At 45.9% G+C, this 112,194-nt stretch carries 100 protein-coding genes and 1 tRNA gene (1 of these 101 only partly in view); 35 read left to right on the top strand and 66 right to left on the bottom strand.

Going from position 1 to position 112,194, the window contains the following annotated elements:
• Positions 1–2,155 (bottom strand): DEAD/DEAH box helicase (locus OWQ48_03785; protein ID MCY0868337.1); only part of this gene is annotated, 2,155 nt, incomplete at its 3' end.
• Between the two features lie 65 nt (positions 2,156–2,220).
• Between OWQ48_03785 and OWQ48_03780 the strand changes: the two genes are divergently transcribed.
• A complete protein-coding gene (locus OWQ48_03780) occupies positions 2,221–4,179 on the top strand; it encodes a molybdopterin biosynthesis protein (protein ID MCY0868336.1) in 1,959 nt (652 codons plus the stop codon).
• Position 4,180: 1 nt separating this feature from the next.
• On the opposite strand, the gene OWQ48_03775 is transcribed toward OWQ48_03780, so the two are convergent.
• Positions 4,181–4,624, bottom strand: coding sequence for a 4Fe-4S ferredoxin (locus tag OWQ48_03775; protein ID MCY0868335.1), 444 nt, complete (start codon positions 4,622–4,624; stop codon positions 4,181–4,183).
• A 77-nt stretch (positions 4,625–4,701) separates the two neighbouring features.
• Here OWQ48_03775 and OWQ48_03770 point away from each other — a divergent pair, with 77 nt between their 5' ends.
• Positions 4,702–5,520, top strand: a complete 819-nt coding sequence (locus tag OWQ48_03770; GenBank protein MCY0868334.1) for a nitrilase — start codon at positions 4,702–4,704, stop codon at positions 5,518–5,520.
• On the opposite strand, the gene OWQ48_03765 is transcribed toward OWQ48_03770, so the two are convergent.
• The 5 genes from OWQ48_03765 to OWQ48_03745 form a co-directional block, all read right to left on the bottom strand.
• Positions 5,515–6,474: an ATPase gene (locus tag OWQ48_03765; protein ID MCY0868333.1), complete on the bottom strand. Its 960-nt coding sequence runs from the start codon at positions 6,472–6,474 to the stop codon at positions 5,515–5,517. The genes OWQ48_03770 and OWQ48_03765 overlap by 6 nt on opposite strands.
• A 125-nt stretch (positions 6,475–6,599) precedes the next feature.
• The gene (locus OWQ48_03760) at positions 6,600–7,316 is read right to left on the bottom strand and encodes an acetate--CoA ligase family protein (protein ID MCY0868332.1); all 717 of its coding nucleotides are present in this window, start codon (positions 7,314–7,316) and stop codon (positions 6,600–6,602) included.
• A gap of 86 nt (positions 7,317–7,402) precedes the next feature.
• Positions 7,403–10,096, bottom strand: a complete 2,694-nt coding sequence (locus OWQ48_03755) for a cation-translocating P-type ATPase (protein ID MCY0868331.1) — start codon at positions 10,094–10,096, stop codon at positions 7,403–7,405.
• A 156-nt stretch (positions 10,097–10,252) separates the two neighbouring features.
• Complete coding sequence (locus OWQ48_03750; GenBank protein MCY0868330.1) at positions 10,253–11,332, bottom strand: VIT1/CCC1 transporter family protein; 1,080 nt, start codon at positions 11,330–11,332, stop codon at positions 10,253–10,255.
• A 71-nt stretch (positions 11,333–11,403) separates the two neighbouring features.
• Entirely contained in the window at positions 11,404–11,568 is a 165-nt protein-coding gene (locus OWQ48_03745; GenBank protein ID MCY0868329.1) for a hypothetical protein, read from the bottom strand.
• A gap of 154 nt (positions 11,569–11,722) precedes the next feature.
• Between OWQ48_03745 and OWQ48_03740 the strand changes: the two genes are divergently transcribed.
• On the top strand, positions 11,723–12,016 hold the full coding sequence (locus OWQ48_03740) for a hypothetical protein (protein MCY0868328.1): 294 nt from the start codon (positions 11,723–11,725) through the stop codon (positions 12,014–12,016).
• Between the two features lie 40 nt (positions 12,017–12,056).
• Here OWQ48_03740 and OWQ48_03735 read toward each other — a convergent pair whose 3' ends face one another.
• The 4 genes from OWQ48_03735 to twy1 all read right to left on the bottom strand — a co-directional run bounded on the left by OWQ48_03735 (position 12,057) and on the right by twy1 (position 16,052).
• Positions 12,057–13,073 (bottom strand): glycosyl transferase family 4, encoded by a 1,017-nt coding sequence (locus OWQ48_03735; protein MCY0868327.1) that lies wholly within the window; start codon positions 13,071–13,073, stop codon positions 12,057–12,059.
• Positions 13,074–13,274: 201 nt separating this feature from the next.
• Positions 13,275–13,988 (bottom strand): helix-hairpin-helix domain-containing protein, encoded by a 714-nt coding sequence (locus tag OWQ48_03730; protein ID MCY0868326.1) that lies wholly within the window; start codon positions 13,986–13,988, stop codon positions 13,275–13,277.
• A 25-nt stretch (positions 13,989–14,013) separates the two neighbouring features.
• Entirely contained in the window at positions 14,014–14,886 is an 873-nt protein-coding gene (locus OWQ48_03725) for an NAD(P)-binding domain-containing protein (GenBank protein MCY0868325.1), read from the bottom strand.
• Between the two features lie 77 nt (positions 14,887–14,963).
• Positions 14,964–16,052 (bottom strand): 4-demethylwyosine synthase TYW1, encoded by a 1,089-nt coding sequence (gene twy1 / locus OWQ48_03720; protein MCY0868324.1) that lies wholly within the window; start codon positions 16,050–16,052, stop codon positions 14,964–14,966.
• A 161-nt stretch (positions 16,053–16,213) separates the two neighbouring features.
• On the opposite strand from twy1, the gene OWQ48_03715 reads away from it, so the two are divergent.
• Positions 16,214–16,756, top strand: a complete 543-nt coding sequence (locus tag OWQ48_03715) for a biotin/lipoyl-binding protein (GenBank protein ID MCY0868323.1) — start codon at positions 16,214–16,216, stop codon at positions 16,754–16,756.
• On the opposite strand, the gene OWQ48_03710 is transcribed toward OWQ48_03715, so the two are convergent.
• From OWQ48_03710 to OWQ48_03685, 6 genes are all read right to left on the bottom strand, one after another.
• Positions 16,753–18,309 carry an acyl-CoA carboxylase subunit beta gene (locus OWQ48_03710; GenBank protein ID MCY0868322.1) on the bottom strand — a complete coding sequence of 519 codons (1,557 nt, stop codon included), beginning with the start codon at positions 18,307–18,309 and terminating at the stop codon, positions 16,753–16,755. The genes OWQ48_03715 and OWQ48_03710 overlap by 4 nt on opposite strands.
• A 2-nt stretch (positions 18,310–18,311) precedes the next feature.
• Complete coding sequence (locus tag OWQ48_03705; protein MCY0868321.1) at positions 18,312–19,487, bottom strand: thiolase domain-containing protein; 1,176 nt, start codon at positions 19,485–19,487, stop codon at positions 18,312–18,314.
• A gap of 298 nt (positions 19,488–19,785) precedes the next feature.
• On the bottom strand, positions 19,786–20,094 hold the full coding sequence (locus OWQ48_03700) for a PqqD family protein (protein ID MCY0868320.1): 309 nt from the start codon (positions 20,092–20,094) through the stop codon (positions 19,786–19,788).
• Positions 20,078–20,539 carry an OB-fold nucleic acid binding domain-containing protein gene (locus OWQ48_03695; protein MCY0868319.1) on the bottom strand — a complete coding sequence of 154 codons (462 nt, stop codon included), beginning with the start codon at positions 20,537–20,539 and terminating at the stop codon, positions 20,078–20,080. Before OWQ48_03695 ends, OWQ48_03700 begins: the two co-directional genes overlap by 17 nt.
• A 65-nt stretch (positions 20,540–20,604) precedes the next feature.
• Positions 20,605–21,084, bottom strand: coding sequence for a GIY-YIG nuclease family protein (locus tag OWQ48_03690; GenBank protein MCY0868318.1), 480 nt, complete (start codon positions 21,082–21,084; stop codon positions 20,605–20,607).
• A complete protein-coding gene (locus OWQ48_03685; GenBank protein ID MCY0868317.1) occupies positions 21,059–21,445 on the bottom strand; it encodes a DNA-binding protein in 387 nt (128 codons plus the stop codon). Before OWQ48_03685 ends, OWQ48_03690 begins: the two co-directional genes overlap by 26 nt.
• 137 nt (positions 21,446–21,582) lie before the next feature.
• Between OWQ48_03685 and OWQ48_03680 the strand changes: the two genes are divergently transcribed.
• Both OWQ48_03680 and OWQ48_03675 read left to right on the top strand, forming a co-directional pair.
• Positions 21,583–22,734 (top strand): AAA family ATPase, encoded by a 1,152-nt coding sequence (locus OWQ48_03680; GenBank protein ID MCY0868316.1) that lies wholly within the window; start codon positions 21,583–21,585, stop codon positions 22,732–22,734.
• Positions 22,731–24,002: a VWA domain-containing protein gene (locus OWQ48_03675; protein ID MCY0868315.1), complete on the top strand. Its 1,272-nt coding sequence runs from the start codon at positions 22,731–22,733 to the stop codon at positions 24,000–24,002. Before OWQ48_03680 ends, OWQ48_03675 begins: the two co-directional genes overlap by 4 nt.
• A gap of 5 nt (positions 24,003–24,007) precedes the next feature.
• On the opposite strand, the gene OWQ48_03670 is transcribed toward OWQ48_03675, so the two are convergent.
• From OWQ48_03670 to OWQ48_03660, 3 genes are all read right to left on the bottom strand, one after another.
• Positions 24,008–25,234, bottom strand: coding sequence for a PLP-dependent aminotransferase family protein (locus OWQ48_03670; protein MCY0868314.1), 1,227 nt, complete (start codon positions 25,232–25,234; stop codon positions 24,008–24,010).
• A 115-nt stretch (positions 25,235–25,349) separates the two neighbouring features.
• Positions 25,350–26,021 (bottom strand): DUF47 family protein, encoded by a 672-nt coding sequence (locus OWQ48_03665; GenBank protein ID MCY0868313.1) that lies wholly within the window; start codon positions 26,019–26,021, stop codon positions 25,350–25,352.
• 32 nt (positions 26,022–26,053) lie between these two features.
• Positions 26,054–26,578, bottom strand: a complete 525-nt coding sequence (locus OWQ48_03660; protein MCY0868312.1) for a THUMP domain-containing protein — start codon at positions 26,576–26,578, stop codon at positions 26,054–26,056.
• Between the two features lie 190 nt (positions 26,579–26,768).
• On the opposite strand from OWQ48_03660, the gene OWQ48_03655 reads away from it, so the two are divergent.
• Positions 26,769–27,266, top strand: coding sequence for a hypothetical protein (locus OWQ48_03655; protein ID MCY0868311.1), 498 nt, complete (start codon positions 26,769–26,771; stop codon positions 27,264–27,266).
• A 33-nt stretch (positions 27,267–27,299) separates the two neighbouring features.
• Here OWQ48_03655 and OWQ48_03650 read toward each other — a convergent pair whose 3' ends face one another.
• The gene (locus OWQ48_03650; protein MCY0868310.1) at positions 27,300–28,088 is read right to left on the bottom strand and encodes an Mn-dependent transcriptional regulator; all 789 of its coding nucleotides are present in this window, start codon (positions 28,086–28,088) and stop codon (positions 27,300–27,302) included.
• A gap of 127 nt (positions 28,089–28,215) precedes the next feature.
• On the opposite strand from OWQ48_03650, the gene OWQ48_03645 reads away from it, so the two are divergent.
• From OWQ48_03645 to OWQ48_03630, 4 genes are all read left to right on the top strand, one after another.
• Positions 28,216–28,965 carry a thioredoxin family protein gene (locus OWQ48_03645; GenBank protein MCY0868309.1) on the top strand — a complete coding sequence of 250 codons (750 nt, stop codon included), beginning with the start codon at positions 28,216–28,218 and terminating at the stop codon, positions 28,963–28,965.
• 9 nt (positions 28,966–28,974) lie between these two features.
• The gene (locus OWQ48_03640) at positions 28,975–29,379 is read left to right on the top strand and encodes a metal-dependent transcriptional regulator (GenBank protein ID MCY0868308.1); all 405 of its coding nucleotides are present in this window, start codon (positions 28,975–28,977) and stop codon (positions 29,377–29,379) included.
• A gap of 253 nt (positions 29,380–29,632) precedes the next feature.
• Entirely contained in the window at positions 29,633–29,884 is a 252-nt protein-coding gene (locus OWQ48_03635) for a hypothetical protein (protein ID MCY0868307.1), read from the top strand.
• Between the two features lie 62 nt (positions 29,885–29,946).
• A complete protein-coding gene (locus tag OWQ48_03630; protein ID MCY0868306.1) occupies positions 29,947–31,719 on the top strand; it encodes a decarboxylase in 1,773 nt (590 codons plus the stop codon).
• A 149-nt stretch (positions 31,720–31,868) separates the two neighbouring features.
• Here the strand turns inward: OWQ48_03630 and OWQ48_03625 are convergent, their stop codons facing one another.
• Positions 31,869–32,528, bottom strand: a complete 660-nt coding sequence (locus OWQ48_03625; protein ID MCY0868305.1) for a DUF47 family protein — start codon at positions 32,526–32,528, stop codon at positions 31,869–31,871.
• Positions 32,529–32,679: 151 nt separating this feature from the next.
• Between OWQ48_03625 and OWQ48_03620 the strand changes: the two genes are divergently transcribed.
• The gene (locus tag OWQ48_03620; protein ID MCY0868304.1) at positions 32,680–33,060 is read left to right on the top strand and encodes a transcriptional regulator; all 381 of its coding nucleotides are present in this window, start codon (positions 32,680–32,682) and stop codon (positions 33,058–33,060) included.
• A gap of 2 nt (positions 33,061–33,062) precedes the next feature.
• Here OWQ48_03620 and OWQ48_03615 read toward each other — a convergent pair whose 3' ends face one another.
• Entirely contained in the window at positions 33,063–33,365 is a 303-nt protein-coding gene (locus OWQ48_03615) for a hypothetical protein (protein ID MCY0868303.1), read from the bottom strand.
• A gap of 247 nt (positions 33,366–33,612) precedes the next feature.
• Between OWQ48_03615 and OWQ48_03610 the strand changes: the two genes are divergently transcribed.
• Genes OWQ48_03610 through OWQ48_03600 form a run of 3 tightly spaced genes read left to right on the top strand, consistent with a single transcriptional unit; the run spans position 33,613 to position 35,278 of the window.
• Complete coding sequence (locus OWQ48_03610; protein MCY0868302.1) at positions 33,613–33,906, top strand: DUF211 domain-containing protein; 294 nt, start codon at positions 33,613–33,615, stop codon at positions 33,904–33,906.
• The gene (locus OWQ48_03605; GenBank protein ID MCY0868301.1) at positions 33,903–34,637 is read left to right on the top strand and encodes a serine/threonine protein kinase; all 735 of its coding nucleotides are present in this window, start codon (positions 33,903–33,905) and stop codon (positions 34,635–34,637) included. The genes OWQ48_03610 and OWQ48_03605 overlap by 4 nt, the downstream gene beginning before the upstream one ends.
• 47 nt (positions 34,638–34,684) lie before the next feature.
• The gene (locus OWQ48_03600) at positions 34,685–35,278 is read left to right on the top strand and encodes a YfcE family phosphodiesterase (GenBank protein MCY0868300.1); all 594 of its coding nucleotides are present in this window, start codon (positions 34,685–34,687) and stop codon (positions 35,276–35,278) included.
• Here the strand turns inward: OWQ48_03600 and OWQ48_03595 are convergent.
• The 5 genes from OWQ48_03595 to OWQ48_03575 all read right to left on the bottom strand — a co-directional run bounded on the left by OWQ48_03595 (position 35,259) and on the right by OWQ48_03575 (position 44,974).
• Positions 35,259–36,335 (bottom strand): ABC transporter ATP-binding protein, encoded by a 1,077-nt coding sequence (locus OWQ48_03595; protein ID MCY0868299.1) that lies wholly within the window; start codon positions 36,333–36,335, stop codon positions 35,259–35,261. The genes OWQ48_03600 and OWQ48_03595 overlap by 20 nt on opposite strands.
• A 13-nt stretch (positions 36,336–36,348) precedes the next feature.
• Positions 36,349–38,601: an iron ABC transporter permease gene (locus OWQ48_03590; GenBank protein ID MCY0868298.1), complete on the bottom strand. Its 2,253-nt coding sequence runs from the start codon at positions 38,599–38,601 to the stop codon at positions 36,349–36,351.
• 92 nt (positions 38,602–38,693) lie between these two features.
• On the bottom strand, positions 38,694–40,406 hold the full coding sequence (locus OWQ48_03585) for an ABC transporter substrate-binding protein (protein ID MCY0868297.1): 1,713 nt from the start codon (positions 40,404–40,406) through the stop codon (positions 38,694–38,696).
• A gap of 141 nt (positions 40,407–40,547) precedes the next feature.
• A complete protein-coding gene (locus tag OWQ48_03580) occupies positions 40,548–42,533 on the bottom strand; it encodes a hypothetical protein (GenBank protein MCY0868296.1) in 1,986 nt (661 codons plus the stop codon).
• A gap of 125 nt (positions 42,534–42,658) precedes the next feature.
• Positions 42,659–44,974: a metallophosphoesterase gene (locus tag OWQ48_03575; GenBank protein ID MCY0868295.1), complete on the bottom strand. Its 2,316-nt coding sequence runs from the start codon at positions 44,972–44,974 to the stop codon at positions 42,659–42,661.
• Positions 44,975–45,047: 73 nt separating this feature from the next.
• On the opposite strand from OWQ48_03575, the gene hjc reads away from it, so the two are divergent.
• The gene (gene hjc, locus OWQ48_03570) at positions 45,048–45,494 is read left to right on the top strand and encodes a Holliday junction resolvase Hjc (protein ID MCY0868294.1); all 447 of its coding nucleotides are present in this window, start codon (positions 45,048–45,050) and stop codon (positions 45,492–45,494) included.
• On the opposite strand, the gene OWQ48_03565 is transcribed toward hjc, so the two are convergent.
• Entirely contained in the window at positions 45,484–47,052 is a 1,569-nt protein-coding gene (locus OWQ48_03565) for a PINc/VapC family ATPase (GenBank protein MCY0868293.1), read from the bottom strand. The genes hjc and OWQ48_03565 overlap by 11 nt on opposite strands.
• Positions 47,053–47,347: 295 nt before the next feature.
• On the opposite strand from OWQ48_03565, the gene OWQ48_03560 reads away from it, so the two are divergent.
• Positions 47,348–48,904 (top strand): metallophosphoesterase, encoded by a 1,557-nt coding sequence (locus OWQ48_03560; protein MCY0868292.1) that lies wholly within the window; start codon positions 47,348–47,350, stop codon positions 48,902–48,904.
• A gap of 14 nt (positions 48,905–48,918) precedes the next feature.
• On the opposite strand, the gene OWQ48_03555 is transcribed toward OWQ48_03560, so the two are convergent.
• The 5 genes from OWQ48_03555 to OWQ48_03535 all read right to left on the bottom strand — a co-directional run bounded on the left by OWQ48_03555 (position 48,919) and on the right by OWQ48_03535 (position 56,227).
• Positions 48,919–50,250 carry a cyclic 2,3-diphosphoglycerate synthase gene (locus OWQ48_03555; GenBank protein MCY0868291.1) on the bottom strand — a complete coding sequence of 444 codons (1,332 nt, stop codon included), beginning with the start codon at positions 50,248–50,250 and terminating at the stop codon, positions 48,919–48,921.
• 89 nt (positions 50,251–50,339) lie between these two features.
• A complete protein-coding gene (gene ppsA / locus OWQ48_03550) occupies positions 50,340–52,832 on the bottom strand; it encodes a phosphoenolpyruvate synthase (protein ID MCY0868290.1) in 2,493 nt (830 codons plus the stop codon).
• A 270-nt stretch (positions 52,833–53,102) separates the two neighbouring features.
• A complete protein-coding gene (locus OWQ48_03545) occupies positions 53,103–54,611 on the bottom strand; it encodes an acetyl-CoA carboxylase biotin carboxylase subunit family protein (protein MCY0868289.1) in 1,509 nt (502 codons plus the stop codon).
• 99 nt (positions 54,612–54,710) lie between these two features.
• Positions 54,711–55,946 (bottom strand): M20 family metallopeptidase, encoded by a 1,236-nt coding sequence (locus OWQ48_03540; GenBank protein MCY0868288.1) that lies wholly within the window; start codon positions 55,944–55,946, stop codon positions 54,711–54,713.
• A 47-nt stretch (positions 55,947–55,993) separates the two neighbouring features.
• Positions 55,994–56,227, bottom strand: coding sequence for a ferredoxin (locus OWQ48_03535; protein MCY0868287.1), 234 nt, complete (start codon positions 56,225–56,227; stop codon positions 55,994–55,996).
• 123 nt (positions 56,228–56,350) lie between these two features.
• On the opposite strand from OWQ48_03535, the gene OWQ48_03530 reads away from it, so the two are divergent.
• The gene (locus OWQ48_03530; GenBank protein MCY0868286.1) at positions 56,351–57,142 is read left to right on the top strand and encodes a cation transporter; all 792 of its coding nucleotides are present in this window, start codon (positions 56,351–56,353) and stop codon (positions 57,140–57,142) included.
• Here the strand turns inward: OWQ48_03530 and OWQ48_03525 are convergent.
• From OWQ48_03525 to OWQ48_03505, 5 genes are all read right to left on the bottom strand, one after another.
• Positions 57,139–57,756, bottom strand: coding sequence for a MarC family protein (locus OWQ48_03525; protein ID MCY0868285.1), 618 nt, complete (start codon positions 57,754–57,756; stop codon positions 57,139–57,141). The genes OWQ48_03530 and OWQ48_03525 overlap by 4 nt on opposite strands.
• A 58-nt stretch (positions 57,757–57,814) precedes the next feature.
• Complete coding sequence (locus OWQ48_03520; protein MCY0868284.1) at positions 57,815–57,967, bottom strand: hypothetical protein; 153 nt, start codon at positions 57,965–57,967, stop codon at positions 57,815–57,817.
• Positions 57,957–60,713 (bottom strand): leucine--tRNA ligase, encoded by a 2,757-nt coding sequence (gene leuS / locus OWQ48_03515; protein MCY0868283.1) that lies wholly within the window; start codon positions 60,711–60,713, stop codon positions 57,957–57,959. The genes OWQ48_03520 and leuS overlap by 11 nt, the downstream gene beginning before the upstream one ends.
• A gap of 71 nt (positions 60,714–60,784) precedes the next feature.
• Positions 60,785–61,975, bottom strand: coding sequence for an MFS transporter (locus OWQ48_03510; protein MCY0868282.1), 1,191 nt, complete (start codon positions 61,973–61,975; stop codon positions 60,785–60,787).
• A 27-nt stretch (positions 61,976–62,002) separates the two neighbouring features.
• Positions 62,003–63,295, bottom strand: a complete 1,293-nt coding sequence (locus tag OWQ48_03505) for a hypothetical protein (GenBank protein MCY0868281.1) — start codon at positions 63,293–63,295, stop codon at positions 62,003–62,005.
• Between the two features lie 301 nt (positions 63,296–63,596).
• On the opposite strand from OWQ48_03505, the gene lysS reads away from it, so the two are divergent.
• From lysS to OWQ48_03475, 6 genes are read left to right on the top strand one after another with little or no spacing between them, the layout of a single operon-like run.
• Positions 63,597–65,231 (top strand): lysine--tRNA ligase, encoded by a 1,635-nt coding sequence (gene lysS, locus OWQ48_03500; protein MCY0868280.1) that lies wholly within the window; start codon positions 63,597–63,599, stop codon positions 65,229–65,231.
• A 13-nt stretch (positions 65,232–65,244) separates the two neighbouring features.
• Positions 65,245–65,745 (top strand): small multi-drug export protein, encoded by a 501-nt coding sequence (locus OWQ48_03495; GenBank protein MCY0868279.1) that lies wholly within the window; start codon positions 65,245–65,247, stop codon positions 65,743–65,745.
• A 34-nt stretch (positions 65,746–65,779) separates the two neighbouring features.
• Positions 65,780–67,108: a DNA repair exonuclease gene (locus OWQ48_03490; protein ID MCY0868278.1), complete on the top strand. Its 1,329-nt coding sequence runs from the start codon at positions 65,780–65,782 to the stop codon at positions 67,106–67,108.
• Entirely contained in the window at positions 67,098–68,438 is a 1,341-nt protein-coding gene (locus tag OWQ48_03485; protein ID MCY0868277.1) for a hypothetical protein, read from the top strand. The genes OWQ48_03490 and OWQ48_03485 overlap by 11 nt, the downstream gene beginning before the upstream one ends.
• Before the next feature lie 6 nt (positions 68,439–68,444).
• Positions 68,445–70,436, top strand: a complete 1,992-nt coding sequence (locus OWQ48_03480) for a DUF87 domain-containing protein (GenBank protein ID MCY0868276.1) — start codon at positions 68,445–68,447, stop codon at positions 70,434–70,436.
• Between the two features lie 12 nt (positions 70,437–70,448).
• A complete protein-coding gene (locus tag OWQ48_03475) occupies positions 70,449–72,917 on the top strand; it encodes an SMC family ATPase (GenBank protein ID MCY0868275.1) in 2,469 nt (822 codons plus the stop codon).
• On the opposite strand, the gene OWQ48_03470 is transcribed toward OWQ48_03475, so the two are convergent.
• The 5 genes from OWQ48_03470 to OWQ48_03450 all read right to left on the bottom strand — a co-directional run bounded on the left by OWQ48_03470 (position 72,910) and on the right by OWQ48_03450 (position 79,279).
• Positions 72,910–73,335, bottom strand: coding sequence for a cytidine deaminase (locus tag OWQ48_03470; GenBank protein MCY0868274.1), 426 nt, complete (start codon positions 73,333–73,335; stop codon positions 72,910–72,912). The genes OWQ48_03475 and OWQ48_03470 overlap by 8 nt on opposite strands.
• On the bottom strand, positions 73,332–76,502 hold the full coding sequence (ileS, locus tag OWQ48_03465; GenBank protein MCY0868273.1) for an isoleucine--tRNA ligase: 3,171 nt from the start codon (positions 76,500–76,502) through the stop codon (positions 73,332–73,334). Before ileS ends, OWQ48_03470 begins: the two co-directional genes overlap by 4 nt.
• Positions 76,503–76,587: 85 nt before the next feature.
• A complete protein-coding gene (locus OWQ48_03460) occupies positions 76,588–77,340 on the bottom strand; it encodes a polyprenol monophosphomannose synthase (protein MCY0868272.1) in 753 nt (250 codons plus the stop codon).
• Positions 77,341–77,359: 19 nt separating this feature from the next.
• Positions 77,360–78,976: an HD domain-containing protein gene (locus tag OWQ48_03455; GenBank protein MCY0868271.1), complete on the bottom strand. Its 1,617-nt coding sequence runs from the start codon at positions 78,974–78,976 to the stop codon at positions 77,360–77,362.
• A gap of 93 nt (positions 78,977–79,069) precedes the next feature.
• On the bottom strand, positions 79,070–79,279 hold the full coding sequence (locus OWQ48_03450; GenBank protein ID MCY0868270.1) for a hypothetical protein: 210 nt from the start codon (positions 79,277–79,279) through the stop codon (positions 79,070–79,072).
• 141 nt (positions 79,280–79,420) lie between these two features.
• Between OWQ48_03450 and OWQ48_03445 the strand changes: the two genes are divergently transcribed.
• Together OWQ48_03445 and OWQ48_03440 are read left to right on the top strand one after the other, a co-directional pair.
• Positions 79,421–80,128 (top strand): peroxiredoxin, encoded by a 708-nt coding sequence (locus OWQ48_03445; GenBank protein MCY0868269.1) that lies wholly within the window; start codon positions 79,421–79,423, stop codon positions 80,126–80,128.
• Positions 80,129–80,212: 84 nt separating this feature from the next.
• On the top strand, positions 80,213–81,424 hold the full coding sequence (locus OWQ48_03440; GenBank protein MCY0868268.1) for an FprA family A-type flavoprotein: 1,212 nt from the start codon (positions 80,213–80,215) through the stop codon (positions 81,422–81,424).
• A 112-nt stretch (positions 81,425–81,536) separates the two neighbouring features.
• Here OWQ48_03440 and OWQ48_03435 read toward each other — a convergent pair whose 3' ends face one another.
• Genes OWQ48_03435 through OWQ48_03405 form a run of 7 tightly spaced genes read right to left on the bottom strand, consistent with a single transcriptional unit; the run spans position 81,537 to position 88,879 of the window.
• Entirely contained in the window at positions 81,537–82,613 is a 1,077-nt protein-coding gene (locus OWQ48_03435; GenBank protein ID MCY0868267.1) for a family 1 encapsulin nanocompartment shell protein, read from the bottom strand.
• Between the two features lie 58 nt (positions 82,614–82,671).
• The gene (locus OWQ48_03430) at positions 82,672–83,982 is read right to left on the bottom strand and encodes a DUF58 domain-containing protein (GenBank protein MCY0868266.1); all 1,311 of its coding nucleotides are present in this window, start codon (positions 83,980–83,982) and stop codon (positions 82,672–82,674) included.
• A gap of 4 nt (positions 83,983–83,986) precedes the next feature.
• Positions 83,987–85,498 (bottom strand): hypothetical protein, encoded by a 1,512-nt coding sequence (locus tag OWQ48_03425; protein MCY0868265.1) that lies wholly within the window; start codon positions 85,496–85,498, stop codon positions 83,987–83,989.
• Positions 85,488–85,727, bottom strand: coding sequence for a hypothetical protein (locus tag OWQ48_03420; protein ID MCY0868264.1), 240 nt, complete (start codon positions 85,725–85,727; stop codon positions 85,488–85,490). The genes OWQ48_03425 and OWQ48_03420 overlap by 11 nt, the downstream gene beginning before the upstream one ends.
• Positions 85,724–86,860: a hypothetical protein gene (locus OWQ48_03415; protein ID MCY0868263.1), complete on the bottom strand. Its 1,137-nt coding sequence runs from the start codon at positions 86,858–86,860 to the stop codon at positions 85,724–85,726. Before OWQ48_03415 ends, OWQ48_03420 begins: the two co-directional genes overlap by 4 nt.
• Positions 86,835–87,947 carry a DUF4129 domain-containing protein gene (locus tag OWQ48_03410; protein ID MCY0868262.1) on the bottom strand — a complete coding sequence of 371 codons (1,113 nt, stop codon included), beginning with the start codon at positions 87,945–87,947 and terminating at the stop codon, positions 86,835–86,837. The genes OWQ48_03415 and OWQ48_03410 overlap by 26 nt, the downstream gene beginning before the upstream one ends.
• Complete coding sequence (locus OWQ48_03405; protein MCY0868261.1) at positions 87,944–88,879, bottom strand: MoxR family ATPase; 936 nt, start codon at positions 88,877–88,879, stop codon at positions 87,944–87,946. The genes OWQ48_03410 and OWQ48_03405 overlap by 4 nt, the downstream gene beginning before the upstream one ends.
• Positions 88,880–89,095: 216 nt before the next feature.
• On the opposite strand from OWQ48_03405, the gene OWQ48_03400 reads away from it, so the two are divergent.
• From OWQ48_03400 to OWQ48_03390, 3 genes are all read left to right on the top strand, one after another.
• On the top strand, positions 89,096–90,946 hold the full coding sequence (locus OWQ48_03400) for an aldehyde ferredoxin oxidoreductase family protein (protein ID MCY0868260.1): 1,851 nt from the start codon (positions 89,096–89,098) through the stop codon (positions 90,944–90,946).
• 42 nt (positions 90,947–90,988) lie between these two features.
• Positions 90,989–91,267 carry a MoaD family protein gene (locus OWQ48_03395; protein ID MCY0868259.1) on the top strand — a complete coding sequence of 93 codons (279 nt, stop codon included), beginning with the start codon at positions 90,989–90,991 and terminating at the stop codon, positions 91,265–91,267.
• A 95-nt stretch (positions 91,268–91,362) separates the two neighbouring features.
• The gene (locus OWQ48_03390) at positions 91,363–93,516 is read left to right on the top strand and encodes an alpha-amylase family glycosyl hydrolase (GenBank protein ID MCY0868258.1); all 2,154 of its coding nucleotides are present in this window, start codon (positions 91,363–91,365) and stop codon (positions 93,514–93,516) included.
• A gap of 7 nt (positions 93,517–93,523) precedes the next feature.
• Here the strand turns inward: OWQ48_03390 and OWQ48_03385 are convergent, their stop codons facing one another.
• The 14 genes from OWQ48_03385 to OWQ48_03320 form a co-directional block, all read right to left on the bottom strand.
• Entirely contained in the window at positions 93,524–94,624 is a 1,101-nt protein-coding gene (locus OWQ48_03385; protein MCY0868257.1) for a M42 family metallopeptidase, read from the bottom strand.
• Between the two features lie 52 nt (positions 94,625–94,676).
• Entirely contained in the window at positions 94,677–95,345 is a 669-nt protein-coding gene (locus OWQ48_03380; GenBank protein ID MCY0868256.1) for a hypothetical protein, read from the bottom strand.
• A 97-nt stretch (positions 95,346–95,442) separates the two neighbouring features.
• On the bottom strand, positions 95,443–95,955 hold the full coding sequence (locus tag OWQ48_03375; GenBank protein ID MCY0868255.1) for a hydrogenase maturation protease: 513 nt from the start codon (positions 95,953–95,955) through the stop codon (positions 95,443–95,445).
• Positions 95,942–97,000 (bottom strand): thiamine pyrophosphate-dependent enzyme, encoded by a 1,059-nt coding sequence (locus tag OWQ48_03370; protein MCY0868254.1) that lies wholly within the window; start codon positions 96,998–97,000, stop codon positions 95,942–95,944. Before OWQ48_03370 ends, OWQ48_03375 begins: the two co-directional genes overlap by 14 nt.
• Positions 97,001–97,002: 2 nt before the next feature.
• Positions 97,003–98,262: a pyruvate ferredoxin oxidoreductase gene (gene porA / locus OWQ48_03365; GenBank protein ID MCY0868253.1), complete on the bottom strand. Its 1,260-nt coding sequence runs from the start codon at positions 98,260–98,262 to the stop codon at positions 97,003–97,005.
• 4 nt (positions 98,263–98,266) lie between these two features.
• Positions 98,267–98,545 carry a 4Fe-4S binding protein gene (locus tag OWQ48_03360; GenBank protein MCY0868252.1) on the bottom strand — a complete coding sequence of 93 codons (279 nt, stop codon included), beginning with the start codon at positions 98,543–98,545 and terminating at the stop codon, positions 98,267–98,269.
• A 3-nt stretch (positions 98,546–98,548) separates the two neighbouring features.
• On the bottom strand, positions 98,549–99,106 hold the full coding sequence (locus tag OWQ48_03355) for a 2-oxoacid:acceptor oxidoreductase family protein (protein MCY0868251.1): 558 nt from the start codon (positions 99,104–99,106) through the stop codon (positions 98,549–98,551).
• Positions 99,107–99,195: 89 nt separating this feature from the next.
• The gene (locus OWQ48_03350; protein MCY0868250.1) at positions 99,196–99,891 is read right to left on the bottom strand and encodes an alpha-glucosidase; all 696 of its coding nucleotides are present in this window, start codon (positions 99,889–99,891) and stop codon (positions 99,196–99,198) included.
• A gap of 161 nt (positions 99,892–100,052) precedes the next feature.
• Positions 100,053–101,597, bottom strand: coding sequence for a sodium-dependent transporter (locus OWQ48_03345; GenBank protein MCY0868249.1), 1,545 nt, complete (start codon positions 101,595–101,597; stop codon positions 100,053–100,055).
• Positions 101,598–101,965: 368 nt separating this feature from the next.
• Positions 101,966–103,204: a dicarboxylate/amino acid:cation symporter gene (locus OWQ48_03340; protein ID MCY0868248.1), complete on the bottom strand. Its 1,239-nt coding sequence runs from the start codon at positions 103,202–103,204 to the stop codon at positions 101,966–101,968.
• A gap of 164 nt (positions 103,205–103,368) precedes the next feature.
• The gene (locus OWQ48_03335) at positions 103,369–103,875 is read right to left on the bottom strand and encodes a hypothetical protein (protein ID MCY0868247.1); all 507 of its coding nucleotides are present in this window, start codon (positions 103,873–103,875) and stop codon (positions 103,369–103,371) included.
• On the bottom strand, positions 103,872–104,897 hold the full coding sequence (locus tag OWQ48_03330; protein ID MCY0868246.1) for an RsmB/NOP family class I SAM-dependent RNA methyltransferase: 1,026 nt from the start codon (positions 104,895–104,897) through the stop codon (positions 103,872–103,874). The genes OWQ48_03335 and OWQ48_03330 overlap by 4 nt, the downstream gene beginning before the upstream one ends.
• A 2-nt stretch (positions 104,898–104,899) precedes the next feature.
• Complete coding sequence (locus tag OWQ48_03325; protein ID MCY0868245.1) at positions 104,900–105,610, bottom strand: DUF72 domain-containing protein; 711 nt, start codon at positions 105,608–105,610, stop codon at positions 104,900–104,902.
• Between the two features lie 40 nt (positions 105,611–105,650).
• Positions 105,651–106,850 carry an inorganic phosphate transporter gene (locus OWQ48_03320; GenBank protein ID MCY0868244.1) on the bottom strand — a complete coding sequence of 400 codons (1,200 nt, stop codon included), beginning with the start codon at positions 106,848–106,850 and terminating at the stop codon, positions 105,651–105,653.
• A 170-nt stretch (positions 106,851–107,020) separates the two neighbouring features.
• On the opposite strand from OWQ48_03320, the gene OWQ48_03315 reads away from it, so the two are divergent.
• From OWQ48_03315 to OWQ48_03300, 4 genes are read left to right on the top strand one after another with little or no spacing between them, the layout of a single operon-like run.
• Positions 107,021–107,278 (top strand): 4Fe-4S dicluster domain-containing protein, encoded by a 258-nt coding sequence (locus OWQ48_03315; GenBank protein ID MCY0868243.1) that lies wholly within the window; start codon positions 107,021–107,023, stop codon positions 107,276–107,278.
• Positions 107,278–108,396, top strand: a complete 1,119-nt coding sequence (locus tag OWQ48_03310; GenBank protein MCY0868242.1) for a 2-oxoacid:acceptor oxidoreductase subunit alpha — start codon at positions 107,278–107,280, stop codon at positions 108,394–108,396. The genes OWQ48_03315 and OWQ48_03310 overlap by 1 nt, the downstream gene beginning before the upstream one ends.
• Positions 108,387–109,217, top strand: a complete 831-nt coding sequence (locus tag OWQ48_03305) for a thiamine pyrophosphate-dependent enzyme (protein MCY0868241.1) — start codon at positions 108,387–108,389, stop codon at positions 109,215–109,217. The genes OWQ48_03310 and OWQ48_03305 overlap by 10 nt, the downstream gene beginning before the upstream one ends.
• Entirely contained in the window at positions 109,214–109,750 is a 537-nt protein-coding gene (locus OWQ48_03300) for a 2-oxoacid:acceptor oxidoreductase family protein (GenBank protein ID MCY0868240.1), read from the top strand. Before OWQ48_03305 ends, OWQ48_03300 begins: the two co-directional genes overlap by 4 nt.
• Before the next feature lie 11 nt (positions 109,751–109,761).
• Here OWQ48_03300 and OWQ48_03295 read toward each other — a convergent pair.
• A tRNA-Ala gene (locus OWQ48_03295) sits at positions 109,762–109,835 on the bottom strand.
• Positions 109,836–109,974: 139 nt separating this feature from the next.
• On the opposite strand from OWQ48_03295, the gene udg reads away from it, so the two are divergent.
• Positions 109,975–110,613, top strand: coding sequence for a type-4 uracil-DNA glycosylase (gene udg / locus OWQ48_03290; GenBank protein MCY0868239.1), 639 nt, complete (start codon positions 109,975–109,977; stop codon positions 110,611–110,613).
• Positions 110,614–110,838: 225 nt separating this feature from the next.
• Positions 110,839–112,194 carry the 5' portion of an ATP-dependent DNA ligase gene (locus OWQ48_03285; GenBank protein ID MCY0868238.1) on the top strand. Its footprint extends 483 nt past the window's final position, so only the first 1,356 of its 1,839 coding nucleotides appear in the window; it begins with the start codon at positions 110,839–110,841; its stop codon lies beyond the right edge, outside the window.

The following is a 112,194-nucleotide window of genomic DNA, read 5'->3' as shown; positions in this document are numbered from 1 at the left end:
TAGCTGTCTCATGTATAACGGAGTTAGTTTTCAACCCTATTTCTCTTAACTGTCTTTCGATCTCCTCTGCTATGCGAGGGCCGAATTTAGGTAGAGATGCAATCCAGGAAGCAGGCTTCTCAGCTAGATCTTTAAGGTTTTTAACTCCGTGCTCTACTAGTATCCTGGCTCTTACTCTCCCAACCCCCTTCAGGAGGGTTAACTCTAATGCATCCTCTTTTACACCTTTCTCAATTCTCCTCGAGAGGGATTCCAGTGCTTTATAGAAGGCTATGTCGCCTAGAACCCCCTCTATGCGTGAGAGAGCGTGAGCTATCCATGACGCGGTATCAACCATACTGTAGAGGTCCCCGGGGCCAACTTCATACCTCTCTACTATACTATCCTCTGATGCTTCATTAATCCAATCGTAGAGGATCATAGCGTAGACAAATCCTCTAAGCCATTCATCGTAATCACTGAAGCCGGAGGGCCCTGGGATAAACCCTCGCTCAGCCATATCTAGTGCTGTCTCCTCAAGACTACTAGTAATCCATCCATGGATGTATGGAGAACTCCTTGTGAAATCCGGTGTAGTGCATATTACGTGAAGCAGGTATAGTTCTCTCGGCACGCTGGGCTTAAGCCTCCTATACATGCTTACAGTAAGCGGGTCGAGATACGTGAAGGATGTAGTTTTACCAAGCATTGTAGGCTTCAGCAGCCCGGAGGATTCTACCAGCATGCCTAGATCCTCGAGAAGCCCTACAACCTGGGAAACTAGCTTCCCGTTGAGCTTTAAGTCCTCTGAGCGTCTCGCAGAGAATGTAGATGAGAGTATCTCTATTAAATCCTGGATGCTTGAGGCATCCCTTGATGCTACAAGCGAGAGCAGGTGTATTCTCAGCCCTCTCTCGCTGAGTAGTCTACCAGATACAGGCTCTAAAGCACTCTTTATGTAGCGTAAGCCCTCACCAAGGCTTGATGCATCAGGTATAATAGACTCTCCTACCTTATCATACCCTGGTCTACCGGCTCTACCAGCCATCTGCTTGTACTCCGCTATGCTTATATTGACTCTTCTACCCTTCACGGGATCATACCTTTTAATTGATACAACAACTCTTCTAGCAGGTAGGTTAACCCCTGCAGCTAGAGTAGGAGTAGCGTAAACAAGCTTTAGTATCCTCTCCCTGAAGCCTTTCTCAACAACCATGCGGGCAGTACTCGAGAGCCCAGCGTGATGAAATCCAACTCCTCTTCTAACAAGTTTTAATAGAAGGTCTCTCTCCATGGATACCGGGGCTTCCTCAAGCTCTCTAGCTAGGTTTTCGAGTAGACTACTTGAAGGGTTCACAGGAAGGTACCTGGATGCTTCTACAGCGTACTCTTCAACCCTCCTCCTATTATGCACGAAGACTAGTGTCTGCATGTCTAGGTCGAGTACGTTATGGAGTGGCGTGTCTAAGAATAAATCACCTGTTCTATCCGGTACCTCCTCGCCCGCCTCCTCGGGGAATACTATAAGCCTTCTCCTTCTATCTAACACGCCTTCAACTAGTTTAACAGGCCTCCACTCGCTGCTAACAAGAGAAGCATTCAACCACTCAGCTAGCTCACCGGGATTACCGATCGTCGCAGATAAACCAATCAACCTAGTGTTCCCCCTCATGAGTCTCGCAGCAATCACCTCAACTATAGGTCCACGCTCCCAGTCACCAATCAAGTGTACCTCATCTAATACTACAACTCTAACATCCCTAAGCCACCACGGCTTCAACCTCAGAATACTATCAAACCTCTCATACGTCGCGACAATTAAATCATACTCTCCCAGATGCTCAGCCCGCTCATCGTAGTCGCCTGTAGCCACCCCAACCCTAACTCCAACCTCCTCTAGAACCCTGAACTCCCAGTACTTCTCACCCGCCAGCGCTCTAAGAGGCGTTAAATACACTCCCACACCACCATTCAGCCACCCGTATACAAGAGCCAGCTCACCAATAAGAGTCTTACCTGAAGCTGTAGGCGCAGCCACCAGCAGATTCCCACCACCAAACAACCCAGCTCTAACAGCCTCCACCTGAACAGGATTCAACTCACGAATACTCCTCTCCTCCAACAACCTAACATACTCACCAGGAAACCCATAGCCCCTCAAAGCACTAACATTCAAGTACCCCCCGCTCACCACGTATTTAATTAATAAGCTAGATATTTAGGTTGAGAAAGGTGGCTGGAATGTCCAGGAAGATATTCCATGAGCTCCTATCGATCAAGGATGCTGTTAGATTAGTTGAAGAGAAGGTTAAACCAGCTCCAAAAGGCGTCGAGGAAATAGATTTACTGGATGCTGCCGGTAGAATCCTCGCTGAAGACATCTATGCCCCACTCGACTATCCTCCTTTTGATAGAAGTGAAGTAGACGGTTACGCTGTGAGAAGTATTGATGTTGAGTGGGCTGACGAACTCTCACCTGTAGTCCTCAGGGTAGTAGGATTTATAGGAGTTGGTGAGGAGCCTTCAGTAGCGTGCAGTCAGGGTAAAGCTGTAGAGATTGCTACTGGTGCAGTCATACCTAGAGAATGCGATTCTATCGTGATTGAGGAGCACGTTGAGAGAAGTGGTGAGAGTCTCAAAGTATATAGAAGTGTAAGCCCCGGTGAGAACATATCTACTGCTGGAAGCGATATATCAGCAGGAGACCTCGTGCTCTTAAAGGGCACTAAGCTAAGCCACGAGCATATAGCTGTGCTTTCAGGGCTAGGAGTTAAAAAAGTTAAGGTATACGTGAAGCCGAAGGCAGCTGTGTACTCAACCGGCGTGGAGATTACCGAGCCCGGCTTTCCTTTAACTCTCGGTAAAGTCTACGATGTTAATGGAAGACTAATCACATCCTACCTGAGAGAGCTTGGCGTAGACGCTGTGTTCAAAGGGCTTCTCCCAGACGACTACAGTATAGTGAGAGAGGAGATCGAGAAGAGCATAAATGAGTATGATCTAGTTTTAACTAGCGGAGGAACTAGTGCCGGGCTAGGGGACCTGGTATACAGAGTCTTCGAGGACTTGGGTGAAGTGCTAGTTCACGGCTTGAAGACTAAGCCGGGTAAACCTACTGTTATTGCTCTAACATCTAATGGTAAACTCCTTATAGGACTCCCTGGATTCCCTCTCTCATGCTACATGATACTACGAGGAGTGGTTAAACCTATAGTAGCCCGCATGACAGGAGTAAGAGAGATTGAACCTATAGCGGATGCCGTGCTCCCCATGAGAATTAGAAAGCAGGTTGGTAAAGCTTGGTTGATCCCTGTATCACTCGTAGAAGGCCCTCGAGGGTATGCAGCTTACCCTGTATCTTTTAGCAGCGGGAGTATTGCTTCACTAGTATACAGTGACGGGTACATCGAGCTCCCCGAGGACTTGGATTTAGTTGAAGCTGGATCTAGGGTTAAAGTATACTTGTTTAAACCTGTCGAGGTATCAAGTAGACTCAACATTATTGGGAGCAACGACCCCCTCTTAATGGATATACTAAGGGAGGCTGGACTAGCATACAATAGTAGGATACTGAATGTAGGTAGTCTTGCTGGATGGCGTGCCGTAGCCCGTGGTGAAGCTGACATAGCCCCCACACACCTCCTCGACGAGGAGAGCATGGTGTACAATAAGCCATTTCTCAAGCGGTTTAACCTAGAGAGTAAGGCTGTATTAATCAGGGGGTTCGATAGACTAATAGGGTTAGTGGTAGCAAAGGGTAATCCTAAGAGAATTAGTAGCATAGAGGATCTTCTTAGAAGTGATGTGAGAATTGTAAATAGAGTTAAAGGATCAGGTGTAAGAGTATACCTTGACTACATGCTGAAGAAGCTTCTAGCTGAAAAAGGAGTAGAAGCAGACCCAAGTAGAGTTGTAAACGGGTACACGTATGAAGTTAAAACGCATACAGCTGTAGCACTAGCCGTTAAACAGGGTAGAGCTGACGCTGGCATTGCTTCAGGCTACGTAGCTGAAATGTTCAGTTTAGACTTCATACCGTTAACATGGGAGCAGTACGATTTCCTGGTACCCAAGGATAGATTAAGGAAGACTAGTGTAGAGGAGTTTATCAGGGTGTTAAAGAACACGGAGCTAGTGGAGAGATCAATGAGGTATAAAGGCTACTACAGGATCCCCGCGGATATAGGGGAGCCAGTATAATTCAACTCTCACTCCGGATGCCTGAACCCAGTAGTTTCTCAACCTTATAGAGAAACCTGCTTGTCTTGACAGCCTCAGAGCTCACCTCGTATACCCTCCCCTTATACACCACCATGTGTCTTTGAGCAGGGCATCTCCCAGCTATCTTACACACCTCCTCAAGCATCCAGTGGAGTTGAGTACAGTGGAGGCTTCCATCCACAGTTAAAACAGCTATCTCTTCAAAGTCTCCTCTAGCTAGTATTCCAGCTAGCTTAAAGCCTAGCATGTTAACATGCTCTGCTTCCGGGCAGGCTGTTAGAATCGCGTAGCCTTTACTAGACATCTCCTCGACTATCTCTCTATGCTCGGTTTCAATGCATCTACTCATGATAAGCAGCTTCTTATGCTGTCTTAGTATTGAAGCCTTGGCGTTTACGTCTATGAGTCTTGGAAGAATGTACATTATAGAACACCAGTGTATTAATATCGAGCCTGATTTGTTAAATATCTTTCCTAATACATTATTCAAACGGGGCTGTGATGACGGCACTCACAGTAGGATTGCTTCAAGCAGGATTTCCAGGGCTACCCTTAGATAATGCTAGAAAAACTGTTGAGATCGTAAAGAGAAACTATAAGGAGGCTGACATAATAATCCTCCCCGAGTATAGCATGCTGAATCCATTTAGGATAGCTGATCCTGCCGTGGTCTACAATTACTCTGAAACACCTGTATCAAGCAAGTATCTAATGGAGCTTTCAAAGCTAGCTGGTGAGCTAGGTGTCTTTATACTAGCCCACTTCATTGAGAGAACAGATACCCCTCCGTTAACCCTGAGCACGAGTATCATTCTAACTGATAAAGGCGACGCTATACCAGTCTACAGTAAAATGCATCTCTTCGACGCCTACGGCTTTAGAGAGTCAAGCTTCTTCAAGCCGGGTAAGGGGCCTGGTAGAATACTTTCCATAGAGGGTGTTAAGATAGGCTTCACAATATGCTATGATTTAAGATTCCCAGAGTTGTACAGAGTCTACAGCTTAATGGGAAGTGATGTTATAGTAGCTCAGGCAGGATGGGTTAGAGGCCCCTATAAGGAGGAAATACTCGATAAGCTTGCAAGTGTGAGGGCCCATGAGAACACAGTATACTTGATCCTCGTGGATCAAGTTGACGACATGTTTGCTGGGAGAAGCGGCGTCTTCAATCCATGGGGGTACAGAGAGCTTGATCTAGGCTGGAAGGAGGCTTACGTAGAGTACAGGGTTGAGACAGACGTGGTGAACGAGGTTAGAAGAACGCTTCCCGTGGTAGCTCAAGCTAAAGCTAGATGGGAGATAAGACATATAGAGCTATAAGCTATATACTCTTACCTTCTCGAGTACTCTAGGACCCATGCTAACCCCTAGAGTCCTTCTAGTCATCCTGCAGAAACTGCACTCCCTGCTCGATGAGGGCATACCGCAAACCTCACATTTAAGGAGGTTAGAGGACTCTTTTGGTTCAATGTAGTCCTCGATAAGCTTAATGATACTGGAGAATACTGTGAGTTTTGCAGCAGGATTTAAAGCTTGTAGGCTCGCTATGAAGTCTTCAATGCTCTTCTCGACATCACTCTTATGCTTAAAGGGGCAGTTTACCTCGATGTATGGTACCCCGGATAACCTGGCATAAGTCTCAATATCGCTTTTAGATACTAGTATTAGGGGCTTGGCTTTAACCGGTAGGTCATCTAAACGCTGGAGAGGTTTAAGGCTTGCAAGCGATTTGAAGTCCCCTGTATATATGTCTTTAAGCATGTATACTACGATATCATCTAGATGATGCCCTGTGAACAGTGCTGTAAACCCGTTCCTCCAAGCGAAAGCTGTGAAAACGTATCTCTTCACGAGCCCGCAGACACTACAAGGAGGCCTTCTAGCTTTCAACGCAAGCTCTGGTAGAGATACACCAATGAGGTCTCTCAGCCTTAGAATACTACATTGAACATTCATTAAGCTACAGTACTCCTTCACTCTTCCCTCAAGTATATCGCTGAAACCGTTAATCCCGAAGTTCAAGTGTAATCCTGTAATCCTCTCTAAACCTAACTCCTCTCTACGCCTGGTAAGCACTGCGAGAAGACTCATGCTATCCACGCCACCTGATACAGCAACAGCCACTTTATCCCCCGGCTTAACCATCTTAAATCTTCTAATGGTTTCAATGACCCTCTTCTCAAAGTACTCTATGAAGTGCTCTCTACAGAACCATAACTTGCCGAATGAAACCTTGTACTCGGCTTCTCTCCCACACTTTCTACACTTAGCCATTTCAACCCCTCTACCATCTACTTCTCTTCACTCCCTTTCGAATAAGAATTCGTATTGAGTTAGTGGAAGAATTAAGTAGTAGCAGAAGGCACGTAGTCTCGACTTCTAATACTGCCGGGATACTGTTAAGGGCTAGGCTGAGCAGCAGGTTTTAAGATTATTCTTGCATCAACTACCACTGCGCTATCAGGGTATGCTATCACAGGGTTTAAATCCATGGATTCTATCCAGGGGTTTTCAAGTATAAGCTTTGATACTTTTACGATTACATCGGCTAAAGCCTGCTTGTTCACAGGCTTCAAGCCCCTATAGCCTTCGAAGACTCTCGAGGCTTTGAGCTCATTGATCATTTCTAGTGCCTCACTACTCGATACTGGTGCAACCCTGAAGGTTACATCTCTTAGAACTTCCGTGAACACTCCACCTAACCCCAGCATTACTATTCCTCCGAAAGTTCTATCGTTCAGAGCGCCAATTATGACCTCAACACCGGGAGGCATTTGCTTCTGGATTAAGAAGCCTTCTATTCTTGCATGGAGAACTTTCTCCCTAATTCTCCTAGCCATATCCACAACAGCATGGTATACTTCGCTACCACTATTCAATCCCAACACTACTCCGCCTACATCACTCTTATGTGTTATATCAAGTGAAATAATCTTAACTACAACTGGGTAGCCAAGGTTATCTGCTACTTTAACAGCTTCCTCCGGAGTTCTAGCGAAACCGTATGGTGCAATGGGAATACTATAAGATTCTAAGAGCTGGAAGACCTTGATATCCGGGAGCTTCCTACTCCTTGTAAAATCCTCGAGTGAGAGATAGTTGCGGGACTCGAGCATAGCCCTGACTGTACTATGTAGCCGAGACCTTAATAAAAATCAAATTAATTAAAATCATTGAGGTACTACCAGCTACTGATTATAGTTTACTCGTAAACGTATTTGAGTATCTCAATGCTAGCGAATGTTATGAGGGCTACGGTAGATGCTATCAGCCAGTCGCTGAGTATTGGAGGAGCTATCTTAAATAGTGATGCCAGCTGTGGTGTGTAAAGTATTATCAGCTGTAGTATTAGCGAGGCTACTACTGATAGCGTTAGATACTTGTTCTTGAAGATCCCTACTTTCACTGCTGGATGTCTTAGACTTCTTGCTGAGAGGGCTATTAGAAGCTCTGTTACAATAATCGAGGTGAATACTGTTGCCCTTGCCTCAGCCTCATTCTCCCCCATCACGTTGAGACTGAAGTGGAAGCTTGTTGTCAAGAGAACACTAAGTAGTAGTGGAAGGAATACCAGGTACATGAATACTTCACGTTTCGAGAATACCGGTGAGTCCAGTCTACGCGGCGGCCTCTCCATTATATCCGGCTCAGCCGGGTCTACCCCGAGAGCTAGTGCTGGTAGCCCGTCGGTCACTAGGTTTATCCAAAGGTAGTGTATAGCGTAGAATGGGAGGGGTAGTTTGAGGAATGCCGCTAGTAATGGGACTACTATCTCCGCTATATTGCAGCTAAGGAGGTAGGCTAGGTACTTGCGTATATTCTCAAATATAACTCTTCCTTCTCTGACTGCAGCTACTATCGTCGCGAAGTTATCGTCTGCTAGTATCATGTCAGCTGCCTCTTTAGCGACTTCTGTCCCAGTGATACCCATTGCCACTCCTATGTCAGCTGCTTTAAGAGCAGGAGCGTCATTAACACCATCGCCGGTCATAGCGACAACGTGTCCTTTCTTCTTTAACGCTTTAACTATCTTGAGCTTGTGCTCTGGGGAGACTCTAGCATAGACTCTTATATTTTCAGCCTTCTCAACTAGTTCCTCGAAGCTCATAGACTCTAACTCGGCGCCTGTTAGTACTTCATCTCCTTCATTGTATAATCCGAGTTCTCTAGCTATGGCTACAGCTGTAAGCTTGTGGTCGCCGGTTATCATTGCCACTGATATACCTGCTTTCTTGCACTCCTTGATAGCCTCCTTTACTTCCGGCCTCGGGGGGTCCATAAGCCCTACTAACCCGAGGAATACTAGGTTGTTCTCGTGGGCTTCGCTCGGGGAGCTGGCTTCCTCTGCGCTCACCCGCCGGAAGGCGATTGCCAGGTTCCTGTATCCCTGTGAAGCGAGCTCCTCGTTGACTCTAGCTATTTCTGCTTTACTGCTCTCGGTTAACTCTTCGATAACACCATTTCTCATCACGTACTTAGAGAAGCCTAGTATGATTTCAGGTGCTCCCTTCACGAATATATAGTATTCGCCGCTAGGCATTTTATGGTAAGTGCTCATCCGTTTTCTCTCCGAGGAGAATGGTACCTCGCCTACTCTTGGGTAGGCTTCTCTAATCCTCTCTACATCTAAGCCGGCTTTCTCTGCGAGTACTAGTAAGGCACCTTCTGTTGTATCCCCTATGATCATCCTCCTATTATTCTCCACTACTATTCTCGCATCGTTGTTTAATACTCCAGCAAGCAGTAGGAGTTCTAGCTCCTTGAACCCAGCGATATCTACTCTTCTCTCACCGTCAAGTATTTCACCACTAGGCTCGTACCCTGATCCTGTGACCTCTAGTATCCTGCCTGAAACATATATTTTACGGGCGGTCATCTCGCCTTTAGTCATGGTGCCTGTTTTATCTGAGCATATGTAGGTTGCTGAACCAAGGGTTTCAACAGCGGGGAGTCTCGTCACAATAGCATTTCTCTTCGCCATTCTATACATTCCAATAGCTAGAGTACTTGTCACTACTGCTGGGAGTGCTTCTGGTACTGCCGCGACAGCTAGACTTATCGCCCAGAACACCATGTCGAATGGATCGTAGCCCCAGACGAAGACCCCTATGGATGCTACTATCGCGGCTACACTAAGGCTTAACACTGCGAGAAGCTTCCCTATCTGCTCCATTCTAAGCTCAAGTGGAGTCTTCTTCTCCTCGGCTCCTCTAATCTCCTCAGCTATCTTACCTAGCTCGGTTCTGGCACCTGTTGCAACAACTACAGCCTTCCCTTTACCATACGTTACAACTGTTCCAGCGAAGACCATGTTTACCCTATCAGCTAACGGGGTTTCAGGCGGTAGCTTCCCCACGATTTTCTCGACGCTATATGATTCACCAGTTAGAGAAGATTCATCTACCTTCAAGCTCACGGATTCTATTAGGCGGGCATCAGCTGCAACTCTATCACCTGCTTCGAGGAGGAGTATGTCGCCTGGTACTACTTCCCTGGCTTTAACTACAGTGATCTTCCCGTCACGTAGAACTCGAGCTACCGGTGCAGTCATCTTCTTGAGGGCTTCGAGAGCACGCTCAGCCCTATACTCCTGGTAGAAGCCTAGCACAGCGCTAGCTATTACTATCGCTATGATGACAATGGCATCAATTAGTTCACCGATAACCATGGATAATCCAGTAGCGAATAGTAGTAGAATGATTAACGGGCTTTTGAATTGCCCCAGCAGCAGCATCCAGGGTGATACCTTCTCCTCTACAACTATCTCGTTGAAGCCATACTCCCCTAACCTCCTTGCAGCCTCCTCGCTGGACAGTCCCTTAGGCTCAGTCTTCAGCTTCTCGAAGACCTCGCTTAACTCTAGTGAATGCCATTTAACATCCTCAGCCAGGCTCATTTATGCTCACGCTCGTAGAACACTTGATATATGAGTACTCAGCAGGAATAATATTTACTAGGATTCGTAATATTAGAATAAAGCCTCCTAGCTGGAATGCCGCGAGCAATCACAAGCTTCAGCAGTGAATTGCAGGCACCAGTGTATCCAGGTAGTCTACAAGGCTAATCCAAGGTATTCTTTCGCAAGTAGTCCAATAGTGAATGTTGCTAGTGTAGCGAGAAGAGTTAACCAAGCGTACTCCAGGAACAGCTTGTGGAGGCGTGCCCCTGATACTAGCGATACGAATAGTGTTAGAAGGAATAGTACTGTTAGTGTTAGAGTTAGCGAGAGAGGAATAGAGATTAAAGCTGGGAGATTTAAGAGGAACGGTAGTATCGGCCCTAGCGCTCCTAGCATATAGAATACACCAGCGCTCATTGCAGCTCTACCTGGAGAAGCCTCTTGAACTCCTCTCAACGTAAAGTATTTGAGGAGTTCCGGGTTCTCTGAAGCCAGCTTTACTATCAGCGAGGCTTGCTCACTGGTTAATCCCCTTGAAGTTAGATCCTCTCTTATTTTCTCGAGGAATCTAGCTTTATCGACTTCAGCAATAATCTTCTCTTTTAAGACATCGCTTCTAGTAGTTTCATTCTCAGACTTCGTTGAGAGATATGCTCCCACACTCATGCTGAGAGAGCCGGCTATCGATGATATTAATCCAGCTACTCCAGCTATAAGCGGCTGAGTTGCTGTCGCAATACCTATTACTCCAGCCTCAATCTCTATTAATGCATCTATCATCCCGTAAACTGCATCCTTCATGTTCTCGACTTCAAGCCGGTATCCGTGGAGTCTAACGTATAATTCAGCTTCATGAATTACTTCATCTCTTAAAAGCCTGAGAATCTTATCCCTGTGATCCTGGAGTCTAGGGTCTTCTAGAAGACTCCAGTAGCCTACTATAGCCTCTACTTCCGACCTCTCCATTAAAAGTAGAGGTAGCTTATATCCGAATACTCTAGCAATTAGCCTATAGAATTTCTCCTTCAATAAGGCTTTAAAAGGAGTTCTTAAAGGAGGCTTGACGCCCCTCAACGACATTAAATCAGCAAGTATCTTAGCATGCTCCTCCTCCATTAAGGCTAAATCCTCTAGAGTCCTAATCCCGCTCAACTGTGCTAGAAACCTGTAGAGTCTGGCGCTTACAGTTTCATCTATATACTCATCTACTAGGATCTCACGTGGATCGCTCATTAAGGATTCCCTGTCTTCGAATATAGTGGGCTTAACCCTTAATATGCTTTAAGTGTTGACCGCGAAGACCCCTAGAGGCCGAGCAGCCTCATGATCTCGCTTGTTGTCTTCTCATCTATAGCCTCAATGTAGGTATCAATAACTGAGAGAGCACATTCAATGCTCCCGCATTTCTCGATGCTACTTTTAATTCTCTTTAATACTACCACCAGGTAGACTTTAACTTCAGGGTTCATAATTCCACCTTCTATCACGCTCTAATCTCGAGACTTATAAGTAGAGAGTGCAGTGAAAGTGCGATCGCTGTATGCTGTGGAGCCTGAAACTACCTCCTATTTCCAAAATAGAAAACTTATTTAACCCTGTTTCCAAAATAGAAATGGGATCTATATGAGCCAGAATAAAGTTGTAAGCTTTAGGCTACTCGAGAAGCTAGCCTTCAGTATAGCGAGATTTATTACTAGGAAGAAGCCTAGTCAGGGATCTATTCATTTAGCTGAAATGAGCTGTAAAAGCGTGATCAAGGAGTTAGAGGAGCTAGCCGTATTAATAGACACCTATAGGAAATGCCCGTTCTGCAGCTACACTCCCGGCCCCCGCTCGTGGAGGCATGCTCTCTATCTTCACTTAACTAAAACACACCTTGCTGAACTAGAGGAAGTGGCAGTTGCATGCATTGAGTAGTCTAATCGGGAAAGCAGTAAATCAACCTTCACGACTCTAATTATAGTAGGGTTAAAGCTAGAAGCCCGACTGCTAGTTGAAGTAGAGCTATGAAGAATACAACGTCAACTTCTCGTGCACAACCTTTCACTTTTTTAACGACTATAAGGGCTAGATGTGTTAGACTGTACACTCTACTATAAGGTGGATCCAGGCATCCGGAGGGGCGTGGTATCCCGAAGTTCTCTTTGTATACATGGTCGCGCAGTCCTCTCAGGAATAAAGCTAGCTCAATGAAGTATAGTGTAAACATGGCGAGACCAAACTTCTCGAAGTTCCCGTATATCACTAGAGATGCATAGAAGGCTCCGAAGCCGTAAGTAAAAGTATTCCCGGGGAAGACTTTAGCAGGATACCAGTTGTAGTAGAGGAAGAACAGTATTGATGCAGCCATTACTAGTAGCAGTGGCACCACGACTGTAATACCCTTCTTAATAGCGAAGACTAAGGTGAGAAGTGTTATCAGTAGGGCTTGGAGGCCTTCAAGCCCGTTGTATCCGGCAATCATGTTGAACGCGTTACTGGCTCCCATAACACCTAGCGGGACAACTAGTAGCGGGTAGAGTACTCCTAGGTCCACGGCACCCATTAAAGGTATCTCCATCGTGGAATGCCCTTCTCTTATAACTACTATGGGGAGCGATATAGGTATCGTCAGCATTACTCTCGTAATCTTTCTTAACCCCTTCTTCCACCCTAGCATATCATCCATTAAGCCTAGGAGGCCGGCGAGTAGGAGGACCTGTGAGATAGCAAAGTAAGTGTAGAACCCGTTATAGTCTTCCGTGTATGTTTCAACTGCCACGTAGGTTAGTATCCCGAAGACTGCTCCAAGGATAACCCATATACCGCCAGCCTCTACGACACGTACATCTCCAGGTTTATTCATATCTCTACCTGTGAAGCCTAGTTTACTACCCGTTGAAATCCACCATTTAAGGAGAATTCTAGTTGTAAGCGCGGATACTGTAATTGGGGCAAGATAGCTTATAACGCTATAGAGTGACCCCGGATCCACTGTTTGCACCCTGTAGTCATCGTTCCGTTAACGCCCTAGGCTACGAATACAGTAGCATGAGCTTTTAATCATTGCGAGTAGATTTCAGCTTGCACTTGAAGCTTTAAGGATCCTCATTATCTATTAACATCCATGAAGTTTAAACTAGCTGTAATATAACATTGAAATTCAAGGATTATTTGGATTGAGTTAAGTTGGATGCTATTTTTCCGATTCATTGCTCTGCCAGGGTGTATTGAAGAGGATGTATATCTCTTCTGCCCTCTTCTCTCCTATACCCTCAACGCTTAGTAGCTCGTGTTTAGAGGCGTTTGCTAGATTCCTGAGAGTCTTAAACTTCTCGAGGAGTCTTCGAGCTAGTACAGGGCCTACCACGCCTTCAGCAACATACAGTATTCTCTCCTGTAGATTCATAGGCTTCTTTTCAACCCTCATTCTGAAAACCTGCTTGCTCTCAGTTCTACCCAGGCTTTTAGCTTTAGCTATGATCCAGGCGATAGTAGCATCTTTGCTTGGAGTATTGAGCACGGGTATACCCATGTCGAGTATCAGGGAGTCGAGTACTCTGAGTATACTCTGGATCCTCCAGCCCCGGTACTTCTCAAGGCTACTGATGCATCCTTCAACTACTAGTAGGGGTTGATGCCCATCTCTACGGGCTTCTTCGAGGAGTAGCCTGCTCTGCTCCCATATCCTATTGTCTTTCACGCTGTTAGCGAGGTCATCAATGCTCTTTCTTTCAATTAGAATAGACTTCTTTTCAGGAGGCGCCATTAAGAGGAAATCTCCTGCTTGAAGCTCTCTTACAGCTACTTTTAACCCTTCTCTAATGAACGCCTCCCTGAACTCCGGGTGCTTGCTGTTCTCTCTCGAATCTATTACCACGTCAACCGGTGCAAGTAGTTTAATACTCATCTAGAGGTATACCCTCAGCTTAATCTCATCGTACCCCGGTTAGCTTCCTGTAGAGTGATATTGCTCTTGGATAATCCTCTCCAGGTGATACCCTAGCCGCTAAATCATAGAAGCCGGCTATGGCGTGAGAGATTAGTGGATGCTTGCCTTTAGCGAGCAGCGTGTACGATATAACCCTGTAGTCTTTGGCTGCACCAGCTACAGTGAATCTCGGCTTCCCCCCAGTCCTCTCAGCTCTCTCAAGGTACCTCTTAATTATACTTCCAAACCAGAGTGTGCTGGCTATATCCTCGAAGATCTTTACATCAACATTATATAGGTCTAGCAGGATGAGGGATTCTGCTAGAACGGCTGGCATTGAAAGCCCTATGTTATTTAGCGATAGCTTTAATGCCATAGCCTTGGGGACCCTGCCCACCCAGAATACTCTAGAAGAATAGAGTGATGCAGTCCTCTCAGCTATCAGTCTTGCCTCCTCATCTCCTGCCAGCATTGATATCAGGTTGCATGATGATGCCTCATCAGTACTCCCGTAGACAGGGGATTCAACGTATACTCCACCGTTGTTTTTAACTACCTCATAGAGGGTAAGGCTGGTTTCAGGGCTTATAGTTGAAGAATTCACTAGAAGCTTAATCTCCTTGAGAGACCCATTGGATATCAGCATCCTCGTAAAGTCTAGTACAGCGTTGTCATCGAAGAGAAACATTACTGCTGCATCAATATCTCTTAGCCCCCCTAGATTCTCAACAACACTGCACTCTACCTCAGAGCAGAGAGCCCTAGCTTTCTCAACACTCCTATTATACACGTAGACTTCAATCTTCTTCGAGGATAGACATTTAGCTAGTGAAGACCCCATTAAGCCTGCTCCTGCAACAAGTATCCTCGATACCAAAACTCACACCTAACACCAAGATTAGGTGTTATTCAGGTTAAATAGTGATCGTATTGCAGGTGCTTTAAGCCTGAGTCCTAGCCTTCAATCTCCTCATACTCCTCAGTGATCACCGGCGTATACTTCTCAGGGTGTTCCACTCCATCAGGACAACCCTTACCATGCCTTAACGGCTTCCCCACTCTGCTTAAGAGTACAATACGGCTTGGAATAGACTCGCTTAGAACCTCGTATCCTGTTAGCTCGGAGAGCTTCCCTGCAACCACCCTGATATCGTTGTGTGACGGCATGTTGCTTCTCGTTAGCCTCTCTCTGCTCCCACCGATATGCATGTAGGCTTTAACCTCTATGTACCATGGCTGAGCAGTCTCAACGAACCTTGCGAAACCCTTAAGGGCTTCCTCGTGGTCGTTGAACCCCTTTACAATCGTAAACCTGAATACCGTGGGTGATTTAAAGCTCGGCACTAGTTTTAACGTCTCGTTGAATAACTCCCAGGCTCTAGGTACAAGCGGGCGGTTGAAGTACTCGTAGCTCTTCTTATCCCATGCTTCTATGCTAATATAGAGCTGGCTTGGCTCCGTCTCCAGGTTCCTCAGTGTGTCGGGTCTTGTACCATGCGTTACAAGGAATGTTGTTATATTCCTCTTATGGTATTCTTCTATTAGCTCGCCGAGCCTCGGGTAGAGCAGGGGCTCGCCTGCTAGACTTATAGCTGCATGCCTAGGCTCCATCGCCTCCATAACTCTCACTTGATCCGCCTTCGGGTTCCCCTTGAAGCCAGCCATGATCTCCCTGTGAACCTTAATACTCTCCTCAACCAGCACCTCGGGGTCATCGACTACAGGTGGACGTGTTTCATCCCAGTGCATTCCTACGTCCTCAGGCTGTAGTCTCCAGCAGTGAAGGCATCTATTCCAACACCATGCTACGACAGGAGTCATCTGAATGCATCTATGGCTCTCTATACCATACCATAGGCACTTATAACAATATCTATTTCTCAGGACAGCTTCCTTAGTCCAGTGACACCTCTTCACAGCCCCGATCGTGCCTATAATATGGTAGCCTTGCTTAACAAGCCTCTCGTACATAGCTTTGTAGACAGGGTTACTGCTCCAGAAGTCCTCTCTCTTCCTCCTTACTAAACTCCACTCAAGGGTCAAGCCGACCACTCCTCAAGTCCCACTAGATACTTTAACAGTGTTATAAATGAGATGGCATTTAATACCTCATAGCCTAATTCTATAGATTCTGATGATGAGCGAACCCGTGACGGAATAGTGAAGAGGGTTGGCGTTGCTGAAACCTAAGGGAGGGTTACTTTATGCCTAAGAAGTACACTGTAACCCTAGTCAATAATGATAACGTAGACTTAGAGGTGCTTGCACGTGAAAAAGACCTCGTAGTACTCAGGGATTCAGAGGGGAGAATATACAGGGTTAGAATCCTAAAGGAGAGCGACGGAAGGTACATTCTATTCGTTGACGACAAGCCTGTATCAGTAGGAATAGTCGGCAAGAGGATCTACGTTAACTTGGAATCTATTTTCGTCAGGAAGATCAAGGAGAAAGCTGAGCAAGCGAAAATAGAGAAGGAGGTAGAGAAGACTAAGAGTATAGAGCTGGAGGTAGAAGAGGAGGGAGTAATTAAAACCCCGGTGAGTGGCAGGGTGGCTGATGTCAGAGTAACTCCAGGTCAGAGTGTTAACGAAGGGGATGTAATAGCAGTCTTAGAATCCATGAAGATGTTCATAGAAGTGAAGTCCCCGTATAGAGGAGTAGTTGAAGCCGTGTACGTTAAACCCGGCGGCTCTGTCAGTAAGGATGGAAGACTAGTGAAGATTAAGGTTGAAAAAAGCAGAGGTTAGAGCGGGATATTACCATGCTTTCTCGGAAGAGGCCCCAGGTACTCCTCGCGCTTTCCTCTCAGGAATTTTAATGCCTCGTAGATCTTTAATCTTGTTAACGCTGGATCTATTATGTCGTCAATATATCCTAGCTCGGCTGCCCTGAACGGATTTGCAAATGTCTCTCTGTACTCAGCTATCTTCCTGCTGAGAACTTCCTCAGGGTTAGAGGCGGTTGCAACCTCCTTCCTGTAGAGTATTCTCGCGGCTGCATCAGGCCCCATCACAGCTATTTCGGCTGTAGGCCACGCGAAATTAATATCACTGCCCAGTGAGAGACTCCCCATCGCTATGTATGCACCACCATAGGCCTTCCTCATTATCAGCGTTATCTTGGGTACTGTTGCCTCAGCGTAAGCGTAGAGGATTTTTGCTCCATGTCTTATTATACCCATATGCTCCTGGTCGATTCCAGGCATGAAGCCTGGTGTATCCACGAGTGTCACAATAGGTATATTGAATGCATTACAGAATCTCACAAATCTAGCTATCTTAACACTTGCATCTATATCTATGGCTCCAGCATTAACAGCCGGCTGATTAGCAATAATACAAGTAGTGTAGCCTCCAATCCTCCCGAATCCTATTACAGCTGATCTGCCGAAGTGCTCGTGTACCTCCAGGAATTCTCCTTCATCAACCACCAGGCTTATCACTTTCTTAACATCGAAGGGCTTGAAGGGGTCTGTCGGCACTATCTCGTAGACTTCATCTATTCTCCTATCCACAGGGTCCTCGGTAGCAACAAACGGCGGCTCCTCCATGTTATTGCTAGGTAGGTATGAGAGAAGTCTTCTAGTCAAGGCTAGAGCTGAATCCTCATCTTCCACAATAAAGTGGGCTACCCCGCTCTTCGATGCGTGAACCTCAGCTCCGCCGAGCTGCTCGAAGGTTACATCAGCACCAATTGCTGCTTTAACCGCTTCAGGCCCTGTTATGAACATGTAGGAGGATTTAACCATTATGACGAAGTCCATGAGGGCTGGACTATAGGAGGCTGCACCAGCACAGGGCCCCATCATGACGGCGATCTGAGGTATGACACCGCTGGCTTTCACATTAGCGTAGAATATCCTGCCACTGCTGTGAAGAGCTGCAACTCCCTCCTGTATTCGTGCCCCTCCTGAATCGTAGAGGCCTATCACGGGGGCCCCGGTTTCAATAGCCTTCTCTATTAACCTGGCTATTTTATCCCCGTGCACCTCGCCGATGCTTCCCCCGAGAACTGTGAAATCCTGGGCGTAAACGTAGACTGGTCTTCCATCAATGGTTCCAAAACCTGTTACCACTCCATCCCCATAGTACTTTAGCTTATCCATACCGAAGTAAGTCGATCTATGTAGTCTCATCCATTGGAGCTCTGTGAAAGAGCCTGGGTCTAGTAGTCTTTCAAGTCTATCTCGAACCCAGAGCTTGCCTTTCTGCCTCTGCTGCTCTATTCTATCTCTGCCTCCGCCTTCAATAGACTTCTGCCTGTACTCTTCAACCTTCTTTATAAGGCTCTCATGGCTCAATGCTACTTCAGCCTCCTGAGTACTGATACAGCTGCTATAGTGCTAATACCCCCTATGTTGTGAGTTAAAGCTATACTGGGATCAGTGGCTTTAAAGCCTGGGAAGTCTCCTCTCAACTGCATGGTAGCCTCTACAACCTGGTATACTCCTGTAGCTCCAACTGGATGCCCCCTTGCTTTCAACCCGCCGCTGAAGTTTACCTCTGGTTTATCACCCTTCTGGAACCTACCTTCCTTGAATAGCTTCGGGGCTTCTCCTTTAGGAGCGAAGCCTATATCTTCTAGTGATGCGTATGCTGTTATATGGAATGCATCATGTATCTCAGCATAGTCTACATCCTTAAGGCTTACCCCAGCTATTTTTAAGGCCTCCTGAGTAGCCTTCACTGTTGACTCCATTACTAGAATATTGTTCCTCGATGCTAAATCAACGCTATCTGTTGCTACTCCGACTCCAGCTAGCTCCACAAGGGTATCCTTGCCGGCTGCTCTAGCTATTTCACGGGCTTTCTCCTCGCCTCTTACAAGTATTAGTGCTGCTGCACCATCGCCTATAGGGGAGGCATGGAACAGTCTTATAGGATCAGCGATCAAGGGACTGCTGAGGATCTCCTGCATTGATGTCTTCCTAGGTAGCTGAGCGTAGGGGTTGAAGCTAGCGTACTCGTGCATTTTAAGCGGCCAGTAGGATAGATCTTCATCATTGTAGCCGAAGAGCTGCATGTAAAGCCTGGCCACCATGGCATTCAAGCCTGTAAAGGTAGCGCCATAGAAGACCTCGAAGTCGGCGTCTGCTGCTTGAGCTAGAGCACGCGTAGCATACTCTGTTGTCGATTCAGTCAGCTTTTCAACCCCGCCTACAGCAACAACATCAGCTATCCCAGACTTAACTAGAGCGTAGCCTGTGTAGATAGCTACACCGCCACTACCACATGCAGCCTCAACTTTAAATGCCGGTATACCTCTTAAGCCAGAGTAGTCTGCGAGAAGGGCACCCAAGCTATCCTGACCCATAAGAACACTCGACGTCATATTGCCTACGATAAGAGCTCTAGGCTTAACACCTCCAGCATCCTCAATAGCCTTCTTTAACGCCTGAGAGAAGAGCTCCCGCGCTGAGAGTTCAAAATGCCTTCCAATCTTTGTTGCTCCAACTCCAACAACGAATACTTTATCCATTACTCACACCCTTACCTGGCAACACGTAGTCTAAAGGATTAATGCTACTTCTAGTTTAAAACGACTCTCGAAGTTATATGCCTCTCTACATACCACAGTAATCCCGCTATACTACAAAACACGCTTTTAGAATAAAGAAGCTGAGGATACTGTTAGCGCAGAGGGATCCCGAGGGGTGGAGTCTCCTCACTACTTCGGCATTGAAGTCTTCGGTCATCCCTAAAGATACATTTGTAGACAAAAAGGGTTTAATATAGGTGTGCTGGAGGGATTACTCGACGAGCATGGAGCCGGCTTGCTAGTTGTAGTTGATGAGGCCTGCATCATGAAGCTGGCTTAGAGTTGCAACTAGTGGAGCAATAACTTCTTTAAGCTCCACGCCAACGTTTACACTTATAGACTCAGCTAGCTCGCCTACTGTATGCTCGCCATCACACATAGCCCACACGTAGTATGCTAGAGGCGAGAGCTCGTATACTTCCTCCCCTAACGCTACATAGAATCTCTCATCTTCCTCTCCAATGAGTTCTCCGTTTCTCATAGGCTTGCTGTCCTTTAATGCATTATATGTAGCATTAATTTCATTACTATTATTCTCGCTGCTCAAACCTAGAGTACCTCCTGCCGCTTCTTCTACCCTCCCCTCTGAAAGGCCTCCCATATCCACGAGAGCCGGGAGGCGCCTGGGGATATTGATCCGGTATTTCCTCAGCCCGTGGTACAGCGGTGTCTTCAACTTTCGCTATCTCACTGGATTTACCTATATTCAACTGCACTCTACCCTTAAACTCTGTTGTCCAAGCACCTTGAATTTCAACTGCATCGCCCTCATGTAGCGTGCCGGCTTTTTCTCCCCATAGAGTTGCCTCTACTTTTCCTGTTCCATCGCCGAGTACAGCGTTGCTTATTGTTCTAGGGCCTTTCTTAGTACCTATGACTTTAGGTGATTCGGCTTTAACTACTCTGGCTTTCACAGTTACTTTCTCCATTCTAGGTTTAAGATCTATTATGTTTACAGGAGGGGTTTCCTCCTTACCTTGATTCGAGCTCATTACGTATTCGACTCCTACATTTGGTTACGAACGAGCAGGCTCATGTGAAGACAGGTTTTTAAACTTTACGCATCCGCTCTCTGGATCCAAATTGGCTCGAACCCGGATTCCTCTAGAATCTCATAGAGTACGTGGAGGCATTCATCGAGTATACCTGTACAGGCGTAGAGGTGCGATCTATCACCAGGCTTATCAGTACATCCAAACCCCTCGATACCATTAAACTTCTCGCTTAGTATGAATGATAGAGTAGACTCGCAGTCACCCCCAGTATACTTAACCATGAAGAACCCAATGGCTTCTACACTTGAATTCACGGTTAGCAAGTCAATATGCCATTTCAGCTTCTTGGAAGGTGAGAGGTGGCGTAGAACTCTATGAATAACATCACAGGAGCCTCTCGCAGACCCAACATAGAAGTAGGCTCCTGGAGCTAGTTCCAGATAGCCTTTTTTGAAGGCTATTCTTATGGGTGATTGAATCCTTGAGACTAGAATGTAGCATGATTTAAGATAGCTGTTAAGATCTATGAGTGAATACTTCACCCACTGCTTCACCTACTTCGACTAGAAAGACTTCCAGGAAGGGTTTTGCCACTCCGCGTATTAAGTGGCCTGCTACAGTCCTACCCTGTAGTCCAGCTACTACGTGCAGGTGCACGCTTACTTTTCCCTCTCTTACAAGATAGTTTCCCTGTAGTGATGCAACCTCGATTACAGTGTTTTCAGGCTGTAAATGCTCCTCGAGATATCTGTCTTCAGCCATATTGTAGAATCCAATGATAGCCTCTCGGAGGCCCCCTATACCAGTTATAAACCCTCCGTTTAAGCCATTGCTTTTAATTATATTCTTCAACTCTTCGTGGACGTCTCTACCTTCATTTATCTTAACGGGTAGCAGTTTCACGGATACCCCTCCTGGTTCACCCTGATATATTAGGAGGTTCGAGTATTATATACTAAGCGGTGATGAAACCCGGTTTCATCGGAGCTGCGTGAAGAGGAGTTACTCAACTGACGATTTTTAGATCGAGGTGTCCCTCTATGGAGGATTCAAGTGGAATAAACCAGCTTATAAGTAGACTCAACACGCTGGCCAGCGAGCTTGAAAAACCATTTGTTGGTAGAAGCGAGGAGGCCAGACTCCTAGTTCTCTCACTTCTCTCAGGCGAACACGTGATAATGATCGGCGAGCCGGGTACAGCTAAGTCAGCTCTCGCTCGAAGACTCGCTGATCTAGTGGAAGCTAGGTTCTTCAAGTACATGCTTACAAGGTTTACAGAGCCTGATGAGCTCTTCGGCCCCTTGGATATAAATGCCTTGAGAGAAGGTAAATACGTAAGGGTTACCCACGGGAAACTCCCTGAGGCTGACATAGCTTTCATAGATGAAATCTTCAATGCTAACTCAGCTGTCCTCAACATGCTTTTAACACTCATGAATGAGAGGGTTGTTTACGACGGATACTCGGAGCTGAAGATACCATTGCTAACACTTATATCAGCAAGCAACAATATACCAGATGAACCAGAGCTCCAAGCAATCTACGATCGATTCCTACTCCGCCACTTCGTGAAACCTGTAAGTGAAAACCTGTGGAGAGAGCTTTTAGAGGCTTCATGGCTTATTGAGCAGGGAGTTCACGGAGAGGTTAAACCCGTTTTAAGCATTAGTGAAGTTAAGAAGGCAAGTCTACTCATATTTAAAGTGGATGTATGGAGCGTGAGGGAGAAGCTGTTAAGACTCTACGCTATACTCGAGGATCAAGGAGTCCACTTAACTGATCGAAGAAAGGGGAAAGCGCTGAAGGTAATAGCTTCAAACGCTCTCCTCAACGGCAGGTTGAAGGCTACTGAAGAAGACTTATATATTTTAAAGTACGTTGCACCACGCGACCATGAGGAAATGGAGAAAGTGCTAGCAGTACTCCTCGATGAAGTAGAAGCTAGAGAGAAGCACTTACGCGAGCTGAATGAAATTGAAGCCAACATAATGGAAGCCCGAGACTACATTCTAAGAAGCAATGAACTCGACCCGAGGCTCCTCGACTACCTTAGAGGTTTTGAAACCCTAAAGGATAAACTAGAGAGGCTGGCTCGTGATTCAAGTGACGACACTGTTAGAAGACGTGCTATTGAAGTACTAGGCGAGCTTAATGAAGCAATGGATCTAATAAGGAGGAAGCTAGTAATATGAGTGTAGTCAGCGTGAAGGGGCTCCTTAAAGGAGTAAACTACGATGACCCGGTTGTAAAGTATAGAGGCGAGAAGGTTAAGCGGCTAGCCGAAAAGCTTGCTGGAGGAAAACTCAAGCTATCTAGTAGTCTCGCATCAGATGTATTCTACATGTTTTATCTACCGATCCCTATTCTCAGAGAAGATAATGATGGATCAAGCCGGGACCACCTAATCCTTAAAGCTCTAAGTGAGTCTCCTAGCTTTAAAGCTGTGAGAACTAAAACTGTGATGGATACTCTTATAAGCAGTCTTGCAGCAAGCATATTCCTCTCGCAGGTTAAGCTACTCGAGGAAAAAACCTCAAGGAGTAGAGAGGCAGTGGAAAACAACGGGGATTCAAGCATTAAAGAGATAGTTGAGAAAGCCCTTACTCAGGTAGGAATTGATGTGGAGAACGCTAGAAGACTTAAATTAATAGCTGAAGGACTAGAGCCTGGTTCAACAAGCAGGCTGTCATTCGACGAAGATCTCCTCGAGGTGATCCAGCTAGCTAGAGATGTAGATGTAAGGAGAATCCTCGAGATATTGAGAGGCTTAAAGCCCTGGGATATTAAAGCAGTAAGGAAGAAGAGTAGATTCAAGCGTGGAGAGATACTCGGCTACGAGTACGGAAGGGATTTTGAGAGAATGGTACCATCAAACCTAGCACTTCCTGACGAGATCTTCTACACTCGATTCGCCCAAAAGAGATTGCTCCTCTACGAGAAGGCGGTTGAGGAAGCTCTCGGCCCTCTCTACGTCCTCCTCGATAAAAGCGGAAGCATGGATGGTACTAAGATAACGTGGGCTAAGGCTGTAGCGATCAGTTTATACCTCAAGGCAGTGAAATCCAACCGCGAGTTCTACTTGAGGTTCTTTGATAGTCAACCATATATTCTAGTTAAGGCTGGTAGATCTGTAAATCCTAGTGAAGCAATAAAGCTTATGAGTTTCGTGGCGAGGGTTAGAGGTGCTGGAGGTACAGATATCTCGCGGGCTATTATAACAGCATGCACGGATATCAGGTCAGGTAAAGTCAACAGGAGGTCAGATATAGTATTGATCACTGATGGAATAGATAGAGTGAATGAGAACATTATTAGATACAACTTGAAGAAGGCTGACTCAAAGCTGATTACTGTAATGATCATGGGAGATAATGATAGCTTAAGAAGCCTATCCTACAGGTATATGAGGGTAGAGAAACTTGATAGGGAAGGCGTGCTAAGAGTAGTAGAATTCGATTAAGGTGATCAAGTAGTCTCCTTGAGAAGCATGCCTATTCTCCTCACGCCTTCCTCTATGAGTTCCTTCTCAGCCATAGAGAAGTTAAGCCTGATAACATTTCTCCCCGATCCATCAGTGTAGAAGGATGCTGCTGGTACAACAGCTACATTGTATTTCTCAAGTAGCTGCTCAGCGAATGCAACACCATTAATATTACTCGGCAGCCAGAGCAGCACGAACATTCCTGCAATAGGTTTCGTGTGCTTTAATCCCGGTAAATGCTTCTCGATAGAGGATACCATTAGATCTCTTTTAGCCTTGTATTCGGCAATAGCCTTCTCTCTTATAGGCTTGTATAGCCTGTTCCTCAAGATATTTAAAACAATGTATTGTGAGATCACAGGTGGACACATCGTCATAGGCCCCAGCGCGTTGCGGGCTTTAACAACTATCTCCTGGGGTGCCTCAATCCATCCTACTCGAAGCCCTGTGCCGAATATCTTGCTGAATGAACCAATGTAGATGACGCGGTCTTCACTATCTAAGGCCTTCAGGGGCTTGATGCTTACTTGCTCGTACACTAAGTGGTTGTATGCTGCATCCTCTACCACTAGGAAGTCGTACTTGCTGGCTATCTCAAGCAGGTGCTTTCTTCTCTCCATGCTCATGGTGACTCCTGAAGGATTCTGGCCTGTGGGAATCGTGTAAACTAGCTTTAGCTTCTCACCTTCACTATAAAGCTTCTTAACTGTTTCCTCGAGATTCTCTGTGATAATACCCTCCTCATCGATAGGAGCACCTATTACTGTTACACCGTAGTGTCTCCAGACAAGGATTGTGTTCACATACGAAGGGTTTTCAACTACCACTATATCCCCTGGGTCTAGTAGTAGTCTTCCAAGCACGTCTATTGCCTGGCTCCCCCCGATGGTTACAACTATTCTCCCGGGCTCAGTGTTGATGCCTTCATGCTCCCTCATGAAAACAGTGATTTCTTCTTTCAGCTCTGGGAGGCCGTCTGCAGGTGAGTATATAACGCTCTTCTTCTCCTTGGCGAATAACTCTCTTGCCATCTCTCCGTATAGTTCACGAGGGATGACGTCCGGGTCGGGGTCGCCTGCAGCGAAACTTATTACTCTAGTAGTTCTCGATTTAGCAGCGATTTTCGCAACGACGTCTCTTATGGGGCTTGGTTCAATGAAGTTAATTCTACTACTAAGAAACTTATTGTAGTCGGGTTTCAAGAGGGGCACCCGATGTAACAACAAATGATCCAAGGAGTATAAAAATTAGGCCGCGCAACTGGGAGTGAGTATAGTGCTAGCCAAGGAGAGGAGTTTACATCCTGAAGCATGCGCTTACAGCTTGTTAAGATCTAGACAGCCTTGTCATAACGAGTATCCTGAGGTGGTTAGCACTTGTAGCGCAGAGGTCTGCTGTATCCTCTAATGCTTTATTCAAGCTGTGAACCAGTATAGCCATAGTTAATGGCTTAAATTTATCGCCTATTTCAAGTATTAAGCCGCGGTTTCTTACTTCAATGTCATCTGCTTTCTCCTCTAGTTGTATGACTTTTTCAATGAGGCTAAAAGCTTTCTCGTACTCGCCTTTAACGATCGCTTCGAAGGCATCGCTATAGGTTTCAACGGATTCAGCGACAACCTCACTTAACTCCAGGAGACCTCTTCTCAGCTCCCCTGGTATCTCAAGGAAGGGAAGTATTCGGAATTCTTTTGCTACATCTTTCATGTGGTCGCCTATTAAGTCAATACTTGATATGAATGATAAAAGCTCGCTTGCAAAGGAGGCTTCAAGTCTAAGGGATGAGATAGAGTATTCAAGCCAGCTTCTAAGTTTCTCTCCCTTCTCATCTAGTTTTACTAGCTCAGAGAAGACGCGCCTTGCATCTCCTAACTGGTAGTTATTGAGGAGTTTTACTCCCTCCTTGAATTTAGCCACGATCTCTGAGGTTAGCGACATGTACTCTTTGAGTTTTTCAATGACTTCATCTGGAAGTATATCCGTTAAGTTGATAGGCAATACTCCTCCCCCTGGAACAGTAAAACTTCACCTCAAGGCCTTCCGGATTTAAGCGTGAGGATCTTATCGGGTGTCGTAACAGTTATAGCAGCATACCTCCTCCTGTGGTAGAGCTTCACGCTTCTTATGTAGACGAGGTAGTCTGGGCTGGTGAGGGAGACCGGCCTATTTATCTTTTCAGCTATAACTCTCACTGCATCCATCGTGTGTGCTGGGAGTCTAGTTTCAAGCCAGTATAGTCTCCCATTAAGCGTGACTCGAAACGTTTTATCAGAGGGTATCCTACTCTCAGCCAGCTCCCCTGACTTCTCAGCTACTACTTCAACATAAGGGTCTGTCACGGCATCCACTGGAATTACCCTGTAAACCACAGGTATCTCGCCAGCAATACTCCTGAACTCCGAGACGAATTCATATGGGTCTTTAACTCTAAGCAGTATTACTGAGGAGCCCTTATCAACCATGATATGCTCGAGCCCAGCGCTCCTCAACTTGGAGAGTATAAGCCTAAAGTTTTCCAGGCCTGGCTCATGCGTGATTAGCAGGTTAAAGGCCATTCCAAGCACCTTTACTCGAAATTAAATAAATACACTAGAGAGGTAATAAAGAGGCAAGCACCAATTCCGTGTGGTCACCGGGAAGCATCTGCTCGAGCGTAAAGCTTAAAAACCCTTTTCAATGGTGCCAGCTGTCTTATAACCCTTCCATGCGGCATTTTCCTAGTGGGGTAACTCAATGGAGGCTACTTTGCCGCCTGCACTACCTCAAGTTCTCGAGGAGGCTCGCAACACTGTCCACGATACTGTTAATAGTATTGTAGAAGCCGTGAAGCTCTACAAGGAAACCCTTGATGACGGTGTGCTTGGATACTTTATGAAGCTCTTTAACAAATACCTGGAGTATATAGGCCCTCTACCCTACATCCCTGGCCTTGTAGAGAAGCTGGGTGAAGAAGTAGTATTAACACTATGGGATGTAGACTTCGACTACAAGGCTCTAGAAAGATTAATGATACTACTATACGAGGCCAAATCTAGCTTAGAGGATAAAGCCTCCTTGGAATCAATGGAATCAATGCTTAATGAGATAGCGGTATTACTCTCCTATCTAATGGCTAAGACTGGTGTCTCTCTAGCAAAGCTTGGAGGGTTTAGAGGCCTCCTCGGCTCTGATAGTAGGCAAGTTGATCCTTTATCAATGATAACAATAGCCCTAGTCTTTCTTATAATAGCTACTAATCCCTAGTATCATTGAGCCTGCGTTAGATGTTCATGGTGTTTAACCAGTGCCGACAAGCCTGTACTCTCGCCCAGCATGGAGTATTACAATCATCTCCTTTCTCATCTCTTCTAAAAGGATTCTCTCAGCACTAGCTAGCTTGTCGACCTCGCTTGCTTTAATAGGGAACTTCCTCTTAAACTCCTCATAGAATACGGGGTCAACTATTAGAGAGCCTACTCTAATTAGTTTCCCCTCCATAAGGAACTTTTCTAGTAGCTGACCCAGCTTACTCTGAGCTTCTGTAATCCACATGACTGGGGTCTCCATTACTGTGAAACCTTTGGCTTCATGCACCACGAGCTCTTTACGCTTACCTAGCTCTCTAGCGAAACTCTCTAGGCTTGCAACTCTGGATTCCACGTCTTTAATTCTAGCTTCAAGTTCTTTCAACCTGTTGATTAATTCATCTACCCGAGCAGCTAGAGAGTTAACCATGCCCTCTAAATCAACTGACGGGGAGCTTCCACTGGAGGCTGCCTGGGCTACAGCTTCGACCTTTTCACCTCCGCCTTCACTCTCACTCTTCTCTTTCCCCCCGCGATCCTCGGTAAAACTTGTTAGGGGAGTACTTCTTCTTGTATTGCTAGCTAGAAATGATCTTCCCTTTTCTGTTATACTGTACCCCTTGCCTATCCTCTCAACATACCCATTATACCTTAATCTCTCTAGTACATCCTTAGCTCTTACGATGTCAATGCCGAGTAATTCGGCTACATCTCTAACAGTTAGGCTGGGAGCTGCGGCTAATAGTTCTAATACTCTAATAGTATATGATCTCGCTTGCAACAATTACTACCCTGAAGATTATTGGTAACGGGATCCCTTAATAACAGTATCTTAGCCTAGAATAATCTTCTAGATTTTTTAAGGTATATATGTCTAATGTTAGATGAGCCTAACAGGTGATTACTGCATGTCAGGTATATTCGATCCAGATACAGAAGCAGAGTTAAAGAAGATACTGGGATCACTCTCTAAGAAACTAGTAGATGTACTAGTAGTCTCTAAGAGTAGTGGAGAGCACAGCCATGAACACCACGAACGCGATTCAGAAGATGAACATCACCACCATGATGAATGCCCTACATGTGAGGAAGCGAAGCTACTAGCTAGCGAGCTAGCAAGGATTAGCGAGGGTAAACTAGTATTCGAGATTCTCTACCATGATGACGAGAAAGTTAAGTTCTTCAAGCCAAGGTATCTTCCAGCATTCATCTACGATACTCCTAAACGGAATATACGGTATTACGGCTTGCCCAGCGGTCAGGAGTTTGCTCCCTTTATATTCATTCACGAATACCTATCCAATGGCGTTAAGCTCTCAAAGAAAGTTGTCGAAGAGCTTGAAGGCATAGATACATCTCTACACGTTAAGATATTCGTGACACCTGAATGCCCCTACTGCCCGCTAGTCGTCGACTTCTTCAACCAGGCTGGAATAGTTAACAGTGAGATAATTGTTGAGACCATTGAAGCTCTCGAGAACCCAATAGAAGCAGACATGTATGGCGTCCAGTATGTGCCCTATGTTGCAATAAATGACCCACGCGACTACGAGAAGTATGGTGCTAAACCCGTAGAGGTTATACCCGGCTACATGCAACCAGAGGATAACGTGAAGATTCTGAAGAAAGCTGCCAGGAAACTCAAGTCAGGCAGATAGGTGGAGCTAGTGGATACTAGACGCATAGAAGAATACCTTGAAGTAATCTACGTGCTCTCACTCAATGGGAGGCCTAGGGTTAGAGAGATAGCTAGAAGACTCTGCATTAAACCTAGTAGCGTTGTAGAGTTCCTTAAGAAGCTAGCAAGTGAAGGGTATATAGTCTACGAGAAAGGCGGTAAAATAACGCTAACAGAGAAGGGGCTTGAAATTGCTCAAAACGTGTACAGGAAGCACCAGATACTAGTCGAGTTCCTCGAGAGCCTAGGGGTCCCGCAGAATATAGCTGAGGAAGATGCATGTAAGATAGAGCATTTCCTCCACTCTGAAACCGTTAAGAAAATCCGCGAGTTTTTAGCATCCCAGAGGAGTCAATTCAGCCGGCAATCCTATGCCAGAAGATACTCGTCATAATTTTCAAGTAAAATCCTCTCTAAGTTAGACCTGCATAAAATATTAAAAGCACTGAAGCTTAACTTCATAGAGTGGGAGCCGATGACCTGCCCCTTCTAGACGAGCTGTGAAGCAATGATTTATTCACGGACCGGGGGAGGCTCGAATTACACTACAGTATATTGAAGAGCGTCTCGGTAACGTATTACTTTGTTAATACTCCTGAACACCCTATTTAAACGAATTCTCAGGGAATAAACTCGATGGGGTAAATTTGAAGAAGACTGAGGATATTAGTTTAAGAGTAGTCGGGTTCGAGGAACTATTAGTTTTAAAATACATAGGCTTACTCGAGGAGTTGAAAGCTCTCGAGATACGCGTGGAATCCAGCAAGCTAGACGAAGAAGATAAGAATAAACTGAAATCTATAATTCGAATGATTGAGGAGGCAATCCTCCAGGAACTAGAAGAGTGGGCGAGCATACCGGGAGGGCAGGTAGCTCGCTCAGGCGAGGCTCCAGCGTAGGGTATTCAAGGTTATAAGCTTATAAATCCCTAATAGGAATTCCATGACTCCGATAACTAGAGGTGCTGGAAGAAAGAATGTACAATGATGATTGGGGTCTAGATACCGCTAGAGAGCTATGGGGGTTAAACCACGAGATTAGGGGCGAAGTAATAACAGTCGATAGTGATGGATACCTTATCATAAACCTCAACGGCTACTCCATAAGAGTAAAAGATCTGGTTGAAGAGAGAGGCTTCGATGTAGCGTACATAAGGATACTCCCATTGATAGAGAAAGCCATGGAGAAAGTCTATGAAACCTTCAAGGAGCTCTCCAAGGTATACGGCTTCAAAGGAGTACTCCAGCCAGTATACCCTATGAAAGTTAACCCCATAGACCTAGTTGTTGAAGCTATATGGAGGTATGGAGAGAAGTATAAGTGGGGGTTTAATACCGGCTCGCTTGGAGAAGTAAAAACTCTTCTTAAGTACGCTGGGGAATCAAGCAGAGTGCTAATATATGATGGTGTTCTCTCGAGTCAGGTCATTGATATCCTGCTGAAATTCAGGGATAAGAAGTGGAAGGTTATAGTTGACGTGGAGGGTGAGCACGACCTTAATATTGTATCAGGGTACCCGGAGCTAGAGATCGGCTTAAGAGTAAAACCTCTCACAAAACCCGGCGGTAAGTGGGCTCACTCAGCAGGGCTTGAAGGGAAATTCGGGTTCTCGGTGAGTACTCTAGCAAAACTTAGAGATGAATACAAGTGGATTGAGGAGCGAGCTACCCTTCTCCACATGCATCCAGGCTCCCAGATCTACAAGTGGAGTGACATGGAGGCCTTTCTAAACGAAGTCTACGATATATACAAGAAGCTACGTTCAAGCGGCTTCAACAACTTAAAGATTGTTGATCCAGGTGGTGGCTTAGCATACCCATACATAGATACAGGGCGTGGGACACCTGAATCCCCGAACTACACTCTAAGAGACTACCTTGGTCATATAGTGAAAGTCTTCAGCGAGCTCGAGGATCACCCTGTAATAGTGTATGAAGGTGGCAGGTATATCGTGGCGTCTCACAGGATTGTTGTTTCGAAAGTAGTTGATATCCGCCCCTACACGAGTGATCAATACCATGCCAGCTCTAATCAATTAGATGAAAAGCTTGCTCACATAGAGAGTATTAGCGACTTAAAGAAGCTTATTAGAGATATCAGAACTCATGTTCGTAGAGGCTTCTCGGAGCCCCGTAAACTCGAGGAGAGAGAACTGCTTGAGGAGCTTGTCACCAGACTACACGATGATATAGCCTCCAAGCTACGGGAGATAGTGGAGAAAAAACCTGCTTTAGTAGAGGAGATCTTGAATGATCCAGTCATATATAGGTTTGCTACATCTCCATCTAAGAGGTATATATTAAACTTCTCAGTGTTCGCGGATATACCAGACACAGTCATTGTAAACCAGTACTTCCAAGTAGTTCCTCTTCAGAGACTTGATGAAAGACCTGATGTCCTAGCTACGCTGGGAGACCTTACATGTGACAGCATGGGTGAAATAGGCGAGTATATAAGCGATGTGAAAACACCGATTAAAGCAGGCCAGTGGTTTACACGCGTTGACTCCAGGCTTATCATGGTTCCAGGTAGAAGACTGAAGCTTGGAGGTGTGCCTTTACATCTACCAGTAAAAGACGAGAACTACTACATTGCCTTTCTAGACACCGGGGCCTACCAGGACCCGCTTGCCATGAAACACAACCTCATATATGGTGCACCAGAGATAGTTATAGATACCACGAGTAAAGGAGTAGAGGTTAAAATCATAGAGAAAAAAGGCGACTACCTCTAAACTCAGGGTGCTCAGATATTCTCCACGGGATTATACCTGAATAATTCTTCATGTATTAAACGCTTCTATGATTCTCTTCTATAGCAAAATCAGTATATGCAAGATGCAGGGCTGTACATCAGGTGTGAAAGACAGTTATGTGTTCAGCGTCACCTTGATACTATGAGGATCCTATAGATATCCGCTAGGTTCTCGAATACATCGCTGATTTCCTCGAGGTCATCTATTATAGGTGGCAGCATTATGCACTGGGGTCCTAGGGTTTTAACGCAAGATGCATATATCTTCTCAATAGCTTTAAGTCTGAGCTCGTCTATCTCCTCCTCTAGTTGTTCTATCTCATTCGATAGAGATAGTATTCTGCTAGGATCCCCGGTATACGTTGAATAGCCTAGCAGGTCGATAAGTTTGCGTGACGCTTCAATACTCTTCAATACTATCCCCTCTATTAACCTTAGGAGCTCTCCGTCTATTCTCACGCCAGATCCTAGGACTATCAGTATCCTCTTACCTGCAGCTTTAGCGAAACCGAGTGCATCATCTAGTAAAAGTGTAAATTCTAAAATTACCTCTCTATCACCAGGATGGAGGTAGGATGCTTTAAGCTCGCTCATCACGCTTCTTTTAAGTTCATCGCCATGCTTCTCTACTACATCCAGCTCACTGTAAAGTTTCGAGACGGCATCGTAGCCTGATGGTAGCTCCTTGATCATCTCGTGTAGTTTTAAAATCCCGCTTTCAACTATTCTTGCGAGTTCCTTGATATCTGTGAGGATCTGCTCGAGATGTCTCCCTAGAGGCAGACTCACTAAAACCACCACTCCTAGAGTTAACGGGATTTCAGATTTAAAATACACCTATAAAAATCCTGCGTACACCATGCTAATTCTATTAGCCTAGGATTTAGCCACAGGGTTTATAATATCGTTTAAAGAATTGATCTCTGATAAGGTGGTGTAATTGAGTGACATGGAGTATGATAGCATTTACGATATACGCTTCCTGTTTAAGCGCGGAATAACACTAACACCACCACTGCTCAAGACACTTAATGCTGTAATAGCGTTGAAGAAGGCTACAGCTGATGATGTAGCCAAGTATACTGGGAGAGCTAGAACCATAGAATCACGGTACCTTTCAAGATTGAATAAGATAGGTATAGTTGCAAGAGTCAAGGAGGGAAGGAAAGTCTACTACATGGAACCGGTCTACGGGGTCAAAGAGGCATTACAGAAGTACGGGGAAAACATGATCATAGAGCAACTAGCACACCAGATAAGCCTGCCAGCTGATATTGTGAGATTTATAATCAACTTACTTGAGAGAAGGAAGGCTATCTAATTCTACTTAAGGTTAAGCTGAATGGAAATAGTCTCCATGGATTCCTTCCTAAATGATAGGGTTATTGATGAAACCTCACCGTTAGTTCTCCTTAAACCTTCTGCAAGCGCTTCTACAAGTCTTGTAAGTAACAGGGTTCTGGATATAGATCCCTCCTTGCTTACAAACTTCTCGATAACCTCCAAATCCTCCTCGTTAACTCTAAGTGATATCATTTTTTTCCTCGGCTTCAATGGTATCTCTATGACATCACCGCTAACTACCATGGGGTCGCTGACATTGCTGCGTATTCTTGATACTACCATCTCAAGCACCGAAATTGTATGCCACATGAGATCATTTAGTCACCAGAATTAATAAACTGATCCTGTGTATTTTAAGATGTAATCTCAGGATAGATTTAAATGAAACAAGCATTAGTATGACTATATACAAATTCAGCTATGTAAAAAATAATAAAGTATCCATGTTTAAAGTCCCACCAGGCTAATATGGATAATTAGCATGTTTTTAAGCCTGAGATAGCTTATGTATTATGGGTGCTTGTGAAGAGTGTCGTTGAGGAGGCTTGTGCTCGACGTATTATATCCTGTAAGAGGGGTCTCTATAATAGAGCTAGCTAAAGCTATCACAGAGCTACCAGGTGTTGATGTAGTTAATATAACTGTTAAGGAGGTTGATGTAGACACACAGAACATTCTGGTTGTAGTTGAAGGCAACAATATAGGTTTCGATGATGTAAAGGAGACTATAGAGAGGTCGGGTGGAGTTATACACAGCGTGGATCAAGTAGTTGCTGGGAAACACGCTTCTAAGTCTCTAGGACGCTTAATTGAATTAGAGTGAGAGCGTTGACTCCCAATATTATAGAACTCCTCGACGGCTTCTCGAGGCAGTCGAGGCTTCTTATTACCGGCTCAGAGAAGCTGATTCTAAAAGAGTATAATAGTAGAGTCGGGTTAGTCAAGTGGTTTATGGTGAATGTCTCCTCCACACCCATAAAGCCGTATCCATATACTCTAAGCTCTATTAGCCGTATGGAGAGAGAAGTCAGCTTCTTTAAAGCCAGCACTCAGGGTTTTAAGAAGCCTAGGATACATGTCGTCGACTACATAGGGGTTAGAGTGATTAGAGATTACATTGAAGGAGAGAAGATAAGCTACGAGTCGAGTGCCGAGGTCTACGAGCAGTATGGTAGGAACCTGGGCATGCTGCACTGCTCCGGCTGGGCTCTAGGTGATACTAAGCTATCTAACTTTGTATACAATAGTAGCGGAGTGTACGTGATAGATGCAGAACAGGCTATTAAGACCAATAGAATAGAACACTATGCATGGGATATAGCTGTATTCGCATCTACTTTCAGCATTGGCTGTTATAGTACCTGCATATTGAATGAGGAGGAATACACAGGGAAGATAAAGTCCTTTATCGAAGGATACCTTGAAACCCCCTGTAGTATCCCATGTGAAGTAGTCGGCATACTTAAAGATAGAGCTGAGATCCTCCTCCTAATACCCTTCCCGTTAAACTTCTTCTTCCTTAAAACCTTAAAGACTATCCAGAAGCATACGTAAGATGGAGGGAAATACGCTGCACACTACGTAAATTAATGGTGTTGAGTATGAGCTTTAAGATTCTTCTGGCAGGCGACACCCATATACCTGATAGAGCTGATAGGATTAGAGAGGTTGTTTTAAGAAGAATTGAGCCCGAGAAACCCTTCAACTACGTGTTGTTTACTGGCGACTTAACATCAAAGGATATTCTAGAATGGCTTAGAACCCTAGGCTCCGAGATACGTGTTGTTAGAGGCAACATGGACTACCTGCCGTTGCCTCGAAGACAGGTACTAGAGATAGAGAATTTAAAGATAGGTATTGTTCACGGTGACGGCGTTTACCCGAGAGGTGATGCTGCAGGCTTAGCTAGAATATCCCGTGAACTCGGCACGAGTATTCTGGCATCAGGACACACCCACAGCCCGTTTATAAAGACTGATCCAAGCAGGGAGATACTGCTTCTGAATCCAGGTTCTCTTACAGGGGTATGGGGTGGTGGAGGGGGTTCCATGAAGCCATCCTTCATGATACTGACAGTTGAATCCGGAAGGTTGATGATAGAGCTCTACGTTCTCGAGGATAATGTAGTGAAGTCTAGGAGGTATATGGCTGTAAACAGAAATAATAGCTGGAATATCACTCAGCTGGAAGAATAATAATATTCCTCCATGGTAGAGTTAACTCGACCTCCATGCCGACCTCGATGTTCGCAGTATTGGGGAAGTAGGCTAGTAATGGTAGCCTGCCCACTTTAATTCTAGCTTCAACTCTATCCCCGAGGAACATGGCGAAGTCTACTACACCTTTAATAGTTGTATCGTCGGGGAGGGCTCTACCACCTAGACTTATGATCTCTGGGCGTATGATTATAGAGACCTTCCTGGGCAGCTTCTCGAATGGTGTTACACCGCGCACTATTATATCAGCATCCTCTAATCTAGCCTCTACTCTATCCTTCTCCTGAGAGATTAATTCACCCGGGTAGATGCTGCTTCTACCGAGGAAGTCTGCCACAAATAGGTTTTTAGGCTTGAAGTACAGTTCCCTAGGCGAGCCCACCTGCATGACTCTACCTTTATTCATCACAGCCATTCGGTCGCTGAGGCTCATGGCCTCCACCTGATCATGTGTTACGTATATTGTTGTCAGCTTGAGACTTCTCTGGAGCCTCTTCAACTCCTCCCTCATCTCTATTCTCAGCTTGGCGTCAAGGTTGCTTAACGGCTCATCCAGCAGGAGCACTCTTGGCTTTACTACTAGTGCTCTAGCTAAGGCTACTCTCTGCTGCTGCCCGCCTGAAAGCTGTAGTGGATATCTATTTTCCATCCCGGAGAGCTTTACTAATTCTAGGGATTCTTTCACCATTCTTCTTATATCTTCATCTGTTAAGCCTAGTTCCTTCTTCCTGAGCTTCAACCCGTAGGCTACGTTCTCGAAAACAGTCATGTGAGGCCATAGAGCGTAATTCTGGAATACCATAGCTGTATTCCTCTTATATGGTTTCAGGAAGGTTACATCCTCGTCGTCAAAGTATACTCTACCTTTATCAGGGGTTTCAAAGCCTGCTATGATTCTTAGAGTAGTTGTTTTACCGCAGCCTGAGGGACCCAGTATAGTGAAGAACTCGCCGCTTTCAATATCAATGTTAACGTCGTCGGCTGCGACAACTGTACCGTAATATTTGGAAACTCCTTCTAATCTAACCCTCGTCAACCCGGGCACCTCCTTACACTCCTATGAAGGCATACCTCTGCTTAAATACGTGGACAACTATGAGTACTACTGTCAACTGTATTATTATGAGGAGAGTACCCATTGCTGCAACAAGCATCGGGCCCTGCCCTGCTCCACCGCTGATAGTGCTAGCCATGTAGTATGTTAGCGGTGCATACCTGTCGTTTATTCCACCGTAGGTGACGCTTGTTGAAACCTCTGTAGCCATGTATATGAAGCCTATTAGTGCACCGCTGAGTATGTATCCTATAATGAATGGGAGTACTACGCCGAAAACTACTCTAATTCTCGATGCACCGAGATTCATGGCTGCCTCCTCAAGATTCTCGTGTACCTGCTGGAAGCCTGCGAAAACCGACCTAACCACGTATGGAAGTCTTCTCACGCTGAAAGCTATAATGAATAGTAGCCATGTTGCAAACCCCGGCCCCGGCATTAATACGTTAGCCCATGGCGTTATACTCGAGAGCATGTTAGCTAGTATTGTGAAGAAGTAGAAGTATCCTATGGCTAACACAAGGCCGGGTATAGCTAGAGGTGAGGTTGCAAGAGCATCAAGAGTGTTCGCAAGCCACTTGATCTTAAGCCTGCTCACACTGTAGCCGACTGCCGTCGCCAGGAATACAGCTATCACTACTGAGACGCCAGCGTAGATTAACGTGTTGGTGATGTAGTAGGATATATTGGGGTCTGAGAGAACCTTACTTATATACACGAACATGCCGGAGAGGCTTCCAGGCATGGATAACTCGATGCCAGTTGCTGTTGGATAAGGCTTCATGATATTCAAGGATATAAGTATCACACCAAGCTGCGGGATCATTGCGAGTACAACTATCGGGAAGACTAGCAGGTATATGGCAAGTAAGCCGAGGACACCTGGACGTCTTATTCGCGGATTAAATCTTCCACCTCTACTGATCATAGCATAGCTTCTCATGCTCACATAATTTCTGATAGCCAGGAATGAGAGTATTGTTAGCAGTAGTAGGACTACTCCTAGAGCAGCTGTCTCCGGTGATATAATGCTTGTAGCACTTCCACTCCTGAGGTTATTATATATCCTGTAGCTTATTAGATCTCTAAAGTTGAATATTATTGGGGCACCGAGATCCTCTAAGCTGAAAACGAAAACCAGTATTGAGCCGGCTGCTATACCCGGTAGTGCTAGAGGTAGAGTAATGCTTCTGAAAAGCTTAAAGCCTCTGGCGCCAAGGTTCTCAGCTTGCTCCTCGGTAGACGGATCCACGTTGATGAAGCTATTGTAGGCGTTTAAGTAAACTATCGGGAAGAACGTTAAGGTTTGAGCAAGGATTACTCCAACAAGATCCCCGATGATCAGCTTGTAGCCGTATATAGTGTTTAGCAGATTTGATATAGGTCCATCCTGACCCCAGATGATTCTAACAACATATGCGTTTATGAATGGAGTGTTAAAGAGCGGAATGATCGCCATTACCCTCAGTAGAGAATGCCCTGGAAACTTGTAGCGGGCTAGAACAAAGGCTACTACAACCCCGAGAATTGTTGCAAGAACTGTTACAATTGACGCCACCAGAATGCTGTTAACTATTGGACCATAGTTAGCACCCCTCAATATTAGAAGCCTAGTTCCATCTGGAAGCACTCTAATAGAATACCAGCTTGAATCAAGCGGGTTGAGATTCACGTAGCTACGCGTTCTTAGAACATTATAGAAGTTACTCCACCATTCGCCACCTGTAGGTGGCACAAAAGAGTTCACTAAAACCAGTAGTATAGGCACGATCATGAAGACCGTGAGATACGCGAAGCCGAAGATCATGAAAAACCACATGGTTGCATCCAGCTGGCTTAACACATTTCTGAATCTACGCGAAAACGGTATTGCTCCACCACTCTGCAAGCTTCTAGCAATCTTAGCTCTCCTTAAGAGATCCCTGAAGTAGCCTGCAACTACTATGCCTAGAAACGGGGATAGCGCAACAGTAAAGGAGAGGAGGTATCCATAAGCGTTTATCAATAATACTATGAAGACGTACATCAGGGATATTATTGCGAGAAAACCCATACCGAAACTATACTTCACTGCATCGTAATCGTAGAATCCTCTAAGCACCATTAAGGCTCCTACAAGCAGCGCTACACAGATCAGAATGTAATTAGCGAGTACCGACTCGTTAAGCCCCATGAAGTTGTTTACTAGTAGTGATACAACTAGAAGCAGAGTACTAACTGATAGCAGTAAGGTATTCTGTCTCAGCATGCCAAGCACCTAAGAGACTTAAATCTATGAGTGTTTAAGCGTTTATAAAATTTAAGCCTATGAACGTAAAAAAGCTTGGGGGATCAAGTGCTTTAACTAGACGGCACTGGTTGCCCAGAGATCGCGTTATTCAACAAGTCTAATGCCTTAAGGTATCTATCTCTAGCTAGGTTCTCCCATTGGGTCATTAGAGACTGGTAGATCCTTTGATCATTTAAATAGTTATTTATGAATATAGCGTATTCTACTGTAAAGGTGACCTTACTATTAGTGACTGGGTCTGTGAATTCAAGAGGCTTCGAGATATACCTGGTTAGGTAGTCAAACCATTCTCTACTTATCTTATTTTCCAGGTATGCATTAGCTATCTTAGCCCACACCGCTTGTAGATCCCTGTGGGGGTTTACGAGTGTCGCCTTAAAGTAGTATACTATTGCGTTAACCCATTCAGCTGATAGAGTTTCATTGAAGATTATTCCCTGGAATCCTATAGCTTCCTCGAGAGCCTTCTTTAAGTCGCTTCTTTCAGCTCCCTGCTTTGTTTCAAAAGTCTTGGGGTTGACTGGAAGCCTATTGATATCCTTGTTAAGCCAGACCTGCTGTCCTCCATTCTCGTTTAGAACCCATGCTACAAAAGCTATAGCGTGCACGAGGTGTCTTGTTGTGTTGACTATCGCTATCGGGTCACTATTAATTATGGTTTCATTCTTCGGGGCTATATACTTGCAGTCAGGATTAACCTGCTGCGCCATATACCCGTAGAAGTCTATTGTTGTGCCTACTGCTACATCACCTCTTATAACTGCATCACGGGCATCACTACTACTCTGGTATATTATCGCGTTAGCAGCTAGCAATGTAAGAATCCTCCAGCCTTCATCCCAACCCTTAGCTTGCAGTATTATCTCGAATATCCTGGTGTTGCTAGTACTCATTGTTGGATCAGCTGTGGAAACTAACGGTATATCGGGGAGATATCTAGCGTATTCTGGTCTAGCTAGATCCTCCCACTTCTCAGGCATTGGTAGCTGATACTGTGTTAATCTAAGAGTATTAACTGTGAAGCCGAAGCTGCTTACACTTGCACCAATCCAGTGAATCATCCCGTTTCTGTCAACCTTATACGTCTCCATGCCGCCTATTCTCGCAGGAATCTTATTTAACTCGTACATTATCGCCTGGAACACTGGTTTCGAGGAATCTATTGGTAGAAGGAACCCGCTGTCATCAAGGTTGTTGAAGAGAGTGGGGCCTCCTCCCCATGCTACATCTATTGGCTTCCCGATTTTCTCAGCGTTAATTATGTAGTTCACCCATTCTTCAGCTGGAGCATATATGAACTGAATGTTAGTGATTCCCAGTTCTTTCGCTACAGGAGAGTCAAGGAAGAGCTTTCGAGTCTCGGTTTGAATGGACTGCTCATGCCTAGTTAATACTATCAGCGTTACACCTCTCTCACTCGTCATAGACTTTAATTGATCAAGCCACGGGAACTCCGGGTATGTTGGCTGGCTTGTAGTTGGACTCGTAGCAGGTGTTGTCTGTGGGCTTGTTGTTGTTTCAGTGGTTGTTGGTGAGGGTGTTGTAGTTGTAGTTAATGTTGGTGTTGGAGAAGGAGACGGTGAAGGAGTAGTAGTCGGTGAAGACGGCGGAGTAGTAGTTGGAGAAGGAGACGATGTTGGAGAAGGCTGCATCCCAGGGGAAAGTCTTCCTAGGAGAATAACTACTGCTATCCCAGCTGCAACAGCAACTAATATTAGGGCTAGTAGTGTTAATCCCTCTATTTTAGCTAGCATTCTACTCATTTTATAACACCTGCTACCAACCACATTTAGGATAATATTTATTGCAATTACACAGCTTTATATGTGTTCCCTGCCGAGGAACCAGTACAGGTAAATTAGAAGATGAGGAGAAAAACAATTACTTAAGATTTATTGCTGGGTTTATTTCTTCTTGAATACCATTCCAACCGCTAAGCCAACTACTAACGCTATAATAGCTGCTATCGCTGTAGTGGTGAGATCAGGCTGTGTAACTGTTGCTGTCGATAGCACAGTGGTCGGTGATGGCACGGTAGCCGTTTTCTCAACAGTACTCGTGACAGTAGCTGTTTGAGTAACCGTGTTGGTGGTTGTGCTTACCACAGTCATAGTAGCTGTTTGAGTGAGAGTCTGCGTCTCTGTGACTGTCTGAGTAACTGTTACCGGCGGAACGTATAGGAATCCGCCTTTCAACCCGTAGACTACAGCTAGCTTTCCTGCAGAGGCGTCATAGCTTGACAGCATCTTGTACTGGATGGAGGCTGTGGGTGCAACCAGATCTACAACTTTATGCTGAACGTTTGCTAGCAGAGCAACCGGGTCTCCGCCTCCTAGAGTCCACTCACCGGGGTCTCCGGCCTGAACCGCCCTTATCTTCATTTCACCGTATCCATCATAGCTTGCCATGAACACGTAGAAGACCCAGTTCTCAATGTTTCCTGTGTCAGCCAGGAGGCTTTTACTTATCTTGAACTCTATTATGTTTTGATCAGGATAAGCGTAGGTATCGAAGAGAGTCTTATTGTTGTACTGGTCAGCTACCAGCACGTTATCAGCTCTGTAGAGTGCTGAAACCTCGCCATCTGGGAATGGGGTGTTACCCCAGCCGGGTACTGCTACTGCAACGTAATTCCAGCCTGGATTCAAGCTGACGTACAAGCCCATTGTTGAAGTATTAACCGGGAGAGATTTATCTGTCGTCAGCATGTATACCTGAATGTGCTGGAGGATCCAGCCGTTAGGCCCACCCCATGGGTTACCGCCGAGATTTCTAACCTGTACTTGGAGGTATATGAAGGCTTCATCCTGCAGGACCTTGAAGTCTACTATATCGAATACACCAGGCGCGAACACTGGGTTCGTCGGGTACTTTAAGTTTCCATTACCCTTATCATCACCCACAGGGTCGGGTGCCTCAAATACCGTGCTAGCTAGGTAGCTCGGCTGGAGCACTAGTTTAATCCACCACTTGAAGAGGTTTTCAACGAATCTAGGCCCATCGAGGTCAACACCATAGTATGATGAAGCCCATGCCGGCTCGTAGTCACCGTAGAGGCTTTCAGAGGCAACGGTTATAACAACGTTCTTATCCTTCCAGTACTCGGCTGCGTAACCAATGAAGTCGAATAAGCCGGCGCCCTGCCCGTACATGATCGGGTTATACACGTATGGTGGTGGCGGGTTATTATCACCTATGTAGGCTTTATGGAACCATGCTATCCTAATCAATCCTGGGAAGGTTTCATTAACAGGGTTATGGTAGACTCCGTTCTCGTCAACCCATATAACTGCTCCAGGCCCATGCATTAATATTGGCTTAGTGACGCCTTGATCTAGTATCCAGGTGTACAGCTCAGGGATGTTGTCCGGCTCCACGAAGGCCAGCATCCTGTAGTATGCTTTTGCGACAGTCGGGTAGGTGACACCCTTGTAAGTGTAGTTCTGGTCTTCACTAGAGTATACTGATGCCTGCTCAAGCCTTAGCTTAGCTCCAATATACTCTAGTAGCTTGTTAACTGCATCTATGGTTGCAGGTCCTCCACCATAATCACTGTCACCAGCAATATATAGTACCTTCCTACCCGTGTTCAACCAGCTACTTATGGCTTCAAGCTCATCTGGTGCGAATGCTACCCTGGGTTGCCCAATTAATAGTATGTCTACACCGCTTAACATGTCGCTAGTTATAGTGGTATTAATAATCTTCCAGTTGACAAATGTAATGTTACCCATAATATAGTTCAGGTACTTATCGCTTTCACCATGAGCTAAGTCAACCGCGACTGTAACCTTCACAAGCGGCTGGCTTTCAGCAGCTGCAGCTACTAGCGAGCTTAGTGGTAGAAGTAGTAGGAGTAGTATAGGGAGTACTACGATATACCTATTCATAGTTTACACCCATACTATATAAATATTGAAGAGGGGAGCGGTTAAAAACCTTATGGTTTAAAATAAACTCTATCATAGGATAATACGAAAGAAGAAAAATAGTATTCAACATCTATAATATAACTCTACCTAGCCCTCCACAAGGCTAGAACTACTGCTATAACAGCGAGTAGAAGCGCTACTGCAATTATCATTTCCTGCGTGATACCTATACCCTGTGATGGAGTCTCAGGTTTAGACTCCACTGGCGTGGATGTCGGAGATGGGAAGGGAGATGATATAGTGGTCTGCGTGGGTGTTGGCGAGGGAGTTGGAGATTCAACAGTCTGTGGGCTTGTTGTTGTTTCAGTGGTGGTTGGTGTGGGTGTGGTTGTTGGTGAGGGTGTAGTTGTTGTGGGTGTTGGAGTGGGAGTTGGAGTAGGTGTTGGTGAAGGTGTTGTAGTTGTAGTTAATGTTGGTGAAGGCAGTGGAGTCGTAGTAGGAGATGGAGAAGGAGACGGTGTTGGAGTTACTGGTGCTTCAAACGTGATGTTGAATGAGTAGCTAGCGGTGTTGCCGGCGTTATCGGATACTTCTACTATAAGTGGGAGGGTTGATGTTGTATTAGAAGTAGCCTTAACAGATACTATTAGGCTCACGCTATTGAACTGCTCTGTGTAGGTTGAGGGAGTCATAGTGTAAGTGTTATCCATGGGCATAGTACTATATGCTATTACTGTGTCACCTAACCGCACTTTCAGGGTATACGGGTTCAAGCCCCACGAGTCATCACGTATATCAATGTATATTGTAGTAGTCTTGTTAACTTTTGGCTTCTCTGGAACAATCTTTCTAAGTGTTACCTCAGGGGGGTTCTGGTCTATCATGCTGTATATAGCGAAGCTCACACTACCCTTGAATGGAAGGTTTAAGTCAAGTAGTATGAAGAGTCTTCCAGCTATAATCTTGTAGTCTAATACTTCAATCGAAGCTCCATTGGATTCACCGAGCTTCTTGAAGCCTATAGTACTGCCATTCCACGGGAGGCTCCAGAGGAGGCGTCCTGTGAAGTTGATCCAGGAGAGATTGTTGTTCTCGAATCTAAACACGTATGCGCCCTTTGAGTATATAACATTCATGAAGGTGAAGGTGAGATTACTCCACCCTAAGTTATTATTTACTGGGTATATGCCTATTGGAATGCTATTTAATGCTAGTGCTCTAGTAGAGTTCTTGAATCCAGTGAAGGTTGGAGGCTTTAACGGGAACTCTAGTTGCCCTGTCTCCAGGTTGAACTCCATAAGGCTTAATCCGTCGTATGATGCTGATCCATGAGCACTTGTGGTAAACGTGAGGAGTAGTGTTGTAGTGTTTGTTCTAGTACTAACATACTTAGTGAAGAAATCCCTGTGCGTGTGGCCTGATAGAACCATGGTGACGTTATAGTCTTCCAGGAGCTTCAGGAAGTATCTGAGTGCAGTCATATTAGCAGACCAGTAGCGGCTTACCGGAGTAGAGGGTCCTCCCGGTACGTAGGGTTTCAATACCTCTGTGTCATTATACCATGTGTACAGTTCACCCTGATAGTAGAAGGGTGGGTGGTGAACTAGTATCATCTTGTATGGTATACTCTTATACTCCTGGAGTACTTTCTCAGCGAAAACCAGGCTCTCCCATGGTGGATAGCCCTGCTCAAGCGACCAGAGTCCTATGATAAGTAGCTTACCTGCTATCACTCTATACCATTCAGTTGGGCCTAGATACTTAGTATATGGTGTGCCGCCAGCAGTGTAATCATGGTTGCCGGCTATGCCTAGTATTGGTATGTTGTAGGTATACGAGTACCTGTATGCTGACACCATCATGTACTCGTTGGTTGCAGCATTATCAGCTTGATCACCAAGCCATAGTATGAAGAACGGGGAGAGCAAGTTATCTATTGTGAGGGCTGCGAAGCGGTTTATATCTCCCGTGAATGAATCCGGCTGTCCTGTAATAAAGTGTAGATCAGTGTTCTCAACGAATCTAAGAGTACTGGGCCATGACTTGACAACCCATATAGACCTCGGAACCACGTGTTCTCCTGTATCAGCTACTAGTACTAGATCATATAAGCCTTCTTCAGCTTCAGGTGGGATAGCTATAGAGTATAATCCAGGCTCGATGCTAGTAATGCTTAGAGTATAATTGTATACTGTGAGGCTACCGCCTTCAGGCTTCACAGTCCACATATAAGCTGAATTAATGTTCAGCGAGCTGAATTCCTCTCTCAACTTAATTGTGTAGCTGTCTCCTGGAGCAACTATTGCTGGAACTATAGGCCCTATGTTAGCTGTGATGATCTCGCCTATCCCGCTAGTAATCGATGGAAGAGTTGATGTATCTGCTGCTTGTGGAATCACTGTATACGAGTATAGTGGTAGGAGTAGTACGAGAATGACTATAATACTAGCCTTCTTCACATACCTCACCTGTTAAGAATAAATAACGCGGCTTCAAATATAAGCTTAAAAGATTACGTCAGGGTTGAGCAGCGTGAGCAATAGATCCAGAGGCTTCTCTCACGAGAGAGACCTGGCTAGGAGGTTATGGAATGAAGGTTTTGCTGTCATAAGGGCACCTGCAAGTGGCAGCCGAGCGAGAATCTTAAAGTACCCTGACATAGTAGCTTTATACAAGGGGAGAATTATCGCCTTAGAAGCCAAGACAGCCGGGGAAGAGAAGGCCATTTATGTTAGAAGAGAGCAGGTTGAAAAACTCCTTGAATTCTCTAAGAGAGCTGGAGCATCACCTTTCATAGCCGTCAAGTTCGTGGGAGAAGGAGAGTGGTTTTTCGTGCCTCTTGACAGGTTGGTGGAGGCTGGCGACAGCTTTAAGATCCCGGTCGAAGCTGTGAGAAAAGGATTCAGGCTTAAGGGACTGGTATCGCTTGTTAAAGGTGGTAAGAGTTTACTCGAGTATACTGGTGAATCTACTCCTTAACTCTGATCCTCAATGGTATCTTATACTTCTCTTCAAGCCTCCTCAGCTTTCTAACCCTCTTATTGTAGTCCTTTAAGCTGCCTCTAGATACAACTACTACTATTGTGTTATCTTCTACTAATACATCTGCACCCGGTATTATCTTCGTGATTTCCTCTACTAGTTTCTCGTGGATGCTGAGCTTGCCCCGTAGCTTCTTAACTGGTACTACGACAGTTTGCTCGCCGAACGTGTATATCTCGTATTCTAGCTCGCCTGTGAGGAAGTCTCTTACCTCTATTACAGGTCTTGATAGCTCTGCTTCACGGAGCCCTGTAGGAAGCTTTACAGTCATTCTCACCTCGTATACTTTGTCAACTTGCCCATTTCTAACGAATATTACTGTATCAACTATTGATGGTATCATGCCTAGCTCAACTCTCCCTATGAATCTCTGAATAGCATCTATTGGTGTTGTAGCATGGATTACTCCGATCATGCCTATACCTGCAAGCCTTAGGTCAGCGAATAACTTGAAGTCTTCATCTGTCCTCATTTCATCGAAGACCGTGTAGTCTGGTCTCGAGAGTAGTAGTATATCGTGTAGCTCGCCGATGACAGCGTAGTGCTTGCTGTACTGGGTTATATTTGGTGGGAGTATCATATCTCGTGGAGACTCAATAGTTTTTACTACTTTATTCATCCTCATATAGTATTCTGCGAGGGCTTGAGCAAACGTGGTCTTACCCATTCCAGGAGCGCCGGCTATCAGTATTCCTTCAGCTCTTTCTTCAAGCCTCTTCAAGAGTTCCGGCGGGAGATTATACTCTTCGAGCTTGAGCCTCTTTAAGGGGCGGACAGCTGTTATCTCCCATCCATCGCTTAATGGAGGTCTTGTCACAACTATCCTGTAGGCTCCTAGCTGGATTATAGTTGAACCGGCTCTATCAATCTCTATGAATGCATCTCTTCTGCTTCTAGTGGCTTCTATAATCTCGTTAGCCATTTCCTCGATTTCTCGTCTAGTTAGAGGCTTATCTCCCAGCTTGACAAACTTCCATTCACCTGGCCTGCCGACCTTTGCTACTGGTTCAACCCCCTCCTTTAAGTGCACGCTCATGGTATCCTCAGTGAAGTATGTTTCAAACTTTAGTTTACCAGTTTTATTATTCCCCACGAATAACACCTGTACACCCATGGCCTTCGCCACCTGGTACTGTAGCTCGCTACCTGTGACCAGAACGCCGTTAACAGAGTAAGCGTACTCTCTTACAGCAGCATTGACTTCATTAACTGCTTCAATTTCATCAGGGGGAAGGCTCTTGATTCTCTCACCGGCTATTTCAACTTTTATGAGACCCTTCTCACTGTACTCTCTGAGCCTCCGCACCTCCTCTAAGCCAGTGTATCCTTCAACTCTATCCTTAGAGGCACTATGCTCTAATACCTGTAGTACTGCCCTGTGAACTATGATCCTTCCTACTATACGCTTCTCTTCCACGAGTTTCGACATAGCCCCTTGTACTAGAGCTGTGAAGTCAGGCACGTACACTACTTCACCGGCAATCCTTAGACTCAAAGCTTACACCACTACAATTAGCCTGCTCTGATCACCCTGTAAACCTAACAATTAAACCACCCTAAAATACCCTTATGAAGACCAGGATAGGAGATCCTAGCTGGATGCAAGCCACCTCTAGTCTCCAGTGTTCTTGAAGCTAGCATAATACTCGTATCACAGGCATACAAGCTTCTACGATGGTGAATTTCAGCAGTTAAACGGGTTTCACCTTATTCATCCATCTCCACGTTCTTAAAGACTCTAAATATTATTATCCACTGGATATCTAAGATAAGTACTATGGTGTTAGCGCATGCAGTCGAGAATCCCGGCGGTAGTACTCCTACTCGCGCTTGTAGCAGTATTATTAATGACGGCAGACATCCTTCCCCTAGAGCTTAACGCTTCAACTACTATACCACTCTTTGAGAAGACACGTAAGGAGATTCCTGGTAACCTACCATGGTATCCAGTGATAGTTATAGGTGATAACAGACCGTATGACGTGAACGATGTAGACCCTCCAGGCGTCTTCTACCAGCTGGTCAATGAAGCTGAAAACGCGTTTCCACTAGCATTCATAGGGCTAGGGGATCACGTTGGCTTCGGCACGCCAGAACAGTACGCGAAGCTATACGAGCTCCTAAATAAAACTAGACTAGAGAATATTTGGATGGTACCGGGAAACCATGATGTAGCCTACAGTGGGACAGCGGGAAAAGGCATTGACTTCTGGAGGCAGTATGTAGGGCCCGATGTAATTATAACTGATAGTATACCCGGCTGGAGGATTGCGTTAGTGAATTCGGAGGCAAGTTTAGAAACGTGGAGACAGCAGTTGCTAGAGGCTTTTAATTACACAGGTGGCTCCAAGCTAATCCTGGGATTCCATAGGCCGTTGTACCCTGATGTAAGCCACAACCTAGGAGGCAACTACAGCTCCATATTACTAGAGTACATGAATACCTATGGATGGCCGAGCCTGGTTCTCCAAGCACACTGGCATGGGTGGGTTGAATACAGGTATAATGGATCATTATTCATTATAACTGGAGGGGCTGGAGCACCACTATACCCATGCAGCGATGTAAAAGCTTCTGAAGCGAGCTGTTCAAGCGTCTACCATTACATGATGCTAATTCTCTACCCTAACGGTACATTCACATACAAGCCGATACTCCTCGGTGAGGGGAGCGGCGTCTTAAAAGTTATACCATTGAATTCTACATCCTATCTGGTAGTTAACTCGAAGCTAGACATCCACGGTAAACCTGTAGAATACCCTGTAAGATTACAGTTCAAGGGAAACAACACTAACATCTATGTTGTAGCATTGATTCCAGCTTCATCCGGCGTCTCGTTCACGCTAGACTCGAGAAGAGGGATTCTACGCCTCTCCGAAGACCTCTACTACTACGTGTACATGGAGAGGAGTGGCGGGACTGTGGTTATTAATGGGACTGGTAGAGAATTAGATTTATCCCAGTATATGCTAGGCGAGGAGTACACAGTTGTAGTGCCAGGTGAGATCGTGAAAGCTGAAACTCTAACATCCACGGTTATAGCCTTCCTCACAAAGACTAGGACTTTGACCGAGACTACTACTATAACGCAGAGAGAAACCTACACGACTGCTACGACTCTAAAGGAAACTACTACGGTATTCTACCCCGAGCTACAAACTCTTACTGCTACTACAACGTACACCAGCACTGCATGGGCTACGAGAACAGAGTACTCGACTGTAAGGGAAACCAGCACTACTACTCTCACTACAATGAGTCCAGGAGGCTACACTCAAATAGTGATTGCAGTAATTGCAGCTCTTATATCAGGGTTTGCGCTGGCACTACTCTTCAAAAGAAGGTAGAGTAGAGGATTCATCTAGGATATTTTTCTCCTAGCCTTCTCAAGGAACATTTCAATGTAGTCTCCTATAGATGGCCCCTCTACTATTCTCAGCTCGAAGCCAACTCTGACAACCGGCTTATCTATTCTTATCAGCCTAGTGATATCTGAGGGTGTCCCTAGGACGACTGCATCGACAGGTGCTCTTCTAATAGTCTCCTCGAGTTCTTTCAACTGCTCAGGACGATACCCTGTGCTCGGGAGTACTGGGCCTATATGCGGGTAGGCCTCGTATATGTTCTTAAAGAAGCTTGTAGCAAAGCTCCTCGGGTCAACTGGTTGAGCCCCGTACTTCAGTGCCGCGACATATCCAGCTGCATAGGGGGCTCCTCCATGCGTTATGGTGGGCGAGTCCTCTACAACTAGAACCTTCTTACCTTCTATGAGTTTAGGATTATCTACTACAACAATGCTCTCGGCGAGACTTACATCTGCGCTTGGATTCCTCGAGCGGATGTTCTCCTTGATTTTCGCGACTGCACCTGGTTTAGCCTGGTCAACCTTGTTTATTATTACAGCATTACTCATCCTGAGGTTTACTTCACCTGGGAAGGATGATACTTCTACACCAGGTCTCATAGCGTCTGCAACTACTATCATGAAGTCAGGCTTGTAGAACGGGAAGTCGTTGTTGCCTCCATCCCATAGTATTACATCATTCTCGGATTCCACGAGCCTGAGTATCCTCCCGTAGTCGACTCCAGCGTAAACCGAGAACCCTAGCTTCAAGTAGTGCTCGTACTCCTCCCGCTCCTCTACTGTAGCCTCGTATTTATCCAGGTCTTCGAAGCTATGGAATCCCTGGACAGCTGACTTCTCCAGGTCCCCATACGACATTGGGTGTCTCACAATACCGACTCGAAGCCCTCTCCTCCTTAACTCTAATGCGATCTCTCTTGAAACAGTGCTCTTGCCAGCACCTGTTTTAACACCTGTTACAGCTATTACAGGCTTAATGCTCTCGAGCATTGTATCCATGGGGCCATGGATCCTGAAGCTTAATCCTAGTGATAGCACGCGTGAGAGAATTCCCCCTAGCTCATCGTATGTTAGATCGCTGAAGGCTAGTACAGCTTCTTCAACACCACGGCTTCTCGCGGCATCCTCGAGGTAATCTAAGCTTAGGATGGGTATTCCATCAGGGTATAGCGAGCCGGCTAGAGAAGGAGGGTAACGTCTACCCGAGATACCTGGTATCTGGGTTTGAAGGAATGCTACCACCCTGTAATCTGGGTTATCTCTGTAGAATACATTGAAGTTGTGGAAGTCTCTTCCACCAGCACCTAGAATAACTATCTTTCTAGGCATGTGGACACCGTTACTACTATGAGAAGCCAGCGTTAATAAACAGGTTGGATTGCAACAGGAGAATTAGAGATTAGTAGTGGAGGAAAAAGCTAGTATTCTAGATTCTTGAGTTTATCTATGATTTTCTCTAGTCTCTCAAGCATTATCTTTCTCTCTATGCTGGCGACAAGCCTCCTTGTTGCTACAACAGCGTCAGGGTTAACGCTTATGCTGTCAATGCCTAGTCTTACAAGGAATTCAACTATCTCGGGGTAGACGCTGGGAGCTTGCCCACAGATACTTACAGTAGCACCCTTACTGTGGGCTTTCTCAATTATTAGTCTTATTGCTTCCAGTACAGCTGGATCCCTCTCATCAAAGTAGCCCATTTCAGCTAGTATATTGCTGTCTCTATCGGCACCTAATACTAACTGTGTTAGATCATTGCTGCCTATGCTGAATCCATCAACATACTCAGCGAACTTGTCGGCGAGTAAGGCTATGCTTGGAACTTCAGCCATCGCCCATACCTTGAAGTCCTTGCTTCTCTTGAGGCCTTCCTCCTCCATTATCGCTATAGCTCTCTCCAGCTCCCATGTGGTTCTCACGAATGGGAACATTACCCATACGTTAGTTAACCCCATCTCCTCTCTAACTTTCTTTATAGCTCTAACCTCGAGCCTGAAGCCGGGCTCGTACTTGGGATGAATGTACCTGCTGACTCCTCTCCAGCCTATAATTGGGTTTCTCTCATCAGGCTCGTACTTCTCGCCTCCCTTCAAGCCACGGTACTCGTTAGTCTTGAAGTCACTGAATCTCACCACTACCGGTCTCGGGTAGATTGCCTGTGCAACCTTGGCTATGCCTTCAGCGAGCTTGTTGACTACTATTTCAGGTTTTCCTATCTCTATCAGGTATAATGGATGATACTGCACCCAGTCGGTGAATATGAATTCTATTCTCATTAACCCTATGCCATCGAAGGGGAGATCCTTGTATTTCTCAATGGCGTCGGGTTCACCTAGATTCATATAGATCTTCGTGGCTGTAACAGGGTATAGTGGGAGTAATTGCTCGGGGCTTATGCCGACAGCTGCTACAACACCAGTAGCTGGAGCCTCAGTCTTAGGCTTAGCTAGCTCCTCTACTATGCCCTCGTATACTACACCTCTACCTCCATCCACGGTTACCTCGATGCCTGATGGAATGGTTTTTGTAGCACTACCAGTGCCTACTACTGCTGGTATACCGAGCTCACGGCTTACTATTGCAGCATGGCTTGTCATACCACCTTCATCTGTCACTATAGCTCTAGCCTTCTTCATTAATGGAACCCAGTCAGGGTCTGTCATCCTGGTTATCAGTATCTCGCCTTCCTTGAACTCCATGGCTTCCTTGCTCTTAGGGTCTAGTATCACTTTCGCTATACCAGCACCTATTCCTGGTGAAGCTGGTAGACCCTTCACTAGTACTCTAGCTTCAGCCAGCTTAACAGTTCTACCCTTAACTTCAACAGGCTTCTCGACTTCCCTGGCCTTCTTAACACTCCATACGGTTTCAGGCCTAGCCTGAACGATGAATACGTTCTGCGGGAATGGTAGATCAGAGTCTATAGCCCACTCTATATCCATGTGCCTGCCGTAATGCTTGAAGATCAACATTGAGAGTTCAGCTAGTTTTCTAACCTCCTCCTCGGTTAGAGCTGGCTCCTCAGGCCTGGCTATCTTAGCAAGCGGCGGGTTGACTTTCTCGCCCTCCTCCGATACCCAGGTACCCTTCTCATCGCTCCATGTTAGATGCACGTTCCTGCCTAGAGATGGATCGAATGTTATCATGAATGTTTTCTTGTTAATACGCTTCTCAACTATGCTGAGGGTATCCTTGGATACAACGAACTCGTCTGGTGTAACTTTCCCGCCTACAACTGATTCGCCTAGACCCCAGCTACCTTCTATTACTACAACGCTTTCATCGCCTGTAACCGGGTGTAGAGTGAACATTACGCCAGCAGCCTTACTGTTAACCATCTTCTGAACTGTAACACTCATGAGGGTTCTCTCATGGGGTATCCCCTGGGCGACACGGTAGAATGTAGCTCTAGCAGTGTAGAGGCTGGCCCAGCATCTCTTAACATAGTTCACTACGTTATCAGCACCGTACACGTTGAGGTAGGTTTCCTGCTGTCCAGCGAAGCTGGCTTCAGGCATATCCTCTGCTGTAGCACTACTTCTAACTGCAACTCTAAGGTTTCTTGGATCCATCCCTAGCCTTCTAGCCAGCTCCAGGTAGTACGCTTTAATTTCCTCTTCAACCTCGGGTGGCATTGGCTGATTCAATATCATCTCTCTGATCTTGGCAGTCGTCTCCTCTAACTCTCTAGTATTATTTACATCAAGATTCCTGAGCATGCTGAATATCTTCTCACCGATACCTGTTTTCTCAAGGAAGTACTTGAATGCATAAGCTGTTACAGCGAAGCCTGGCGGAACTGGTATACCGGCATTTATCATTTCTCCGAGATTCGCGTTCTTCCCTCCTACTAACGGTACATCCTCCTTTCTAACTTCATCCAGCCATAGAACGAACCTGGTTTCCTTACTCATCCAACTAACCACCTTTATACTACGTCAAGGAAGCTTGATGTAGTTGAATCCCTAAAAAACTTTATTATAGGCGGGTAAGTAAGCTATGATCACATGGATACTACATGCCCACTTACAGCCTAAGATTAAATCATTAGAGTAGAATTTCTGGATTTAAACAACCACGCAATGTTCTCGGGCTTCTCGAAGAAAAATTTAAGGTCTGTTGAGGTGTGCTTGTAGAGAGATTCCACTCCCGCCTGCTATCGTGGTGTTAATGGTGGAGTAAGATTAATGCCTCCTCATCCTCTCCCTTAACCTAATGTAGTAGAACCACGCGCTCCTCTTTATCCTGGAAGCCTCTGCAGCTAAACTCTCTGGGTGCTTCTGGTTTCTAGTGAAGACTTCCCTAGCAGCTTTATCCCCGTACTCTACGAGTGCTACTGCGGCAATGGAGTGTAGCAGCATTTTACTCCTTATATTGGATGATATAGTATTCTTCTTCTCATCAAGCAACCTGATGGTGTAGGCGCCATCTTCAACCTCCTTGAGGCTGAGTACCTCTTTGAGTAGAGGTATGTTAGTTTCAACGCCTCCCACGCTTATCTCACTAATAGCTCTCCTTAATCTATTCATAGCTGTAGCTCTATCACTCCCCCATGCAGCTATCTTAGCTAGAAGAGTATACTCGCTGCTCACCTTCACGCCGGGGGCTATACCCGGGTCCACAGATATGCCTGGACCCCCGGGTTCCTCGTAGTATTCTATTAAGCCTGCACTCGCACCGTCCCCGGAGAGCTTTTTATTGAAGACTACGGCTTCCAGCACCCACTCCTTTAGTTCTACGTTCTCCTGCTTCAACTTAAGCGCGGAGTATAAAGCTACCTCTACCTGCTTCTCGATAATGTTCACGCCTGTTGCAATCTCTGTTGCCAAGTGCTCGGGAGTTAAGCCTGGATTCACCTCTAACAAGTAGATGTTGCTGTTTCTAGTATCGTAGAGGAATTCAACGGTGACTACATCCTTCAACCTGAGCGCGTCACCTAGAATTGTAGCATAGTTCACTAGCTTACTTCTCAACTCACCTGTCACAGCTTTAGAAGGTGCCTCCGCAAGGATCTTCAAGTAGTCGTCTTGTAAACTGCATTCCCTCTCAAACAAGTGTATGACTCTCTCCCCATCCCCTATCAACTGTACCTCTATGTGCTTTGCGCTAGCGATAAAGGGCTCCACGTAGACTCTTGTATCCCCGAAGAGTCTCCCAGCATTCTTCACTACTGTTTTCAAGTCATCTACATCGTTTTCACTCCATAGAATCCTTAATCCTCTCCCCCAGCTGCCTTTAGCTGGCTTAACAATCAATGGGTAACCATAGACTCTAGCGAACTCCCTGAGATCAGTTTCATCGCTGATCATAGTCCAAGGTAGCGTTGGCACACCAATCTTCTCCGCAAGCATTTTCACCGCCGGCTTATCCCGGGTGAACTCTACTATGCTGGCAGGAGGTGCTATGAAGACCAGGCCCTTCCGGGCAACCTCCAACTGGAGCTCTAAGCTCCTGCTTGAAGAACCATAGCCGGGGTGGACGGCGTCAGCACCCAGCTTTAAAGCTACCTCTACTATCTCCTTAGGGTCAGTGTAACTGGATACTCTAGCCTCCTCGACAACAAGTCTTCTATGAGGGCTCTCCTTATCATGCTCTGTGTAAACTCCCAGCGGCTGATACCCTTTCTCTAACAGCACTCTAGCTATCCTTACAGCGATATCGCCTCGACTAGCTATTAAAATCCTCTTTGACACCTCAAATCAACCCGGTTAAATCCATGATTACAGCAGGATTTAACTACGATTCTCATTTAAGACGTGCTTACGAGCTTACTCTCCTCTAGCTGTACTATGTTACTGCTCTCTAGCCAATGCTGTCTTCTCAAACTCTCTTACAAACTCCTCGTAGACTTCACTAGCCTTTACAACATGGCTTAGCCTTACGTATTCATTAGGCTTGTGAGCTAAGCCTACTTCACCCGGCCCGTAGGCTACGGCTGGTATGCCTTTCACAGTATAATATCTTAAGTCTAATCCCCCAACACACACCGTCCTCTTAGGCTCTACTTTAATCCTGTCTTCAATAACCCTGCTGAGAAGACGAGTATACTCGTGTTCAGGCGGGGTAACTGCTGGAGGAGAGGCTTCAACAAGCGTAAAGGAGGCTTTAACTCCAAGCTCTCTCCCAACATCCTCGATCATCCCCTCGATCTCCCTGGCAACACTTTCAATGCTTTCTTCAACTATGAGTCTTCTATCAATACTGAAGCCTACTACCCCAGGCACTATGTTTATTGAGCCGGGAGCAATGAGAACACCGCCTGGCGTTATTGTTGGATAGGATGCCCTCTCATCCTCGTACGTATAACTACTCTTCCTGGATGCTATAGCCTCCTTATACCTATCAAGGAACACTCTTGCGAACACCAGCATCTTCTCGAATGCATTATCTCCTAGCCAGGGGGTTGAGCCATGAGCTTGAACACCGTAAACCTTCACTATACCCCATAAAACACCTCTGTGGCCGATGTAAATATTATCTAGTCCTGAAGGCTCAGCTATCACAACGTAGTCGGGTCTACTCCCCAGCTCGTTAACTAGGTAGCCTGTTCCAGTTTTACCTCCGATTTCCTCATCGGGGACTATAGCTGCCTCCACGATTACATTAGGCTCTCTCCCCTGTGTGAGCCTTATCATAGCTGAGAGAACAGCTGCTATACCCCCCTTCATGTCTGTGGAGCCGCGCCCATACACTAAGTCGTACCTGACAACCGGTTTAAACGGTGGTGTCTCCCAGCCTTCACCTGGAGAGACTACATCATAGTGCCCGTTGAATTGGAGTACTCTCTCACCACTACCAATTCTCGCTAGTAGTATAAACCTGGGTTTCTCGGGCTTGAAGTCCTCTGGGAGAACACGCCTAGCGTACTCCTCTGGAACTCTATGGATTGTCACGTGAATACCATACTCGGAGAGCACCTCCCTATAGAAGTCAACGATATCCTCGTAGGCGTCTCCTAGCACAGTAGAGTATTCAATACTACCTGTGAGTATCCTTCTAGTAACCTCTAGAATTGAGGATTCACTCAACACGAGCCACCTACTAGATGGAATAAAAAGTAGTAGAGGAATAAAGATTACACTTTCTCAACATGGATTATTTGAACCGGGCATGCGTTAGCTGCATCCTGAGCGCACTGGGCTAGGTCGTCTGGTATTATGCCGACAGCTATGTTGCCTTTATCTCTATACTTCTCTACGATCTGGCTTTTACCGTCATCTGCATTCATCTCGAATACGTCGGGGCATATTGAGACGCACACCATGTCTCCTATACAGTTCTCTCTAGGCTCGATCTTCACTCTATACATGACACTACACCACCGTTATATGACTAGGGGATCGCAGGGTTAATAAAAGTAAGGTTGCCACGATAGGCTTTTAGGTGGCTGTAGCACTAGTAGACTTCGTGGCTTGAACTAGGGTGCTGTGGAATGAACCTGCTGTGGCTTATCATAGTCACAGGTTTTGCAGGAGGAGTCTTGAAGATCGCTGGCGGCTTACTCTACGGTAGTAACACTTTATTCGTTGACGCCTTAACAAGTATTGCTAACATGATCTCGCTTCTCATAGTATTATGGTTCAGGAGGATTACTAGTATACCACCTGACTCTGACCACCATTTCGGGCATGAGCGGTTCGAGTACGTGGGTATTCTGCCAATAATTATAGCGTATGGTTTCGTAGCCGGCATAGGTGTTGCACGCTTATACTACGTGAGGGAGTATACTGTCGGCATTGGCTCATTCTACCTAGCGCTTGCTGCCACTCTCCTCTACAGTATAGCAGTCGTGTACTCCAGGAAGACTTCTCCATCTCTGAGAGCGTACGGCGTGTTCACTGCAAGCGAGCTACTAGAAGGTATTGTAGGCATTATAGCTAGTCTTGGAGGAACCCTCTACAGTTATCTAATCGACTATGGTGGAGCAGTACTATTAACATCATACATATTCTACGAGATCTATGAGGAGGGTGTTAGATTAGTAGCCCTCATGGCTGATGTAGCTCCCCCCTTAAGTGTATACGAGGAGGTGCTTAAGATAGCAGGCTCCAAGGGCTTTACAGTTAAATCACTCAGGCTGAGAACTATTGTACCAGGCAGGTATCATGGAGACATGGTAATAGACTCCAGGGGGAAACCATCCCCTGGGAGCCTAGCTGAACTGAAGAAGGAGCTTGCAGTTAAAGGAATCGATGTATGCATTGACACCTATGCTCTACGCTAGCTGCCCTTAAATAGCTCAACGTAGTAGGTGTACAATCCCATAACAATCATTTCAACTGCAACACCCGCTATTATGAGAGCCATAAACCGGCCCATCGCCCGCACAGTTGACATACTAAGCAGCTTCGTTAACTCGTCGCTTACAGCTAGAATGAGGAATGTAAGAGAGCATGCTATAAAGCCTGCTGCTAGAATCACTAGGATGTCCATGGGGCTTTTTGCAGCCGAGGTCAAGAGGAGTATTGTTGTAATGGTACCCGGGCCGACTATCAGTGGTGTTGCAATCGGGACAACCGCGATATCCCCTGGATGCATCCTCTTGGTTCGTACTTCATCTCCAAGCATGTCTAGAGCTATAACCATTAGTATGATCCCTCCTCCAACTCTGAGGCTTGCAATAGATATATTGAATGCTTCAAGGATGTAGCGTCCTACTAGAGTGAAGGAGACTACTATTACTAGTCCAGCATAGTAGGCTTTCCTAACTATCTCTCTTCTCCTAGCTTTCTCTAAACCCTCTGTCAGCGATATGAATGTAGGTATAGCTGAGAAGGGGTTCATTATAGCGATCAATTGAACTATATACTGTAGTATTACCACATGGTACTCACTCATAGAGACCGCCGGCACGCAGCCAGCCCTTCATCCTAGCCCACCACAATATACTAGCCGGTTAAATAACATATATTGACGGCTTTAACGGCAGTGCTCTCTCATATCTTGGGATACCCTTAATCCTTGCTTCATCCCCCCATAAGACTTCTACGCTTGCATTCAGCTTGTGAGAATAGTATTTCGCCATATACTTGAAGATATTATACTCCACTTGGCTGCTTAACTCTAACATCGTTTATCGGCTGCTTCTTGAAGTGGTTGTATGCTTCGACGATCTCAATCTCTCTACCTTTCAACCCGTAAGTATTCCTAGCGTAGTCTACGACCTCTTTGAGCGGAACCCCATCCATAGCTTTAATGGCTACCTCCCGCTTCCACGCTGGTGCTACAATAACGTATATTTTTGACGGTGTCTTCTTGAGTAGTCTTACTACTTCTCTTATATCCTCTAGTAGCGCTATAGCGTGATCCATAGCTACATCCAGCTCGATGTTAACTGGCTGCTTAAGCTGCGGCCACGAGCTGAGCGAGAGATACCTGCTACCACCCATAATCTCATGGATCTCCTCTGTTACGTGAGGTATCACCGGGTTGAGAATTGTGATCCAGTCTTTCAGAATACTTTTTACTCCGCAGAGATAGTGGTCGCCGGCTAGGTCACGGTACTTCTCCACTATTGTTAAAGCATTGAAGAACGCTTCCTGCACGTACTTCCTGATCTCCATGCGCTCTAAGCTCTCGGTGGCATTAGCAACCAGCTGGTTGAACTTATCAATAAACCATCTTGACGCTGGATCGTCTACTGGCATGCTACTGCATTCAGCTGTAGCAGCACTTCTAGCTAGCTCAGTAAACCTTCTTAGTGAGTCGACTACTGTAGCAACTTCTCTCTCCCTCCAGTCTAGAATACTATCAAGTTCTGCAGCCCACGATATGTAGAGGCGGAAGAGGTCTGCTGAGTATAGTCTCGCAATATCTCTTAATGGTATAACGTTCCCCTTACTCTTAGACATCTTCGCTCCTTCACGTATAACAGCTTCATTGAGCGTTATCATTCTAGGCCAGAGATCCGGCGGGAAGAGGACTACATGGTGTATAATGTAGAATGAGAGATGATTGCTTATGTGTGGTATGGATGTATGCCTCTGGTCGACTGGGTACCAGTAACTGAATTCATTGCGCATCTCCTCCAGGGCCTTCAAGGGTATACCTGTCTTCCCTGAGATCTCAGCTGGATCCCCTATACCCAGGAAGATGTAGTCGAATACCTCGGGGGAGAGTTGTTCAGGCTTGATATTGTACTCGCGGATCTTGTGGATTATAGTGTAGAATGCCATGTATATTGTAGAGTCGCTTAGACTCTCAATAATCCACTCGGGCTCCCAGGGTAGTGGTGTCCCTATACCCCTCTTTCTAGCACAGGGTCTTTTATCCAGCCACTCTAATGTATCAAGGAAAGCCTTCTTGTACTTCTCGGGTATTATAGTGAGCTTCTCCTCAATGAACCTCCTGGTTTTCTCCTTAACATCCTTTAAACCATAGTTTAGGAACCACTGTCCTTTAATCTTAGCTACTATTATCTCGCCTCCAGCCCTGCACTTCGCTTTTCTATTCAACTCGTAGAAGGTGAATGCTTTTCCTTCACTAATTAGTTTCTCCCTGATTTTACTCCTAGCTTCTCTAACTGGGAGCCCTTTTACAAGGGGGTCGTCGACTATCATGACGCCATTATAGTACTGTTCTTTGTATATGCTTGCCGTCACCTCTTCTAACCGTGGATCCATCTGGCTTGTTATACCAGCTTTCTCAACTAGGAGGGCTGCGTGATGGCCTTCTACGCCGGGTACATTGATGATCTTCACTGGCTTTATGGAGTCAAGTACACTTGGCTCAACCCCGTACTCTCTTAGAGTCTCCTTACTCCTTCTCAGCTCCTCTAATGCAATGTAGTCGTAGGGGGCGTCGCTGGGCTCGCTGTATACGATGCCGGTTGCATTATCAGGGTCTACGAACCGGGCTGGTAGCACGAGTAGTTTAACACCGATTGGAGAAGTAACTGTTCTCCCAACAAGCTCTCTCCCCTGTATCTCCCCTAGTACTCTTATCTCATCCTCTGGATACTGGTGTGCAAGCTTTACATAGGCTTTCTCCGAGACTACTATCCTCTCTCCTCTCCACTCTAATTCAAGGTATCTAGCATTAGGGTTAACCCATAGATTCGTAGCACCGTATATGGTCTCTGGTCTTAGAGTTGCAGCTACAAGGTATCTACCTGCCTCCTCCTCATGGAATTTAAGGGCTGTATACTCTAGTATCTCCACTGGGTTCACGTCTGCATCCTGTATATCATCCTCTCCCTCCGGCTGCTTGTGCAGCAGGCAGTAGGTGACTACGTGGTCGCCTCTAGCAATCATTCCCTTCTCCATGAGCTTCCTGTACTGCCATGTGATGAAAGCATTGTATGCTGGTTCACCAGTGTGGAATCTCCTCCTCCAGTCGATACTGTATCCTAGTGCATCAAAGTCCAAGCTAACTTTATCAGCGAAGAACTCTGCTAGGTTGAGCGGGTTAGTAAAGGATTTAACTATCTCCTCGACTCTTGATTCATCGCTTACATAGTATCTAATATACGATTTGTACATCTCTATAACTGGCTTCTCGCCGCGGGCAATCATCTCTGAGACAGCTACTATTGGTGTCCCAGTTATATGGAAGGCCATCGGGTACAGAACATTAAACCCCTTCAGCCTCTTATACCTGGCTACTATATCACCTATCGTGTAGGTTCTCCCATGCCCTATATGTAGCGGCGCATTAGTGTAGGGGTACGGCACTGTAATGAAGTATTTAGGTTTAGCTGGATCAGGGTTAGCTTCGAAGACTCTATCCCTCCTCCATCTAGCCTGCCACTTAGCTTCAACACTCCTCAGCCATTCAAGGAATTCCTGCGTACTCAAAAGCAGTACACCACTTGCAGCTAGTCAATATTTCTGAGAAAAGATTACTGTGCTTTAAAAGTCTATTAATTTCACCTTCCCGCTTTAAGCAGTATTATGAGACTGGCTAACTCTACTACTGTAATGTACAGTATGAGGATACTCAAGCTTACACCCAGCAGCATGCTCTGTACTAATCCACCAATGAATAGTAGGATCCCGTTTACAAGCCCGTAGAACCCGTACGCGATTGATCTTTTCTCAACTGAAACTAAGTCTGCTACAGCAGCCTTTGATGTTGTCTCGAAGAGGCTTGTCGCAAGCCCCCATACTACTGCTAGTAGCAGGCTTCCATAGACACCTGGTAGAATAGGTAGTAGGAAGCCTACAGATGTAGCTGCTAAGGGGACTAGTATCACAGTCCTCAATCCCACTCTATCGTATAGGGCCCCAAGGGGGATAGATAGTAATCCATCTACAAGCATCGCTATAGTGTAGAGGAGTGCTATGTAGTCTGGTTGGAACCCTAGGTTCCTCGAGTAGTAGCCTATGATATCCCATGAAACATAGCCGAGGCTGAATACAGCTAAGCCTAGAATGTACACGTAGTACTCTCTCGTCAACCCCTTGAAGCCGGTGCCATGCTTACCACCAGTTACAGCCCGGGGCTTCGGGTACATGAACCATGCTACGGCAACCAGCATGACTGCTATGAAACCTGGTATCGCTAGCATTAGGAATGCATCCGGGTAGCTCTGGCTTCTCGATGCGAGAATTAACGATGCAATGAGAGGGCCTAGCACTGAGCCCGCTTGATCCAGGACCCCGTGTATCCCGAAGCCTAGTCCTTTCCCTATACCCTCACTAATCTCTGAGATTATGACATCCCTCATAGGCGTCCTTAACCCCTTCCCGAAGCGTTCAAACACTATTAACAGTACTATTATCTCCCAGCTGCGCGCGTAGGCTAATAGCAGTATTGCTACAGCATTAAAGAAGTAGCCGAGGAAGACCAGCATCCAGAAGAGAACAGGCTTCCTGAAGTAGTCGCTTATCAATCCACTGAGGAACCTGGAGGAGTAGTTTACAAGCCAGCCTATGTTTAATACGCCGGCGACTATGAGTGGCGCGCCAATAGAGCTCAGGTAGCTGCCGCGTATGGAGACTGAGCCCTGGTAAGCCATGTCAGCGAAGAACGAGACCAGTCCGAGAGATACAAGAATAACCAGTGTGGTTCTCACAGTGGAGCCTTGATCCCGCAGGCTAAGTCTTAGAGCCTTCATGGAGAGCACCTTGGAGACCATGCGTATCTACTTGCAGCATCCACGGGATTCACCAGCCAACATTACTAGCACGTCGATGGTTACCACTAGGAGGATAATATTTCTTGCCATAGCTATAGTCTGCGTGAGAGAAACACTAGAGTTGTAGTGGAGTATCCAGGGGTTGCCGCCGGCGGCCAGCTCCTTAAAGAATACTATGATCAATGCAGCGTTAAGGACTTCAGCCAGCAGGTAGGCAGCTCCTACACGCTTGTAGTACGAGGATACTATTAGAGCCATTGGAGTCAGCATCACGAGGAACTGAGGCGGGAAGACATAGCTGAAGACTATGGGTATAGTTAGGTATAGGTAGAAGTACTCTATTTCAGCCTTCACGCTGGGAGCACCATGCTTTAACTGCATGTACCCTACTGTAAGGAAGAGTAGTCCTCCAGCAGCCACGTAGAGGAGCTTGTGTAGTGGCGAGCGTATATCACTTGTAAAAGCCATGTAGATGCAGTTCTCACAGTACCATCCAGAGTGGTGGGCTATAAAGGAGGCTAGGCCTTCAGGTGAAGCCGCAGCTACCAGCATGAATGGTAGAAGACCAGTTGCAGTAAACCCTGCAGTATACTCGAGTAGCCTTCTAACCCCGGCTCTAGAAGCATACAGCTTAACAAGGTAGTAGAAGGCTAACCCTGCTGTCAGCAGCTTAGATGAGAAGGATAAACCTAGGAGTACACCGCCTGCGAAAAGCCTGTTTCTCCTCAGATAGTATAATCCTAGAAGGGCGAAGCCTGCTGCTATGATATCCCAGTTGTAGACTAAGTAGAATATCATTGAGGGTAGAAGTGGATATAGGAGCGCGTACCCCTCTCCTCCAGCCTCTTTCAAGAAGTCGCGGAGGCATAGCGATGATGTAATCGTGAACGCTAGTAGGATAATTGATGTTATAACGTAGTGCACGTATCCAGCCTCACCGATACTACTAGTAGCAGCTAAAGCTATGTTCGTGGAGAGAGCCCAGAACCCGCCCACCACAGGAGGATACTCAAAGCGGTAGTGCACGTAGGGCAGCGGGTACTTCAGTGAGCCACTAGTAAACTCGTAGAACACGGTACTGTTAAACCATCTCTCACCACTCTGAAAAACACTGTAGAAAACCCCATAGACTATATCACTGTACCGGACCCCCCAGCCCAAAGCACTCTCAACTCTAGTAAAAGGCTCCAGCGGGCTCGGACTATGAAGCTGAAACGAGATAAACCAGGTAGTAAAAGAGAGAGCCAGTAGCACTATAACCATCCACGAAGAACCACCCCTCGCTCCCTTATACACCATTAGCTTGCACCACTCACTAGTACTCTTAGTTTTGCTTGTTTTTAACACTATATGCAGTGGAAACGGTATGTGCATGGTTATCTCTCTTAGTTTTGCTTGTTTTGAACTGAGAGTGTTGTTAGCATTCCATGAGCCAGCGGAAAACCCTCCCGTTGAATGCTAGCCGAAAAGCTTATAAACTCATCTTTATCAAGCGAGACTAAGAGTATTGCTTGCTGGATAATATTTTTTGACTTGAAGCAAGCAAGCTAAGAGTTATAGTATTAGTGGCTAGTATAATGGTGTTGTGTGGTGTAGTGGTATGGTGAAGCATTGGATTGATGAGCTGGCAGATAAGCTGTATGAGGCCTTGAAGAGTAGAGGTAAAGAGGTGTACGTCTTCAATGGTGGGTTATCAGTTTCAGGGCTACAGCATGTAGGCAGGTTGAGGGGGGAGATAATTATCGCTGAAACCTTGAGGAGGATACTTAGCGAGAGAGGTTTGAGGATTAAGCAGTATCTCACTCTATACACGCAGGATCCGTGGAAGGGTAAGGAGGCTCAGTTGAAGCAGTTTAGTGACCCGGTTGAGGCTGGCAGGTATGCTGGGAACCCTCTTATAAGAGTACCAGACCCCAAGGGGTGTCATGCTAACTGGGTTGAACACTACTGGAGTGACTTCGGCCCCTTCATAGGCGAGTTCACAGATGGAAACATAGAGGTTGTCACCACAAGCGATATGTATAAGAGTGCATTCAAAGAGTTCATTAAGCTAACTCTAGAGAAACGCGAGGAGGTTAGAAGAGTAGTCAACAAGTATAGAGGTAGAAAACCCTACCCAGAGGACTGGATCCCTATTGAACCCATATGTGAGAGATGCGGGAGGATAGATTCAACTAGGACGGTGAGAATCCTCAGCGATGATAGAGTAGAATACGAGTGCACTCACTGCGGATACAGGGGGATTACAGATATAGGTAACAGTAAACTGATGTGGAGGATCGAGTGGACTGGCATCTGGTGGGTTCTAGGAGTAGACTTCGAGCCCTACGGAAAGGATCACGCTATGCCTGGAGGCAGCAGAGACAGCTGTGTCGACTTAGCTGTAAACGTCTACGGGTTTAAACCCCCTGAGGGATTAGCGTACGAGTGGGTTGAATGGAAGAAGCCTGATGGAACACTAGCAGACATGGGGAGTAGTGACTTCCTTGGTTTCACGCCGAGAGAATGGCTTGAAGTCGCCCACCCACACGTGTACAGGTTCATAGTGTTGAAGACTCCGCCTATGAAGAAGTATGCTGTGGGCCTACACGAGGTACCCCAGTACTACAGCCAGTACTATAGGGCTGAGAGAATATACTATGGCCTCGAGAAGGCTGATGAAGAAGAGGAAGTACTATTAAAGAGAAGCTACGAGCTCAGCTACCCTAAAGGGTATCCTCCAAGAGAGCCACCTGAACAGGTATCCTACACGCATCTAGCTATTCTATCACAGGTAGTCCCTGAAGACAAGTGGAGTAGTGAGGGGTTAAAGAGGTTGATGAGCATTAGGCTACTCCCAGAGAAGCCCAGCGAGTACGGTGCCCGGAGGATACTAGAGATCCTGCCGAAGGCTCACACATGGGCTTTAAGATACGGTGGGGAGGCGTATGCTTTCACGTTAAACACTGTGGAGAATGCTGCCAGGATAGCTGAGAAGATGCCTGGCGAGTACAGAGAGTTCTTCAACGCTCTCTACGAGAGTCTCTCAAGCCTAGAGGAGTGGAGCGAAGAATCAATCAAGAACTCCATGATTAATATTACAGGTAGCATGAGGAGAGATGTCATCAGCGAGTTCTACAAGTACTTCTACATGCTCTACGTTGGCAGGGAGAGCGGGCCACGGGCGGCTCCACTTCTAGCTTTAATGGGCCGGGAGCAGGCTTTAAGATACCTGGAGGTATTTAAACACCTCTAGGGTGGCTGTAGCCATGGATCCAGGGCTTAACACGCTTCTCTGGGCTGTTATACTAGCTTTCGCCCCGGTCAGCGAGATCCGTGGTGCAATACCATACTTGTTCTTGAAGGCTGGAGGCAATACTCAGCTACTTCTACAGGGAATAGTGCTCTCAGTACTCTCAAATATGAGCGTCCCCCTCATAGTAATCCCTCTTCTCTCTCTTATAGACCTGGTTATAGCGAAGCCGTGGGTTCCATCAGGTATTAAACGCCTCTATGCATGGATGAGGAAGTGGGGTGAGAAGAAGGCTCTTGGAGTTAAAAAGGGCTCGTATATAGCGCTAGCAGTATTTGTTGGAGTCCCTCTTCCCGCGACAGGTGCTTGGACAGGTAGCCTTGTAGCATACGTGCTCGGCCTAGATAAGAAGAAGTCTATTATAGCGATAGATGCCGGGGTTCTGATGGCCTCACTAATAGTCTTAGCAGCCACGTATCTAGGTATCGAGGCATTGAAGAAGATATTCATGCTTTAACCCCCCTGGTATGATGAGGGTTAAATAGAGCTGCTTGACACTACTATCATCTAGACTGGGAGTGCCATCAATGATCTATATTCACACAGGAGACCTGCATCTTGGATGCACCCTCTCCGAGAGAGGTCCTCTCGCTGAATTCTACTTGAAAATCCTGGAGGAGATCGCGGATAAAGCTATCTCGGAGAAAGCACCCGTACTAGTAGCCGGCGACTTCTTTGATTCATATAACCCTGATAACTACACGCTCATGACGAAGGTGGCTGAGAGTCTAAGACGCCTGCGTGATAGTGGTATTAGTGTAATCGCTGTACAAGGGAACCATGATAACGCGAGGAGCAGGCACGGGGTACTAGACTTCTATGATGCATCAGGACTGTTAAAGCTCACTAGGTATGAGGAGAAGGAGGGCTGGCTGGTACTCTACCCGCTGAGAATCGGAGACCAGGTCTTCTACGGTATCCCAGGCTTCAGGAATCAAGCTGAATCCAGATACATTAAGGAGAAGAGGGTAGTATTCAAGGGTCTAGATGAAGCGAGAAAGAACAGCTTAATTATTCTCGCCCACGTGAGCATCGAGTTCGCTGGCTTTAAGCCAAGCAGCTACAGCTACATGTACGGGAGGATGGATGTATTGAGAGATGAATTCACAGGGGTTCTCCCGCCTGAGACACGTTATGTAGCGTTAGGCCACATACACTTACCTATTCCATCTGAGCGAGTATTCAAGTCGAATATAGCCTACCCTGGAGCACCTATAGGCATGAATGCAATGGATCTCCGGGATTCAGCTAGACTCGAGAAAGCAGGCGTGAAGCGTAGAATACTCCTCGTGGATATCAGTAGCGATACACCACTAGTTAAAGCCTTCGAACTGCAGAATACCCCGAGAGTAATCCATGAGAAAGTATACACAAGTAATCTAGATGAGCTGAAAAAGCACTTGGAGAAGACTATAAGAGACTACACGGACTACCATAGCTTCATCATTGATGTAGAGGGATTAAGAATCGAGAGTAGTGGCGAGCTAAGCAGGATCGTGCAGGAGCTTCAACGCAAGCATAGCAAGCTTATTCACTTAAAGCTAACTGGAGAAGAGAGCGTGAAATCCATTCTAGTGGGCTTTAATCCATCCATAGAGGTTACAGGGGAGCTCTCAGTAGACGAGCTTGAAGCTGAAATCCTCAAGGAGTACGTGGAGAAACAGGGCTTGAGAATACCCTTCGAGAAAGTGCATGAAATACTTAGATTAATGTACGAGGAGCGCGAGGAGAAAGGTGAATCATTCTACCGGTCCCTCTACGATAAGATTAAAGAAGCTTTAAGAGAAATATATGGTAAGGCTGAGAACGTTGGAAAATAGAATGAGCTGGCTTATCGAGAAGTACGCGAGGCTACTCCACGAAGACTACGTGAAAGCCCATGAAAGCCTAGTAGTCTCAATAAGAAGCATTCTTTACAGTAGATTTTACAAGGTTGCACCAATAAGAGTAGTTAAGCAGGAGAAGCCGGTTGTATTTGTTGACAGCGGGATATTTACAGAGAGCACTAATGTCTCCTCGCTCACGTTAATGAGGCTTGGAGCCATAGTGAGAGAGGAAAATGGGAGGCTAGTCACTCTAGCCCACTACTCAGGGAAGCCTTCTGCTAAAAGCATTGAAACTCTAATAGTATACTCGAATATAGGCTGGGATGGCTTAATACCTGTCTTCAAATTCTCCATAGAACCAGTGGATGAGCATTCACTACTCTTCAATGAAGGTGACACTGACAGAGTATCACGGGAGGTTTCATGGATCATCAATAGAGGCATTAAGGAGAGCTTTGAGATTAAGAAGCCTGGTCAATCCCCGAGGAAAGTAGCTAGGTATCTAATGAATATACACAAATATATAATCAGCATGCTTGAAGTAGCATACCTAGCCAGGATCCTAGAGTTCATTAGTGATGGTATTGGAGTAGTAGACGGCTCTCTTCAAAGATGGTTTGGCGTTAAATATGCTGGTATGCCCCCCGTAGACGGCTTCAGCATTCTATCAGTACTCTCCGGGGTAGGTAAGAGCAAACTCAAGGAAATTCTCATCGATAAAGTGACTGGTCTAACAAAGACTTCAAGCCTTACAAGCTTAGCTAGTGCTTACAGTCTTTTCATGGGAAACAGTATTGTATCTAAGAGTGGGGCTTACGGCTACGTTGATAGCGAGTCTGCGGGGAACGCTGCAACCGTCCTGAAGGAGATAGTAGAGAAGATGGGGGTTGATCTAGGTAGAGAGGCTGCAGCAGTCTTCAATAGGATAGTATTCCAGAAGAGGGATGAAGTAGAGCTATGGAGGTTCCGGGTGCCTGTAGCATCAGAAGGCTTCCAGCGGATATTCCACGCGGAATACTATATTGATAAACCTATTATAACTGTATCATCTAGCGGAGTTAAGGTAAACGAGGATCTAGCCGGGAAGCTCGGCGAGAAAGCACACTATACTGTGAACCAGGTTTTCTCCAAGGTGAGTGGAATCTCTGGTACTCCCCCTTACGGGTTGATGGAAGTGGATAGAATGGTTAGGCTCGATAGAGATAAGTCGAGGGTATACCATGAAGTATTAATACTAGCATTAAGAAGGGCTGTTGGAAGAGGAAACCACCCTTTGATACAGGCTTTCGAAGCATCCCTGAGAATGAGGTACGGGTACAGGTGAATATTCATGCTTAAGCAGGTAGGATTAGTGTACGGGTGGGATGGAAGCGAGGTTGAAGTAGCTGTAAGCGACCTCTCAGAGTACCTGCCAGGCTTAGGAGACCTCTTATACGTTGTTGATGATGGAAGAGAACTGATACTACAAGTTGTAGGCTTTAAAGGCTCCATGGACATCAAGCCTCTATCCCTCTACGTCTCCGGGGAGATCCCATCCGACGTGATTAAGGGAGCCGTAGTTAGAGCCTCACTCTTCCTTGAGATCGCGGGAGGTAAGCATCTCTGGAAGCCTGTTAGACCGCCTCAACCACTACGACCCGTCTACTTGTTGAATCCTGTTGATGATGAAGCAGGAGAGGTACTAGATAGAATCAGTGCACTCACCAGTAAGGGTTCCGAAGGGGTAACCCTAGCGTTCCTGAGAAGTGGTTCCTACCAGTATGAGGGTGAACATAGATATCCTAGGCGGGCTAGAATTAAAGTAAGGCTCTCTGAGATGCTCAGTAAGCATGTACTCCTAGCCGGTCAAACAGGCTCCGGGAAAACCACGGGTTTAAAGGGATTAATTGTCAGGTATGCTCTTGAATCAAAGGAGAAAATTGGCTGGTTGATAGTAGATAGACACGGCGAGTACGCTGAGAAGTATAATCCAGGTAATTTCACCGGGTTTCTTCTGGATTCACTCTACTCAAATGATAAGCTAAGGGATGTAAGAGTTAAAGCGTACAAGCTGGCTAGCAGGCAGGGGGAACCCTTCAGCCACGGCTACTTCGAGCTTATTGAATCACCCTTTACTGCCAGTAGTGTAGGCATCAACGACTTCAAGGCATTACTAGAAGATGTTGCACCAGGACCAGAGTACACGGATATGCTGGAGGAGATGGTTCAGATAGTCGCTAATATACTCCACGTGATGAGACTACAAGGAGGTGAGCTAGAGAAAAAGGTTGCCAGCGTATTCTTCTCGAATGAAAGCGAGCTGGAGCCTAATGGAAACCTGCTAGCACTCCTCCCATTACTCTACGATAACATGATTAGGTATGAAGGCGTTGGGAGGCGAGAGAAGTCTGGCCTCTTAAAGATTCTAGTTGATAAAGGCATATACACCAACCACATAAGGATCATTAGGAGGTATATTCTAAGCATAATGAGGTGGGTAAGCAAGCCTATGCATATCTCGTCAGGTAAGACTCAACCTGCATCTACAGTGAAGTACACTACCTTAAATGTACTCGACGACTCCAGGAGTGTTATAAAGGTGAACTCATTACTGAAGAAGCCTGAGTCTCTTATAGTAGTATTAAGATTAATCGAGAAGTTTCTTCACGAAGCTGAGAACGTGCAGGGAGCTAACTACCCCTGGAAAAACATTGGCATAAGCACTGAACTAGATTTCAGTGAGGAGGGTAGTGTAAGCTTTGATAGAGTGATCGAGGAAGCTGATGAAGGAGGTATTGTAATCCTCGATGTATCCTTGCTGAGCAGGGAGCAGGCTGACCTAGTAGCCTTAACGGTTGCTAGACGCTTATTCGAGAAGCGGTTCAGTGAGGGTGTTCTAGGAGTTGAGGGTAAGCCTGTTGTCGTACTAGTATCTGAAGAGGCACCACTGTACCTGAGCCCTGAGAAAGTTAGAAGCCCCTTCAACTCTTTCGCCAGGATAGCTAGAGAGGGGCGGAAGTTTAAGATAGGGCTTATAGCTGTATCCCAGCTTGCAAGCATTATCGAGAAGCAGATACTTGGAAACTTCAACACTATAATAGCTTTACGCAGTAAGAGTAGGAGTGATATCGAGCTGCTATCAGATATAGGTATTCCCTCAGAGACCCTCCCATTTCTCAGTGATAGAGAAGGCTACCTATACTCACCGGACCTCCCTATTAAAGAGCCTATACCAGTGTACATGCCAGCATGGTACGAGCATAAAAAAGACATTGAAGCTGTAAGAGAAGGCTTAAGAAAGCTAGAGGAGTTCAAGGAGAGACCCGGTGACATACTCCTCTAGTAGTGGTCGGCGATGAGGATATACGGGCTGGTATTAGAGAATATTAGGAGTTTTAAGAGGGGGCGCATAGTATTCCCGAAGAAGGGTGTCACAGTTATTCACGGTGAAACAGGGAGTGGGAAGACAAGCATACTAATGGCTGTAAGTGCAGCATTATTCGGTCTAGCTCAAGGTGAAAGCGGAGACCCCTTTAGAGCATTCGCCTACCCAACCGGTAGAGACCTGCTTAGAGCAAACGCCTCTGAGGGGTCCGTGAGACTACTATTCGAGCATGAAGGTAAATTATACCTAGTAGAGCGCAGGTTTAGAAGAGAGGGTTATAGAGTTGTCAGCGCGCAGCATGGAAGGCTCGAGGAGTACACTATAGATACCAACACTGGGCGTATAGTTAACACGGGTAGCTGGATCCTATCCCCGACAGAGCTTAACAAGAGAATTAAGAGGATACTAGGAATTAAGGAGAAAGCTAGAGAGCAGCCACTACTATTCACAAGCGTGCTCTACGCTCCTCAATTCAATATTCACGAGGTCCTCAGCCTCAGCGAGGAGAGAAGAAGGGAAGTCGTGGAGAGATCGCTTGGATTAACAAGATACAAGGAGTACAGAAGGAATAGTGAGGAGGTTAAGAGGTTAGTTAGAAGCAAGATAGAGGAGTTAACCCAGCGCATACGCGACGTTAAGGCTAGACTCCAGTATAAAAGCAAGGAAAACCTGCTTAGAGAGAAAGCGGAACTAGAGGAGCAGTTGAAAAACCTTGAAGAGAAGAGAAGGCAGCTGGAGAATACTTTAAGGGATTTGAGAAGTAGAATCGACAGCGTTCACAGAGAACTCGGAGAGATTCGACGAGAAATAGGAGAGCTAGAGGGGAAGATAAAGCATGCTATCCAGTTAAAAGAGGAGCTGGAGAGAACACGGAGGGAGCTGGATAGCATAACATCAGCTTACAGCTTGAAGACACCGGTAGATGTTAGGCAACTCATAGAGAAATTAGAGGTGGAGAGGAGGAAACTAGAGGAGCAGCTTAAAGCAAAAAGCATGGAGGAAGAGGAGCTTGAACAGAGCTTAGAAGTCCTTCAGGAAACCCGTAAAAAACTCAGTGAGGAGAATCTCGCAAGTTATAGAGGAGAAATAAAACGTGTAGAAGCTGATATCAAGTATAAGAGCAGAGAAAGAGAGGAGCTTAGAGAACAGTACAATCAGTACCTAGAGCTCGTTAATAAAGGTGTATGCCCCCTCTGCCGTCAGCCAATCCCCCACGAGCACGGCCGTAGACTCATTGCTGAGATCTCAAGCAGAATTGAAGCCTTAAATAAGGAGATCGAGGAGCTGGAATCCAGGAAACTAAAGCTGGAGGAAGAAGAAAAAGGAATTATCGAGAGCATCAAGAGAATCGATGAGGCTATAAGCGAGAAGAGAAACAGAAGAAACCAAGTGAAGAAGGAGCTGAATGATCTCAGAGAGGAAATAAGAAGACTAGATATAATAGTAGAGAAGGTAAACGGGCTCGTCAAAAGAATTGAAGAACTAGAAAGAAAACTAGAAGAAAGCAGGGACATCAAGAAACTACTAGAAGCAGCTAGGAGAAAGCTTACAGAAGTCGAGAACCAGCTGGATGAGTACAAGCGCCAGGAGAAAAGCCTGGAAGCAGAGGAGAAGAAGCTAAACTCGATCATAGCTGAGATTAAAGGGCGCGTAGGGTTCATAGAGCAGGTAGTTATGGATATAGAGAGAGATGAAGAAAGCCTGAGAAAACTGGAGAACGAGAAAAAGCTTCATGAATGGATACTAGAGTTACTGAAGAGCCTTGACGTTATCGCCGAGGAAATCGAGAAGAGAATTTCTCTAGAGATGATTAGGGATTTCAGGAGGATCTTCTACGAGGTACTCGAGATGTTAACACAGGATCAGCCTGTTGAAGTATACGTAAGAGACGATTTTACCCTGGAATCCAAGGTGAGAATCGGTGGTAAATCATATACTATATCATCACTGAGCGGTGGTCAAAGCATTGCTGTAAGCTTAGCGTACAGGCTCGCACTCAATGTCACTGCAAGAAAGTATTCATCATTCCTTAGGAGGACTACTCTGATACTCGATGAGCCGACAACAGGCTTCAGCCAGGAGCTTGTTAGAAGGCTAGGGGAAGTCCTGCGTAGTATCGGGGAGATTGAGGGTCAAGTTATAGTTGTAACCCATGATGAACTCTTAAAGAACATAGGAGACTGCAGGATAATGCTTGAGAGAGACCAGATCAACCATGAATCCAGAGTGGGAAGCTATGAATGCGTAGGAGCCGAAGACTTCGATGTATATAAGAGTATCGTGGAGGGGATTCTTGAAGGCCGGTACCGTGCAGAGAGAAATCCTGCAACTCCTACTGGGAGCAACGAGCCTGGATTTAAGCCTACTGTAAGACTAGGTGTAAATGATGAGCTCCAGAGTGTTAGAGGCGGAAGAAGCATCTTAGACTATTTTAAGTGATATTCTCGATGCTCTCCTTGGAAGATGCTGAGAGCTTAAAGGGTGATGGGAATAGCTCTCTAAGGCTCATTACAATAGTTTTCCCGGATTTCACGCTGTGCATTATGATTAATGCATCCGCATTAAATTCTGATATCACTTGCCTGCACGCCCCGCAGGGGGGTATCGGCTCCTCCATATCTGTTACCACGGCTACAGCTACAGGCTTTCTCTCGCCGGCTGACACCATTGCGGCTATAGCGGAGCGTTCAGCACATATTGTTAAACCATAGCTAGAGTTCTCGACGTTCACTCCTGTATACACGTTCCCCTTGCTTGTTAGTACTGCTGCGGCCACATGGATATTGCTGTATGGGGCATAACTATTCCCGAGGACTTCTCTAGCTTTCTCTATGAGCATTTTCTCATCTATCTTCATGCCTTCTCAACTCCTATGATGTATTCTTCGTCGCCTATCTCCCATACCTGCTTGAATCCTTTAAGCTCTTCCAGCTTGTCGTCGTTTTGTTTAACGGTTAGCTCAACGCTTCTAGTTTCATTCATGATGTACTTCCTCATCTTCTCTATTAAGGCTACCTTATCCCGTGGTGCCAGTATTGTTGTTTTAATCCATGCATTTAGATCCAGGTTCATCATCTTCCTCATAACCTGGATCCTTCTAACTATATCTCTTGCTAGTCCTTCAGCTATCTCCTCCTCGCTGAGCCTTACATCTATAGCGATGCTACCCCATCCAGCTTCCCCGACGCTATATCCCTCTATGTAGTGGGGTGTTATCTTTACATCCTCTCTCGTTAAGACTACCATTGAATTATTCACTAGTGTTTCGTGAACACCTTTACTGAGAATATCGGATGCTATTTTATCCTGATTGGCTTCAACGTATTCTGCTAGAGGTCTTACTAGGGACTTGTACTTAGGGCCCACGTTCTTATAGACTAGTTCAACCTTATATCTAACTATCTCGCTGAGGAGTCTTAGTGGTTCTACATCGACATCCTTGGCATTCGCGATAACTCTCACTAAATCCATGTTTCTACTTATAACACTAGCGACTCTTTCATCATCAGCATACACTACCAGTCTCCTGATTGGTTGACGCATCTTTAAGCCGTGCTTCATTCTAGCTTCTGCAGCCGCTTCGTACACCTCTCTAATAATCTCCATTTCAGCTTCAAGCGTCTCATCGATTAGCTCCTCCTCTGGTTCAGGGTATTGTAGGAGGTGTATGGAGGGCTCATTGTAGACAGGCTTCATTAGGGCCTGGTATATGTATTCAGCTATGAATGGAGTGAACGGTGCCATTAATCTTGCAAGTCTATCCAGCACGTAGTAGAGTACTGTGTAGGCTGCCAGCTTATCACTAGTGTTCTCTTCAACCCATACACGCGGTCTTATAAGCCTAATGTACCAGTGGCTGAGGTCCTCGATGTAGAAGTCTCTAAGGAGTTTTACAGCTGAGTGGATCTCATATGAATCCATGAGTTCTGAAACACGCTTAATGAGAGTGTTCACTCTGCTGAGAATCCACTTATCCTCTGTTTTTAAGTGTTCCATGTAATCTCTTAGCGCGTGGCTACTTGGATCATAATTGTCGAGCTTCATGTACGTGTAGGCTAAGACAGCTATATTCCATAATACTGCGAGATCCCTCATTGAATCCTCAACAGCCTTCCACGAGAACTTTGCATCCTCCCATGTCGTGTTACCTGCAAGCCATACTCTAAGTGGATCCCTGCCGATTCTCGCTATGACTTCATCCGTGCCCACGTAGTTACCTAGGCTTTTATGCATCTCCCTACCTTTTTCATCGAGCATGAAGCCGTGGACTAGCACCGTTTTATAGGGTACTCTATCGAAGCCCACGACCCCGGCTCGCAGCATTGAGAAGAACAATCCTCTTGTTTGATCATGGACTTCAACTATGAAGTCAACGGTAACATCCTCGGGGCTCAACCTATCCGGGTGATCTTTTGCAGCGTAAAATGCAACACTACTGTCAAGCCATACATCAGCGACATCGGGGACCCTACGCATTTCAAGCCCGCAGACCGGGCACTTGAAGACAACTTCATCTATCCAAGGCCTGTGAAGCTCCTTGGGCTTTACGCCGGCAAGCTTCTCCAGCTCGCTTATGCTCCCTACGACTACTCGGTGTCCATTGCTACATCTCCATATGGGTAGAGGAGTCCCCCAGTACCTCTGTCTTGAGATAAGCCAGTCTTCAACGTTCTCAACCATGAAGCCTATTCTCTCACGGGCCCATTCAGGGATCCACTTTACATTATCGAGTTCTCTTCGAAGCTTATCCTTAAGCTTTGATACCTTGATAACCCACTGTCTCGTAGCCCTCATTACAACAGGTGTCTTACACCTCCAGCATACAGGGTACTTGTGGATAACGGTTGAAGCTTTAAGAAGCGCTCCCCGCGACTCTAAGTCCTGTATTATAGCTGTGTTAGCATCCTTAACGTATAAGCCAGCATACTTGCCTGCTTCCTGCGTGAATCTTCCCTCATCGTCGATGGGACTTGCAATCACGTCTACTCCATTTCTCCTGGCAACCACGTAGTCCTCGAAACCGTGGCCTGGTGCACCATGCACTAGCCCTGTACCTTCATGCATTGATACGAATTCTGGTGCAGGATACACTACATGATACTTCTCAAGCTCTTTTTGAAGAGGCACTATATCGGCTAGAGGGTGAACATATTTTACTCCAATTATCCTGGAGCCCTTGAATTCCTCGACAACCTTGTAGTCTCTAACACCTAACTCGCCTGCTACTGCTTCAAGCCTTTTCTTGGCTAAAATCCACTTCTCACCATTAACCTCGATCTTCACGTAGTCTTCATCCGGGTGTGCCATGATGAATGTATTAGCTGGCAGTGTCCACGGGGTAGTCGTCCAGATTAAAAGGTACTCACCTGGCTTTCCATCAACCTGGAACTTCACGTATATACTTGGATCCTCCAGCTCATGGTATTCAAGCTCGTATTCAGCTAGTGTTGTAGAGCACCGGGGGCACCAGTGCACAACACGGTATTCCTCGTCGAGCAATCCCCTCTCGTGCGCCTTCTTGATCAGCCACCATACGTATTCAATGTATTCGTCTTTAAGGGTGAGGTAGGGGTTATCCCAATCCATGAATACACCGAGTTCCTTAAACCACCTCGTCATTGCTTCAGCATTCGTTAAAGCCAGCTTCTTGCACTTCTCTATGAATCCTTCAACCCCGAGCCTCTCTTCTATCTCCTTCTTAACCTTAATGCCGAGACGCTGCTCTACTTTTACCTCTATGGGGAGCCCGTGGCAATCGTAGCCTGGCTTATCGAAGACCCTGTACCCCTTCATCCTCCTGTATCTTAGAACAGCGTCCTTCAATACTTTATTCCATGCTGTGCCAATATGAGGTACGTCTCCAGAAGGGTAGGGTGGCCCATCTATAAAATTGAACTTTCTCCTCCCGGACCTGTTTCTCTCCTTAACAAGGTTATACACGTTTACGGAATCCCAGTACTTTAATACAGCCTCCTCTACATCCCGGGGCTTGTAGGCACCTTGTAAACTCCACTCGCTGCTCATCTGCAACAGCCTCTTAACCTACTAGCTGCCTACCATTATAGCTGGAGTAGAAGTAATAAGTATTGTAGCTGTTAAACCTAATGCTTCAGAGTGCTAGAAGTAGAAGTAGTAATGCTAGTAGGACTACTGTGAGGTAGAGCAGGAATAAACGTGCATTCAGCTTGTAGAGCATTCTAACATATGAGAGTATAACTCTACTAGAGAGCTTGGAGGAGCCGCTTGCACGCCCCTTGAATGTAAAAGGCTCTTCACAGACCCTTGCATCTTCAACCTCGGCTAGTATCTCCACGAGGACCTTATAGCCTCTGGGCTCAACAAGCCTCCAGTACTGCAGTATACTTTTTCTGGCTGCAAAGAAGCCGCTTACAGCATCTCTTACTCTTCGAGAACCTCGTACAAGCATGTGCGCTAGGAATATTGAAGCCTTTGAAACCAGCTGCCTTATAACAGGGAAGCCTTCTACTCTACCACCCTTCACGTATCTTGATGCAACAGTAATATCGCATCCCTCCTGGATTCTCTTCACGAGGACCGGGATATATTCTGGAGGATGCTGGAGATCAGCATCCATGACTACAATTACATCACCAGTAGAGTGCTTTACCCCTTCATATACCGCTGAAGATAACCCCATTTTGCCGGGTCTCCTTACAACTCGAACCGGGTATATATTGGAGAGCTTTACTGCCTCCTCAGCTGTGCCATCTGGGCTGTTATCATCTACCACAACTATCTCGTACTCCAGGCCTGCTTTACGCATAACTTCCCCTATAGAGGGGATTAAGACACGTATATTCTCCCTCTCGTTGAATGTAGGTAGAATAATGGAGACCTTCATTAAACCCCGCCTGTTAGAGCTATGAGGTTTCAGGAGCCTCTCTGCGATGCCCTCTCACAGCATCATGTATTATGCTCGAAATCCTCTCGCTAACTTTAACTAGTTCTTCGCCAGTTAGCTCCCGATACTTGGCTCTGTTAAGGTATACTGTTATTAGAGCTTCGGGTATTAATCCAGCCTCCTTAGCGAACTCCTCGAGAGACATAGATGTTAACTCCACGATCCTCCCGTCCTTTAACTCTACTACTTCAATAGTGCTAAGTATCTCTGCTCCCGCTGAAGGATATATATCTATCTTATCGAAGACTACTCTAACATCCCCGGGCTCTATATCTCTCCCGTGAAGGGCGTTCGAGACCTCCGTGTAAACCTCCTCCTCTATACGCTTCTGGAGTATTTCACCGTACCTCCCGTAGAGGTGTCTTGCTTCACGCAAGTTCACTGTAATCCTCTTCAAGGTCTTCCAAAGTGGCTTCCTCCTCACGAAAAGGCTTTCCAATGCGCTTCTAGCCAGCTCTTTATCCTCACAGACAGCACCTTTAAGATCATCCACTAGCATTCTCTTGAAGAGCGAGTAAATGTATTGATCCGTGAGAACCAGGTATGTGAATGGCTTACCCTCCTCGAGAAAGCTGCTAAGCAGTCTTGATACCTCATCTCTTATACATTGAAGTAGGAAGCCTATCGTTTCTATGAAAGCCTGATTAACCTGGTGGAGATAGACGTTTTTATACATGATTTTTCTCGCATCGAAGAGCCGGGCGATCTCGTCTAGAGCCTTCCTAGCTACAGCCGGTACAAGCCTATTGCTTTTCTCGATTACATACGAGTTCCGTATAATCCATTCATCATTGATCTCGCCTACAGGCACGCCTGTATAATAGCTATCTCTTCTCAGGTAGTCCATGATATCGCTCGTGTAAACGTAGTCTCTTACCACAAGCCTAACAATGTTCTCTAATCCGTGAGCCCCTAGCGGGTCGTAGAAGTCTCCTGCTCCAAGCAAGCCTTTGCCATGTAGATCAGTGTATTCCCTCATTCCTTGAGGAGGCTTCATCCCCTCATCTAGCAGGTAGAGAAGCAGCTCAGGGTCTACGTGCAGGTTCTCCTTCTCTCTTGAAAGAGTTTTCTCGATTAAATCTCTTAAAACCATGCGGTAGAGCAGGTATCCTATGATCTCGTGGTTTCCAACTCTGAAGCCGAGGAACCCACTGGATCGATAAACGTATTTATCAAATGCATGGCTGAATGGCCCGTGACCTATATCGTGAAGCAGTCCTAGTAGTCTTGAAGCATGGATAAGCTCTCTTTGATGAGCTATAAGCTCCCTCCTACGATCATCGGGGATATTAGATATACCCGCGGACCTAACTAGGTACGACATGTACTTGTAAGAGGAGAACAGTACTCCCAGGGAGTGAGAGAATCTTGTATGAGTGGCTCCAGGATATATTAAGTGTGCTGCTTGAAGCTGGTATATGTATCTAAGCCTCTGAAGAACCCATGAATCCATGACTACATCTTCAAACCCCTTCACGTAGTCAATGTACCCGTATACCGGGTCACGTACCTGGGCGTTGAAAGGTATGAAACCAGCCGGCTCGAATCCTACTTGACTACTACTCGCCGTGCTCAAAGATTCGCGCACCCCTTACTGCACTCTATTATAATAGTACTAATATATCCATATAAGTGATGCAGGAAACTCCGGTCTACTTCAGGCTAGATACTACCGGTTTATCTTCTCGAGGAGCTTAGCGTAAGGTGGTTCGAGTGGAAATCCCTCTCCACATCTAGGACAGACTACTGTTAGAGGCCTCTCCCTCTCCTCTAACTGTATACCTTTACTAGTATACTGTAGTGTTACCTCCTGGATGAAGATGAATTCCTCGGCTCTCCCAGTAAAGCCACATCTAGGACACTTTAATACTCTCACCACTCTCCCCAGGATATACTGACACTACTACCTTATTATACCTAAACTAGTAGTGAAATAAACCCATCACTTTGGTTAGCAATTCTGATACCTGTAGAAAGATTTATAAACCCATTAAACTATAATTCGAAACTGGTGGTGTAAATGCCTGGAGAGATACCATTAATTGGTGAACCACTCCCTCAAATGGAGGTAGTGACATCCCACGGCAAGAAGAAGCTACCAGATGACTACAAGGGCAGATATCTAGTGATATTCAGTCATCCAGCCGATTTCACGCCAGTCTGTACAACAGAGTTCGTAGCCTTTACCAAGAGATACGAAGACTTCAAGAAGCTAAATACTGAGCTACTAGGGTTAAGCGTTGACAGCACATACTCGCACATCAAGTGGATTGAGTGGATTAAAGAGAAATTCAATGTGGAGATACCTTTCCCAATAATAGCTGACCCCGGCGGCGAAGTTTCAAGAAAGCTTGGATTCCTCCACGCGCAGAGCGCAACTCACACTGTAAGAGCTGTTATAATAGTAGACGATAAGGGTATCGTGAGAGCGATCCTATACTATCCCCAGGAAGCCGGTAGAAACATAGATGAAATCTTGAGATTAGTGAAAGTCCTCCAGTTAAACGATAAGTATAAGAGGGCTGTGCCGGCAGGATGGCCCAACAACGAGTTAATTGGAGACTCGCTGATAGTCCCGCCGGCATCAACAGTGAAAGAAGCGGAGGAGAATGTAAAGAAGTATAAGTGCTTCGACTGGTGGTTCTGCTACGAGGAAGAAAAAGTGCCGAAAGAGGAAGTCTTAGAAACCAGGTCCTGGCTTGAGAGGGCTGCTAAACCCTCCAAGTAAAAACTCTTTTTCTCTTCTACACTATTCTCATCTCGCCTACAGCATATATTAGTCTTGGATGGATAACCTCCTATAGGTGTCATCATGGTAGACTACAGGGTATACAAGCTAGCCGAGAACTTCTACCTTCTGCGTGCATTTGATTATTCAACCAGGTTCTTTGAAGGATTATGGGAGATACCTGAGGGAATAATGTATAATTCCTATGTTCTCACTGGTAGTGAGGGTACTGTAGTATTCGATACCTGGAAAAACAGCATGGCTAGCGAGTACGTGGATGCCTTAAAAGATATAGTGGATCCAAGGGATGTTAAATACGTAGTCGTCCACCACGCTGAACCTGATCACTCAGGGGCACTTAAGCTGCTCGTCGAGAAATCCAATCCACTAGTGCTCGGGCATCCTCTAGCTAAAAACTTGGTTGAATCATTCTACGGGGTCCAAGTGAGATTTAAGCCTGTAGTAGATGGCGGGAGCCTGAGTATTAACGAGGAGAAAATAGTCTTCTACCAGACACCTTGGCTCCACTGGCCTGAAACCATAGTATCCTATATAGCTGGCAGTAGAGCCCTCTTATCATGTGATATCTTCGGGGCTTACGGCGTCTTCAATAGAGAGGTGTGGATTGATGAGTTAAGCGGGGAAGCGCTCGGCAAGTACTGGTGGCTCATGAAGAAGTACCTTGCTAACGTGATAGGCACTTACCGCGAGTGGATTCTAAAGAACCTTGAGAAGCTCACCCAGATACCAGGTGGAGTGGAGTGGATACTACCATCCCATGGCCTCCTAATTAGAGGAGAATACACGGGTCAGGTTCTACAGAAATACGCTAGCTGGGGGAGAGGGGATTCAGAGCACGGTAAAACTATTATAGTGTACTCTTCGATGTATGGTTTCGCGCAGAAAACAGTTGAATTAGTTGAGAAGTATCTAGCTGAAAAAGGCGTCCAGGTGAAAACACTAGGCTTCAACGATGAGAGTAGAGCTTACGTAAGCGATATTATTGGCGAAGCGTATGACGCAGAGCGCATTCTTTTCATTACATCAACATATGAAGCTGATTTATTTCCACTGATGCGATATGTAGCATTTCTAATGACTAGTAAGATCCCGAGGAACAAGAGGATCGCTGTGATAGCCCTCTACGGGTGGGGTGCTAAAGCCGGCAGGATTCTCAGCGAGATCCTAGGGCCGGCAGGTTTTAGTATCGTGGAGACTCTTGAGTTTAAGGCTGGTGAGGAAGAGAAGAGTATGGAGAAGATTAAAAGCCTGGTAGAAAAACTACTATCTTTTTAAACTCGATTTCATCTCATCTTAACACTTCAAGCATTCCATGCCGCTTGCTTTTCCTTAAGCCTCGAGTACCCTGAGGAGTCCTTCTGTATTGATCTTGCCACTTGATATTATATTACCTCTCTAATACTATGATTCCACCAGCATGTTTTACCCTAAGGGCTATCAGCTCCCATGCTCTGAATAAGTGTAGGTCTTTCTCGGGTCCAATGTAGTCTACTGAGACATCCCCACCTGTAACTAAGTCGAGGACAAAGGGTTTCGTAGATGCAACTACAACTCTGTTATCGTCTATCACGGGAGATACAACTATGCTGTCCACTAGATGGGTGATTCTCTCGAGCTCTAGAAGCCCTCTTTTCTCGGATACTTTAGCTGTTCTAGCGTAGTTGGAGGGGCTCACAACTAGAATAAATGGTCTTCCAGCTCCTGCAGAGTACAGCTTGCTGACAGCACTAGCTACATCTGTAACAGGTGTTCCATCGAGATCCCAGTCTCCCATTCTGGCTCGCTGAACCTCAGTTGAGGATATTATTGACTCGAGGATCAAGGAGTCCTCCATTAATGCTAGCTTTAATGCAGCCTGATACAATTCAGGCATTAATGGGCTGGTCTTACTCCTCGAAGCGTAGTCAAGGTCTCTCTGAGTAACCCTGAAGCTTACTGAGAGTTCTTTCAACGGGATTATAGTGCGTTGTATTTCCCCGCCAGCTTTTTCGATTACAGTGCTTTCAACACCTCTACCTAAGTCGACTACCTGAATGTACTTTCGTAGAGTCCTGTTCTCGTTTAATACGCTGATAAATGCTTTTTTAACAAGCTCTAGAACACTATTACTATCAGGAGGGTCCACTGGCCCACTGGTTTCTGAGGTATTCCCATTATTTCTAAGTAAAGGTACGCTGAGGCCTGTGAGTTCTTTAACCTCGATTGCTCCCTTCTTCAACTCTTCTACTTGTCGTGGATCAATGACTTCCAGTAGAGAGAGGAATTCTCCTACATGGGTTTTCTCCTCGTTTGCTATATCCTCGAAAACCCTGCGTATTTTCTCATCCTCTATAGCCCTGGCGAGCTGAAGGTAGAGGTTTATGGCATCGAGCTCAGCTATTATTGCGAGTCTTAGGGCGTCAGCGGCCTCCTCAGCGCTAAGCTTTCGATCTCTCGGTAGGTCGAGAGGATGCTTAGATAACATTACATATTACACCAAACTATACTAGGCTATTAACACATATAAATCTTTGCTGCCGGGCCTACATGCTGTATCTTTCAACTGCATCAATAACTCTCTGGGGGATCATGGATGGAGTGACAGCTATTACTAGTAGGCCGTTCAGCCTCGCTTCAGTTAGTGCATCTACATCCTCTCTGAGAGTCTTCATTAACTTTACTTCATAGATTCTAGCTGCCCAATCCGGTAGATCACCTCTGCTCTCATAGCTTGTGATGAGAGGGTTTATAATGTAGAGAACGTGGCCTCTACTCCTGAGAAGACTGTTCCATTCGATTAGAACGCGTAGCATGCTCCTCGTGATATGCGTGAATAAGAATACCACGCTCCTGTCTCTCGGGAGAATATTCTTATATGTGTAGGATAAAGCCCCCACCAGCATGCTACTACGAGGTGCATCCACGCCGGTAAATTTAGCCTTAGATAGTATTCTAATAGCCTCTAGGTATCCTCGGTGACCATGTATAGGTCTACCACTAGAGTCAACCATGGACTCGTTGAATACTACTGTTGAGATCGAATAGCCTCTTCTAACCAGATAGTAGACTACTGATGCTATGATCCTAGCTGAATGCTCAACCATGGATTGCCCGAAGGGCCCGCTCCACATTTCCCTTGAAGCATCGAGAATAAATATTACAGGCTGGTGGACCTCCCTCTCGGACTCCCATACTGCAAGCCTTCTCCTAGACGCGTAAATACGCCAGACAATCCTTCTGGCTTCATCACCGGGGGAGTAGTCTCTTACATCATAGAACTCAACACCATCTCCAGGTGTTCTAGATTTAACGAGGCCGGTGCTCCTAGCATAGCTGTAAAGCTTTCTCACTATAACTTCCTCCGGCTTCGGTGGAATACGGAGTATTACAGCTCTTCCCAGCTCTATCTCATTTGACCTGTAGAAGCCGAATGGATCTCTAGCGATTATTTTAAGCGGGCCTACAATATGCTCGCCGAGCCTCTCCTTGAATACGAAGCGTAGTTTAAGCGTCGACTTAGGCGGGATTACAAGTAGCCCTGATTTAACTCCCTCCACCAGTCTTAGCAGCTCGCTGTAGCGAATACTGTATTCAAGATGGAATACCGGCATCCATAAGGGGTTTTCCACGGTGTATGTGACAGAGATCCTGTCATCCCGCTCCACAGAGACATCTGAGTAAACTTTAAGCTTCTCTACTGCATACAAGTTTACCTCCATGATGACGCGTGAGAGGAGGGGTACAGCGAGTAGTACGATAGTGTAGATCACTAGTTCTGGAGTGATTAGAACTGATACTGCCACTATTATTGATAATAGAGCCATGTACTCCCTCAATCTGTGGGTTGCTTCCACGGCTTCAGCCACCTGCTATGAGTCTCCTGTAGTCCTCAATTTGCAGCCTAGATGCAAGCTCCCTGATCAACCAGCTTGTCTTCTCATATGCTTTTATTGTCTCAGAGTGCCATCTAACAAGTATGGGTCTCCGTGAAGACCCAGTAGCCTTTCTATACAGCTTATTCATGTAGCTCCAGTAGGATTCAGCCTCACTCCTCCCAATATACTCTGATGCTTTCTCAATGAATACTGGATTAGAGAGTTGAACGCCTAGTAAGCTAGCTGAGACCTGGTCTGCAAGCCAGTACACGTTTAGAAAGTCTGCTTTACTAAGCTTTTCCCTGCCTTCAGCTATCTTGGCTCTAGTTGACTCGAATACTGTTATATCTCTTTCAACCTGCTCTTCAATTCTCTCATCACGTCTTAGGAACCTTGTATCTTTAACTAGAAGCCTATCAATGATGAGTGCTGCTAGTACTGAAATAGGAATAGCCAGGAGTGGATTTAAGAGGATGTATCTGAGAGCATCATCTGCGTAGCTGAAGAGCAAGGGCATCCAGAACGCTGGATGTAGTAGAACTGAGAGAATAAGCAGGGTAGCGTAGAGCATGTCTGCTAAGCTAGCTCCAAGCGAGGCTAGCCTGCCTGGATCGGCTAGTAGGTCTAGAGCATTCACCATCTTGTAGTGGGTGTTGTCCAGGAGTATCAAGCAGCGGGGACTGCTGCCGCAGAGGTATCTGAAGAGCTCTAGCGAGAACTCCCTGTAAACTGTAGCGTTCTCAGAGCTTAAAACCTGGTTGAGGAATATTGATCCATCGCCAATCACGTATACATGGATTCCAGTGCTTGAATCCTCCATTGCGACAACAGGATCCCCTGTAACCACCGTGGTAGGCTTATCGCTTATAGCGCATTCACTAGTGTTTGAAGCGATAACCCCGTAGCCTGGTATAGCAATAGCGTATGGATAGTTCACGCATCCTCTCACCAAGCCTCTTCCAGTGACACTAGACGCTAAGTCTAGAGTTAGATTAAAGTACTGTTCGCCCACAGCAATCGTAGCCTGAGGATATGGCGTGTAGCCGCACCTGCCATCCACACAGTGCTCAACGTACACTCTATCCCCTGCTACCCTTAAACTAGTATTCAAGGCTATCAGTAGTGGATTCGAGTATGTAGACTCGTCTGCTACCAGTACGGTTAGGCTTCCACACTTGGATTTAAGTATCCCTATAGTGTGCTCAGCCTCCTCGAGCGTAAAGGGTACTTCAGGTGATATAGTCGCGTAAACACATTTCTCCCCGCCAGCATTCTCCAGGTCGTTGAGAGAGCTTATAACTCTCACAGAATACTCTAGCTCTAAGGCATTAACCAGCTTGAGTGTACCGTATGATAGCGGGTTAAGAGGAGATGCCCCCTGTGGAATACCTGCAACCACCGGCCCTTTCTCCACCATTGCAACTAAGCCTATGAACACTAATGCTGCCAGTACTGTGAGAGCTACTAGACTACCCCTACTCCACCTAGGTTTCACTCCTGCTTTTACTCGACGCGTAGACATATACAGCCAGCCTCAGAATATAGAGGGATGCAGAGAGCAGGGAGAAGCCTATGAGAGCGGAGAGCAAGGATACTCCAATTAATGCTGACTCCATGTAGCTTACTGATAAGAGGAGCATCCATATTGAGAGAGCCATTACAGCTACACCAAGGGATAATAGTATAGGGAAGCCTGCTTCCCTCGATTTAAGTATCTTGCTCATGGCAGAGCACCAAGCATCCTCAATAAATCGCTTACTAAGGATATTATAAGAGCTCCCATATCACTATACCCAGAGGCTATTAGACTAGATAATCCAGCTACATCAGGGTTAAACACTGCTGCTAGCAGGGAGACCCCCTTCTCCAACGAGAGAATCACTGCTGAAACATAGATGAGTAAGGGTGGAGCTAGAATACCGGTGAGACCTGGGGGTTTAACACCTTCATTAAGTTCCCCTAGCAGGCTAACCCAGTCCATAAGCCATTTGACTGTCATCGCTGAGAGTGTAAAGGCTACTAGACCGATAGCGTAATCCACGGCTATCTGGAAGTACTGTGAACTAGTGATAGCAGTAGCCGGTAGATTATCCAGTACAACGGGTAGGTAAACACCGTGGAGTATAGCGTAGATGGCAGGGTATACTAGGAATACTACTGGAAGCCTCAGGATCCAGGTGAAGGGGATTGCAAACACCTTATTTATTGATGATTCATCGAGGAGCTCCTCGAGCACGCTGCTTCTAGAGGGGATCATGACTGTTAAAGCAATATCGATTACAAGCTTAAAGATGCTGTATAAGTATACTAGGAGTGCTACTGTTAAAACTATAGTGAAAAACCTTGAATTTAGTATAGGTGAGAGCAGGGGATTCAACGCTACTACCCTGCTCGCAGCTCCTAAAATGCTCTTGAATACCTGCATGGTGAGGAATATTGTTAAAGCTATAAGTAGCAGTATCGGCGTGCACACAGCAGTCACTGAAGCTAGTGATTTAAGCACACCACGGTAGTCTAGTCCAATCCATGATACCTCACCACCCCTATACACTTGTAAGAGCGTGTCCAGCACCAGCATCACTAACAACCCTGCTATCGAGTACAAGGGGATCAAGCCTTCTACAGCTGAAAGCAGGACGAGAACTGAGAGCGATAGCATGTATAAGGTTAAACTCCCAGCTACAAACGTTAAGCCTGCGAGAACCATTACTATGATGCCTGCAGCACTATAGCCTCCAGCAAACACGGCATCAAAGGGCTTACCGTGATACACGTTTAGAAGGACTAGGGCATCGTAGACTAGTAGAAGTGCTGTGATCCTTCTACCAGCTTCAAGAACGAACCTTCCCTTCTTCAACTAGGCTCACCAGCTCAATATACTTTCTAACGGTTTTTTCATCTACTTCTCTTCTATTTGCTAGCAGCGGGTTGAACCTGCACTCCTCGTAGAGCATTGTTATCTCCTCGAGCAACGCGGCTTCCCTTGAGGGGAGCTTGCCTGAAACTCTCCTTAGGTACTCTCTGTGCGTTTCACTTGGCATCTTGGAGTAACCGTACCTCTGTTTGATGAAGGATATACTAGCCCAGTAAGCTGATATGCAGTCGCCTGGTGCAGTAGTTTTCACGGCGCTACTCCTAGCTAGCTTTAAGTGGATCTCGGAGTACACTCTTCCGAGAATACCGGTTATTCTAGCTCTCTGCGAAGTTGTTAAGAGTACTAAGGCGAATATAGCTGTGAATACAAGAAGTGGAGTAGCTAGCTGGAGGCTGAGGAACCCGGTTAAACCAGGTAGTACTGGCATCGGTATCTTGAAGCCCTGGGGTGTGAATGCTCCCGGAGCCTTTAATCCTAGTATAGGTGTTGAGACGCCTGCTGGAATACTCTCCTGATATAGGGATTGATGTCCCGCTGCCTCCATGATCGCCGTGAGCATTCTACTCATAAGCATTGATGCTAGTAGTGAATCCCCCTTCTTAGAGGCTAGGTCTGCTAGTATACGGTATACAGCTAGCTCATCGCTGGAGCTTAATTCACCTCTAGCCTTTAATGTATCAATGTACTCTAGTATTGATGCTATATTTTCAGGTGAAACCTCGTTCTTCTCGAGGAGGCTTCTAAGCATTGCTTGAAGACTGGTATTGTTAATGTTAGCGAGAAGAGTGGTGGTGTTACTCTCAAGAGTCCTATTAACCATGCTACTATACGATTCATTAAGCAGTCCACTTGCTGTAAGATTCCCAAGGAGCTCTCTAATCACAGTCTCGTTGAGAGAGCTTATTTTAATATCCGTCACGTTGAGTGATTCACGTGCTATTTCATCTAGGCTTTGAGGAGGCTGGGTTTGAAGTGGGAACCCGGGTGTATGTCTTTCCTCCGAGAGTGCTACTGGGGCTGAAAGAACGAGCATGAGAGTGAAAACAAGGATTGCTGGAAGTCTTCTCACGGTGCCGGCACCTTTACTCTAGATAAGACATCATCTATTACTTTCTCCACGGGGAGTCCTTGGATCTCGTACTCAGGCTTGAGTACCAGTCTGTGAGATAGCACTGGCTTACAGGCCTCTCGCACGTCATCAGGGATCACGTAGCTTCTACCATTAATGTAGGCTATCGACCTCGCTATTTTAAGAAGAGCTATGCCGGCTCTAGGTGAAGCCCCGAGTCTTACAGCAGCATGCCTTCGGGTCTCCTCTACGATTAACGCTATATAGTCGTATATGGAGTCGTCGACTCTAACCTCCCCTGCCCTCTTGATTTCATCGAGTAGTTCATCGCGTGTAAGCACAGGCTTTAACTCTCCTATAATTCTCTCTATTTCATCAGCCCGCTTGATTATCTTTACAAGACCCTCGTGGGATGTATAGCCTACCGTGATCTTAGCTAGAAATCTGTCAAGCTGGGCTTCAGGCAGCGGGAAAACTCCCTCCATTTCAATAGGGTTCATGGTTGCCAGCACCATGAAAGGCTCTGGAAGCCTAAAGGTCTCGCCTTCAATTGTCACCTGCCTCTCCTGCATAGCTTCAAGCAGAGCTGACTGAGTTCTAGGAGAAGCCCTGTTCACCTCGTCAACTAGGAGTATATTCGTGAAGATCGGGCCTTTTCTAACTGTGAAGCCACCGGTTCTCTGGTCGAAGACAACGTAGCCTATAATATCGGATGGAAGGAGGTCAGGGGTCATTTGAACACGCTTAAACTCTAATCCGAGTAGCTTTGAAACCGCTTTAGCAGTATAGGTTTTCGCAACACCTGGAACACCCTCTAGCACGATGTGTCCTCTTGCAAGCATTGACGCGATGATTATCTTTAACTCCTTCTCTCTTTCAATTAAAAGTTCTCCATCAATAAGAATCTTTCTCACAGTATCATAGAATGTCATTTAATTCATCCTCTATGCTGGCAGTAATTATAGTGATTACAGCTTAATTAGCTTTATGGCTAATGCGCTCTCAGCAGGCTTGTAGGGCTATTAAGACGATTATTTAAAACTTCAAGATGACTCTATATGATTCATTCTTCACAATATTAAATGTACATGTAAATAGAAGATTTATATACATGATTAACTACCGATCACATTGAAGTGGTGTGCCTCTTGAAGGGAGGATATACTGGTAGAATCCTCTACGTTAATTTAACTGATGAGAGGATACGCGTGGAATCTATTGATGAGGAAGCAGCTAGGAAGTATATTGGAGGAAAAGGCTACGCGCTACACGTATTCTACAAGAAGTACCTGAAGGAGTATATGAGTAAAGGTATTGCACCACGCGATATTGACCCCCTGGGCCCTGAAAACGTATTAGCCTTTACAACTGGGCCTATAACAGGCATTGCGGGGGCTCCAGCACCTGGGAGATACCATGTTATGGCGTTAAGAAGCCCTCTCACAGGCTCGGTGGGCAGTGCTAACAGCGGTGGTGAGTTCGGCCCCTACCTGAAGTTTGCTGGATATGATATGATCTTTATTGAGGGGCAGGCTGAGAGACCCGTTTACATTGAGATAGTGGAAGGACATGTAGACATCAAGAATGCCGGCGACCTATGGGGGTTAAATACGTTTGATACAACACGCATACTCACAAGGAGAATAGGCCACAAGAATACCAGTGTTGCGTGTATAGGTCCCGCTGGAGAGAACCAGGTTCTTATAGCATCAATAATTAACGACGAGCATAGAGCAGCTGGAAGAACAGGTCTTGGAGCTGTAATGGGATCTAAGAAGCTTAAAGCGATTGTAGTAGCGGGAAGCCAGCAGCCAGCTGTAGCTGAACCAGAGGAGTACAAGAAGCTCTCTATTGAGCTAATCGAGAGGCTGCGGAAGAATCCTGTGACAGGTGAAGCCCTACCCAAGTATGGTACCGCTGTCTTAGTTAATATAATAAACCAGGTTGGCGGGTTACCATTCAAGAACTGGCAGAGCGGCTATAATCCTGAAGCCGATAAGATTAGTGGTGAAACACTGGCTGCCAAGTATCTTATAAAGCGTAGGCCGTGCTGGGGGTGCCAGATAGGTTGTGGGAGAGTCTCCAGTGTTAAATTCGGGCCTTACCAGATACTCTACACTGAGGGACCTGAATACGAATCGATATGGGCTCTAGGGAATGATACAGGAGTAGTAGACTTAGAGGCTATTATTAAAGCCAACCACCTCTGCGATGAACTAGGCTTAGATACTATAAGCATGGGTTCTACGATTGCAACCGCCATGGAGCTCTACGAGAAGGGGCTGATACCTGAAGAAGACTTGGAAGGCATGGATCTAAGATTCGGCAACCCAGCAGCACTAGTAGAAGCCGTGTGGAGAACAGCCTATAAGAGTGGTTTTGGAGCCAAGCTAGCACTAGGTAGCAAGAGGCTTGCCGAAATGTACGGTGCACCAGAGTTAAGCATGAGCGTTAAAGGATTAGAGATGCCAGCATACGATCCAAGAGCGATTAAGGGCATTGGATTAACCTATGCTACAGCGAATAGAGGTGGATGCCACGTCACAGGTTACACTGTGTCATCAGAGGTCCTCGGGATACCGGAGAAAACTGACCCGCTTACACCTGCAGGGAAAGCTAGGCTAGCTAAGTTATTCCAGGATCTCACAGCTGTTGTTAACTCGGCTGTCAACTGCCTCTTCACGACATTTGAGATTAACGCTGAAGACTACGCTAGACTCTTCAACACTATAGCTGGATTCAACTTCACATCGAAGGATGTCTTAACAATTGGTGAGAGAATATACAACCTGGAGAGATACATCATGTCGCTTTATGGCTTCTCAGCTAAGGATGATATACTACCCCCCAGGCTGCTAAGAGAACCCATGCCTGAAGGCCCTGCTAAAGGCCACGTGGTTGAACTAGACGTTATGCTAAAAGAGTACTATGAGCTGAGAGGCTGGGTAAACGGGGTTCCAACAAAAGAGAAGCTGAGAGAGCTGGGCATAGAACTTTAAACTTAAATCTTTTTATAAGTCATTCTCAACCAGGGGAGGTCCTTGATTAAAGTTAAAATATTGTTGTTTGCGACGCTAAGAGAGAAGTATGGTGTAAGCCAACTTGAAGTAGAATTAGAGAAAGGGGATTTCAAGGAGGCAATCCATAAAGCTAGCATGATTCTCGGTAGAGACTTTCTCAGCGAAGTCTTTTCAGGCGATAGCTATCGAAGCGACAGGTTGATCCTAGTTAACGGAAGACATATACAATTCATTAAAGATCTTAAGCTAAACGACGGGGATACTATAGCTATATTTCCTCCAGCAGCAGGAGGTAGTTGAAGAGCCTGATGAAATCCTTCTCCATGGAGAACTCTAATACTATTTCTACGCGCGGTAAGTGAAGCTTAAATAGTTTAAGTGAAGCTTAAATAGTTATGGTAGTTAGGCTTATACCTGGGTTTACAGGTGTAGATGAATTGTACAAGATACTAGGGCGTAGTACCATAGGTAGAGGCCGCTTAGGCAAGTATCTCGTCGAGTACAGCCTACCGTGGCCACGTGAAGCCAGAAGAGTATACCTTATCGGAGTATTCTCTGGATGGTTTCCAGGACACTTAAGGTTAAGCAGAGAAGGCTCTCGTGGTAGAATAATCTTAAAGCTATGGCCCGGTGTATACCCTTACGGCTACTCCATTGAGGGAAGGGATATAATCCCTGACCCGGAGAACAACGAGATCATCGAAGTAAGACCCTTCTACGACTGGCATGGGGTATTCAAGCTCTCTAAATCTATTGTTAAGCCATCAGATAATCCTCTCGAGGAAGTAGTCCACGATGAGGGGGATGAAGCATTTCTACATAGATTCCTTGATACACTCGTAGTTAGAATTAGAACACCTAGATTGATCGAGGAGCCCAGGCTCGTAGCTTGGAGAGGCGAGGAGTTTAAAGCTGCTACGAGCTATGCTTTCGAGGATACCATTATATACGAGTATCATCTACCATTCATCGAGAATAATGTATACAGTTATAGATTTCTCGTGAGATTTCACGGCGAAGAATACTATTATGGTGATGAGGGAGTAGGCTATAATACAAGCCCCATCATAGTTCACTCAAGAAGTATACCGGGAGCAGACCGTTTAGAGTGGTACATGGGGACAGTATACTATCAGATATTCCCCGATAGCTTCGACAACGGGGATCCCGGGAACGATCCACCTACGAGGATCACGCGTACAGCTCCAAGAGAGCATGGCTACTATGGAGGGGATCTCCAAGGTATAATCCGTAGAGTAGATCATATAGCTGACCTGGGCGTAGAAGCCTTATATTTAACACCCATCTTCCAGGCAGGCTCGTACCACCGCTACGATATCAGCGACTTCACTAGTATAGATAGATATCTCGGCACAATCAACGACTTCGATGAACTTGTTAGAAGACTCCACGAGAGGAACATTAAGGTTGTCCTGGATATAACACTACACCACACTGGAGTATGCTTCCCTATGTTCATTAAAGCACTAGAAGAAGGGCCGGGTTCAGCTTCATGGTCATGGTATCTCTTCAGGGATACACCTTCAAGAGAGGATCTCCACCGAGTATCAAGGCTATTGAAGGAGGCCTGTAGAACCATGGATTACCGTGTCCTCGGGGAGCTGCTGAGGGAACTGAGAGAGAAGTATTCAAGCCCCTTCTACGAGTCCTTCTTCAACTTATGGCATATGCCTAAGTTAAACCACGAGAACCCTGAGGTACTCGAATACTTCACTAATATAACACGATTCTGGGTTGAGAGAGGAGTCGATGGATTCCGTATTGATGTTGCAATGGGGATATACCATGCATGGCTTAAACTATACTACGAGAAAATTAAAAGCATCTACAGAGAATTCCTGCTACTCGGCGAGTTAAACGACTACCCAGTCTACTACGCTGAATACTTTGACTCCTCCATGGATTACTACTGGAGGAAAATACTCCTAGAGAAAATCATAGATGAAAACCTACCTACCACTAAAATGCTGGAGGCTCTCGCCGTAGAGTATGGAGAGCTACCACACTATAAATCCATATCGCTCTATCACACCCTTGGAACACATGACACGCCAAGGATAATGAGCTACGTAAAAGGTGATATAGGAAAGATTAAATTACTCTACGCTCTACTCTTCACGCTTCCTGGTTCTCCTGCAGTCTACTATGGTGACGAGATAGGGATGGAGGGGGGTAGAGACCCGGATAACAGGAGACCCATGGAATGGGCTAGAGATAAATGGGTGATAGAAGTATACAGCTTCGTTAGAAGAATGATCGCAATTTATAAAGCGTGGAAGCCGCTAAGGCATGGTTTCTACAAGGCTCTAGTAATCAATGATGATGTCATCCTCGTTAGGAGGTGGTTTAAGAATGAGGAAGTATACTTGATCGCTAATCTCTCGGAGGAAAAGAAGACTGTGAGAATTGAAGGGGTGAAAGGCCGCTTCACTAATCTGCTCACAGGTGAAACTATAGATGTAGAGGATGAGTTGAATGTAGAGCTGGGAAGATATGGTTTTCTGCTGCTGGGTAGAGATAGCGGTTAATCCCTTACTACTTTATTACTACTCCTTTAACACTCTTAATCCATTCTGGTGTAACCTCCTCTATGAATGCTTTTGCAAGCTGGGATGCATTGTACAGGTCTTTTAAGTCTACTACTTCGACTGGACTATGAATGTATCTGGCTGGAATAGAGATCGTGCTTGCAGCAACCCCCTCTTTATTCAATGCTATTATAGATGCATCAGTTGTACCTCCTGAGATTACTTCAAGCTGATATGGTATCTTTCTCCTCTCAGCTATATTCACCAGGAACTCCACGACCTTGGGGTGGGATATGAGTCCAGTAGCATTTCTTCCATCAGCTATCTTTATCGCCGGCCCGTATCCAAGTCGAGTGAACCACTCGCTCTTCGAGACCCCTGGGACATCGCTGGCTATGGTTACATCTATTGCTAACGCTACATCAGGTGAAATACCATACGAGGATACCCTGGCGCCCTTTAATCCAACCTCTTCTTGAACTGTAGCGACAAAGTAGGCGTCGACTCCTGGTGTCTCAAGCATCTCGAGGGCTTTCAGCATGACTGCTACCCCAACTCTATCATCAAACGCCTTGCCGGTGATCCTGTCGCCACTTAACTCTGCAACTTCTCTGTCGAAGACTACGGTGTCTCCAACCCTTATACCCATCTTCTCTACTTCCTCTTTCGATGAAGCACCGACATCTACGAATAACTCTCTAATCTCTGGTATCTTCTGGGCTTCCTCGGGTTTCACGATGTGGGGAGGCTTTAAGCCTATAACACCCCTCCATGTTCTCCCATCCCTTGTCTTCACGACAACTCTCTGGTACAGTAGTGTTCTCTCGAGGACTCCACCTATAGGTACGACTCTGAGGAAGCCGTCATCCTCTATATGGGATACAAATAATCCTATCTCATCCATGTGGGCTGCCAGCATGATCCTCCCGGAATCACTTCTCCCTCTCCTATAGCCTACTACATTACCCCAGACATCTATCCAGAGCTTGTCTACATGAGGCTTCATTAACTCTACTACTAGGTCTCTAACAGAATCCTCTCTCCCGCTCGGTCCATGAATGCTTGTAAGCCTTCTAACTAGTTCAAGGTACTCGCTTCTCCAGCTCACGTTTTTCACCAGGATACTACTGAATACTCCAGGCAGTAAATAAATGCAGTGATTACGTTACACTTCTATCCGGGAATAAATCGTTCGCTAGCTTCTTCAAATCGAGGATTCTAGCATAGTTTGCTAGCTCCACTATATTATCACCTATAAGAGCCACCACCTCTCTCCTATCTAGACGGAATCCGTAGAGGATGAATGCTGAGTCAACCTCAGCGCTTAAAACTCCATTCCTGTAGCCTAGTAGACTTATGAGTTCAAGAAGTATCCTGTACTTAGCTAGATTTCCCCAGTACTTGCCTTCCTCCTGTAGTGTCTCACGTTGCCTTGGTAGTATCAGGCCGAGTAGCATGGCTTTAAATGAAAGCCTGCTTGGGCTAGTCTTATGCTTAGCTGTTAAATCCTCTATTTTCTCTACTGCTAGCTCATGTATACCGGATAGATAGGCTTCAATACTCTTCTTATCGCATTTCTCAGCGCTTACACTTCTAAAGCCTTCTGAGACTCCTAGGCTGACTTCTCTGGTACTGCTTTTAGAATTAAATGATAGGAGAAGCCTGTCTTCTACTCTAGCATTAGTGGAGTACTTGTGGAAGAAGCAGTCGAAACAGTAGAGTGTCGTGGAGTCTAGTGGCCTCACTAGGGCTGTTTCAACCCATATACACTGATAGAGATTTCTGCATTTAGCTAGAATCCTTCTACTCACACTTATATGACCCTTCAAGTCTAACCCTCACTTGTCAACACTTGCTAAGACTATCCTTATCTCTGTAATTAAACCTGGTACTCTAGGCTTAGTATACTAGAGGCTTAGTGAACGCTTAGATGTGGTCTCCCTGTGTTTTAATGGCTTCAATGAAAGCTGCTACTAGCCTTCTTACGCTCTCGCGTACTACTTCAGATACCTCGAGACCATAGTCGAGGCTCTGCGGTACTATTCCTATAATATATATCTCCTCAATGCCTGACTCGTGCATAAGCTTTAACAGTGTCTTCAAGGGGATGCTGTGGGTTGTAGCCAGCGAGTACTTTTCAAGTAAGGCATCCTCGCCTACAATAACTATCTCACCAGGCTTTGCATCCTCGTAGAGAACAGCGTCAACTATTATTATTCTTCTCGCTCCTTTCATTTCACTTAAACAGTTCTCAAGACCATACTCGCATTTAACGCACTCAACGCCTCTTGATGTAAGCTCGTCGCAGAGTAGAAGGCCGGCTTGATCATCCATTCGGAGAGGCGAGCCTAAACCAATAATTAGCGTAGAGCCTTCGAGAAGCCTGCGTAGAATTGAAGCGAGGTCTACGTTTTGATGAAAAAATTCATTTAGGTGCATTAGCGGCTCTCCTTAACAGATCCTCCCATACAGCGTCAACATACTCCTGGAACTGCTTTAAGAGCTCCTTGTTCTCCGGCTTCAATAAGTGCCTGAATCTACCCTGAACTTCAATGTACTTCTCTATGGGCTGCTTTAACGCTGGATTCCTAGCTATAGCGAGGCTTCTATCTGTTAACATGTATCCCTGCTGAGGCGTCCACTCCCATAGAGGGAAGTAGCATGTATCAACGGCTCTCCTCATAACCTCCACAGATATATCGGTTTCATGCCTCCACCCTCGGTCACAATCGCTTAATGCGTGTATGAATGCTGGCCCGTTTACTTCAAGGCCTTTCCTCACCTTCTTCATTAAATCCATCCAGTGGGCTGGTGTAGTGGTAGCTACGTAGGGTATTCTGTGGGCAACCATTATCTCGGCTATAGGCTTCTTCTGCTCAGGTTTACCTGGTATGACTTCACCTGCGGGGGATGTCGTGGTTGCTGCGAACCTAGGGGTTCCACCAGACCTCTGGATGCCAGTATTCATGTATGCTTCATTATCGTAGAGTATGTATAGCACGTCATGGCCTCTCTCAGCCATCCCGCTGAGAGCCTGGAAGCCTATGTCGAAGGTACCTCCGTCGCCAGCGAATACTACAACATCTACATGATCGTATGGAAGCCTCCCAGTTTTCTTCAAGGCTTTAATTGCTGCCTCGATGCCTCCAGCTACTGCAGCAGAGTTCTCGAAAGCTACGTGTATCCATGGGACAGCCCAGCTAGTGTAGGGGAATACTGTTGATGATACCTCTAGGCACCCGGTTGCATTAACAACTATTGTCGGTCCTCTGAAGGCGAAGCTCGCTAATTTTACTACTAGTGGTGCAGCACATCCAGCACATAATCTGTGTCCTGGGAGTAGTGCAGGCCTCTTCTGCTCAGCCATCTGCCTTAAATTGAATACTAGTGGTAGCTCACCCTTCCATCCCGGCTCGAATATCCATAGCTTGTAGGCTGGCTCTCCTTTCTTAACAGGGAATTCAGGTAGAGTTCTAACGGTCATGGCTACTCCCTCACCCCCAGATACCTTATCTTTCTTTCAATACGTTTCGCCTCGAGATCCCTCTTAACCTCCTCAATCATCTTGTAGATTAGTGATGGTGGTGTATCCCTCCCGCCGAGCCCGTAGATGTAGTTGACTAGCATTGGTCTTTCACTTAAATCGTAGAGGCTTGCAGCTACATCCTCGTATAGCGCGCTGAAGTTTCCTGGAGTAGCAGCTTTATCCATCACAGCAACTATCTTAGCGCCTGATAACACCTCAGCTATCTCGTTGTGGGGGAATGGCCTGAACATTCTAACCTTAACTAATCCTACCTTCTCCCCCTTCTCTCTGAGGCTTCTCACTACGCTTCTCACAGTTCCTGCTGTACTACCCATTACTACTACTGCTATATCAGCGTCCTCCATGCCGTATGTTTCAAGAATGCCGTCACCATACCTCCTGCCAGTTAGCTCGAACCACTCATCGTTTACTCTTCTGACGACTTCTGGTACTGCTTTCATTGCTTCAACCTGTTGAACCTTGTGCTCGAAGTAGTAGTCGTAGAGGTCTAGGGATCCGAATGTTAGCGGTCTTGCAGGGTTTAGAGCGAGGGGTACTTCTTCATCGAAGTAGTCTACTTTGACTTTAACGAGCTTTCTGGGGCCGCCGAGATAGTTGTAGACGTCTTCATCGGGTAGCATGTATATCTTCTCTAGGGTGTGGCTTAGGAAGAATCCATCGAGGTTCACGGCTACTGGTAGCTGAACGCTTGGATCCTCTGCTATCTTGAAGGCTTGTATTGTTGTATCGTAAGCTTCCTGCACGTTCTCCACGAACAGCTGTATCCAGCCTGAATCCCTCATAAGGTATGCGTCACTATGGTCGTTGTGGATGTTTATTGGTGCTGAGAGAGCCCTGTTAACTACAGCCATAACTATTGGTAGCCTCATTGCTGAGGCAATGTATACTATTTCAACCATTAAGGCTAATCCCTGCGAGGAGGTTGCTGTGAAGGCTCTTGCTCCAGCGGCTGCTGCACCCACGCACGCGCTCATAGCTGAGTGCTCGGACTCTACTGGTATGAACTCCGTGTGAACTAGCCCATCGAACACGAACTCCGAGTACTTCTCAACTATTATGGTCTGCGGTGTTATAGGGTATGCTGCAACAACATCTACATGGCTCTGCTTAACTGCATATGCTACGGCTTCATCACCGTTAACAAGCATTAAAGTCTGCTTCTCAAGTGGTATTCTAGGCTTAGAGACAGCTTTCACCATAGGCTTACACCTCGAACTCGGGAACCATGCTTATAGCTTTAACAGGGCATTCGTGAGCACATATCCCGCATCCCTTACAGTAGTCCAGGTTAACCTGGATCTTCTCGCCATCCCATACTATAGCCATGTCGGGGCAGTAGAGCCAGCATAGCATGCACTTAATGCACTTATCGTGGTCTACCACTGGTCTCAGTGCACGCCAGTCGCCTGTTTTAACATCCGTGGAGAGCCTGTATGCAACGCCACCCATTGGAAGACTTCTCCAGCCTCTAGGCTCACTCACATGCTACACCTCCACAGCCTCCTCGTAAGCTTTTCTTATCAGCTCTATGTTCTTCTCTGCGATAGAACCCTTAAACCTTAATCTTACAGCCTTCTCCACGCTCTCCCATTTAATAATATCTCCGAGCTTGAGGAGCCCTCCGATCATGGCGGTATTAGTTATGTTAGCTCTAAGTATCTCGAGAGCCAGCTTTGACGCAGGGATAGCAATAATCTTGTACTCTCCTCTCTCAACTCCAAGCCTCTTAAGCACCATGTCCTTATTACCCAGGTAGTTGGTTACTACCGCGCCACCCTTCTTCAACCCCTGCTTTACATCAGGGTAGAGTAGCGTGTGGTCGAGTACCACTACCACGTCAGGCTCGTATATCATGCTGTGATACTCAATCGGCTGGTCGCTTATCCTCGTGAAGGCTAGCATTGGAGCACCAGACCTTTCAGCACCGAATGCAGGGAAGCTTTGCACGTAGAGTCCCTCTAGTGCTGCAGCCATAGCAATCAAGTTGCTGGCTGTCCAGGCCCCCTGACCACCTCTCCCGTGCCAGCGGATCTCCACATGCATTTCCAATCCACCAGGCTTCACTATACCTGCTACAGTGAACGCCATTAATAAACGTAATCCTACACGATTAGAGTTAACTGGGAGAGCTGCTAGATGAAAGCGTATCTATTCCTGTAGAGGTAGTATACAGCTGCTGATAGCAGTATCATGCCGCTAATGCTTCCAGTAAGGTATAGGAGGAGTATCATGTAGATGAGGCCTACTGGTAGTCCAAGCTCTCCTGCTAGAGACAAGGCTTCTCCAGAATTAATTAGAGCGTAGATAGAGTAGTGGGCAGTCCATGAGAAAATAGCTAGAGGTAAGGGTATCGTGGAGAAAGCGAGCATTAAGCCTGTAGCTAGTCTTCTCCTTGTAAACATCATCGCTAAGACTGTGGGAAGCGCTAGAATTAATGCTGAAATTGCATAGGCTTGAGTGTAGGTGCCAGCTACTATGAAGAATATTATCATGCCGTAGAGGTAGGATCTATAACCTCTCCTAACATATTTGATTCTATCTGTAAAATCGTATGGAGCCATCCTGCACCATTTAACAAGCCTATTAATCTCGTTAACTACATCACTCGTTAATCCATTCTTCTCCATCTTAAAGTAGACTTCTCTAGCCTTAGAGTTAATTAATCTCGCTAACTCTACGTTATCAACGCTTATCTCTCCTAGCATGGATTCAAGGACTGAAGCAGCCTCTTCTATTTTAGCCTTCAATTTAACATTACCTAGCTTTCGATTAGCTGCAATCATCCTCATCAAGCTAACAGTATCCCTTAGTAATTTAATACTCTCCAAGAAACCACCCCGAAAATTTAAGGAAGATGCGGGGAAAAACTATTTGGAGGGTTTCTTCTTGCTCTCGAGGTGCTTCCAGATGCACCATGCCGTCCATATAATAATAGATAGCCAGCTGACTAGTAGGAAGATTAGTGCTGAAAGCTCCATTTGCATCACCTCTACTCGACAATAATTATCTTTCTGTTCTCAGCTAGCTCCTTAGCATACTTCTTTTTGAGAGCGTAGTAGGTTTCAATAGCTCCAATAATGAACATTATTATCACGGCAATTCTAGCTCCTATTATCCGTGGGTCAGCTACTGCAAAACGTCCCCTCAAGTAGTAGTCAACCATAGATCCTACTAGGAGTATGACGATATATATTGGTGTTATCGCTATTAGTATCCACTTGAACACCTCTGGAACTCTCACTAATGCACCATCGTGTAGTTCTCTCCACAGGTTGCTTGGTTTAAAGAGCCATACTCCTACTATTACATCAAATAATCCTAGTACTATTAGCACGAATGAGCCGACCCAGAAGTCGAGTTCATCGAAGTATGTAAGTGATGGGTCTAGTGCTATTGGTAATCCTAGCAGGAAGTACAATATGAATACTATTACTGAACCTATCTTTCTTTTAATACCTAGCTCCTCCTCGAACATTGCTACAAGATAGTTGTACATTGCTATCGCTGAAGTCCACCCTGCGAAGAATAGTAGGAGGAACCATAGGACTCCGAAGAACCTGCCAATACTTCCCATGGCCACGAATATGTTTGGTAGAGCCATGAATGCTAGCCCAAGAGAGCCAGCTTTAACTACTTCTGGACCGAGGTACGCGTAGGCTAGTGGTACTGCGATCGAGCCTCCGAGGACTACCTCAGCGAACTCGTTCAGCGATGTCATTGTCATTACGCCTAATGCTATATCCTCGCCTTTCTTAATGTATGAAGCATAATTCTGTATTATACCCATTCCAAGACTTAGAGTGAAGAATATCTGGCCGGTTGCAGCAAGTGTAACACTCCAGAAGTTCTTTGCAAGGTAGTCGAAGTCTGGTTTCCAAGCATACCAGAGCCCAGCCCACGTACTCCACTCGGGTTTTATTGGCGCGCCGAGAGTTATGGATCTCGCAGCTAGGATCACACCGAAGATGAATAGTAGTGGCATCATAATGAGATTGAAGAGCTCAATGCCTTTTGCAACACCTCTATATGCAGCTATAAATAATAGTATCATTGGTATAGCCCATGTAGCTAGAACCATGCCTATATTGTTGATATGACTCTCGAAGAATGCTACTGTATCAACCCCGTAGTATGCACCGGTGGCACTGTAGATAGTGTAGGCGGTCGTCCACCCTATCGCGTGAATGTAGTAGGAGTTTAATAGTGTTGTCACAGCGAATGCTAGCATTCCTCCTATTATACCGAAGATTATAGCTCTTCTCGGCTTCAATGTTTCTCTAGCCATTAAGTAGAACATAGGGCCTAACGTGCCATGCCCGTATTTACCGCCGTACCTGCCGGTAACCCATTCAACCCAGTTTAATGGAAGGCCAACTAGTAACAGTGCAACAAAGTATGGTATCATGAATGCTCCTCCACCATTTGCAGCCATAAGTCTCGGGAACCGCCAGAAGTTCCCTAATCCAATAGCATTCCCAGCCATTGATAATATCAATCCTACTCTAGTAGCCCACGTCTCCCTCTCTGCACTCATGTACCCTTCCCACTGATTGTAATACTATGACCAGGTATATATGTATTTTCTGCGTGTAATCCTTCGATTTAAGCCTATTCAGCAGTCGTAAACCGGGTAAATTGTTAACTAGAGTACATTAAGCTGATTGCTAGGAGATGTCGAAGAGGTATTCTACAAGTGTTAGGTTGGATACTAAAGTGTTTCTTAAAGCTTATGCTAGTTCTCGTAGATAGAGGTAACACACCATTTACTTGGGAGTAATCTATAGGTAGCCTTCTAAGAGTTAAATACCAGCCGGGAGGGATAGAAGATCTGGTCTCAGTGGTTTCATGCATTTGATTAAAAATTAAAAAAGTTAGTTAATGCACAGTTTAACCATGAGGATCCTATACTTGGGGCTCATGGAGTTTATAGCCGGCTAACTTAGCTATTAGTACTGAGCAAGCATTATCCCCGGATGCATTTATTGCTGTTCTTATAGCGTCTGTTAACGGGTCTATTACTAGCATTATACCTATCCCCTCTAATGGTAATCCCACTACTGAGAGCACGTAGGCGAGCATTATGGTTTCTCCACCTGGTATGGCTGCTGTGGCTACAGAACCTATTGTTGCTGCAACTACTGTCATAGCCAGCTGCCATGGTGTAAGATTTATGCCGAATAACTGTGCAATGAATAATGCACTTAGAGCCTGGTATAATGCTGTTCCATCCATGTTTACTGTGGCCCCGATAGGGAGAGTTATCTTGAATACTTCATCCGGGATCCCCATTCTCCTAGCTGCATCCATATTGAAGGGTAGTGTGGCGGCTGAGGAGCGCGTTGTGAACGCTATGAGGAAGGGGGTTGATTGAGCCTTAAAGTACTTGACTGGGTTTAACCCTCCAATAGCTACTATTATGGAGTATATAACGAAGAAGTGGAATAGAGTAAACGAGTACTGTACACCAAGAAACTTAGCGTAGGCTCCCAGCATCTTAGGTCCATAGGATATCATAAGCCAGGCAGCATAACCGAATACAGCTATAGGTGCATAGTACATTATAATTTGCACGGTTTTCACCATGAGGTCTGAGAGGAGCGAGAGAACTGAAGCAATTCTTCTACCAGGATCACCCATTAGTACTGCTGCAACACCGATGATCATTGCTAGTATTATCATGGTCATTGCTCCACCGACAGTTAGGAGGTTTGCGAAATCTAGCTGGAAGAATGAGAGGAGTAGCTCGGGTCCTGATGGAGGTGTTGGTGGCTTAAACCCAGCTGGCACTTGCAGCCCTACTCCAATGCCAGGCTGGAAGATTGATCCACCGAGGACACCCCAGTATGCGGCGAGCGCTGAAGTAATAATGTAGAGGAATAGCATCCATGCCAGGATCACGCCTAGCTGTCTTGCATTAGCTATAGTTGACGTGGCTGCTGCAATAGTGAAGAATATTAGTGGTGGAATAATTATCCTAATCAACCTAACGAATATATCTCCTAGAGCTTTCAGCCAGGATGCCGCCTCAGAGGAAACGTTGGCGGGGACAGTCTGAGTTATAATGTAACCTGAGGTTATTCCAGCCAGGAATGCCACCCCTATAACTATTAGAAACCTGTAGGGAGATTTCCCACTTCCCATGTACTTCACCTTAACAACTATATGATTGCTTCCATATCTTATAAGTTTTGTTATATAATAATTTAACATGCCCTGCCTTACCCCTCCATGTAAGCTTAGGTATCTGGATCTTGTAGGATACGAGGGTGAGGCTTAACATTCAGTATAGCTCGGCCTGGTGTAGTTTAGCCTAGTATCCTGAGGTATACTCCTAGGTCGTAGATGTTCTCGTAGATTCTTCTACGGGGATTGTATTTCGCGAATCCTAGTATCTCGTAGTCGCTGGAGTCTACTACTGCGACAATACTGTCTACGGGCTCATGCTTCTCAACTATGCTCTCTGGGAGTATGTCGTTGCCGTAGAGGAATGCTTTAACGCCTTTATCTCCTACTATTATGGTGGCTCTATACCCTTTTTCACGGAATATTCTATCTGCTAAAGTTATTGATGGAACTACTTCCCCTCTTACAACTATAGCTATCCATGAACTCATGTACAGTACTACTAGGTTCCTCTCGGTGAAGCCTGTGCTTGCTTCGTATACTATGCACGTGTTATTGATGCACGTGTATTCTAGTCTACCGCTGATATATCTCTCCAGTCTAGCATTAAACACCTCCTCTAGGATTCTGTAGAGTCTTGCAACTAGCTGCCTTCCAGCTACTCCTCTTCTAATCTTGATTTTACTCAAGCTTTAACCCTCTTAATCAAGCATGTTGTGAACCCGAATAAGCTGTGTCTATGAGGCCATACCCTCACGCACTTCTCGAATTCCTCTGGAAACTCCAGGTTCCTGTAGCTTGTTAACCACCCGCTATACTCGAATAGCTTGACAGAGGGTTCTACTATCACTATGTCCCCTCTCTTCTCGAGTATCCTGCTTACAACGTATTCATTCTCCTCGGGGGCTATACTACACGTAGAGTACGCTAGCACTCCATCTTCGTCTAGTGCATTAATCAAGCTGTCTAGAAGCTTAATCTCGCGTTTAACCATTACTGCTAGGTCAAGGATACTTGTCCGAGTCTTCCTGCCAGGGTCTACGGATATTCTACCTTCACCGCTACAGGGGGCGTCGAGTAGTATTCTCTTAAACTTTTTTCCTATCCTGCTAGGTAGCTTTACTGCGTCACTCCACGTGACAACCACGTTATCTAGCTTCATTCTCATAACATGCCCTATAAGTGATTTAAGCCTGTAGAGCACGTAGTCGTTAGCGTAGACGATGCCACCATCTCTCTCTTTAAGTATCTGTGCTATGAATGAGGTTTTACCGCCAGGTGCTGCACAAGCGTCTAGTACATCTCCTCTATACCCATCGCCTAGGAGGAGGATCACTGGTATCAAGCTGGTTGCATCCCTATGCACGTAGTAGTATCCCTTCAAGTACTCATGCGTGGAGCCTATACTCGGGCTTCCAGGCGCTTTAACAACCCAGAAGGATCCTGGAGCCCATGGGATCTCTTCTAGCTGGAAGCCCAGCTTCTCAAGTCTCCCTTTAAGCTCACTGGGCTGAATTAGCAGTGTGTTAGTTCTAACCACGGGTTTCACGGGTTTCGTGAAGGCTTCTAGGAGCTCGAGAGTCTCATTGTATCCAAGCATATCGATGTATCTTTGAATCATGTAGGGTAGGTAGCCGTATCTTAATGCTAGTTCAACAGCATTGCTGGATGGCTCGGTGTATATCTCCCTGTAGATATCGTACAGCTTTATACTCAAGTACTCGACCCCTCCATGGATTCGAGAAGACTCTTCATTATGCGGGCATTTGCTAGCATCCAGTGGTTATTATTGAAGAAGACGTAGGCTTTCTCGGGGTTCAACTCAGTTATCCTGCTAGCCACTTCTCTCAACTCTTCTACACTGTAGTCGTGAGCATACCAAGCTGTCCTTCCATGCATCCTCAAGTAGACTATTCTGTTGCACTCAACAATCCATGAAGCTATAGGTGAATCAACTGAGACTACTACTATACCATTTTCTCTACACCACTCTATAATTCTCTCATTAAAGCAGGATTTATTCCTGAATTCTACAGCCATTTTTAATCCTGTATTCGATGCTTCATGGAATCTAGTGATCCTTGCCAGGTTCTCACTGCTGCAGTTGAAACTAGGCGGCATCTGGAATAAGTAGAAGTCTATTACGCTCTCCATAGGCTTAAATAAATCATGGAATCTAAACCATGTATCCAGGGCTTCAGGACGCAGCTTTCTGAAGTGAGTTATCGACCTGTGAACCTTAATACTCCACTTTAATGCCCAGCCGCGTTTAACCCAGGAGGTAGCCTGGCTTCTATACGGGAATCTATAGAAGCTTGCATTAAGCTCCACGCTATTTAATCCGGATTCCTCTACATACCAGTCTAGTGATGCACCCTCATTCCAGTCGTAGAGCCAGCCGCTGGTGCCAACATAAATCTCCAAGAAAAACCCCTGTTTCCCGGAATCATGGTTTAAGTGGTTTTTAGACGCCGAGAGCTAGCAGGAGGCGTGTTGCAGTAAACGTGAGGATCATAGCTATAGTGAAACCTATGTACCAGTATGCTAGAATCCTCGTGAAGAGACCTGTATTCACCTTTGAGACTCCTCTCGCAAAGCCGACCCCCATTATTGAGCCTACTATAATGCCAACCATGCTGCTTGGGAGGCCTAGCCTTGTCACTATTAGTGTGGCCTGAGCTCCTGCTATGTTAGCTATAAGCGCTGACTCAGGGCTTAACAGCGTGATCTCCTCGCCTATAGTTCTAGCAACACTAATACCCCACATGAGGACACCCATACTGATCCCAAGGGAGGAGTAGGCGAGTATCAAAAGCATCCTATTAGAGTACTCCGAGCCCGTTGACTCGAGGATGACCATTAATGGGGCTGACGCGTTGGCTACATCATGGCCTCCATGCGTGAAAGCCAGTATTGAAGATGATGCTAGAAGCATCTTATTGTTAAACCTGGAGACGAAGTCCTCGAGGTCTTCTCTCGCCTCTACTCTGCTACTGGTAGCTCTACGGGTATACAGGATTACTAGTAGCGGTGGTACAGCTATAATGGCCATTATAGTTGATGAGAGAGCTATATTCCCGACGAGCTCGCTGGGTATAGCCATGTAGACTGCTGAAATAGTGAATACCGTGTAGAGAAGTAGAAGAGGGATAACTGTTCTAACATATATATTTCTCCTTGAGCGGAGAAACGCGTAGAGCTTGTAGTAGAGGAAGCCGGCTGCGGTACCAGTGAAAGGTATTATAATCCAGAGTACCAGGAGACCGGCGAGTAGAGCTAGATTGAGGGATTCAGGTTTTACTGCTAAAGCTACTCCTGAAAGAGCTCCGACGACAACTATACTGATACTGAAAGGTATGTGGATTCTCGTTGCAGTGTAAACGATCATAAAGGATGTAAATAACGCTATAGTGAAACCTGGGGCTATGATTGTAGGCTGCACCTCGGATGTATTAATTAGGGTGGAGGTAAGTGTTGTAGAGATGTAATGCCCGTACACTAACCCCCCGATTAACTCGAAGACTGCTGCTACTAGTAGAGCTTTCCGTACATCTAGAGCTTTTACGCCTATAAGAGTGCCTATGCTGTTAGCAGCATTATTAGCTCCATCAATCCATGCGAGCATAAATGCCCCGATGAAGCCTGCTAAAGCAATGATATTCATGGTAAATCACCAGCTGAAACCGGTACTCCTCCATTAACTGCTAGAGCTGGAATTTAAACTTTATAGTATTGTAATACTGGTATCTCAGAGCTTACAGCTCACATATACCTGTATTACATATATATACGCTACTGTAAATCTGTATACTCCGGTTAGAATAGGTGTTATCCATGACTACACCCCGCGTGGAGTTAGAGTTGATCACCAGAGAGAACAAGAAGTACAGAGTTAACGTCATAGTAGATAGATGCAAGGAGTGTGGTATATGCATAGCTGTATGCCCCACGAAGGTCCTCGTTAAATCCAGCCTCCTCAACAAATATGGCTACTATCCACCTGAGCCAGCCAACATGGAGAAGTGTATAGGCTGCAGGCTCTGTGAGTTCAACTGCCCGGACTTCGCTATATTCGTGGAGGCTGTCCAGTAATGAAGCTCACCTTTGCATCCGGCAATATGGCTATAGCAGAGGCCGCTATGACTGCTGGGCTAAGAGTGTACGCTGGGTATCCTATAACCCCAAGCTCTGATATAATGGAGTATCTTGCCGAACACCTCCCTAAGAGAGGGGGTATTGTCATTCAGATGGAGGATGAAATTGCGTCAATAAATACTATAATAGGGGCATCCTGGGCTGGAGCTAAAGCTATGACTGCTACATCCGGCCCAGGCTTCTCTCTAATGGCTGAGGGGATTGGGCTGGCTGTTATGACTGAGACACCCATAGTAGTTGTAAATGTCATGAGAGCTGGGCCTAGCACCGGAGTCCCCACTAAAACCACGCAGGCAGATGTATTCCAAGTCAGATGGCCGGCGCACGGAGACTACGTTATTCCAAGCTACGCGCCGTGGAGTGTCCAGGAAGCTTATGATCTAACAATTAAAGCATTCAATACAGCTGAGAAACTGCGAACACCAGTGATACTCTTAAGTGATGCTGTCATCGCTCACTTATGGGAGCCTTTAAGAATATATGAGAGAGGGGAGGTAGAAATCGTTGAGAGAAAGAAGCCTTCAAGCAGAGAAGGCTACAAGCCATACATGCCTGACGACGACTTAATCCCCCCAATGGCCGTCTTCGGTGAGGGATTCAGAGTACTGGCTGAATCACTAACCCACGATGAGAGAGGCTACTATGCTCCATCAACCCAGTACCATAAGAATACTGCTTTAAGGTTGACATCTAAGATCATCAAGCATCTCGACTTCGTTTTCGAGCAGGAGGAATACATGCTGGATGACGCTGAAGTAGCCTTAGTCTCATACGGTTCGACTGCTCGGTCAACCTATGCAGCTATGAGAGAGCTGAGGAGAAAGGGTGTTAGAGCAGGACTTCTACGGTTAAAGACCCTTTGGCCTCTCAATGAGGAGAAGATACTGAATAGCGTTAAAGCTAAGAGAGTCATTGTTGTAGAAAATAACATAGGGAAATTATACCTAGATATGAAGAGGATTTTCAGGGATAGAGAGGTCTACCCGGCTCCAGTGATAAACCTAGAGCTACCCACAGTGAGAGAAGTCTTAGAGGCTGTAGAGCCATGGCTGTAGCCTCCAGGTACATTCATCCTCTAGATAAGCATTTAAGAGTTGATAGAATACCAACATTATTCTGCCCGGGGTGCGGGCTGGGTATAGCGCTAGGAGCTATGCTGAGAGCTCTTGACAGGAGGATTAATGAAGGTGTAGTAAACCGGGATAAAGTTGTATGGGTTGGAGGCATAGGGTGTGCTGCTAGACTATCATTCTATGTTAACTACGACTCAGCGCACGTCCTCCACGGGAGAGCTATACCTTTCGCAACAGGAGTAAAGCTAGCTAACCCAGATCTCACTGTAATAGTTGTAGGAGGTGATGGCGATATAGCCGGGATAGGCGGGAACCACATCCTTCATGCTGCTAGAAGAAACATGGATTTAATCACAGTAATGCTCACAAACTTCGTTTATGCTATGACAGGAGGTCAGATGGCTCCCACCACGCCTCTAGGGGTTAGAACGACAACCACACCCTACGGGAACCCGGAGCCACCTTTAAATATCGTGAAGGTTGTAGCATCACTCAACGCTAACTACGTTGCTAGAGCAAGCGTTACACTACCCCACTACATCGAGCAGTTCTTCTATAAGGCTTTAGGCATGAAGGGGTTTAGATTCATCGAGGTGATCAGCACGTGCCCGGAAGTCTATGGAAGACACATAGGCTTGAGGAACCCTGTTGAAATGTACAATGAGTTGAAGAAGAAAGTTAAGTACAAGCCTAATCCAACCATTGATGAAGCCGATATAGACTGGAATACAGGTATTGTGGTAGGTGAATTCCTGGTGAGAGATAATCCATCATACCTGGAGAGGCAGGGTGTTGTAAAGTGAAACGGGAGATACTTATAGTGGGGAGAGGAGGCCAAGGCGTGCTACTCTTGGGAAGACTGCTAGGATTAGCAGCTAGCAAGTACGCTGGACTATATGCAGTGGCAACCGAGACATATGCCTCCGAGATCAGGGGTGGGGAAAGCAGGTCTGATGTAGTCGTAGGAGACTCTATACATGATATAGACTACGTGAAGGTTCAATCAGCTGATATAGCTGTCTTCATGTACCCGTATAGGGTGGAAGAATACATTAAGCTACTGAAGCCATCCTCAATCGTATTTATTGATGAAGAGTACGTTGAACCCAGGTTATTCGGAGGCTACAAGCTGTACTCACACAGGTATAGTGAGCTAGCTGAAGTCAAGCTAGCTACTAGAAGAGTCGCTAACATAATTATAGCCGGCCACATAGTAAAGGTGAGCAGGCTACTCGACCTAGAGCACTTGAAGAAAACTATAGTCGAGCTAGTACCCGAGAAATGGCATCAAATAAACATTAAGGCACTCGAGCTAGGCTACTCTCTACCAGCCTAGAGTAGAAGGAGTGGACCGGCCGGGACTTGAACCCGGGTCCTCCGCCTTGCGAGGGCGGCGCTCTTCCAGGCTGAGCTACCGGCCCACCACTCTACTACCAGCATTAACATCAGCCTTTAAATTCTTACATCTAAAAGCCTTACATTCTTTTACTGGGATGTAAGTTAAGCATAAAAATAGCCTCTAGCTCCTGCTACTAGCATTGATTCACATGGGGGTAAGAGATGTCTGAGTGGAGTGAGCTCATCAACGCTATTGCCAGCTGCAGAAAGTGCAGGCTGAGCGAGTATAGGAGGAATCCAGTTCCAGGTGAAGGAAACCCTAACAGTAAGATCATGTTTATTGGTGAAGCTCCAGGTGAAAAAGAAGATGAAGTGGGGAGGCCTTTTGTAGGGCCCGCCGGCAGGCTTCTCACAGAGCTCATTGAGTCCATAGGGTTTAAGCGGGAAGACGTCTACATAACTAATATTGTTAAATGCAGGCCCCCGGGAAACAGGGATCCCGAGGAAGATGAAATTGAAGCATGCCTCCCATACCTGATCAAGCAGATCGAGTTAATCAAGCCTAAACTGATAGTAGCACTTGGTAGGCATGCAGCTAGAACTTTATTCAGGATTGCAGGGCTTAAATGGTCTAACATGAGTGAAATGCACGGCAAGCCTTATAGTGCCCGTATAGCAGGCTTACACGTGTTTATAGTGCCTACATTCCATCCTGCCGCAGCCCTCTATAATCCAGGCTTAAAGAGCACTCTTGAAGAAGACTTTAAGACCACGATAAAAAGGTATGCAGAGTACTCGCTAAAACCTGGCGGGAGAACAATTCTAGACTTCGCGGAGGATTCAGCTAAGCATAAGCGCTAATACTAGAGGAGAGGATACTGTTAGACGCGCAGCCTCCAAGAGCAGGTTTTTGAGGCCCTAAGTATTCCTCTCAGCGTAACACTGATCAATCATGGCCGCCTGGCTCATACTTGCCGGGTTCTCATCACTTCGATAGAATGTAATGTCTTTGGGGTTGAAAAATTTTGATCTTGTGGTTTATAACGGGGTATCATGAAACACTAGTAGTGGGATTGGTGTACTACTATGAGTGAGAGACAGAGTGATATGCCTTTAAGTCTACTTGCCGAGATTTTCGAGCGTGTTGAAGCCATATCATCTAGAATTCAGATGACAAACATGCTTGCATCACTATTTAAGCAGACACCTATAGAGATACTAGACCGCGTAGTGTACTTAATCCAGGGTAGACTATGGCCTGATTGGAAGGGGCTTCCCGAGCTAGGGGTAGGAGAGAAGCTGATAGTTAAGTCTATAGCTTTAGCAGTGAATACTAGTGAATCAGAAGTGGAGAGCTTAGCTAAGAGTGTAGGAGACCTTGGTAGAACAGCTGAGCAGTTGAAGGCCAGGGTTACCAGTAAGATGCCCCAGCATGTCACACTACTCAGTTTTACAAGGCAGCAGGCTGAAGGTTTAACTGTTAACAGAGTCTATGACACACTAGCTAGGATAGCTATGGCTCAAGGAGAAGGAAGCAAAGACTTGAAGATAAGGCTCCTAGCAGGGCTTTTAAGAGATGCTTCACCCAAGGAGGCTAAGTTCATTGTGAGGTTTGTTGAAGGACGCTTGAGAGTAGGTATAGGTGAAGCAACAATAATGGATGCCCTCGCTATAACCTACGGGGGTGGAGCGGCTGCAAGACAGGTAATCGAGAGAGCATACAATCTTAGAGCAGATCTAGGAGAGATAGCAGTATTACTAGCCTCTAAAGGCTTAGATTCCCTGAGAAACTTGAAGCCTGAGGTTGGGACTCCTATAAGGCCTATGCTGGCTGAAAGACTCAGCGAGCCTAGAGAAATACTCAGTAAGGTTGGCGGTGAAGCATTCGTAGAATACAAGTATGATGGTGAGAGAGCACAGATCCACAAGGAGGATAGTAGGGTACTAATATACTCTAGAAGGCTTGAGAATATAACCCACCAGTACCCTGATGTCGTGGAGATGGCTAGAAACAGCTTGAAGGCTAGGGAAGCAATAGTTGAAGGCGAGATAGTAGCATACGATCCTGAAACCGGCGAGTTAAAACCCTTCCAAGAGTTAATGCACAGGAAGAGAAAGCATGATATCCGTTCAGCAGTTAAAGAATATCCTGTCAAAGTATTCCTCTTCGACCTCCTATACTTGAATGGCGAGGACTATACTATGAAGCCGCTGCCCGAGAGGAGGAGGAAATTAGAGGAGATAGTGGAAGGATCAGAGAACTTCATGATCGCTGAGTACGTGAAGACGAGTAGCGTTGACAGGCTTGAAGAATTCTTCTTAAAGGCTGTAAGTGAGGGAGCTGAAGGAGTCATGGTTAAAGCAATCCATGATTCATCAATATACCAGGCTGGAACTAGAGGCTGGCTGTGGATTAAGTTCAAGCGTGATTATAGAAGTGAA

Origin of the sequence: Desulfurococcus sp. (assembly GCA_026626905.1) — an archaeon.
Taxonomy (GTDB): Archaea; Thermoproteota; Thermoprotei_A; order Sulfolobales; family Desulfurococcaceae; genus Desulfurococcus.
This window is presented reverse-complemented; position numbering and strand designations above follow the sequence as displayed.

What these genes read in the sequence shown, in the direction of transcription:
- OWQ48_03780 (MCY0868336.1), top strand. Translation starts at nt 2,221, where the DNA reads ATGTCCAGGAAGATATTCCATGAGCTCCTATCGATCAAGGATGCTGTT.
- OWQ48_03775 (MCY0868335.1), bottom strand. Translation starts at nt 4,624, where the DNA reads ATGTACATTCTTCCAAGACTCATAGACGTAAACGCCAAGGCTTCAATA.
- OWQ48_03770 (MCY0868334.1), top strand. Translation starts at nt 4,702, where the DNA reads ATGACGGCACTCACAGTAGGATTGCTTCAAGCAGGATTTCCAGGGCTA.
- OWQ48_03765 (MCY0868333.1), bottom strand. Translation starts at nt 6,474, where the DNA reads ATGGCTAAGTGTAGAAAGTGTGGGAGAGAAGCCGAGTACAAGGTTTCA.
- OWQ48_03760 (MCY0868332.1), bottom strand. Translation starts at nt 7,316, where the DNA reads ATGCTCGAGTCCCGCAACTATCTCTCACTCGAGGATTTTACAAGGAGT.
- OWQ48_03755 (MCY0868331.1), bottom strand. Translation starts at nt 10,096, where the DNA reads ATGAGCCTGGCTGAGGATGTTAAATGGCATTCACTAGAGTTAAGCGAG.
- OWQ48_03750 (MCY0868330.1), bottom strand. Translation starts at nt 11,332, where the DNA reads ATGAGCGATCCACGTGAGATCCTAGTAGATGAGTATATAGATGAAACT.
- OWQ48_03745 (MCY0868329.1), bottom strand. Translation starts at nt 11,568, where the DNA reads ATGAACCCTGAAGTTAAAGTCTACCTGGTGGTAGTATTAAAGAGAATT.
- OWQ48_03740 (MCY0868328.1), top strand. Translation starts at nt 11,723, where the DNA reads ATGAGCCAGAATAAAGTTGTAAGCTTTAGGCTACTCGAGAAGCTAGCC.
- OWQ48_03730 (MCY0868326.1), bottom strand. Translation starts at nt 13,988, where the DNA reads ATGAGTATTAAACTACTTGCACCGGTTGACGTGGTAATAGATTCGAGA.
- OWQ48_03715 (MCY0868323.1), top strand. Translation starts at nt 16,214, where the DNA reads ATGCCTAAGAAGTACACTGTAACCCTAGTCAATAATGATAACGTAGAC.
- OWQ48_03705 (MCY0868321.1), bottom strand. Translation starts at nt 19,487, where the DNA reads ATGGATAAAGTATTCGTTGTTGGAGTTGGAGCAACAAAGATTGGAAGG.
- OWQ48_03695 (MCY0868319.1), bottom strand. Translation starts at nt 20,539, where the DNA reads ATGAGCTCGAATCAAGGTAAGGAGGAAACCCCTCCTGTAAACATAATA.
- OWQ48_03680 (MCY0868316.1), top strand. Translation starts at nt 21,583, where the DNA reads ATGGAGGATTCAAGTGGAATAAACCAGCTTATAAGTAGACTCAACACG.
- OWQ48_03675 (MCY0868315.1), top strand. Translation starts at nt 22,731, where the DNA reads ATGAGTGTAGTCAGCGTGAAGGGGCTCCTTAAAGGAGTAAACTACGAT.
- OWQ48_03660 (MCY0868312.1), bottom strand. Translation starts at nt 26,578, where the DNA reads ATGGCCTTTAACCTGCTAATCACGCATGAGCCAGGCCTGGAAAACTTT.
- OWQ48_03645 (MCY0868309.1), top strand. Translation starts at nt 28,216, where the DNA reads ATGTCAGGTATATTCGATCCAGATACAGAAGCAGAGTTAAAGAAGATA.
- OWQ48_03615 (MCY0868303.1), bottom strand. Translation starts at nt 33,365, where the DNA reads ATGGTAGTATCAAGAATACGCAGCAATGTCAGCGACCCCATGGTAGTT.
- OWQ48_03600 (MCY0868300.1), top strand. Translation starts at nt 34,685, where the DNA reads ATGAGCTTTAAGATTCTTCTGGCAGGCGACACCCATATACCTGATAGA.
- OWQ48_03590 (MCY0868298.1), bottom strand. Translation starts at nt 38,601, where the DNA reads ATGCTGAGACAGAATACCTTACTGCTATCAGTTAGTACTCTGCTTCTA.
- OWQ48_03585 (MCY0868297.1), bottom strand. Translation starts at nt 40,406, where the DNA reads ATGAGTAGAATGCTAGCTAAAATAGAGGGATTAACACTACTAGCCCTA.
- OWQ48_03580 (MCY0868296.1), bottom strand. Translation starts at nt 42,533, where the DNA reads ATGAATAGGTATATCGTAGTACTCCCTATACTACTCCTACTACTTCTA.
- OWQ48_03560 (MCY0868292.1), top strand. Translation starts at nt 47,348, where the DNA reads ATGCAGTCGAGAATCCCGGCGGTAGTACTCCTACTCGCGCTTGTAGCA.
- OWQ48_03555 (MCY0868291.1), bottom strand. Translation starts at nt 50,250, where the DNA reads ATGCCTAGAAAGATAGTTATTCTAGGTGCTGGTGGAAGAGACTTCCAC.
- ppsA (MCY0868290.1), bottom strand. Translation starts at nt 52,832, where the DNA reads ATGAGTAAGGAAACCAGGTTCGTTCTATGGCTGGATGAAGTTAGAAAG.
- OWQ48_03535 (MCY0868287.1), bottom strand. Translation starts at nt 56,227, where the DNA reads ATGTATAGAGTGAAGATCGAGCCTAGAGAGAACTGTATAGGAGACATG.
- OWQ48_03530 (MCY0868286.1), top strand. Translation starts at nt 56,351, where the DNA reads ATGAACCTGCTGTGGCTTATCATAGTCACAGGTTTTGCAGGAGGAGTC.
- OWQ48_03525 (MCY0868285.1), bottom strand. Translation starts at nt 57,756, where the DNA reads ATGAGTGAGTACCATGTGGTAATACTACAGTATATAGTTCAATTGATC.
- OWQ48_03510 (MCY0868282.1), bottom strand. Translation starts at nt 61,975, where the DNA reads ATGAAGGCTCTAAGACTTAGCCTGCGGGATCAAGGCTCCACTGTGAGA.
- OWQ48_03505 (MCY0868281.1), bottom strand. Translation starts at nt 63,295, where the DNA reads ATGGTGTATAAGGGAGCGAGGGGTGGTTCTTCGTGGATGGTTATAGTG.
- lysS (MCY0868280.1), top strand. Translation starts at nt 63,597, where the DNA reads ATGGTGAAGCATTGGATTGATGAGCTGGCAGATAAGCTGTATGAGGCC.
- OWQ48_03495 (MCY0868279.1), top strand. Translation starts at nt 65,245, where the DNA reads ATGGATCCAGGGCTTAACACGCTTCTCTGGGCTGTTATACTAGCTTTC.
- OWQ48_03480 (MCY0868276.1), top strand. Translation starts at nt 68,445, where the DNA reads ATGCTTAAGCAGGTAGGATTAGTGTACGGGTGGGATGGAAGCGAGGTT.
- OWQ48_03475 (MCY0868275.1), top strand. Translation starts at nt 70,449, where the DNA reads ATGAGGATATACGGGCTGGTATTAGAGAATATTAGGAGTTTTAAGAGG.
- OWQ48_03470 (MCY0868274.1), bottom strand. Translation starts at nt 73,335, where the DNA reads ATGAAGATAGATGAGAAAATGCTCATAGAGAAAGCTAGAGAAGTCCTC.
- ileS (MCY0868273.1), bottom strand. Translation starts at nt 76,502, where the DNA reads ATGAGCAGCGAGTGGAGTTTACAAGGTGCCTACAAGCCCCGGGATGTA.
- OWQ48_03460 (MCY0868272.1), bottom strand. Translation starts at nt 77,340, where the DNA reads ATGAAGGTCTCCATTATTCTACCTACATTCAACGAGAGGGAGAATATA.
- OWQ48_03445 (MCY0868269.1), top strand. Translation starts at nt 79,421, where the DNA reads ATGCCTGGAGAGATACCATTAATTGGTGAACCACTCCCTCAAATGGAG.
- OWQ48_03440 (MCY0868268.1), top strand. Translation starts at nt 80,213, where the DNA reads ATGGTAGACTACAGGGTATACAAGCTAGCCGAGAACTTCTACCTTCTG.
- OWQ48_03435 (MCY0868267.1), bottom strand. Translation starts at nt 82,613, where the DNA reads ATGTTATCTAAGCATCCTCTCGACCTACCGAGAGATCGAAAGCTTAGC.
- OWQ48_03420 (MCY0868264.1), bottom strand. Translation starts at nt 85,727, where the DNA reads ATGAGCAAGATACTTAAATCGAGGGAAGCAGGCTTCCCTATACTATTA.
- OWQ48_03405 (MCY0868261.1), bottom strand. Translation starts at nt 88,879, where the DNA reads ATGACATTCTATGATACTGTGAGAAAGATTCTTATTGATGGAGAACTT.
- OWQ48_03390 (MCY0868258.1), top strand. Translation starts at nt 91,363, where the DNA reads ATGGTAGTTAGGCTTATACCTGGGTTTACAGGTGTAGATGAATTGTAC.
- OWQ48_03375 (MCY0868255.1), bottom strand. Translation starts at nt 95,955, where the DNA reads ATGCACCTAAATGAATTTTTTCATCAAAACGTAGACCTCGCTTCAATT.
- OWQ48_03370 (MCY0868254.1), bottom strand. Translation starts at nt 97,000, where the DNA reads ATGACCGTTAGAACTCTACCTGAATTCCCTGTTAAGAAAGGAGAGCCA.
- porA (MCY0868253.1), bottom strand. Translation starts at nt 98,262, where the DNA reads ATGGTGAAAGCTGTCTCTAAGCCTAGAATACCACTTGAGAAGCAGACT.
- OWQ48_03355 (MCY0868251.1), bottom strand. Translation starts at nt 99,106, where the DNA reads ATGCATGTGGAGATCCGCTGGCACGGGAGAGGTGGTCAGGGGGCCTGG.
- OWQ48_03345 (MCY0868249.1), bottom strand. Translation starts at nt 101,597, where the DNA reads ATGAGTGCAGAGAGGGAGACGTGGGCTACTAGAGTAGGATTGATATTA.
- OWQ48_03340 (MCY0868248.1), bottom strand. Translation starts at nt 103,204, where the DNA reads ATGGGAAGTGGGAAATCTCCCTACAGGTTTCTAATAGTTATAGGGGTG.
- OWQ48_03320 (MCY0868244.1), bottom strand. Translation starts at nt 106,850, where the DNA reads ATGAATATCATTGCTTTAGCAGGCTTCATCGGGGCATTTATGCTCGCA.
- OWQ48_03315 (MCY0868243.1), top strand. Translation starts at nt 107,021, where the DNA reads ATGACTACACCCCGCGTGGAGTTAGAGTTGATCACCAGAGAGAACAAG.
- OWQ48_03310 (MCY0868242.1), top strand. Translation starts at nt 107,278, where the DNA reads ATGAAGCTCACCTTTGCATCCGGCAATATGGCTATAGCAGAGGCCGCT.
- OWQ48_03305 (MCY0868241.1), top strand. Translation starts at nt 108,387, where the DNA reads ATGGCTGTAGCCTCCAGGTACATTCATCCTCTAGATAAGCATTTAAGA.
- udg (MCY0868239.1), top strand. Translation starts at nt 109,975, where the DNA reads ATGTCTGAGTGGAGTGAGCTCATCAACGCTATTGCCAGCTGCAGAAAG.